We start from the raw sequence: 111,697 nt of genomic DNA on the forward strand, positions 1-111,697 counted from the left end.
CGGTTCTCGTCGATATCGCTACCGAAGTTGGTGGAGCGCACCGTTGCATTGCGCCATTTGACGCCGAAGTTCTTCAGCGGGCCGTCCTGGAAGACGTAGGCGATGTCCATGTTGCGTTCCCACTCCTTGCCGTCTTCGCGACCGGCACCCAGGTCGATGTTGTCACCGGACAGGTAGCGGGTCATGAAGGTCAGGCCGGGAATGCCGAGGCTGGCGAAGTTGAAGTCGTAACGGGCCTGCCAGGATGTCTCGTCCTTGTTGGCGAAGTCGCCGATCTGCACGTAGTTGACCAGGAAGGGATCGGTGCCGTTGATGTAGGCGAAGCCGGTGTCGCCACTCATGCTCTGGTAGCCGAGGCCAAAGGCGTGGCCGCCAAGGGCGTAGGTGAACATGGCGCCGAAGGCCTTGTTGTCGACGTTGCTGGAGCCTTCGTCGGTGGAGCGGGCGTAGCGCAGGTCGCTCTTCAGCGACTGCTTGTCGCCCAGCGGCAGCAGGTGGACGGCGCTGAAGAAGTGCTGTTTGTAGAACTGGTCCAGTTCGCCATAGTGGTAGCCGGTGGTGAGGCTGTCGGTCCACTTGTAGTTGGCGCCGGCGAAGTTGAACTCGTCGCTGGTGGTGCCTCTGCGGAAGCTGATGGCGCGGGCCGCCCCGCTGGTGATGGTCATGTCCTCGTAATCGGAGGAGTCACGCTGGTTGACCTGCTTGAGCTGGCCGGCATCGAAGGTGAGGCCGTCGAGCTCCATGGCGTTCAGGTGGCCGCCCTGGAAGGTCTGCGGCAGCAGGCGCGAGTCGTTGTACTGGACGACCGGCAGCTTGGGCAGCAGGGTGCCGACCTTGAGCACGCTCTTGGAAACGCGCAGTTTGGCGGTCAGGCCGAGTTCACCGTATTCGTCCTGGGCGCGGCCGGTTTCACGGTCGCGCTTGAGCAGGCCGGTGCCGGCGCGGTCGGGGCTGGAGTCGAGCTTGACGCCGAGCAGGCCGAGGGCATCGACGCCCACGCCGACGGTGCCCTCGGTGTAGCCGGATTCGTAGCGCAGGAGGAAGCCCTGGGCCCATTCCTCGGCCTTGGCCTGGGGGGCGTTTTCCTGGCGGAAGTCGCGGTTGAAGTAGAAGTTGCGCAGTTCCAGGCTGGCCTTGCTGTCCTTGATGAACTCGGCCTGGGCAATGCCCGGCAGGGTGATAGTGGCGCCAATCGTGGCCAAGGCCACAGCTCGCGCAAGCGAGGTCTTACTCATTGTTATTGTCTCCTCGTTGGATTGCAGGTCGGTCGGGTCGTCCTGTTACAACGAGGTGACTAGAGCATTTCGTTACATTTTCTGTCTGTTAGACGATGGTCGGCAGCTCACTGGACCCACTTTGGGTAGTAGCCGATCGCGTCCTGCACCTTGGCATCGTGGGCCGGAACCACAGTGAGCCCGGGTTCGCGCTGGAGTAGATCGTGAACTTTCTGTAGCTGGGCACGGGTGGCTTTGCGGTCGTTGTCGACCATTCTGCGGCTGACCCAGAACTTCTCCTTCGGCCCGGTGAAGCCTTCCAGGCGCCAGCTGGCATCGCCGGTGAAAAAGAATCGTCGTCCGTCGTGCAGGGTCAGGAACAGGCCCACCGAACCGGGTGAATGGCCGCTCAGCGGCACCAGCACCAGACTGCGGTCGCCGAACAGGTCAAGACTCTCTTCGAAACCCATGAACGGAATGGGCAGGAAAGTGAAGGGGTGCCATTTGACGCCGTGGGCGAACTGGCTCGGCAGTATCGCCGGCGGCGTCGCGATTTCGGTGAACTCGATCTCTTCATAAGGTGCCCAGACTGGAACTTCGGGGAAGTCCGCCAGGGCCGAGGCGTGATCCCAGTGAGCGTGGCTCAGGACGATTCGATCGATGCGGATGCCGTCACGGTCGAGCTGGTCGCGGGCCGGCGTTACGCTGCCGTATTGCATCAATGGCTTGTCCCACCAGGGCATCTCGTGGCTGAACTGGCTGTCCACCTGGCGCCCGAGGCCGGTATCGAACAACAGGGTGGCGGCATGGTGCTGGATCAGCAGTGCCACGTGGTTGGCCTTCACCTTCTCGGTCCACTTTCCATCGGCCACGGTAAAGGCGTCCAGGGTTTCGGTTTCAGAGGTCTTCACCAGGGCGAAGCGCAGGCCCTCTGCCTGGGCGAAGAAGCTGAACGTGCTGAGCAGGAGCAACAGGACGTACGAACGCGGGTGCATGGATTCAGTGTCCTTGGGGCAGGAAAGGGGAGGGGCGTGGCGAGTCGAAGCTCAGCGGCAGGCGGCTTCGACGCAGGCGCCAGCGGCCTGGGGTCAGGGCTACCAAGCGCTCCGCGCCGGGCAGGTCTGGCAGCTCGCCCGAGCCGGTCTGGTCCGGCCAGAGGATTTCCGCACGGGCTTCCAGATGCAGCAGGTCACCGCTGTTGAAGTCGACCCAGAGCAGGCCGCATCGAGGCTCCAGCAGCAGGTTGCCGAGGGTATTGAACATCTGGTTGCCGCTGTAGTCCGGCAGCCAGAGGCGTCCATCTTCACCCAATCGAGCGAAGCCCGGCGTGCCGCCACGGTGGGAGATGTCGACGCCACCGGTCTGCGGGTCCAGGTGCTGGCTGGCAATGAACAGGGTATCGCTGCGTTCCACTAGCCCCAGCCAGCGCTGATCCAGACCGTTGCCTTGTTCCAGGGGGCCTGCCGGGCGCGCTTCCCAGTGCCAATCGCGAGCCTGGATGTACTTTGGGCAATTGCCGAATGACTGTTGCGCGGCGACGGTGAAACCTTCTCGGTCGCTGTCTACCAGCGGGCCGTTCAGGCGATTGCGCCGTCGTGTCGGCAGTTCCAGGCCAAGCAGGCCCAGGCGTACCGCGCCGTGCAGATTGGCGGTCAAAGGGTCGTCGGCTTCCGGGCGGGCGTTGATCCGCAGCAGGCTGGGCTCTGGCGAATGAGCAAAGCCCGGCTTGCCCCAGAGCACCGAGGCCTGGGGTTGGCCGTCGCTGTCCAGACTGCCGACCAGCATCCAGGGTAACTGGGCGAAGAACTCTCGATGTTGCTCCGGCATATGGTCGCGGATCATCCGGCTGCCCATCGATTCCACCTGCTCGCGCACGCCAATACGGCTCTGAATCGCTTGTTCGCCGGGGTGGAAAGGACTGTTCATGGTGACCTCCAGATCGCTTAGAAGTGGGGCAGCTCGACATAGCCGGGCAGGGCACGGATGCGCGCGAACCAAGTGTGCAGGTGCGGGTAGGGCGCCAGATCCAGACCACCCTCGTCGGCCATGGCCAGGTACGGGTAGACCGCGACGTCCGCGATGGTGGGTTGTTCGCCGACCAGCCATTCACGTTCGGCCAGATGCGCGTTTACCAGTTCCAGTGTCTGGCGGCCACGGGCCTGGGCGTCCTCCAGATCCACCGGACGACCGAACTTCAGCGCGATTCGCGCTCTTGCTGCGCCGTTATGGATCTCGTTGGCTGTCAGGCTCAGCCAACTGGCAATCTGAGACTGGATAACGGCGTCCAGCGGGTACCAGTGCGTATCCGCGTAGCGTCTTGCCAGATAGACCAGGATGGCTTGCGAATCGACCAGCGGCTGGCCGTCGTCTACCAGTACAGGAACCTGGCCGCGTGGGTTGAGCGCGAGGAACTCGGCACACTTCTGCGCGCCCTTGGGCAGGTCCACCGTCAGCAGTTCGGCCGGCTGACCAATCAGGCCGAGGAACAGGCGGACCTTGTAGCAGTTGCCGGAAAGGTAGAAGTCGTGGAGTTGCATGACGAGTCCTTCGCGTTGAGTTGTGGATTGAAGAATAGACAGACAGGTCTGTATATTTCAAGCGTGAGTTTCGCATTGCCCTGCGATACCGTGCCCTGTGTGGTTTGAGCCGGCCAGGGCGGATGCGCATAATGCGTCGGTTCAGGAGGCTGCAATGGCATCGAGCAAACGCGATCAACTGGTCAACACCGCCCTCGCGCTCTTCTATCGCGAGGGCTTCCATGCCACCGGAATCGACCGCATCCTGGCTGAGTCCGGCGTGGCAAAGATGACCCTCTACAACCACTTCAAGTCCAAGGACGAGCTGATCATCGCCGCCTTGGAGTCTCGCTTCGCGCCTGCGGCCGAGCGTCTGGCCTGGGCGTTCGAGCATCTGCCACCGCGGGAAGCCATCCTGCGGGTGTTCGACGGACTGGCCGAGTGGCTCAGGCAGGAGGAATTCTGCGGCTGTGCCTTTATCAACGCCGCTGCCGAATTCCATGATCGCGAGCACCCGGTGCATCGCCTCGCCGCGTCCTACAAGATCGCCACGCAAAATTACTTCCGCGATGCCCTGATACGCCTGGAGGCCGCCCAGCCTGATCGCCTTGCGCGTCAGTTGCAGTACTTGATGGAAGGGGCGATCAGCATGGCCCACATCCAGGGGCCGGGCGATCAGGCGCTGGAGGCCAAGGAGGCTGCCAATGTGCTGCTCGAGGCGGCTGGTCTTTGATCAGTCGCTGCCTGTAAGCAACAGGGCTTCACCGGCTTCTATGGCCTGCAGGCCACCGCAGATCAGCACCGCATCACCGTCCTGCAGCAGTGTCTCGTCGGCCGACTGCAAGGGCGCGCCAAGGCGACGTATGCCCTGCACTTCGAGACCCAGTCGCTCGAGACGCAGATCGCCCAGGGTACGGCCGCACGCATAAGCGCCTTCGTTCAGGTTCACAGCGTGCAGCAGCCGTCGCGGCTGTCCATGGGCATCCACCAGATTGGCCTGGCCGCCTGGGTAATAACCGTGGAGCAAGCGATAGCGGTTGCGTCGCACCGCCTCCATATGAGCTTCCACCCGGTTGCGGGGCAGGCCCAGCAGCACCAGCGCATGGGAGGCCAGCATCAGGCTGGACTCCATTACCTCCGGTACGACCTCGGTGGCTCCGGCCGCCTGGAGCCTGGCCAAGTGGCTGTCGTCGCGGGTACGTACCAGTATCGGCAAAGTAGAGTGCAGCTGGCGTGCGCTTTGAACCACCTTCAAGGCGATGTCGGCATCGTTCACCGCGACCACCAGCAGTCGCGCTCGCAGGGTGCCCACAGCTTCCAGTAGATCCGCCCGGCGGGAGTCGCCGAAGTGCACGTTGCGCTCGCCGGCAGCGGCTTCTTCAATCCGGACCGGATCGTCGTCCAGTGCGACAAAGGGAATTGCCTGTTGCTCCAGAATGCGCGCGATGGATTGGCCAACACGGCCATAGCCGCAGATCACCGCATGGTTATTCAGCGTTGTGCTGTGCGCCGCGATCACTTCCAACTGGTCGGCGCACCTCGCGCGTCGTTGCAGGTACGCCGCCAGCCTTGGGGCGGAGCGCAAGAGCGGAGGGGTCAGAACCATGGAACAGAAGATTGCGCTGAGCAACAGGCTGGCCTGCTGCCCGTCCAGGAGGCGGCCATGCTGCGCCTGGGTTACCAGGGCGAAGCAGAACTCGCCGCCCTGTGCCAGTGCCACGCCGGTGCGCCAAGAGGTTTCGAGACCATTTCCCCGCAGCCTTGCCAGCAGGGCGATGACGCTGCCCTTTACCAGCAGCAGGGTGAGCGCAATGCCGGCAATCAACCCGCCATGCTCGGCGAACTGGTTCAGGTCGATGAGCATCCCCACGCTGACGAAGAACAATCCGAGGAGGATGTCGCGAAAGGGGCGGATATCGGCTTCCACCTGATGGCGGTAGTGGCTCTCGCCCAGGAGCATCCCCGCCAGGAAGGCGCCTAGCGCCATGGACAGCCCCAGCAGGTGGGTGATCCAGGCCGTCAGCAGCACGATGACCAGCGCCAGCATGACGAACAGTTCTGCCGAGTGAGCCTGGGCCACCTCGCGAAACAGCCGGGGCAGCAGCCAGCGACTGACCGCCAGCAGGCCAACGAACAGCAGCAACGTCTTGCCAAGGGTGGTGGCTACCGCCCAATACCAGGCGTCCTGCCGGTCACCGGTGAGGGCGGGTACCAGCGTAAGCAGGAGCACCGCAACGAGGTCCTGGAAAATCAGAACGCCGATGGCGTTCTGCCCATGAGGGGAAAACACTTCACCCAGGCTGCCCAGCTCTTTGCCGACGATCGCCGTCGACGAGAGCGCGAGGCCGGCACCTATCAGGCAGGCCACGCCTATATCCATCCCGATCCATAGCAGCAGGCCTGTCAGTGGCAGGCCGCAGGCCAGAACCTGCAGGCTGCCGAAACCGAAAACCACCTGGCGCAGGGCGATCATCTTCGGCAGCGAGAACTCCAGTCCCAGTGTGAACAGCAGGAACACCACCCCCATCTCCGCCAACTGAGGCAGGTTGTGGTCATAGTCGACCCAGGCGAAAGCTGAGGGGCCCAGCAGCAGGCCCACGCAGAGGTAGCCCAGAACCGGCGGGAGCCGCAGGCGGTGGAATAACGCAATGACCAGTAGCGAGGTCGCCAGGATGATCAGCAGGTTGCCGGGCAAGAGTGTGGTCTCCGGAGCCTATGGGGACGCTTTCAGTTATAGCCCCTGGTGATGGGGGGCGGGGCGATGCCCGGGGCGTACCGGCCGTCGCCTTCGATTCAAGTTTTGCAGGGTTCGGCCGCCACAGAGGGACACCGCTGACTCCGGATGCCCCGTCATGAATGCCCTGGCTTCTCTCGCTTCTTCCGCCCAACGCTCCGCCTTCCCCGGCCTGACCTCCGCCTTGGCGCGCAAGCAGGTGGATGCGCAAGAGGCCCTGGCCAGCCGTCTTGGCGAGCGCCTGGGGCTTGAACCGGGAGCCCTCAACGACAAGGCCTCCAACTACACCCCGGAGAAGGTCGCGGACCGTGTGCTCGGTTTCATCGACCAGCGTCTGGGCAAAGAAAAGGCTGAAGGGGCAGACCCGGCCAAGCTGCAGGGTCTGCTCGATCAGGCTCGCGCCGGGATACAGAAGGGATTCGATGACGCGCGGAAGATTCTTGATGGGCTGGGTGTGCTCGGCGGCAAGGTGGCTGAGGATATCGACGACACCTTTGACCGTATCCAGGACGGCCTGGACAAGCTGCAGAAGACCTACACCCAGCCCGCACAGGCCACTCAGGGTGGCGGGACCGTGGCGGTTGCCGGCTACAGCGAGCGTTTTGCTGCAAAGGCTGAAACCTTCGACCTGGAAGTGAAGACCCGCGACGGCGACAGGCTGCGTATCTCTATCGCCCAGGCGTCGGCCGGTTGGTCGCGCAGCAGTGTGGTGGCGGCGAGCGATGGCAAGAACGCTCTGGTGGCCGCCAGCAGCCAATCGTCCAGTCTGCAGATCGGAGCCTGGCAGATCGAAGTCGACGGGGAACTGGATGACGAGGAAAAAGCTGCCCTGAGTGACCTGCTCAGCCAGGTTCAGGACATCTCCAGCAAGTTCTACTCCGGCGACGTGGCCGGCGCCTTCGACCGCGCCATGGCCCTGGACATGGACGGCGAGCAACTGGCCTCCATGTCGATGCGCCTCACCCAGACCAAGGTCATGCAGGCGACCGACGCCTATGGCGCCGTCGCCCAGCAGGGCGGCCAGGCGGCCAGCGCGGTCAATGGCAACCTCAAGGACTACGCCAATAGCCTGCTGGATGCCCTGCGCAGTGCCGGTGAGCTTGCGAAAAATGGCCGCGACACCCTGGAACAACTGCTCAAGGGCGGTTTCGCCCTCGACGAACGTTTCGACCCAAATCAGCTCGCCAAGGCCGAAGCCTTCAACAGCCGCCTGCTGGACGGCCTACAGCCCTTGCTGGACAAGGCTCAGGGCCAATCCACCGACGCCTGACGCGTGCTAGAATTCGCGCCTCGCTGAACTTCGAGGCGCGTCGTAATGCTTCCTGAATGCCAACTTTTCGGCACCCTCGGTTGCCACCTGTGCGAGGTGGCGGAAGGTGTGCTCATGCCCTTCGTCGAACGCGGACTGATGGTGGAGCTGGTGGACATTGCCGACCGCGAAGAGTGGGTCGAGTCCTACGGGCTGCGCATCCCAGTCCTGCGCCGCTGTGATACCGGGCATGAGCTGGGCTGGCCTTTCGATGCGACGTCCGTGGCGTCCTTCCTGTCCAGCTGAACGCTTCTACACGCTCCGGGCGGCATGCAGGGATGGGCCATTTTGGTTGGACGTTCACGGCCCCGCAGACCAGAGACGGGCCTCGGCGATCGGAAAGCAATAGCCTCGGCAGCACATGATGCTCCGGGGCTTTCTTGTATCCGCTGAGAGGGAGAAATCGCAGGCAATAAAAAACCCGCCTTTAAGGCGGGTTTTTCGGGATTTGGTCGGAGCGACTGGATTCGAACCAGCGACCTTCTCGTCCCGAACGAGACGCGCTACCAAGCTGCGCTACGCTCCGTTGTGTGGCGCGCATTCTACAGAAAAACTTTTGGCCTACAAGGGGTTAGCAGAAAATTTTTTAAATTTCCGCACTGGGAAGTGGCTGGCGAGTGAAAGGCTAAGAACGGCGCGGGGTCGCCGGGGGGGAGGGGAAGGCCCGCTTCGCGATGAAGGCGGAAGCGGGCCGGGCGAATCAGAGTTCCTTGATGGTGCGGACCTGATCCTTGTTCACCTTGGCGCGTTTGCCATCCAGTTGTTCGAACTCGTAAAAGCCCGAATCTTCGTCGTAGTCGGGTTTGTCCACGGCCTGGATCTCGCGCCCGTCATTAAGGGTGATCACGGTCGGCGAGGAGCAGCCGGCCAGAGTGAAAAGGCCCATTGCGAGCAGGAAAGCGGGGGCTATCCGCTGGTTCATCGTCATCTCCTTGATGGTTACGCTGGTTGTACGCAGCTTCTGACGAAGAACTTCCCGGCAAAGTTCCAGGAATCTGACTCAGTCCTTCAGATCCAAACCATCGAGCAGGTCGGGGGTGTTCAGGTTCGCCAATCGTGGATCGCCCTCCGGGCAAACCACCTCGACGGGGGCCAACTGGCGAAGGATGCGCTGCGGGCTGCGCTCTCCGGCCTGCCAGCCGGCTTCCAGCACCGGCAACACGGCGCGGGGCAGGACGCAGAATAGCGGCTCCCAGAATGCACCTTGGCGGACCATCACGGGGCGCTCGCAGGCAGCTTCGAGAAGGCTGGCGATCAGCGCGTCATCTACCCGTGGGGCATCGCAGGGCAGGATCAGCACATGCTCGTGACGGGCTGCCGCAAGGCCCGCGCGGATGCCGGCCAGTGGTCCCTGGTAGTCGGGGCTGTCGTCCTGCACCAGTTGGTCGGCCCAGGTGGCATAGTGCTCGGCGTTGCGGTTGCACGAGATGATGAGGTCGTCCGTGAGGGGGCGCACCCGCGCGTGCAACCAGGCGATCAGGGGGCGGCCCTGCCATTCGACCAACCCCTTGTCGCGACCACCCAGGCGCTGCCCGCGGCCGCCGGAAAGCAGCAGTACGGAGAAGGGTAGTAATGGCTTGTCGGACATGGCGCGGTCTCTCTGGCGGCGCTGTGATATAACACCGGGCATTCACTCCTACAACTGGAAGTCTGCCATGAGTCACAAGGCCGAGGCGGTGTTCGTGCCGCTCAATATTGCCGTTCTTACTGTCAGTGATACCCGCAGCCTGGAGACCGATACCTCCGGCCAGCTCTTCGTCGATCGCCTCACCGTCGCGGGTCATAACCTGGCCGCGCGGGTGTTGCTGAAAGATGATCTGTACAAGATCCGCGCCCAGGTTGCCACCTGGATCGCCGACGACGCTGTGCAGGTGGTGTTGATCACTGGCGGTACCGGTTTTACCGGCCGCGACAGCACCCCCGAGGCGGTGGCCTGCCTGCTGGACAAGCAGGTGGACGGCTTCGGCGAGTATTTTCGACAGATTTCCGTGGCGGATATCGGCACCTCCACCATGCAGTCCCGCGCGCTGGCTGGCCTGGCCAACGGCACCCTTGTGTGCTGCCTGCCGGGTTCCACCAATGCCTGCCGCACTGCCTGGGACGGCATCCTTGCCGAACAGCTGGACAACCGCCATCGCCCCTGCAATTTCGTACCGCACCTGACCCAGGCCAACGCCTGCGAGAGCCGCGGATGAGCGGTTGCGATCATCCCGGCCTGATGCCTGTCGAGGACGCCCTGGCGCGCCTGCTCGACCTGGCAGCGGCTGCGCCGATCGACGCGCGTGAAACCGTTGCACTGGCCGAGGCCGATGGCCGGGTGCTGGCTTTTCCACTCGTGGCTGGCCTCGACCTGCCGCCGTGGGACAACAGCGCCATGGACGGTTATGCCTTGCGCCTGGCCGACTGGCAGGGGGAGCCGCTGGTGGTGAGTCAGCGAATTCTCGCGGGCAGTGCGCCCGGACCGCTGCAGCCGGGTACTTGCGCGCGAATCTTCACCGGTGCGCCGTTGCCTGTGGGTGCGGACTTGGTGGAGATGCAAGAGAACGCCGAAGTCCTGGCCGATGGCCGGGTGCGTTTCCTTGAGCCGCTGAAAGCGGGACAGAACGTCCGCCCCCGTGGCCAGGAAACCCGCACAGGCGAAACCGTGCTGCCCGCCGGTACCCGTCTGGGGCCGATCGAGATGGGCCTGTGTGCTTCCCTGGGTGCCGCCGAGTTGGTGGTGCGTCGTCGTCCCGTCGTTGCCGTGATATCCACGGGTGACGAACTGGTACCGCCCGGCCAGCCCCTGGGGCCAGGGCAGATCTACAACAGCAACCGCAGCCTGCTGATTGCCTGGCTGAAGCGCCTGGGATGCGCGGTGGTGGATGCAGGCATCCTGGCCGACGACCTTCAGCTCACCCGAAAGGCGCTGGCGGACCTGGGCCAAGTGGACCTGATTCTCTCCACCGGCGGCGTTTCCGTGGGCGAGGCGGATTTCCTCGGCGCGGTGCTGCGTGAAGAGGGCGAGCTTTCGTTGTGGAAGCTGGCGATCAAACCGGGTAAGCCGCTGACCTTCGGGCACTTCCGCGGTGTGCCGGTGATTGGCCTGCCAGGCAATCCGGCTTCCTCCCTGGTGACCTTCGGCCTGTTGGCGCGGCCCTATCTGTTGCGTCGCCTTGGCGTGGAAGAAGTTGAGCCGCTGGGCTTCGTTGTGCCGGCCGGTTTTACCTGGAAGAAGCCCGGCAACCGTCGCGAGTATCTGCGTGCTCGGCTGGAGAACGGCCGCGCGGTGATCTACCCGAACCAGAGTTCCGGCGTGCTGCGCAGCGCAGCCTGGGCTGAGGGGCTGGTGGAGGTGCTGGAAGGCACCACCTTGGCCGAGGGCGATACCTTGCGGTTCATTCCGCTGAGCGAGTTGCAGGCCTGACAACCGGGCCTTGGTACGGGTTGCGTGTTGCAGGCCGCAGCATGGTCCGTAGGAGCTGTTGTCCCGTTGGTAAATCCCTCGCAACAGCTAACGCAGACATAGCCAATTCTTTCGCCAAGCAGGCTGATGGTCTGCCCTTCAGCCTTGACGCTTGGCCTCGCGGTACTCCCCCGGCGTCTGCCCCGTCCAGGCTTTGAAGCTGCGGTGGAAGGAGCGCGATTCAGTGAAGCCCAGGTAGCAGGCGATGTCCTGGATCGGCAGGTCGCTGCGCAGCAGGTAGTGCTCGGCCAGGTCGCGGCGCAGTTCATCGAGTATCTGTTGGTAGCTGGTGCCGGCTTGTTGCAGGTGGCGCTGCAGGGTGCGCACCGTCATGTGGAACTTCTCCGCCACGCGTTCCTTGCGTGGCAGACCGTCCTTGAGCAGTAGACGCAAGGCGTTCTTCACCCGTTGTGGCAGCGGCTCGTCGTTATCCAGCCCGGCCATCAGTGCCAGGGCGTGCTCTTCCAGGGTGCGCAGCAGGTTGGCATCCGCCTGGCGCAATGGCACTGCCAGATACTCGAAGGGGACTAGCAGGGCGTTGCAGGGTTGCTCGAAGCGTACCGGGCAGCCGAAGACCTCTTCGTAGTCTTCGATTCGAGTCGCCTCCGGCTGGACGTGCTCGAACCAGACCTCCATCGGTGAGCGCTGCATGTCGGCGATCCAGCGGGCGTAAAGCAGCCAGGAGGCGAGTACGTTTTCCACCATGTGGCGACGGATCGCCGGGTCCTGGTGGCGGCAGGTCCAGATCATCCGCACCAGTTCGCCTTCGGCCTCCATGCGGCTCACGCCCATGTCCCCCACCAGCTTCTCGTAGGGCGCAATGCGGCTCATGGCTTCGCCCAGGGTGGCGCAGTTCATGGTGATGTAGCCCAGCACGCTCCAGGAGCCGGGCTGCACGTATCGCGCCGAATGCAGGCCGAAGAGGGCGTCGCCGGACTCGCGAATCAGGTAGCCCAGCAGCCGCTCGTGGATTTCACTGGGCAGGCGCCGGCCGTTGTCCGCGAGGTCCTCCGGACGAATGCCCGCCGCGGCGAGCGTGGAAGCCTGATCCAGGCCAAGCTGTTCCGCGTGGCGCAGGTACTTGAGAAGGGCGGGAACCGAGGTATAGCCGAGGGCGTGCATGCGTTTTCTTGTTATGTCCTGATTGGCGATGGCCACTGTCCCGATTCGACAGTGACGCCTGTGGGCGGCTGGCTAGTATAGGCAGCCATCGAAATCCTCCGAAACAACCCGAACAAGGAGAATGGCATGCGACGCTGGAACGGCTGGGGCGATGAGGCGACGGTGGTGGAACTGCCCGCCAATGGAGCGGCTTTCCTGGCCGAGCGCATCGGTGAAGGCCAGCCCCTGCCTGATGCCAGTCTGGATCAGGTACTGGCCCGCGTGCCGAACTCCCGTCTGGACGCCCACCCGCTGATCAGCCTGGATGCCGAAACGCGCGTCCGTCACGCCCGTGGCCAGAGCCTGCCGGACTGGCTGGCCATGCGCGAAGGCGACTTCGGTCAGTTTCCCGATGGCGTGGCCTTTCCGGAGACTCCGGAGCAGATCCGCCAGTTGCTGGCCCTGGCCGTCGAGCGCGACTTGGTGGTTATTCCTTATGGCGGTGGCACTTCGGTAGCCGGCCACATCAATCCCCAGGCCAGTGCTCGGCCGGTGCTGACGCTTTCCCTGGAGCGCATGAGCCGCCTGCTGGAGCTGGACGAGGAAAGCCAGATCGCCACCTTCGGGCCGGGTGCCAGTGGCCCGCAGGTGGAAAGCCAGCTTCGTGCCCGTGGCTATACCCTCGGCCATTTCCCGCAATCGTGGGAGCTGTCCACCCTTGGTGGCTGGGTTGCCAGTCGCTCCAGTGGCCAGCAGTCCCTGCGCTATGGGCGTATCGAGCAGCTCTTTGCCGGCGGCACCCTGGAAACCTTTGCCGGCCCCATGGAGCTGCCGACCTTCCCGGCGTCGGCCGCGGGGCCGGACCTGCGCGAGCTGGTGCTTGGCTCGGAAGGGCGCTTTGGGGTGATTTCCGAAGTTCGCGTGCGGGTGACCCGATTGGCCGAGCGGGAATCCTTCTACGCGGTCTTCCTGCCCAGCTGGAGGCAGGCGCTCAAGGGGATTCGCAGCCTGGCCCAGGCGCGGGTGCCGCTGTCCATGCTGCGCCTGTCCAATGCCATCGAAACCGAGACGCAACTGGCCCTGGCCGGCCATCCGGGGCAGATTGCCCTGCTGGAGAAGTACCTGGCCCTGCGCGGCGCCGGGGCGGGCAAGTGCATGCTGACCTTCGGCGTGACCGGCAATCGCGCGCAGAACGCCGCGTCGCTGAAGCAGGCCAAGCGTCTGCTGAAGGACTTCGGTGGCGTGTTTACCGGCACCTTGTTGGGCAAGAAGTGGGAGCACAACCGCTTCCGCTTCCCCTACTTGCGTCACGCCCTCTGGAGCGCCGGCTATGTGGTGGACACGCTGGAAACCGCGACCGATTGGGTCAATGTCGATAGCCTGCTCGGCAACATCGAGAGCAGCTTGCGCAACGGTTTGAAGGACGAGGGGGAGCGGGTGCACGTGTTCACTCACCTGTCCCACGTGTACGGCGAGGGTTCGAGCATCTACACCACCTACGTCTACCGTCCCGGGGGCAGCTACGCCGAAGCGCTGGCACGCTGGAGCAAGCTGAAGCACGCCGCCAGTGATGTGATTGCGCAGAATCGCGGCACCATCAGCCACCAGCATGGCGTGGGTCGCGACCATGCACCCTGGCTGCCGGTAGAGAAGGGCCCGCTGGGCATGGCTGCCCTGCGTACCCTGGCCATACATTTCGACCCCGAGGGCCGTCTCGCCCCGGGTGTGCTGCTCGAGGATTGAGCATGGGCGTCTGGAACGCCAAGTGGCGCACGGCTGCGTTGCCGGAACTGGCCAGCCGCGACTGGGACTTGATCGTGGTCGGTGGCGGTATCTGCGGCGCGGGCATCCTGCGGGAGGCGGCGCGCCGAGGCTGGAAATGCCTGTTGCTGGAACAGCGCGACTTCGCCTGGGGCACGTCCAGCCGCTCCTCGAAAATGGTCCATGGCGGCCTGCGCTACATCGCCAAGGGGCAGTTCGGCCTGACTCGCGCCTCCGTGCGCGAACGCCAGCGCCTGCTGGCCGAGGCGCCGGGGCTGGTGGAGCCGCTGAGTTTCGTCATGCCCCATCGGGGCGGTTTCCCGGGGCCGAAGGTGTTCGGCGGTCTGCTGGCGGTCTATGACGCCCTGGCAGGACGACGCAACCACCTCTACTACCCGCTGCAGCAGTTGCGCTACCTGGTGCCAGGCCTGAGTGAGGGCGGCCTGCGGGGCGGTACCCGATTCTTCGATGCCGTGACGGACGATGCCCGGCTGGTGATGCGGGTACTGGGCGAGGCCCGCACGGATGGCGGCGAGGCGTTGAATGGTGTGCGTGTCGTGGCATTGCAGCGGGAGCAGGGCAGGGTGACTGGTCTTGAGGCCGAGGACCTGGAGAGCGGTCAACGCTTCACGTTCCGCACTCGCGCCGTCGCCCAGGCGACCGGTGCCTGGGCGGATCGCCTGCGTGCCGCCAAGGGTACGGAGCATATACGCCCCCTGCGGGGCAGCCATCTGCTGCTTCCCGGCTGGCGTTTGCCACTGGCCCACGCGATCAGCTTCATGCATCCGGCGGATGGGCGCCCGGTGTTCGTCTTCCCCTGGGAGGGGGCGACCGTGATCGGTACAACTGACCTCGACCATGGGGGTGGGCTGGACCAGGATGCGCGCATCAGTGAAACGGAAGTGGACTATCTGCTGCAGGCGTGTGCGCTGCAGTTCCCCGCATCCGGGATCGGCCGGCGCGATGTGCTGTCCACCTGGGCGGGCGTGCGGCCGGTGGTGAGCGATGGTGAGGCGCGGCTGAAACCGTCGGATGAGAAGCGTGAGCATGTCCTCTGGGTCGAGCCCGGCTGCGTGACCCTGGCCGGTGGCAAGCTGACCACCTTCCGCCTGCTGGCGCTGGAGGTGCTGCGTGCCTGCGCAGGCTTTGTCGGCCGCGCCCTGGAGGCGGGCGATGAGCCGGTATTCAAGCCCTGTGTAGCGTCTGCAGTCCCAGCTCTGTCGCCCGCCCAGCGTCTGCGCGTAGTGGGCCGCCATGGAGGCGGCATAGCGGAGCTGGTGCGTTGGGTCGAGCTACTGGGTAATGAACGCGTCGGCGCCACCGATACCCTATGGGCCGAGCTGGCCTGGGCGGCTGAGGGAGAGCTGGTGCTGCACCTGGATGATCTGCTGCTGCGCCGGACCCGTCTCGGCCTGCTGCTGCCGGAGGGAGCTCGCGGCGAACTGCCACGAATACGCGCGCTGTGCCAGTCGCTATTGGGCTGGGACGATGCTCGCTGGGTGCGGGAGGAGGCCGATTACCTGGCCCTCTGGCGGCGCTGCTACAGCCTGCCCGAATAACAAGAACAAGGACGCATCGTGAGCGAGAAGAGCTATCTGCTGGCAATCGACAACGGCACCCAGAGCATTCGGGCCCTGTTGTTCGACCTGGAAGGCAACCTGGTGGGCAAGGGCAAGGTGCCCCTCGAGGCCTATTACTCCAGCCAGCCGGGCTGGGCCGAACAGGACCCGGAGTACTACTGGAGCAGCCTGGGCGAAGCCTGCAGGCTCCTGTGGGAATCGGTGGACATCGATCGCAGCCTGATCCGTGGTGTCTCGCTGACCACCCAGCGCGGCACAGTCATCAACGTCGACGAACAGGGTCAGCCGCTGCGCCCGGCCATTCTCTGGCTGGACCAGCGCCAGGCAGAGGTGCAGGGGCGCATCAGGGGGCCCTGGGGCTGGCTGTTCAAGGCCATCGGCCTGGAGGGCACGGTGGACCATTTCCGCGCCCAGGCAGAAGCCAACTGGGTAGCGCAGAACCAGCCTGAGGTCTGGGCAAGGACCCACAAGGTCTTGCTGCTTTCAGGTTTCCTCAGTCACCGGCTGTGCGGGCGCTTCGTTGACTCGGTGGCCTGCCAGGTGGCTTATCTGCCATTCGACTACAAGCGCTTGCAGTGGGCGGCGCCACGGGATTGGAAATGGCAGTCGATGCCGGTGCGTCGCGAACAGTTGCCCGAGCTGTTCAAGCCGGGACAGCGTCTGGGGAGCATCACTGCCGATGCCAGTCGCCACACCGGCATTCCGGAAGGGCTACCGCTGATTGCCGCGGGGGCCGACAAGGCCTGCGAGGTGATCGGTGCCGGCGGGGTGGAGCCGAGCGTCGCCTGCCTGTCCTATGGCACCACGGCCACCATCAACACGACGCGGCGCAAGTACCTGGAAACCATTCCGCTGATACCGCCGTATCCGGCGGCCATTCCCGATCACTTCAACACTGAAGTGATGATTTATCGCGGCTTTTGGATGGTCAGTTGGTTCAAGCAGGAGTTCGGCCTGCGCGAGATGCAGCGGGCCAAGGAGCTGGGCGTGGAGCCCGAGGTGCTGTTCGACGAGTTGGTCAACAGCGTGCCCCCCGGCTCCATGGGGCTGATGTTGCAGCCCTACTGGTCCCCCGGCATCCGTGAGCCGGGCCTGGAAGCCAAGGGTTCGATCATCGGTTTCGGCGATGTGCACACCCGCGCGCATATCTATCGCGCCATCCTCGAAGGGCTGGCCTATGCCCTGCGCCAGGGCAAGGAACAGATCGAACAGCGTTCTGGTACGAGGATCACGCGCCTGCGCGTGTCCGGGGGTGGTTCGCAGAGCGATGCGGCCATGCAACTGACCGCTGATATATTCGGTCTGCCGGCAGAGCGGCCCCATGTCTACGAAACGTCCGGCTTGGGCGCGGCTATCGATTGCGCGGTGGGCTTGGGCCTGCATCCGGACTTCCCTGCGGCGATTCGCGCCATGACGCGGGTGGGGCAGGTTTTCCAGCCCGACCCGCAGGCGCAGCGCACCTACGAGCGGTTGTATCGGGAGGTTTACCAGGGAATGTACAAGCAGTTGAGGCCGCTGTACCGGAAGATCCGGGATATCACCGGTTATCCGGCGTAGGAGCGAGCAAGCTCGCTCCTGCATGAGCCCGCGTCAGGCCACATCCACGAGGACGATTTCGCTGTCCTCGCTGGCGGTGAAGCTGAGCACCTCCACATCGCGTACCGCCACGCCATCGCGGGCTTCGGCGGCGACGCCGTTCACCTCGTAACGACCCTTGGCGGCCACCAGATAGGCCTGGCGGCCTTTCTCCAAACGGTACTCGGCGCTCTGTCCAGCCTTGAGTGTGGCGGCTGCAAGCCGGGCATTGGCGCGGATATGCAGTGCGTCGCCACCTTCATCGATACCGCTGGCCAGGGTCACGAAGCTGCCGGCACGCTCGCCCTTCGGGAACGGACGGGCACCCCAGGAGGGGGCGGCGCCGTATTCGGTTGGCATGATCCAGATCTGGAAGATCTTGGTGGTTTCGTCTTCCAGGTTGTACTCGCTGTGGGCGATACCGGTGCCCGCGCTCATCACCTGTACGTCGCCGGCCTCGGTACGACCTTTGTTGCCCAGGTTGTCCTGATGGGTAATGGCACCTTCGCGAACGTAGGTGATGATCTCCATATCCTGGTGCGGGTGCGGCGGGAAGCCGGAGTGGGGTGCGATTTCATCGTCGTTCCACACGCGCAGCTGGCCCCAATTCATTCGCTGGCTGTCGTAGTAGCTGGCGAAGGAAAAGTGATGTCGAGCATTGAGCCAGCCGTGGTGAGCACCACCCAGTTCGGCGAAGGGGCGTACTTCGATCATGTTCGAGTCTCCTGTCTGCTCGCGGAGGGGGTTCTCCGGGAGGAATGGGTGGCATGATCAATCATCATATAACGCTGTAAAAGCGCAAATTATGCGGTTGTTCTATCTATAAAATGGATTGTTTTCCCGTCCAGTAACCTGCCGATGACGCCTTCGATGGCGGCTTGCGGTCCTATACTCCGGCCATTCCCGAACGACGGAGGTGAGTATGGATGAGCGCAAGGCCTTGCTGATCCTGCATGGCAAACAGGCGACCAACGATGAGGTGCGGGCGGCCGTCCAGGCGCGCCGTAAAGCGGGGTGGGAGCTGGCTGTCCGGGTCACCTGGGAAGGCGGCGATGCTCGGCGCCTGGTGGACGAGGCCCTGGCGAGCGGGTATCGCACACTCATTGCCGGGGGCGGCGATGGCACCCTGCGCGAGGTGGCCGAAGCCATGACCCTGGCAAAGGCCGACGCCAGCCTGGTGCTGTTGCCGCTGGGGACGGCCAACGACTTCGCCCGTGCGGCCGGCGTGCCCCTGGACCTGCAGGAAGCATTGGCGTTGCTCGACGTGGCACCGCGTGCGATCGACTTGGGCGACGCCGATGGCCACCTCTTCCTCAATATGGCTACCGGCGGTTTCGGCTCGAAGATCACGGCTAACACTTCGGAAGACCTGAAGAAGGTCCTGGGTGGGGCCGCTTACTTTCTCACGGGGCTGACGCACTTTTCAGAGGTGCACTCCGCTTTCGGGCGCTTCCGTGGGCCGGACTTCGCCTGGGAGGGGGAGTTCCTTGCGCTCGGCATCGGCAATGGGCGCCAAGCGGGCGGCGGTCATCCATTGTGCCCGCAGGCGGTGGTGAACGATGGCCTGCTGGACCTCTGCATCATTCCGGCGCCCCAGGATGTGGTGGGAACCCTGGCCACGTTGCTCTCTGGCGGTATCCTCGGGTTGGAGTCGGTGTCAGTCAGTGCGCGCTTGCCCTGGGTGGACGTTGAGGCGATGGAGGGGCTGGACCTGAATCTCGATGGCGAGCCGCTGGAAACGGTGCGTCTGCGCATCGGTGCGCGTGCCGGTGTGCTGCGAGTGCATCTGCCGGAGCAATCCCCGCTGTTGCTGCCGACTTGAGCGCCGGTGTGCTGGTGTCATGGGTTTGGCTGCGGCATGATGGCTCTGTGCCATGGCTTCAGCTTTCTGGCCTCCTGCCGAAATACTGCCAAGGCACTCCTGCCCACCACCGCATTGCAGCAGAGGACGTTCCATGGCCGGCATTCTCGACACCGTCGATCAACGCACCCAGCTAGTGGGTGAAAACCGGCTTGAAATCCTGATGTTCCGTCTCAGTGGTCGACAGCTCTTCGCCATCAACGTGTTCAAAGTGCAGGAAGTGCTGCAGTTGCCGAAGATGACTCTAATCCCGCAGCGGCATCCGGTAGTGTGCGGCGTGGTCAACTTGCGTGGCCAGACGCTGCCGGTGATCGATCTGTCCCAGGCCATCGGTATGCGCCCGCTGGTGCCGGATGAGCGCAGCACCATCATCGTCACCGAGTACAACCGTTCGGTGCAGGCTTTCCTGGTGGGTGGCGTGGACCGCATCCTCAACCTCAACTGGGAATCCATCATGCCGCCGCCAGGCGGTGCCGGTCGTCAGCACTATTTGACGGCCATCACCAAGGTGGACGAGCAGATCGTCGAAGTCATTGACGTCGAGAAGGTGCTGTCCGAGATCGTACCCATGAGCACCCGTGTTTCCGCGGATCGCTTGGAGAACCCGCTGCTGCAGATGGCGGTGGGGCGAGAGGTGCTGCTGGTGGATGACTCCACCGTCGCCTTGACCCAGTTGCGGGAAACCCTGTCGCAGCTCGGAATGCGCCTGCACATGGCCAGTGATGGCCTGAAGGCCTTGAAGATGCTCAAAGCCTGGGCCGATAGCGGCGAGGACATGACCGAGAAGCTGCTGATGATCTTCACGGATGCGGAAATGCCGGAGATGGACGGGTACCGCCTGACCACGGAAATACGCAACGATCCACGCCTGCGCGACCTCTATGTGGTGATGCACACCTCGCTGTCAGGCAGCTTCAACGACGCCATGGTGAAAAAGGTCGGCTGCGACAACTTTCTCTCCAAGTTCCAGCCCGACAAGCTGGTGGATGTGGTGATGGATCGCCTCAAGCGAGATCAATGAGCTTGAGCTGAGCCGGGGTGGCTGAGTATAAGGGGGGGGCTCGCTCGAACGCCGATCAGGAAGCTGGCCATGCTGCGTCTCTCCGCCCTCTATCGTTTTCCCATGAAATCCGCCATTGGCGAACCCCTTCAGCAGGCTCGGCTTGATGCCCTGGGCCTGGCAGGCGATCGTCGCTGGATGCTGGTGGATGCCGAAAATGGCCGATTCCTGACCCAGCGCGCCTTTTCCAGAATGTCCCAGCTTTCGGCGCGCTGGAACGCTTTAGGTGGTCTGACCCTGAGTGCCGAAGGGCTGCCAGCCCTGGATGTCGCGCTGCCCGAACCTGATGCGAACCTGCGTGGGACCTTCGTCTGGGGCTCCCCTATGCATGTGCCGGATGCAGGCGACGAGGCGGCGCAATGGCTGAGTGACTTCCTCGGCAAGGCGTGTCGCCTGGTGCATGTGCCGGACCACCGCGCACGGGATATTCCCGGCAGTCTGCTGCCCGAGGAGAAAGTAGGCTTCGCCGACGGGTTTCCGCTGTTGCTGATCGGTCAGGCATCGCTGGATGACCTCAGCGAGCGGGTAGGGCGACCGCTGGAAATGCTGCGTTTTCGTCCGAACCTGGTGGTGGAAGGCAGCGCGGCCTACGCCGAGGACAGCTGGAAGCGCATTCGCATTGGCGGCATCGAATTCAGTGTGGCCAAAGGGTGCAGTCGCTGCATCCTGACCACCATAGACCCGGCCACCGGAGAGCGGAGTGCCGATCGTGAGCCGCTCACTACCCTCAAGACCTACCGCGAGCGCGATGGTGAGGTGTACTTCGGGCAGAACCTCATCAACCGCAGCGCCGGCGTGCTGGATGTGGGGATGGAAGTTGAGGTTCTGGAGTAGTTCGAATCCCGTCAATGAAGAAGGGCGCTGATTTGCGCCCTTTCTCATGTATCACTGATCGTCGAAGTACCGCTCGTGCCAATCCACCAAGGGCTGCGGGGCGTTCAGTTTGTGCCCGTAGATCACGGAGTACGACAGCACGTTCTGCACGTATTGGCGGGTTTCGTCGAAGGGAATCGTCTCGACCCAGACATCGTAGGCCAGGTGGTCGGCCCCTTTGAGCCACTGGCGCACGCGGCCGGGTCCGGCGTTGTAAGCCGCTGAAGCCAGTACGCGGTTGCCGTTGAACTGGCCGTGCACCTGGCTCAGGTAGGCGGCGCCGAGCTGGATGTTGACGTCAGGGTTGAATGCCTGCTTTGGCGAAGCCAGCGGAATACCGAACTTGCGCGCGGTTTCCTTGGCGGTCGCCGGCATCAGTTGCATCAAGCCCATGGCGCCAACACCGGAGCGGGCGTCGGCCATGAAGGCGCTTTCCTGGCGAGTGATGGCAAATACCCAGCTGGAGTGCAGGCCGCGAACCTTTGCCTGCTGGGTCAGCGCCGAGCGGTGGGCCATGGGGAAGCGAATATCCAGGTCGTCCCAGTATTGGGCCTGGCTAATGGTGCGAATGGCCGGGAAGTACCACTGCATGTCGTAGGCGATCTTGGCCTGGGCCACCAGTTCGTCGCGGTCGAACAGGCGGCTGACGTGGTACCACTCGCGGCGACCGTTGACGATCTCGCCGCGATCATGGAACTCCAGCGCACGGCGGATGCCAGCGGTGTTGCGCACTTTCTGCATCACCTTGGGATCGAGGGCCAGCGGTTTGTTGTTCAGTTGGTAAGGTGCCTTGATGTGGTCGGCGGCCATGAAACCGTAGAAGTCGCGCTCGCGAGCGACCGGCTGATAGAGCGGGATCGGCTGCTGGCTCTGTGGCTGGGCCAGCTGCAGGCTGCGCGCCTGCCAGTAGCGCCAGCGGTTGGTCTTGGCCAGGTCTTCGGGCATCTGTCGGGTCAACTGGTAGGCGTCGTCCCAGCGGCCCAGGCGCAGCAACAGGCGTGCGCGCCATTCGCTGACCGTGTTGTCGCGCAGTTCCGGGTCGTACTGGGTCATGATCTTGAGGGCGCGGGAGTCGAAACGCTTGGCCAGGGTCAGGCCGATTTCGCGAGCGATGGCCACCTTCTCTTCCTTAGAGAAGGGCAGGCGCGCCGCATAGACTTCCAGCAGGCTCAGGGCTTTTTCCGGGTCCTGGCGAGCCAGGCGGCGCAGGCCAAGGCCGGCGGCATCCGCCGTGTGTCGGTCAGCCGGCGTGAAACGGGCGGTCTGGCTCAGCAACTGCGGCTTCTGTGCCACTTCCACCATGAGTTTGCCCTGGGTGCCAAGGCGCGGCATGGTCTTTACCAAGTGGTTGGCCAGGCCGTAGTTGCGCGCTTCAGCAGCCAGCTTGGCGCGCTTCCAGCGTAGTTCCTCGCTCAACTGCCCTTCGGCTTTCCACATGCCGAATAGCACGTCGCAGGCCTCTGGCTGGGACTTGCCCACCAGCCAGAGCTTTTCGGCGGTGGCATAGCCTTCCTTCTTCATGCCGTGTTTGAGCTGGTACTGGCCGAACAGGCAGTCCAGTTCGGTGAAGTTGAGCTTGGGGTCGTAGTAGTTGACGAAGGTCTGCCATTCGCCGCGTTCGGCCAGCCAGCGCAGCCAGCGCAATTTCATCCAGCCGGCCTGCGGCAGGTCGCCGTGCTCGGCGAGGAACTTCTCGATCTCCTCGTTGCTTGCCCATTTCAGACGGGCGGTCAACTCGTCGTAGGCCAGGTAGGGCTCCAGCGGGTAGTCACTCAGGGCGTTGGCGTATCGCTGATAGGGGCCCGAGTCACCCTTGGCCAGGGCTCGCTTGGCCTCGTCGTACATCAGGCGCTGCTGGGCGAGAGGGGCCGAGTAGGCCTGGCTGGCGTGCAGGCCTACCGTGGAAAGGAGCAAGCAGGAAAACAGGTTGAGCAGGCGACCGCGCATGACACTTCCGGGGCAGATATATCGTTATGAATGCCCGTTTCGGGGCATCGAATAGCGCCTAGCTTAGCCGTTAGGCAGGGGCGGTTAAAGCATTGCGCCAGCAGGCGAAACCGGCGGTAAAAATTGCCCGAGAGACGGTACCGCAAGTCGGGTAGAATGCGCGCCCTGATCCAGGAGGCCCCTCATGACACTGCTCAAGTTCACCGATGTATCCCTCGCCTACGGCGCCATGCCGCTGTTGGATAAGGTGTCCTGGCAGATCGCCCGTGGTGAGCGGGTGTGCATCATTGGTCGCAACGGCACCGGCAAGTCCAGTCTGCTGCGATTGGTCAAGGGTGATCAGTTCGCTGATGACGGCGAAATCTGGCGCGCTCCGGCGCTGAAAATCGGTGAGCTGCCACAAGAACTGCCGCTCGCTGACGATCGCACCGTATTCGATGTGGTGGCCGAAGGCCTGGCAGAGGTCGGCAAGCTGCTCGCCGAGTACCACCACCTGAGCCTGCATATCAACGACGAAAATGATCTGGCGCGCCTGTCCCGGGTTCAGCAGGACCTGGAGGCTCGCGACGGCTGGCGACTGCAGCAGTTGGTGGACAGCACCCTGAGTCGCCTGCAACTACCGGCGGACAAGACCCTCGCGGAGCTCTCCGGTGGCTGGCGCCGTCGCGTGCTATTGGCGCAGGCATTGGTGGCCGAGCCGGACCTGCTGCTGCTCGATGAGCCCACCAACCATTTGGATATCGGCGCCATCGCCTGGCTGGAAGAGGCCCTGCTGGGTTTCAACGGTGCCGTGTTGTTCATTACCCACGACCGTTCCTTCCTGCAGAACCTGGCCACTCGTATTCTCGAGCTGGACCGTGGTCATCTGATCGACTGGAACGGTGACTACGCCAGCTTCCTGGTGCACAAGGAGCAGCAGCTCGCAGCGGAGGAAGTGGCCAACGCCCTGTTCGACAAGCGCCTGGCACAGGAGGAAGTCTGGATTCGCCAGGGCATCAAGGCCCGTCGTACCCGTAACGAAGGCCGAGTGCGTGCGCTCAAGGCGATGCGCAACGAACGCTCAGAGCGCCGTGAGCGTCAGGGCAAGGCTACGTTCCAGCTGGAGGCAGCGGAAAAATCTGGCAAGCAGGTGATGGTGGCGGAAAACGTCAGCTTCGCCCATGCAGGTGGTGAGCCGCTGATCCGCGATTTCAACCTGGTGCTGCAGCGCTCTGATCGTATTGGCCTGCTGGGTGCCAACGGCACCGGCAAAACCACTCTGCTCAAGCTTCTGCTGGGCGACCTCCAGCCCACCGGTGGCAGCATTGAGGTCGGCACTCGTCTGGAAGTGGCGTATTTCGACCAGCTGCGTCACCAGCTGGATCTGGAAAAGACCGTAATCGATAACCTCTCCGAAGGCCGCGACTTCATCAGCATCGACGGCCAGAACCGCCATGTACTGAGCTACCTGGGTGACTTCCTGTTCAGTCCGCAGCGCGCTCGCACGCCGGTAAAGGCGTTGTCTGGTGGCGAGCGGGCACGACTGTTGCTGGCCAAGTTGTTCAGCAAGCCGGCGAACCTGCTGGTGCTGGACGAACCGACCAACGACCTGGATGTGGAAACTCTGGAACTGCTTGAAGAGGTGCTGCTGAACTTCCCTGGCACTGTGCTGATGGTCAGCCACGATCGGGCCTTCCTCGATAACGTGGTCACCAGCACGCTGGTGTTCGAAGGGCAAGGCCGCGTTCGCGAGTACGTCGGTGGCTACCAGGACTGGCTGCGCCAGGGCGGCTCGCCGCGTCTGCTGGGTGTGGGTGACTCGCGGGAGGCGAAGGCCGAGGCGCCCAGGGCTGTCGAGCCTGCTCCTGTTGCCGTTGAGGTACCCAAGAAGAAGCTGAGCTACAAGTTGCAGCGTGAGCTGGAGGCCATTCCCGGGCAGATCGAGGCTCTCGAAGCGGAGCAGGTGAGGGTGCAGGCGGAAGTCTCCGATCCGGCCTTTTATCAGCGCCCAGCGGAGCAGACCCGCATGGTGCTGGAGCGCCTGGATGACGTGCAGAAGGAGCTGGACCGTCTGATCGAGCGTTGGGCGGAGCTGGAAGACAGTTGAGGAAGTGAGCCGGAGAGCCCATGGCCATCGAATACCGCATAAGCCTGGATGACCTGCATGAGTTCAGCTACCGCATCGAGCTGGACCGTGCGTATGACCCGGCGCGAGCAGAAGTCGCGCCGAAGTGGACGCGACTGGAACATCAGCAGTGCAGCAACTGCCCGCTAAGCCGGAATGCCTTTAGTCATTGCCCGGCGGCGGTGGATTTGCACCGGGTGATCGAGGATTTCCAAGGCCTGCCAGCCTTCAAGAAGGTACAGGTCTGGGTGCGTACCCCGGAGCGCGAGTACACCAAGCTGGTGGGGCTGGAGGAGGGGTTGCGTGCCCTATTGGGGGTGATCATGGCCACTAGCGCCTGTCCGGTGCTGGGCAAGCTCAGGCCCATGGCGCAGCAACACTTGCCGTTCGCCAGCAACCAGGAGTTCATCCTGCGGGCCGTTTCGCTCTATCTCGCGCGGCAGTACTTCAATCTCCGCGAAGGACGCCATGCGGACTGGGAATTGAAGGGGCTTGTACGGCTGTTCCAGCAGCTGCAACTGGTGAATCAGGCCTTCTGGCAGCGTATCCACGATACCTGCGAGGGGGACTCGAACCTCAAGGCGTTCCTGACCTTCTTTTCCATGGCTTCCAGCATGACTTACTCGCTGGAGACTCAGTTGCAGAAAATCCGGCCCCTGGTGATGAGCGCGGGCGAAGGCTTCGACTGAAGCCCTCGCCCGTCGGATTACTTCAATCTATTCAGGGTTCTTCAGGCGCACCGCCAGCACGTCGCAGGGGGCGCCATGGAGGACATCATTGGCGGTGGAGCCGAGCAGCAGGGCGAGACCGTGGCGACCATGGCTGCCAACGACGATCAGGTCGCAGCCCTGCTCCTCCGCGAGGCGGTGGATTTCCTGCCGTGGCTGGCCGTACGCCAGGTGGCGCTGGTCAGCAGTCAGCTCGGAGTAGATGCCGGCGAAGGTCTGCAGCCGTTCGCGGGCCTGCTCGAACTGCTGCTGCTGGAGCATGGAAAGGTCCATGGGTACGTCACCGCCGAACGCCATGGCCATGGGCTCGACTATGTGCACCAGCGACAGCTTGGCATGGCTGGCCTGGGCCAGCGCCTGGGCACGACGCACCACGGGATGGCATTCATCGGTCAGGTCGACAGCGACCAGAATGTGCTGGTAGGGCATGGGTGACTCCTCCTTAAGGTTGCGCATGATCACAAGTATGGCTGGCCGAAACGTTTAACACAGGCTTTTGCGCGGGGATAACCTATATGACCTTCTGGATCGTCCTATTGCTCCTCCTGGCGGTGCTCAGTCCCTTGGTCTGGCTGGTTCCGTCGAAGGGGCAGCGGGGGCGCATGGAGCTGCGCCTGCAGGCGCGGCGCATGGGGCTGGCCATGCAGCTGTCGCGCCAGGACTGGCCCCACTGGCTGGTCCAGGAGCCGCCGCATTCCTGCGCCCAGTACCATCGGCCGCGTTTGCGTGGACGCGAGGCCTGGTGCTATTGGCAGAGCGAACCCGGCACATGGCTGAACCAGTGGCGTGAGCCCTGCGAGGACGCGACATTGCTGGCACATCTGGGCGCTCTGCCGAAGGACGTCTACAAGGTTGAAGCAAGTTCGCAGATGGTTGCCCTCTACTGGGGCGAGCGTGGCACGGTGGAAGACCTACAGCGCATCGCCGACACGCTGAAGGCGTTGGCCTGAGGAGCGGGCGCAATGGTGTCGCCGTTGCGCCGATTGCCAGTGCTTCAGCTCTGGGCGGCCGAATAGCGGGCGGAGACGTTTTCGAGGCCGTCGATGATGCGGTCCGAGTACTTGTTGATAAGGAACGGAACGCTGTTCTCGTTGTAGTGCTTCAGCGATTTTTCGATGTAGCGCCACTTGGTACTGATGCCATCCAGCGCCTGGCGGATTTCCGGAGTGTTCTGCGGTGCCTGCTCCAGGCTGGCGAGCTGGCTGGCGAACTCGCCGGCCAGTTCGTCGATGGCCTTGCCGCCGTTGCCACCAATGAAACTGCCACCGATGGAGGCGCTGCGTGAGGCGTAGTCCACCGCTATGGACTGCATCAGCAGGCTCTGGTCGCGGCTACGCTGGGTCAGGGGTGGGACCTGGGTGGCGCTTTCCTGCTGGATTCTCGTGTAGAGCTCGTTGGAGAGCTCCATGAGGCGCTTGTTGCGCTCGGTCAGGTCGGCCACCGGCTGCAGGTCGGTATAGCCCTGCTGCTTGAGGGAGGTGACCAGACCGGTCAGCTCGCTGTTGTAGTTCTGCCATTCCTGCGCCAGCTGCGCGCGCAGGGCCTTCGAGGCTTCTCCGGGCATTTCCCCCAGTTCGTTCAGGCGGGCATTCGCTTTCTGCACCGACTCGTCGATCAGGCGCGCGTAGCGCTGGTCGCCTTCCATGCCGTTGTACATATAGAAGTCGCCGAGGCTGCGCTGGGCGGCCAGGCGCATCTGATGGAGCTTGAGGAGGCTGTCCGCGGGGGTGGCTTGGGCGGAAGCGAAGGCGGGAAGGGTAAGCAGGGTACCCAGCAGAATGGCAAGCAAGCGGCTCGTCATTGGTGCTTCTCCGTGGGCCATTGGCCTTGATTGTTGTTGTTATGGTGCTCGAAACCTGGCGGGTGCGAGTGGCACGAATGTACCCGTGGCGCAGGCAATTTGCCAGCGGCGTTCCGGGGACTTTTCCGTCTATCAGCGGTGATCGTGATAGGTCGTGATCATTCGCGTGAATCTTCGTCTGCTTCCGTGTCCACCTGGTGGCGAGGCTGGGGGCAGAGCCTTTCCATTGTGGCTGGTCGGTCACGTTGCGAGATTGACAAGAGCGGACTTTTCCCTGAATCTCCGCTCACCCAAATCAAACGGGCGTATGAATCGAGCGTTTGTCTTGTCAGACGCTTCCGATGCAGCCCGATTATCGCGTCGGTGGGTGTGCCGGACCGATCAGGACTATGCTCCGGCAGCGCCGGAAGCGAGTCCGCCGGCTGGTTCTGACGCGTACAGTCCAGTTTCCCAAACCGTGGAGATCAGTTGATGATTTACGAAGGTAAAGCCATCACGGTTAAGGCTCTTGAGGGCGGTATCGTCGAACTGAAGTTCGACCTCAAGGGTGAGTCCGTCAACAAGTTCAACCGTCTCACCCTGAACGAACTGCGTGATGCAGTCGCAGCCATCAAGGCTGATGCTTCGGTCAAGGGCGTGATCGTCAGCAGCGGCAAAGACGTATTCATCGTCGGCGCCGATATCACTGAATTCGTCGACAACTTCCAACTGCCTGACGAAGAACTGGTGGCCGGCAACCTCGAAGCCAACAAGATCTTCAGCGCGTTCGAAGACCTCGAAGTTCCCACCGTTGTCGCTATCAACGGCATCGCCCTGGGTGGCGGCCTGGAAATGTGCCTGGCAGCCGACTATCGCGTGATGAGCACCGTCGCCAAGATCGGCCTGCCGGAAGTCAAGCTGGGCATCTACCCAGGCTTCGGCGGTACCGTTCGCCTGCCGCGCATCATCGGCACTGACAACGCCATCGAGTGGATCGCCTCCGGTAAGGAAAACCGCGCCGAAGACGCCCTGAAAGTCGGCGCAGTCGACGCCGTGGTCGCTCCCGAGCTGCTGCAGGCCGGTGCCCTGGACCTGGTCAAGCGCGCCATTGCCGGCGAGCTGGACTTCAAGGCCAAGCGTCAGCCGAAGCTGGAAAAGCTCAAGCTCAACGCCATCGAACAGATGATGGCCTTCGAAACCGCCAAGGGCTTCGTCGCTGGTCAGGCCGGCCCGAACTACCCGGCTCCGGTCGAAGCTATCAAGACCATCCAGAAGGCCGCTAACTTCGGTCGTGACAAAGCTCTGGAAGTGGAAGCCGCCGGTTTCGTGAAGCTGGCCAAGACTTCCGTCGCCACCAGCCTGATCGGCCTGTTCCTGAACGATCAGGAGCTGAAGAAAAAGGGCAAGCAGTACGACGAAGCTGCCAAGGACGTGAAGCTGGCTGCTGTTCTCGGCGCTGGCATCATGGGTGGCGGCATCGCCTACCAGTCCGCCTCGAAGGGCACGCCGATCCTGATGAAGGATATCCGCGAAGAGGGTATCCAGATGGGCCTGCAGGAAGCGTCCAAGCTGCTCGGCAAGCGCGTCGAGAAGGGCCGCATGAAGCCTGAGAAGATGGCGGAAGCGCTGAACGCGATTCGTCCGACCATGTCCTATGGCGACTTCGGCAATGTCGACATCGTGGTCGAGGCTGTGGTCGAGAACCCGAAGGTCAAGCACGCCGTGCTGGCCGAAGTGGAAGGCCATGTGCGTGAAGACGCAATCATCGCCTCGAACACCTCCACCATCTCCATCAGCTACCTGGCCAAAGCCCTGAAGCGTCCGGAGAACTTCGTCGGCATGCACTTCTTCAACCCGGTGCACATGATGCCGCTGGTGGAAGTGATCCGTGGCGAGAAGTCCAGCGAAGTGGCCGTTGCCACCACCGTTGCCTTCGCCAAGAAGATGGGCAAGAACCCGATCGTGGTCAACGACTGCCCCGGCTTCCTGGTCAACCGCGTCCTGTTCCCGTATTTCGGTGGCTTCGCCAAGCTGCTGGAGTTCGGCGTCGACTTCGTACGCATCGACAAGATCATGGAGAAGTTCGGCTGGCCCATGGGCCCGGCCTACTTGTCCGACGTGGTCGGCATCGACACCGGCCACCACGGCCGCGATGTGATGGCAGAAGGCTTCCCGGATCGCATGGCGGTGGAAGGCAAGACGGCCGTCGACGTGATGTACGAAGCCAATCGTCTGGGCCAGAAGAACGGCAAGGGCTTCTACGCCTACGAAACCGACAAGCGCGGCAAGCCGAAAAAGGTTACCGATCCGGTTGCCTATGAAGTGCTGAAGTCGATCGTCAAGGAGCAGCGCGAGCTGACTGACGAAGACATCATCAACTTCATGATGATCCCGCTGTGCCTGGAAACCGTACGTTGCCTGGAAGATGGCATCGTATCGACCGCTGCCGAGGCCGACATGGGCCTGATCTACGGTATCGGCTTCCCGCCCTTCCGTGGTGGTGCGCTGCGCTACATCGACAGCGTCGGTGTGGCCGAATTCGTAGCCATGGCCGACAAGTACGCCGACCTGGGCGCGCTGTACCACCCGACCGCCAAGCTTCGCGAAATGGCCAAGAACGGCCAGAAGTTTTTCGGCTAATTGAGCGAGAGTGAAGAATATGAGCCTGAATCCTAGAGATGCAGTCATTGTCGACTTCGGTCGCACCCCGATGGGTCGCTCCAAGGGTGGCATGCACCGCAACACCCGTGCCGAGGACATGTCGGCCCACCTGATCAGCAAGCTGCTGGAGCGCAACACCAAGGTCGACCCGGCGGAAGTCGAGGATGTGATCTGGGGCTGCGTGAACCAGACCTTGGAGCAGGGTTGGAACATCGCACGCATGGCGTCGCTGATGACCCAGATCCCCCACACCAGCGCCGGCCAGACCGTAAGCCGTCTGTGCGGTTCGTCCATGAGCGCTCTGCACACCGCCGTGCAGGCTATCCAGACCGGCAACGGCGACGTGTTCGTAGTCGGTGGCGTGGAGCACATGGGCCACGTGGGCATGATGCACGGCGTCGATCCGAACCCGCATATGTCCCTGTATGCCGCCAAGGCCTCGGGCATGATGGGGCTGACCGCCGAAATGCTCGGCAAGATGCACGGCATCAGCCGTGAAGCCCAGGACCAGTTCGGTGTGCGTTCGCACCAACTGGCCCACAAAGCCACCGTCGAAGGCAAGTTCAAGGATGAAATCATCCCGATGCAAGGCTACGACGAGAACGGCTTCCTGAAGGTGTTCGACTTCGACGAAACCATTCGTCCGGAGACGACACTGGAAAGCCTGGCCAGCCTCAAGCCGGCGTTCAACCCGAAAGGCGGCACCGTGACTGCGGGTACTTCCTCGCAGATCACCGACGGGGCTTCCTGCATGATCGTCATGTCAGCTCAGCGCGCTCAGGACCTGGGCATCCAGCCGATGGCCGTGGTTCGTGCCATGGCGGTTGCCGGTGTTGACCCGGCGATCATGGGTTACGGTCCGGTGCCGTCCACTCAGAAGGCGCTCAAGCGTGCTGGCCTGACCATGGATGACATCGACTTCGTTGAGCTCAACGAAGCCTTTGCCGCTCAGGCACTGCCGGTGCTGAAAGACCTCAAGCTCCTCGACAAGATGGAGCAGAAGGTTAACCTGCATGGCGGCGCCATCGCCCTGGGTCATCCGTTCGGCTGCTCCGGTGCCCGTATTTCCGGCACCCTGCTTAACGTGATGAAGCAGAACGGCGGTAATCTGGGCGTGTCCACCATGTGCGTGGGCCTCGGCCAGGGCATCACCACCATCTTCGAGCGCGTCTGAGCGTAGCGGAGATGAGGAAACCGGGGCCTTGTGCCCCGGTTTTTGCTTTTATGTGGAGAAACATCGCAGGAAATTTCTCTCAAGGGCTGGCCTCGGGCCGAATGAAGCGGCACCATGCGCAACCTTTGCGGGATAGCCTGCATTCATCACTGTGAGGCAACCATGAGCCTGCAACCGGGTCTCTATCGTCACTACAAAGGTCAGCAATACAGGGTCATAGGTATTGCCCGGCACTCCGAAACCGAGGAGGTGCTGGTGGTTTACCAGGCCCTTTATGGCGAGTACGGCCTTTGGGTGCGTCCGCTCAGTATGTTCACTGAGACGGTTCAGGTGGACGGCGAGCAGATCGCGCGCTTCGCTCTGGTGAGTGCTGAGCCAGATCCCTTTCCGCAGTCCTGAGGGGCGTGGACACAGCCAGGGGCGCGCTTGACCGCGCTGCGCTGGCCACTATATATAGCGGTGCCGCGACAGTCGGCTGCCGACTTTTTCATATTTCATTCAGGAACATTCCGATCCATGGGCAAATCGCTGGTCATCGTGGAATCCCCGGCCAAGGCCAAGACCATCAACAAGTACCTGGGCAACCAGTACGTGGTGAAGTCGAGCATCGGCCATATCCGTGACCTCCCCACCAGCGGTTCGGCGAGTGCCGCCAAGGAGCCGGCCAAACGTGGCAAGGCCGCTGCTGAAGCTCCCGCCCTGTCAGCCAAGGAAAAGGCCAAGCGCCAGCTGGTTGCCCGTATGGGCGTCGATCCGGACCACGGCTGGAAGGCCAAGTACGAGATCCTGCCCGGCAAGGAAAAGGTAATCGAGGAATTGCGCCGCCTGGCCAAGGATGCCGACACCATTTATCTCGCAACCGACTTGGACCGCGAAGGGGAGGCCATTGCCTGGCACCTGCGGGAATCCATCGGTGGCGATGACAGCCGCTACAAGCGCGTGGTGTTCAACGAAATCACCAAGAAGGCCATTCAGGAGGCCTTCTCCCAGCCCGGCGATCTCGATATCAATCGTGTCAACGCGCAGCAGGCTCGCCGCTTCCTCGATCGTGTCGTGGGTTACATGGTCTCGCCGCTGCTTTGGCAGAAGATCGCCCGCGGTCTGTCCGCTGGCCGCGTGCAGTCCGTTGCAGTGAAGCTGGTAGTGGAGCGCGAGCGCGAGATTCGCGCCTTCGTTCCAGAAGAGTACTGGGAAGTGCATGCCGACCTCGGCACCGCCAAAGGCGCCAAGGTGCGCTTCGAAGTGACCCGTGAGAATGGCGAGGCCTTCAAGCCGCTCAATGAAGCTCAGGCCATGGCGGCCCTGGAGAAGCTCAAGGCGTCCAGCTACACCGTGGCCAGGCGCGAGGACAAGCCGACATCCAGTCGCCCGTCCGCGCCCTTCATCACTTCTACCCTGCAGCAGGCCGCGAGCAATCGCCTGGGCTTCGGGGTGAAGAAAACCATGATGATGGCCCAGCGTCTCTATGAGGCCGGCTACATCACCTATATGCGTACTGACTCGACCAATCTCTCGGCTGACGCCATTTCCATGGTGCGTGGCTTCATCGAGGGTGAGTTCGGTCAGAAGTACCTGCCGGCCAAGGCGAACGTCTATTCCAGCAAGGAAGGCGCCCAGGAGGCTCACGAGGCGATTCGCCCGTCTGATGTCAACTTGCGCCCGAACCAGCTGTCCGGCATGGAGCGTGACGCCGAGCGCCTGTACGACCTGATCTGGCGCCAGTTCGTAGCCTGCCAGATGCCGCCGGCCGAGTACCTGTCCACCAGCGTCAGTGTCAGTGCGAGCAAGTTCGAGCTGCGCGCGAAGGGCCGTATTCTCAAGTTCGATGGTTACACCCGCGTTCTGCCGCAGCAGAGCAAACCGGGCGAGGACGATGTGCTGCCGGAAATGGCCGAGGGCGAGCTGCTCAAACTGCTCACTCTCGAGCCCAGTCAGCACTTCACCAAGCCGCCAGCGCGCTATTCCGAGGCCAGTCTGGTCAAGGAACTCGAAAAGCGTGGCATCGGCCGTCCGTCCACCTACGCGGCGATCATCTCCACCATCCAGGAGCGTGGTTACGTGGCGGTGCATAACCGCCGTTTCTACGCGGAGAAGATGGGTGACATCGTCACTGAGCGTTTGAGCGAAAGCTTCGCCAACCTGATGGACTACGGCTTCACCGCCGGTATGGAAGAGCATCTCGACGACGTGGCTCAGGGCGAGCGCGACTGGAAGCACCTGCTGGATGAGTTCTACGGCGACTTCAAGAAAAAGCTGGAGCTGGCCGAAGGCGCCGACAACGGCATGCGCGCCAACCAGCCGACTTTGACCGACATCGCCTGCCGCGATTGCGGTCGCCCGATGATGATCCGTACTGCGTCCACTGGTGTGTTTCTTGGCTGCTCCGGCTACAGCCTGCCGCCGAAAGAGCGTTGCAAGGCCACCATCAACCTGGTGCCGGGTGATGAGATTGCCGCGGATGATGAGGGGGAATCCGAATCTCGCGTGCTGCGTGGCAAGCACCGTTGCCCGATCTGCTCCACTGCGATGGACGCCTATCTGCTGGACGAGACCCGCAAACTGCATATCTGCGGTAACAACCCTGATTGCTCGGGCTACGAGATCGAGCAGGGTCAGTATCGCATCAAGGGCTACGAAGGTCCGAGCCTTGAGTGCGACAAATGCGGCAGTGAGATGCAGCTCAAGACAGGTCGTTTCGGCAAGTTCTTTGGCTGCACCAATGCCAGTTGCAAGAACACCCGCAAGCTGCTGAAGAGTGGCGAGGCGGCGCCGCCGAAGATCGACCCGATCCGTATGCCTGAGCTGAAGTGCGAGAAGGTCGACGATATCTATGTGCTGCGTGATGGCGCTTCGGGGCTTTTCCTCGCAGCCAGCCAGTTCCCGAAGAACCGAGAAACCCGCGCCCCGTTGGTGAAGGAGTTGATCCCCCACAAGGATGAGCTGGACGCCAAGTACCACTACCTGCTGGATGCGCCGACGAAAGACCCTGAGGGGCGTCCGTCGGTGATCCGATTCAGTCGCAAGACCAAGGAGCAGTACGTACAGACCGAGGTCGAAGGTAAGCCCACTGGATGGCGCGCCTTCTACGATGGCGGAAAGTGGAAGGTCGAAGACAAGCGCTGACCGACCGCAGCGCGCCCGGCTCCGGGCGCGCATATACTGCCCGAGTCCCCTGTGGAGGGTGCCGTCATGGCCCATGAGCTTTATACCCGCACCAACCAGAAACTTTTTTTCGCTGGTCTGTCGCTTGAGTCCTGGCGCAAGGCGGAAGAGGGTAGGGCGATGAATGCCCAGGCGCTGGTGCAGTCCGAGCGTGAGGCTTCGCTCTTCCACCTTTATGGTGCGCTGCTGGGCCTTTGTCATGAGATTGCGGGCTACTACCGCCTTCCCGAGGCCAATTCGCCGCGCGTCGAGCTTGTGTTAACCCCAGAGGTGCTGGCCCTCGCGCCCAGCCCGGAGCTGGCTGAGCTGGTGGAGCTGGCTCAGCAAAGCGAAACCTGGTTGGCCGAGCTTTTGGCGGCGTATCGTGGGCTGTTCCAGCCGCCGCAGGCTCCAAAGCCGGCAAAAGTCGATCCCACACTGCCGCTGATTACCGCAGTCAGTCTGGAGAAGGAGGTGGCGCCTTTGTCGCGGGAGATGCTGGAGTCCTGGCGACAGAATCTGAAATCCCTTGCCTTGCGTTTCCGCGAAACGCTGAGCGAGTGCTGATTTGATCGACGGGCTAGGGCGTACTGGCGGCTCGCTGTTACAATGGTCGCCTTTCGTGGAGATTTGAACTTATGCCTACGTCCTTTCTGGAAATAGTCGAGCTGCCTGATGGGCGCATTATTCTGCGCCGGGCTGAGGACGAGGAGGCGTTGGTGACGCTGGACTTCTCTGCCGATGCCAAGGCTTTCCTTCAGGGGCATCACCTGGAAGTCGCCAAGGCCATGCTGAATGTCGGCGTGCAGATGGCTGGCCGACTGGCCGAAGGCGACATGGACCATCAAGACGGTCCGCGCGTTCTGCATTGATTTCTGGAGCCGAATCTACCTTTGATTCGGTTACCGTCTGATGTCAAAGGCCTCAGGTATCACCTGGCGCCTGCTGTCCTTATCACCCCAGAAGAATGTTAAGGCTTTGCGCGCTTCCCTCGCGTGCCGCCTGTGCTAGTCTGCGTTTGGCCTTTTGCCCAAGTTGCAGCCAGCTCACTACTGTGTGGCTGCGGCCAAGTCGCAGGGCCTCGCATGCCAGTTCCAGGGCGCTTTGTTCGCCGCGTGGTTGCAGGAGCAGGATGCGTTCGCGGTTCAGGCCGGACTCGCGCAACCAGTCACGGGTCAGGCCGGAGGGCGCGCCGATCAGTGTCAGCCAGCGTGCGTCCTGTTCTTCGCTGAGCTCCCGAAGCACCGACCCCAGTAGGCTTCGGCAGTGCCCGGTGGCACCTCGTAGCGAGAGCTCGCTGAAGGCTTCCGGTTCTTCCAGATGGGTTTCTTCCACTACATCGGTCAGCAGCGGGGCAACAGGGGTGGCCAGGATGGCGTCGTGGAACAGGGGGAGCTGAGACCGGCCAAGCGACTGCGGGAACTGCATAGAGCCTCCTTTAGCGGCGGATCACGCCGACACTCAAACCTTCGATCACCAGGTCTTGCTCATTAAGGTTCACTTCGATGGGGGCGAACTCGGGGTTCTCGGCGATTAACCAGACCTTGTCGCCTTCGCGTTTGAAGCGCTTGACCGTGACTTCTTCGCCGAGTCGAGCTACCACCACCTGGCCGTTGCGGGCCTCGCGGGTGCTGTGTACGGCCAGCAGGTCTCCGTCATAGATGCCGACGTCCTTCATGGACATGCCGCGAACGCGCAGCAGGTAGTCGGCACGGGGATGGAAGAAGTCGGGATTGATGCGGCAGGATTCCTCGATGTTCTGCTGGGCGAGGATCGGCGCGCCAGCGGCGACCCTGCCGATTACCGGCAAACCATCGTCTTCGTTGCTGCCAGGCTCGAAGCCAGGGATGCGGATGCCGCGAGACGCGCCCGGGGTCATCTCGATGGCGCCCTTGCGGGCGAGGGCCTTGAGGTGCTCCTCGGCGGCGTTTGGCGACTTGAAGCCGAGTTCTTGGGCAATTTCCGCCCGGGTCGGGGGGAAGCCGTTATCTTCAAGGCAGCGCTTGATGAATGCGAGAATCTCGGCTTGGCGGGGCGTCAGTTTCAGCATGGCGGCGCTCTGTTTTTTTATACAGTGACTGGGATTATATACAGTGGCGTGACCTTGGCAACGCTTCTTTTTGCGGAGAAAAAAGAGAGTGTGGTTCGGGGGCGGGCAAGGCTGCTGTTGCGGCGGCTGGGGGGAGGATGACCATTGCGTCAGATAGTGGTGTGCACGGCTTGACAAGCTGACCGGATGAAACGTATGTTTCAAACAAGTGTTTGTCAGGCGGAGGAGCCATGGCCCAGTCGGAAACCGTTGAACGCATTCTGGATGCTGCGGAACAGCTGTTCGCGGAGAAAGGCTTCGCTGAGACTTCGTTGCGTCTGATCACCAGTAAAGCTGGGGTCAACCTGGCGGCTGTGAACTATCATTTCGGCTCTAAGAAAGCGCTAATCCAGGCAGTTTTCTCGCGTTTCCTCGGCCCTTTCTGTCAGAGCCTGGAGCGCGAACTGGACCGCCGTCAGGCCAAGGCAGAGAGCAAGGCAAGTCTTGAAGAGTTGCTGGAAATGCTCGTTGAGCAGGCGCTGGCGGTAAAGCCCCGCAGTGGCAATGACCTTTCGATCTTCATGCGTCTGCTTGGGCTTGCATTCAGTCAGAGCCAAGGGCACTTGCGCAAGTACCTCGAAGAAGTTTACGGAAAGGTTTTCCGCCGTTACATGCTGCTGGTGAACGACTCCGCTCCCAAGGTTCCGCCACTCGAGCTGTTCTGGCGAGTGCATTTCATGCTCGGAGCTGCCGCTTTCAGCATGTCGGGTATCAAAGCGTTGCGTGCCATGGCAGAAAACGACTTTGGCGTGAATACCTCGATCGAGCAGGTCATGCGTCTGATGGTGCCGTTCCTGGCTGCCGGTATGCGTGCCGAAACCGGGGTCACTGACGAAGCCCTGGCTAGTGCGGTGCTCAAACCGCGCAACAAGGCCCCGGCGGCACCTGCCAAGGCTTAAAACCATATGGGCGCAGGCGAGCTGATGGGCTAAGCTTGCGGCCCATGCAAAACCTCGATCTTCTGCATATCTCCATCGCTGACCAACAGCTCTACGGCTTTGCCGGGGGGCAGTTGGTTCTGCGCATGTCTGTGTCTACTGCCCTGAATGGTGCAGGTGAGACGAATGGTTCTAACTGCACCCCCCGTGGGCTGCACCAGGTCCGTGCCCGGATCGGCGAGGGCCTGCCCCTCGGTGCAGTGCTTCGTGGTCGGCGCTGGACCGGTGAAGTCTGGAATGCCGAGCTCCACGAGCGCTTTCCGGGACGAGACTGGATTCTTAGTCGTATTCTTTGGCTGAGCGGTTGCGAGCCTGGTCACAATCGACTTGGCAAGGTGGACAGCTTCCGCCGCTACATCTACCTGCACGGTACGCCGGATACCGAGCCCATGGGGGTAGCTCGCTCGCATGGGTGCATTCGTCTGCGTAATGTCGATGTGCTGGAACTCTTCGATCGCGTACCCGTCCACTGTGCGGTACGCATTGACGAAGCACCTTGCCCGGTCTGGGCGACGGCACAACTCTCTTAAGGATTTTTCATGCAAGGTTCCCTGATGCTGGATATCGGCGGCACCTGGCTGACCGCCGAGGATCGGCAGATCCTCCGTCAGCCGGAAGTCGCCGGTCTTATTATCTTTGCCCGCAATATTGAGAGCCCGCGCCAGGTGCGCGAACTCTGCTCTGCGATTCGCGCCGTTCGGCCGGATCTGATCCTTGCCGTCGATCAGGAAGGCGGCCGTGTACAGCGCTTGCGCCAAGGCTTCCTGCGCTTGCCGGCAATGCGCGCCCTGGCTGATAACGACAATGCTGAGCAACTGTCCGAGCAGTGCGGCTGGCTGATGGCGACCGAAGTGCTCGCAGTTGGCCTGGACATCAGCTTCGCCCCGGTGCTGGACCTCGATCACCAGCGCAGCGCCGTCGTCGGCAGTCGTGCCTTCGAGGGCGACCCTGAGCGTGCCGCGCGTCTGGCTGGCGCTTTCATTCGCGGATTGCGACAGGCGGGTATGGCTGCCACCGGCAAGCATTTCCCTGGCCACGGCTGGGCAGAGGCGGACTCTCATGTGGCGATTCCCACCGACGAGCGCAGCCTGGAGCAGATTCGCCAGACTGACCTGGTCCCGTTCGCTCGTCTGGCCTCGGAACTGGACGGCATGATGCCTGCCCACGTCATTTACCCGCAGGTGGACAGCCAGCCTGCAGGTTTCTCCCGGCGCTGGTTGCAGGACATCCTGCGGGGTGAACTGAAATTCTCCGGTGTCATATTCAGTGATGACCTGTCCATGGCCGGCGCCCACGTGGTGGGCGATGCCGCCGAGCGCATCGAGGCTGCACTGACAGCCGGTTGCGACATGGGGTTGGTGTGCAACGACCGCGCCTCCGCGGAGTTGGCGCTGGAGCGCCTGCAGCGCTTGAGAGCCAAGCCACCCGCCAGTCTGTCGCGAATGCGCCGCCGTGCCTTCCCCGGCACCGAGTACCGCCAGGATCCCCGCTGGTCGCAGGCCGTTGCCGCCCTGCGCGAAGCCCAGTTGATCGATTGAGGAACTGACATGACCGTCTACGCCATTATTGGTGGTACAGGCCTGACCCAGCTCGATGGCCTGAGCATGAAAGCCCTGCTCAACCCTGATACCCCCTACGGCGCGCCGTCGGCCGGAATCGTCCATGGCGAGTACGCCGGGCACGACGTGCTGTTCCTTGCTCGCCATGGCCATCCGCATCGCATTCCGCCGCACCAAGTGAACTATCGCGCCAATCTCTGGGCGCTCAAGCATGCCGGAGCGCAGGCGGTAATCGCTGTGAATGCCGTGGGCGGCATTCACTCGGCCATGGGCAGTGGCCACCTGGTGGTGCCACATCAGGTGATCGACTACACCCATGGTCGTGTCGGCACCTACTTTGAGGGCGATCTGGACCATGTCACCCACATCGACTTCAGCCATCCCTATGACGAAGCCCTGCGTGCCAAGCTGCTGGCGGCGCTGAACGCGTGCGACTACCCGCACAGTGATTTCGGCGTTTATGGCTGTACCCAGGGGCCGCGCCTGGAAACCGTGGCCGAAATCGCCCGCCTGGAGCGCGACGGCTGTGACATCGTTGGCATGACCGGCATGCCTGAAGCAGCGCTGGCTCGCGAGCTGAACCTACCTTACGCCTGTCTGTCCCTGGTGGTGAACCCGGCAGCAGGTAAGTCGGAAGGCATCATCACCATGGCCGAGATCGAGGCTGCGCTGGCCGAGGGTATCGGCAAGGTACGCAATGTCCTTGCCCATCTGCTGAAAGGCTGAGGCCATGTCGTCCGCCGGCAGGCATCACGTGTTGATGGCTGTCGGCGTCTGAGTTGTTCGTAAATGGGCGTGTTAGTGCTCAGCCGCGTCAGCGGCCAATCATGCGAGGCGGGGCAGTGGGGCGAAGAGGGCGTCGAGATCCGCTTCCTGTAATCTCCAGCCTTCTTTTTCGCGACCGTCGAGAATGCCTCGCGCCAGCGCGTCCTTCTGGGCCTGAAGTTGCTGGATCTTCTCTTCCACCGTTCCTCGTGAAATCAGTCGATAGACGAATACCGGCTTGTCCTGGCCAATGCGATAGGCTCGGTCGGTTGCCTGGCGCTCCACGGCCGGGTTCCACCAGGGGTCGTAGTGGATCACGGTATCGGCGGCCGTGAGGTTCAGGCCGGTGCCACCTGCCTTCAGGCTAATGAGGAAAAGCGGCACCTCGCCGGCCTGGAAGCGCTGCACCGGCGTGCGTCGGTCCCGCGTGTCGCCGGTGATCTGCACATAGTCGATGGCGCGCTTGTGCAGTTCGTCTTCGATCAGCGACAGCATGCTGGTGAACTGCGAAAACAGCAGCACCTTGCGGCCCTCGGCGATCAGCTCCTCCAGCATTTCCATCAGGCTGTCCAGCTTGCCTGAGCTGCTGCCTCTCGAGCGGATGCCGCTTTCTTCGATCAGTCGAGTGTCACAGCACACCTGGCGCAGCTTCAGCAGGGCTTCCAGGATCACGATCTGGCTGCGTGCCAGGCCCTTGCGGTCGATCTCGTCGCGCACCTTGTGGTCCATTGCCAAGCGTACCGTCTCGTAGAGGTCGCGCTGGCGGTCGCTGAGTTCGACCCACTGAGTGATCTCGCTCTTGGCCGGCAATTCGGTGGCCACGGCTTCCTTGCTGCGGCGCAGCAGGAACGGTTTGAGGCGGGCATTGAGATGGGCGAGGCGGATGGCGTCGCCATGTTTCTCGATGGGGTTGCGGTAGTTCCGCAGGAAGCTCTGGCTGTCACCCAGCCAGCCGGGCATCAGGAAGTGGAACAATGACCAGAGTTCGCCCAGGTGGTTCTCCAGTGGTGTGCCGGTGAGGCAGAGTCGCTGGCGTGCTTCCAGTTGTCGCGCCGCCTGGGCCGCTTTGCTGGTGGGGTTTTTGATGTACTGCGCCTCGTCGAGGATCAGCAAGTGCAGCGGAAGCTCCGCGAATTGCTCCAGATCTCGGGGCAGCAGGGCGTAGGTGGTCAGTAGCACGTCGTACTCGGCCATTCGCTCGAAGGCTTTCTTGCGGCCAGGACCGTGCAGGGCGAGGGCGCGCAGATCAGGTGCGAAGCGTTGGGCTTCGTCCAGCCAGTTGGGAATCAGGCTGGTGGGCATCACCACCAGGGTCGGGCGATCCAGGCGACCGGCTTCCTTCTCCAGCAGTAGGTGGGCCAGGGTCTGCAGGGTTTTGCCCAGTCCCATGTCGTCCCCGAGGATGCCGCCGACACCAACCTCCCGCAGGGTCTGCAGCCACGCGATGCCCTCGAGCTGGTAATGGCGGAGTTCGGCATTCAGGCCCTTGGGTGGATTGATAGTGGCCTTGCCGCTGTCACGCAGCTTTCGCGCCAGGTCGCGTAGCTCTTCACCGCCTTGCCAGTGCAGGTCCAGGCCTTCCAGTTGGCTCAGGCGAGCTGCGTCGGGGCGAGCCAGGCGCAGACTCTGAGTTGGGTCCTGGTCGCGCTGATAGAGCTCGCCCAGGGTGGTCAGTACAGGCTTGAGGCGGGAAAACGGCAGCATCACCTGCAGCGGGCGGCCATCTGCGGCGCGAGTGGCGTCCAGTTGCAGGCGCAACTGGTCATCGTCCTTGCGCCGTTGGAGGTTCTGCGGGTCGAGCAGCTCGGGGTTGCGTTGGATCAGGCGCAGAAGGACCGGTAACAGGCTGATGCGGCGACCTTCGACGACGATGCCCAGCTCCAGGTCAAACCATTCGCGGCCGGGCGCTTCTTCCACTTCGGCGTACCAGCCTTCGACCTGGGTGAGGTCGAACTGGAATCCCGGGCGAATATCGATGTGCCAGCCCTGCTTGCGAAGTGCGGGCAAATTCTCTCGCATGAAGTGCAGCCAGTCTTCGTCGCTGGGCAGCTCGAACATCTCCGCGCTGTTGGCAGGCAGTGCCAGGCTCTGCCGCAAGGCTTCCTTGAAGCCCAGTTGGCGCAGCGTGTCACGCCAGGCCTGCTCAGTCTTCGGGTGGCGGGCAATGGCAAGGCGCTCGCCATTGCTGCGGTGATGCAGTCGTTCCGGTTTCGCCGGCTTGCCGTGGGTGTGGGCGCCACCATAGTCGAACACCAGTCCGGCGCGGTGCTGCTGGCTGCCGACCATGCGTCCGCTGCGCAGGTCGTACTGGCTCTGTGCATGGCTGCCGAGGATCAGGTGCGGAAGTGGTTGCAGGTCGTCCACCAGGCGTTCGCTGGGTGGCGTCTGGATTTGCCAGCCTGTGGCGGGCTGATTGAGCAGATGGGTGATGGCGGCGACGCAATGCTTGCAGTTGAAACTCACCGGGCAGCTGCAGCGGCCGACCACTCCGAGCCCCTTCGGTGCCAGGCGGATCAGTTGGGTGTAGACGTGGCCTGCGGAGCCTTCGCAGCTCGTCTCGATGGCCTTGTCGCTCAGGCTCAGCAGGCGGATGCGACCTTCCGTTGCGTACTTGAGGCCACGGGAAAGGGCGCCCGGATCGAAATCCAGGCGCCATTCCAGCTGCCTCAATTGGTCGAGCAGAGCGCTCATGGTGCCTTAGAGCGGGCTAACGCGGATCAGGATGCCCAGGTTTCCGTGGTCAAGGTAGGTAAGTTCGCCGTTCTTCAGGCGCGTACCCTGGCGCAGACGTTCGCTGCTGCTGATCAGGCCGCTGTTATCGAACTGGTTGATCCAGAAGTCGGCCTGGGCGTCGACACTGCGATCGAGGGTGAGTGCCAGGGTGCCTTCCACGGGGTAATGCCCCAGCTGCTGTTCGCCGGACGTCACCGATACCGTGTTCGGAATCGCCGACAGGTTTTGCGACCAGGCCTTGTGCATTAGCACTTCGTAGCCGGCGTTGGGGTTCAGCTTGGCCGCTTCGCCATCCAGTGCGGTGCCGCGCTCGCTGCCGGCGATGGATTGGCTGCCTGTGGCCCAGTCGTCCGGAGCTGGCTGGCTGGCCGGGATGGGGTCGCCGGCCTGGCGGAAGATGATCATCTCCACCGAGTAGAGACCCTCGGCAAAGGCAGTCGGGGCCAGTAGGGCGAGCAGCAGGGCGAAGTTTCGGATGGCACGCATGGGTTGTTCCTTATTGGGGCAATCATTCCGCAGACTACTGCGGGGTCAGGCGTTCGAATAGCGCCTCGAGTGTGTTGAAGCGTTCTTCCGGGCGCTCCATGGGCACCTGGAACTTGAACAGGGTGGCGCCTTCGAACTTGTAGCGCTTGGGCTGGCCCTGGATCAGTTTGATCAGTACCAGTGGGTCGACGCAGGTCGAGGCGTCGAACTCAATGCGCCCCCCTTGGGGGCCGGCATCGACCTTCTTGATGCCGAGTTTCTCGGCCTGCAACTTGAGCAGGGTTGTGCGCACCAGGTGTTTGGTGGGCTCGGGCAACAGGCCAAAGCGATCGATCATCTCTACTTGCAGTTCCTTCAGGCCGTCTTCGTCAGTTGCCGAGGCAATGCGTTTGTAGAGGATCAGGCGCGCATGCACGTCGGGCAGATAGTCCTCAGGAATCAGCGCCGGCACCCTCAGGTTGATTTCCGGCCCGCCGCCCAGTGGCTGCTCAAGATTCGGTTGCTCGCCCTTGCGTATGGCCTTCACCGCACGTTCGAGCATTTCCATGTAAAGCGTGAAGCCGACGGCCTGGATTTGCCCGCTCTGGCCTTCGCCCAGCAGTTCGCCGGCACCGCGGATTTCCAGGTCGTGGGTGGCGAGAACGAAGCCGGCGCCCAGGTCCTGGGCGTTGGCGATGGCCTCCAGGCGTTTTTCGGCATCCGGGGTCATCTGCTTGCGCGGTGGTGTCAGTAGGTAGGCGTAAGCCTGGTGATGGCTACGACCGACCCGGCCGCGCAACTGGTGCAACTGGGCCAGGCCGAATTTATCGGCGCGTTCGATGACGATGGTGTTCGCGCTGGGTACGTCGATGCCGGTTTCGATGATGGTCGACGCCACCAGCACGTTGAAGCGCTTGTGGTAGAAGTCGCTCATCACCTGTTCGAGATCGCGTTCGCGCATCTGGCCGTGGCCGACGGCGATGCGCGCTTCAGGGACCAGTTCGGCCAGTTCGGCGGCGCACTTCTCTATGGTCGCTACCTCGTTGTGCAGGTAGTAGACCTGGCCACCACGTAGCAGCTCGCGGAGCAGGGCTTCCTTGATCGCAGTGTTCTGCCGTTCCATGACGAAGGTACGTACCGACAGGCGGCGCGCCGGCGGCGTGGCGATGATCGACAGGTCGCGCATGCCCGCCACCGCCATGTTCAGGGTGCGCGGAATCGGTGTGGCGGTCAGGGTGAGGATGTCCACCTCGCTGCGCAGGGATTTCAACTGTTCCTTCTGACGCACGCCAAAACGGTGCTCTTCGTCGATGATCGCCAGGCCCAGGTTCTTGAAGTTCACGTCGCCCTGCAGGAGCTTATGGGTGCCGATGATGATGTCGATCTTGCCTTCGGCCAGTTGCTGAGCCGCGCCTTCCACCTCCTTGGCGGATTTGAAGCGGCTCATTACCTCCACGGTTACGGGCCAATCGGCGAAGCGATCGCGGAAGCTGTTGTAGTGCTGCTGGGCGAGCAGGGTGGTGGGCACCAGGACGGCGACCTGTTTGCCGCTGTGTACCGCGACGAAGGCCGCACGCATGGCGACTTCGGTCTTGCCGAATCCAACGTCGCCGCACACCAGCCGGTCCATCGGTTTGGGTGCCAACATGTCGGCCAGTACAGCTTCAATGGCGGCCTGCTGGTCGGGCGTTTCCTCGAAAGGGAAACCGGCGGCGAAGGTGGCGTAATCCACCGTTGGGTCCTTGAACGCATAACCCTCGCGGGCGGCGCGGCGCGCATAGATATCCAGCAACTCGGCTGCGACGTCACGGACCTGCTCGGCGGCCTTGCGCTTGGCTTTCTGCCAGGCTTCGGAGCCCAGGCGGTGCAGCGGTGCCAGGGCGTCGTCGCTACCCGTGTAGCGAGCGATCAGGTGCAGGCTGGCTACTGGCACGTAGAGCTTGGCCTCTTCGGCGTACTGCAGGGCGAGGAACTCGGCGGCCTGGCCTTCGATTTCCAGAGTGATCAGGCCGAGGTAGCGGCCGACGCCATGGTCGATGTGTACCACGGGGGCGCCCTCGCGCAGCTCGGCGAGGTTCTTGATCACGTTGTCGCCGGCGTCGCTGCGGCGTTCGCGGCGGCGTCGCTGCATCACCCGCTGGCCGAACAGTGGGCTTTCGGCGATCAGGGCCAGGCCCGGGTCGTCCAGTAGCAGCCCTTCATCCAGTGGCGCGATGGTAATGGCCAGGCGTTCGGAACTGGCTACGAACTCCGGCCAGCCCTCGACTTCCTGTGGACGCAGCTTGAGACGTGCCAGCATTTCCAGCAGCACCTCACGGCGGCCGGCGGACTCGGCGCTGAACAGCACGCGGCCGGGGAAGTCCTCGATAAAGCGACGCAGAGCCGCAAGGGGTTCGGTGGCCTTGGCCTGGATAGCCAGGTCGGGGAGGGCGCGGGCGGAGAATCGTTCGCGACCGACGCCGGGTTCGACGTCTTCCTGGCTCAGCACCAGCCGGGGCGAGCCTTTCAAGCGGGCGAAGCAGTCTTCCACCGGCAAGAACAGCTCGGCGGGTGGCACCAAGGGGCGTTCAGGGTCGACGCGACGCTCCTCGTAGCGATTGCGCACGTCGGTCCAGAACTGCTCGGCAGCCTGCTCGATGCCCGGCAGGGAAAACACCTGGGTGTCGGTCGGCAGGTAGTCGAAGAGCGTGGCCGTTTCCTCGAAGAACAACGGCAGGTAGTACTCAATGCCGGCCGGCGTGATGCCGCTGGCCAGGTCCTGGTAGATGGGGCAGCGGCGGAAGTCGACGTCGAAGCGCTCGCGGAAGCGACCGCGAAAGTCGGTCACGGCCTTCTTGTCCAGTGGGAACTCGCGGGCCGGCAGCAGGCGGATCGATTCCACCTTGTCCACCGAACGCTGGGTTTCCGGATCGAAGGTTCGCAGGGTTTCGATCTCGTCGTCGAACAGGTCGATGCGATAGGGCAGGTCGCTGCCCATGGGGAACAGGTCGATCAGCGCGCCGCGCACGGCGAACTCACCGTGTTCGTAGACCGTATCCACACAGCGATAGCCGGCTGCTTCCAGGCGCAGGCGCATCTGCTCCACGTCCAGCTTCTGGCCGACATCCAGTACAAGGCTGGACCCCAGCAGGAACCGCGTCGGCGCAAGACGGTGCAGGGCAGTGGTTATGGGCACCACAAGCACGCCGCGCTTGACCCCAGGCAAACGGTAAAGGGTATCGACGCGCTGGGAAATGATGTCCTGGTGCGGCGAGAAGAGGTCGTAGGGCAGGGTTTCCCAGTCAGGGAAATGCAGAACGTCGAGGTCAGGGGCGAAAAAGGCCAGCTCCTGCTCCAGGCGTTCGGCGGTCTGGCTGTCGGCCGTCAGCAGCAGCGTAAAACGCTTGCCGGCGCTGGCGGCTTCGGCGATCGCCAGGCTCAGGGCGGCACCAGGCAGATTGCCCCAGTGCTGCTTGCCGGCGGCGGAGGGGAGGGACGGTAGGCGCAGTACGGACACGGGCAAGAGGCTCCGGTCGGAATAAGATCGGCGGATTGTAACTATCCCGACTAGCGGATGTCAGTGTTGAGGCCGCTGCTGATTGCCGGCGCCTGCGTGCGCCGTCATAATGTAGCCCCTTTTTTCATCCCCTACATGTGGAAGGTACTGCCCGTGACTCAGAAGCCCGACCAGTGTCTCGGTGAATGGATCGATCGTGAAGCCCTCGCGGAAGCCATGATTCCGATGATTGGCCAGCTCTATCGCAACAACAATGTTGTGACCTCGATCTATGGCCGTGGCCTGATCAACCGCTCCGTGATCGCCATCCTCAAGGCCCACCGTTTTGCCCGTCATCGCCTCGCGGACGAAGCCGAGCTGTCGGTTCACGAAACCTTCCCGATCCTCAAGGCCATGAGCGAGCTCAAGCTCGGCACCGCCTCCGTGGACCTGGGCAAGATGGTTGCCAAGTACAAGGCTGAAGGTAATGGCCGTAGCATCGAGCAGTTCACCAAGGACGAGCTGGCCGACGTAGTTGGCAAGCAGAACGGCGCTGCCCGTGAAGGCACCGACGTTGTCCTGTACGGTTTTGGTCGCATCGGCCGCCTGCTGGCGCGCATCCTGATCGAGAAGACCGGTGGCGGTGACGGCCTGCGTCTGCGCGCCATCGTTGTCCGCAAGGGCGCCGAGAACGACCTGGTCAAGCGCGCCAGCTTGCTGCGCCGCGACTCTGTGCATGGTCCGTTCGACGGCACCATCGTCATCGACGAAGAAAACAACACCCTGACCGCCAACGGCAATCTGATCCAGGTGATCTACTCGAACGATCCGGCCTCGATCGACTACACCGCCTACGGCATCAAGAACGCCCTGCTGGTGGACAACACCGGCAAATGGCGTGACGCCGAAGGCCTGGGTCAGCACCTGAAGTGCCCGGGTATCGACCGCGTTGTCCTGACCGCTCCGGGCAAGGGTGCGCTGAAGAACATCGTTCACGGCATCAACCACGGCGAAATCTCGGCCGACGACAAGATCATCTCCGCCGCTTCCTGCACCACCAACGCCATCGTGCCGGTGCTCAAGGCAGTGGATGATCAGTACGGCATCGTCAATGGCCACGTCGAAACCGTTCACTCTTACACCAACGACCAGAACCTGATCGACAACTTCCACAAAGGCAGCCGTCGCGGCCGCAGCGCTCCCCTGAACATGGTGATCACCGAGACTGGTGCTGCCACCGCAGCCGCCAAGGCTCTGCCGGTTCTGAAGGGCAAGCTGACCGGTAACGCGATCCGCGTTCCGACGCCGAACGTCTCCATGGCGATTCTGAATCTGAATCTGGAGAAGGCCACCAGCCGCGAAGAGATCAACGAATACCTGCGCCAGATGGCCATGCATTCGGATCTGCACAAGCAGATCGATTACGTCTCTTCTCAGGAAGTGGTGTCCAGCGACTTCGTCGGCTCCCGTCATGCGGGCGTGGTAGACGCCGAAGCCACCATCTGCAACGACAACCGCGTTGTGCTGTACGTCTGGTACGACAACGAGTTCGGTTACAGCTGCCAGGTGGTTCGGGTGATGGAAGATATGGCTGGTGTCAACCCGCCAGCTTTCCCGCGCTAAGCCTGTGTCATCGGAAAACGGGAGCTTTCGGGCTCCCGTTTTTCATTTTTGCGTCTGTAATCGGATAACAAGAATCGCTTGGGGATTTCCCAGATGGAAGGACATCACCTTCACCAGGGGCCGCTCAAAAGGGGCCTGAAAAACCGCCACATCCAGCTAATCGCGCTGGGCGGCGCCATCGGTACCGGCCTGTTCCTGGGCTCGGCCGGGGTGCTCAAGTCGGCGGGTCCGTCGATGATTCTCGGCTACGCCATTGCTGGCTTCTTTGCGTTCCTGATCATGCGCCAGTTGGGCGAGATGATCGTTGAGGAGCCGGTTGCCGGTTCGTTCAGCCACTTCGCCCACAAGTACTGGGGTGGTTATGCGGGCTTCCTTTCCGGCTGGAACTACTGGGTACTCTACGTGCTGGTGGGCATGGCTGAGTTGACTGCGGTAGGCAAGTACATCCAGTTCTGGTGGCCCGAGGTGCCGACCTGGGTGTCGGCTGCTGCGTTCTTCGTGCTGATCAATCTGATCAACCTGGCCAACGTGAAAGTGTTCGGCGAGGCAGAGTTCTGGTTCGCGTTGATCAAGGTGGTGGCCATCATTGGCATGATCATCCTCGGCATCTACCTGCTGGCCAGTGGTGAGGGTGGCCCTCAGGCTGCCGTCGACAACCTCTGGAGCCATGGCGGCTTCTTCCCCAATGGTATCGAAGGCCTGGTGATGGTATTGGCCATCATCATGTTCTCCTTCGGTGGCCTGGAGTTGGTGGGTATCACCGCTGCTGAGGCCAGTGAGCCGAAGAAAGTGATCCCCAAGGCGATCAACCAGGTCATCTACCGCATCCTGATCTTCTACATCGGTGCGCTCAGTGTGCTGCTGATGCTCTATCCGTGGGACAAGCTGCTGGAGACCCTGGGGGCTGCCGGCGACCCGTACAGCGGCAGTCCGTTCGTGCAGATCTTCTCGCTGATTGGTAGTGACACGGCGGCGCATATCCTCAACTTCGTGGTGCTGACGGCTGCGCTGTCGGTGTACAACAGCGGCGTCTACTGCAACAGCCGGATGCTCTATGGCCTGGCGGAGCAGGGTGATGCACCCAAGGCGCTGATGAAGGTGGACGATCGTGGTGTGCCGGTGTTGGCTATCGGTCTGTCGGCGCTGGTTACGCTGCTCTGCGTAGTGGTCAACTACCTGGCCCCGCAAAAGGCCCTGGAGCTGCTGATGGCGCTGGTGGTGGCGGCCCTGGTGATCAACTGGGCGATGATCAGCCTGTCCCATCTCAAGTTCCGCAAGAGCCTCGATGCACGTGGTCAGCAACCTTATTTCAAGGCGCTCTGGTATCCCGTCGGCAATTACCTGTGCCTGGCCTTCGTGGCGTTGATCCTCGGCGTGATGCTGATGATTCCGGGCATCAATGTGTCGGTCTACGCCATTCCCTTCTGGTTGGCCCTGATCGGCGTCTGCTACTACTTCAAGCGCTCTGCAGCGCGGGCTACTGCCCATTGATGCCGTTTGCGAATTGAAAGAACGGGAGCCCAGGGCTCCCGTTTTTTTGTGCGCAACGCTCAAGTAAGCGGGAAGCGATTGGGCGAAGTCCAATCCGAACGGGGGTGACCCACTGTTCAGAAGTAGACGCGATGTTGCTATTTGTTTCCTAAATATCTGAAAAGAAAGGGCTTGGGTGGCGACGGTGAATCGGGCTCTCTATAATCCGTCGCTTAACCGTTCGAAATGCAGCACGCCCGCACCCGCTCCGGCAGGCGCGACGTCGTCCTTTTTGGCTCTCGAGCCAACGCGTTTCGGGCAGAAACCCTGTTCCAGGCGAAACCTATGATCAGAGTAAAGCGAGGGCTGGACCTGCCCGTGGCAGGTGAGCCGATCCAGCGTATCGAAGCGGGGCGACCGGTTCGGAGCGTCGCCGTCATCGGCTTCGACTATCACGGCATGAAGCCGACCATGGACGTTCAGGTGGGGGATCGGGTCAAACTCGGCCAGCCACTGTTCGCCGACAAAAAGACCCCGGGCGTGATCTATACCGCGCCCGGCGCCGGAGTGATCAGTGCCATCCACCGTGGCGAGCAGCGAGTGCTGCAGTCCGTGGTGATCGATCTCGACGGCGATGAGGAAGTTCAGTTCGAGCGGTTTCCCGCCGAGCAACTCGACCAGCTCGATCCGCTGCAGATACGCGACAATCTGGTGCAGTCCGGCCTCTGGACTGCGTTGCGCACACGACCGTTCAGCCGCGTGCCGACGCTTGATTCCGTGCCGAGCTCCATCTTCGTTACCGCCATGGATACCCATCCTCTGGCCGCCAACCCAGCCATCGTGATTGGTGAGCATGCTGCGGATTTCGAACATGGTCTCAAGGTGCTCGCTCGCCTGGCCCGTGTTTTCCTGTGCAAGGCTGCTGATGCTGCGCTCCCGGGTGAAAACCTGGCCCAGATTCGGAGCGAATCCTTTACCGGGCCGCACCCGGCTGGCCTGCCGGGTACTCATATTCATTTCCTCGATCCGGTGAACAGCAGCAAGAGTGTCTGGCATATCGGCTATCAGGATGTGATCGCCATCGGCAAGCTGTTCACTACCGGCCGACTCTGGGTCGAGCGCGTGGTGTCCCTGGCTGGCCCGGTGGTGGACAGTCCGCGGTTGGTACGCACACGCCTGGGGGCAAGCCTGGACGAACTCACCGCCGGCGAACTTCAGCCGGGCGCCAACCGCGTGGTATCGGGCTCCCTGTTGGGTGGTCGGACCTCACGGGGTGCTTGCTCTTACCTCGGCCGCTACCACCTGCAAGTGTCTTGCTTGCGTGAAGGCAATGACCGCGAACTGCTGCATTACCTGCGCGCCGGGGTGAACAAGCATTCGGTGCTGAACATCTTCGTGTCCAAGTTGCTGGGCGGCCGCAAATTTGCCTTCAACACCAGCACCAATGGCAGCCCGCGCGCCATGGTGCCAGTGGGCAACTACGAATCGGTGATGCCCCTGGACATCCTGCCTACACAGCTCCTGCGCTACCTGATCGTGGGTGACACGGAAATGGCGCAGAAGCTCGGTTGTCTGGAGCTGGATGAAGAAGATCTGGCGCTGTGCAGCTATGTCTGCGCTGGCAAGTACGAATACGGCCCCATCCTGCGGGACAACCTCAACCGTATCGAGAAGGAGGGCTGAATGAGCCTGCGTAAATTCCTCGACCGGATCGAGCACAACTTCGAGCAGGGCGGCCGCTATGAAAAGTGGTACGCCCTCTACGAGGCGGTAGATACCTTCTTCTACCGCCCCGCGAGCGTGACTCACACCACGGCCCATGTCCGAGACGGCATCGATCTCAAACGAATGATGATCACGGTCTGGCTCTGCACCTTCCCGGCCATGTTCTTCGGCATGTGGAACGTTGGCTACCAGGCCAACCTGGTCTTCGCGCAGAGTCCTGACCTTCTGGCGGCACAGGAAGGCTGGCGATTCGCCTTGATCGGTTCCCTGGCCGGGTTCGACCCGAATAGCCTGTGGGACAACTTCATCCAAGGGGCCGCCTGGTTCCTGCCCATCTACGCCGTGACTTTCATCGTCGGCGGCTTCTGGGAAGTGCTGTTTGCCTCCATCCGCCGCCATGAAGTGAATGAAGGTTTCTTCGTCACCTCCGTACTCTTCGCGCTGACGTTGCCGCCGAGCATTCCGCTCTGGCAGGTGGCGCTGGGCATCAGCTTCGGCGTGGTGCTGGGCAAAGAGGTGTTCGGCGGCACCGGAAAGAACTTCCTCAACCCGGCTCTGGCTGGCCGTGCGTTCCTCTTCTTCGCCTACCCGGCGCAGATTTCCGGGGACGAGGTATGGACCGCCGTGGACGGCTTCGCGGGTGCCACCTCCCTGAGCCTCGGCGCTGCCGGTGGTGTCGAGAACATCATTGGCCACGGCATCACTTGGATGGATGCCTTCCTTGGCACCATTCACGGCTCCATCGGCGAAACCAGCACCCTGGCCATCCTGATCGGTGGTGGTGTGCTGCTGGTCACCCGCATTGCGTCCTGGCGTATCGTCGCCGGCGTGATGCTGGGCATGATCGCTACCACCTGGCTGTTCAATGCGATTGGTTCAGACACCAATCCCATGTTCGCCATGCCCTGGTACTGGCACCTGGTTCTGGGTGGCTTCGCCTTCGGCATGATGTTCATGGCGACCGACCCTGTCTCCGCCTCCATGACCGACACGGGCAAGTGGCTGTTTGGCGCGCTCATCGGTCTGATGGTGGTGCTGATTCGTGTCGTCAACCCCGCGTTCCCGGAGGGCATGATGCTGGCGATTCTGTTCGCCAACCTGTTCGCGCCGCTGATCGACCATTTCGTCGTCCAGGCCAATATCAAGCGGAGGCTGGCACGCAATGGCTAACCAGAAAGAATCCACTGTCCGCACCCTGATGGTGGCCCTGGTGGTCTGCCTGGTGTGTTCCGTGTTCGTTGCCGGCGGCGCCGTAGCGCTCAAGCCCGTGCAGGTGGAGAACCGTGAGCTGGACAAACAGCGCAGCATCCTGAGCATCGCCGGTCTGGCCCAGCCGGGCATGTCTGCTGACGAGGTGAAGAAGCTCTACGCCGAGCGCATCACTGCGAAGGTGGTGGACCTTGCCAGCGGCGATTTTTCCGATGAGATCCAGGCCGCCGGCTTCGATCCGCTGAAGGCCGCCAAGGACCCACAGCTTTCCGACGCGCTGCCTGCCGGGCAGGACATCGCCTCCATCAAGCGACGTGAGCGTTACAGCACGGTCTACCTGGTGGAACAGGGCGGTCAGCTGCAGACCCTGATCCTGCCGGTGCGCGGCTACGGCCTCTGGTCGACCCTGTACGGCTTCCTGGCGCTCAAGGGCGACCTGAACACCGTGGTCGGACTCGGCTTCTACCAACATGGCGAGACCCCTGGCCTTGGCGGTGAGGTGGACAACCCGAAATGGAAAGCGCTCTGGAACGGCAAGAGCCTGTTCGATGAGCAGGGGCAGTTGGCCATCCAGATCATCAAGGGCAGTGTCGATGCGCAGTCGCCGAAGGCCAGTCACCAGGTCGACGGTCTGGCCGGTGCCACGCTGACCAGCAAGGGCGTCAACAATCTGCTGCATTTCTGGCTCGGCAAGAACGGCTTCGGCCCCTTCCTGGCCAAGCTGAACAACGGGGAGGCATGAGCATGACGCAACCCACTATCCGGTCGGTCCTGCTGGACCCGATCCTGCACAACAACCCCATCGGCCTGCAGATCCTCGGTATCTGCTCGGCCCTGGCGGTCACTTCCAATCTGAAGACCGCGCTGGTGATGTCCATCGCCCTGACGCTGGTGACCGGCTTCTCCAACCTGTTCATTTCAATGATCCGCAGCCAGATCCCCAGTTCGATCCGCATGATCGTGCAGATGGTGATCATCGCCTCGCTGGTGATCGTGGTGGACCAGGTGCTCAAGGCCTACGCCTTCAGTCTGTCCAAGCAGCTCTCGGTGTTCGTTGGGCTTATCATCACCAACTGCATCGTGATGGGGCGCGCCGAAGCCTTCGCCATGGCCAATCCGCCGATCCTGTCTTTCTTCGATGGCATCGGCAACGGCCTGGGCTACAGCGCCATGCTGATCGTCCTCGGCATCGTTCGCGAGCTGTTTGGTGCTGGCAAGTTGCTGGGCTACGAGATCCTCCCGGTGATCAATGATGGCGGCTGGTACCAACCCAACGGGCTGTTGCTGCTACCGCCCTCGGCCTTCTTCCTGATCGGTCTGATCATCTGGGCGCTGCGCAGCTGGAAGACCGAGCAGAAGGAGGCGCCGGCCTACAGGATCGCGCCCCAGGTATCCAACAAGGAGGCCTACTGATGGAGCATTACCTCAGCCTCTTCGTGAAGGCGGTATTCGTCGAGAACATGGCCTTGGCCTTCTTCCTCGGCATGTGCACCTTCATTGCCATTTCGAAGAAAGTCGAAACCGCGATCGGTCTGGGTATCGCGGTGATCGTGGTGCAGGCCATCACGGTTCCAGCCAACAACCTGCTCTACACGCTGCTGCTCAAGGATGGCGCCCTGGCCTGGGCCGGATTGCCGGGTGTGGACCTGAGTTTTCTCGGTCTGCTCAGCTACATCGGTGTGATCGCTGCCATCGTGCAGATCCTCGAGATGCTGCTCGACAAGTACGTGCCCTCGCTCTACAACGCCCTGGGTGTGTTCCTGCCGTTGATCACCGTGAACTGCGCGATCATGGCGGGCTCCCTGTTCATGGTTGAACGCGACTACAACCTTGGCGAGAGCGTGGTCTACGGTGTCGGCTCCGGCTTTTCCTGGGCGCTGGCCATCGCCATGCTGGCCGGTATCCGCGAGAAGCTGAAATACAGCGACGTGCCGGAGGGGCTGCAAGGTCTCGGTATCACCTTCATCACCATCGGCCTGATGTCTCTCGGCTTCATGTCGTTTTCCGGTGTGCAGCTCTAAGGAACGGACATGCTGAGTTTTGAAATCTTCCTCGCCATCGGCATGTTCACCGCCATCGTCCTCGCGCTGGTTGTGATCATCCTGGCCGCCCGAGCCAAGCTGGTTTCCAGCGGCGACGTGAACATCGTAATAAACGGCGAGCGGACCATCACCGTTCCCGCCGGCGGCAAGCTGCTGCAGACCTTGGCAGGGCAGAGCGTCTTCCTCTCCTCCGCTTGCGGTGGCGGTGGCACGTGCGCCCAGTGCAAATGCATTGTCGAGAGCGGTGGTGGCGAGATGCTGCCTACCGAAGAATCCCACTTCACTCGCCGTCAGGCAAAGGAAGGCTGGCGCCTGTCCTGCCAGACGCCGGTGAAGCAGGACATGCACATCGAAGTGCCGGAAGAAGTCTTCGGCGTGAAGAAGTGGGAATGCACGGTGGAGTCCAACCCCAACGTCGCCACCTTCATCAAGGAGCTGACCTTGCGCCTGCCGGAAGGGGAAAGCGTGGACTTCCGCGCCGGGGGTTATGTGCAGCTGGAATGCCCGCCCCACCAGGTGGCCTACAAGGACTTCGACATCCAGCCCGAGTACCGTGGCGACTGGGATAAGTTCAACCAATGGAAATACGTGTCCAAGGTCGACGAGACTGTCATCCGTGCCTATTCCATGGCCAACTACCCGGACGAAAAGGGCATCGTGAAGTTCAACATTCGTATCGCCTCTCCGCCACCGGGCAAGGATGACCTGCCACCGGGGCAGATGTCGTCCTGGGTCTTCAGCCTCAAGCCGGGCGACAAGGTCACCGTGTACGGTCCCTTCGGCGAATTCTTCGCCAAGGACACTGATGCCGAGATGGTCTTCATTGGCGGCGGTGCAGGCATGGCGCCGATGCGCTCGCACATTTTCGACCAGCTCAAGCGTCTGGGCTCCAAGCGCAAGATCAGCTTCTGGTACGGCGCACGCTCACTGCGCGAGGCTTTCTACACCGAAGAGTACGACCAGCTGCAGGCAGAGAACCCCAACTTCCAGTGGCACCTGGCGCTGTCCGATCCACAGCCGGAAGATAACTGGACCGGCCTCAAGGGCTTCATCCACAACGTGCTGTTCGAGAACTACCTCAAGGACCACCCGGCCCCTGAGGACTGCGAGTTCTATATGTGCGGCCCGCCGATGATGAACGCGGCCGTGATCAAGATGCTGTTGGATCTGGGCGTTGAGCGGGAGAACATCCTGCTGGACGACTTTGGTGGCTAGGTCCCTCGTTTCGCTGCTCGCGGCCAGCCTGCTGTTGGCTGGCTGCGGTGGCGACCCGCTGGAGCAGTTCGGCGGCCCGACCATGGGCAGCAGCTACTCGGTCAAATACGTGCGCAGCGCCTCAGGCCCCTCAGTGGAGGAGGCGCAAGGTGAAGTGGAAGGGATTCTTGCCGAGATCGACCAGCAGATGTCCACCTATCGGGCGGACTCCGAGGTCGAGCGCTTCAATGCATTGCCGGCCGGCAGTTGCCTGACTCTGCCAGCAGCCATGCTGCAGCTGGTGGCCTTTGGCAGCAAGTTGTCCCAGGACAGTGGCGGCGCCTTCGATATGACGGTCGAGCCGCTGCTCAACCTCTGGGGTTTTGGCCCGCAATCACGCGGTGATCAGGTCCCCAGCTCCGAAGCCATCGCTGCGGTGAAGGCGGAAGTCGGCCAGCAACACTTGTCTATTCGTGGTCACGAGTTGTGCAAGGACGCGCCGGTCCAACTGGACTTCAACAGTATCGCCGCCGGTTACGCGGTTGACCGCGTCGTGGCGCGACTGAGCGAGTTGGGTGTCAGCAGTGCCCTGGTGGAGATCACGGGCGAGCTCAAGGCCGTCGGCCGCAAACCCGATGGCGCGCCCTGGCGTATCGCTGTCGAGGCGCCGAGGAATGATCGCCAGGTGGCACAGGAGATCATCACGCTCGATGGGCTAGGGGTTTCCACGTCCGGCGACTATCGCAACTACTTTGAGAAGAATGGCAAACGCTACTCCCACACGCTGGACCCCAAGACTGGCACGCCCATCAGCCACAACCTGGCTGCGGTCACGGTGGTGGATGAGTCGGCGCTGAGAGCGGACGGTCTGTCGACATTATTGATGGTGCTTGGGCCGGAAGCAGGCGAAGCCTATGCTGAAACTCATGGCATCGCCGCGTTGTTCGTGACCCGTGACGGCCAGGGTTTCGTCAGCCATGGCAGCAGCCGCTATCGGCAGCTGTTCGAGAAAGAGGAGAACTGAACATGACCTTCCTGCTGGTATTCCTGATCATGCTGTTGGTAGTGCTGGGCATGGCCGTGGGCGTGATCATGGGGCGCAAACCCATTGCCGGATCCTGCGGTGGTATCGCCAACCTAGGCATCGAGAAGGAATGCTCGATTTGTGGCGGTAATCGTGAGAAGTGCGAAGAGGTACGCCGCGAGGGCGATGTAGTGGATTCAAACCTCGCCTACGACGCGACCAAGCGCTAATGTGCAGCGCCAAGCCGCTCGGCTAAGCTGCACGCCAGTTCAAGGTCCCGCCCGGGATCGTCGAAACAGGTTCCGAATTCCGCGGTGTCGAGAGCCGCGGATCTTGCCGGGGGCGCCAGAGGGCGCCCCGGCCCGTTATGAGGAGTAAGCATGGCTGTCTACAACTACGACGTAGTGGTGCTGGGTTCCGGCCCGGCGGGTGAGGGGGCGGCGATGAACGCTGCCAAGGCCGGGCGCAAGGTTGCGGTAGTGGACAACCGCCCGCTGGTCGGCGGCAACTGCACCCACTTGGGCACCATCCCGTCCAAGGCCCTGCGTCACTCGGTACGGCAGATCATGCAGTACAACACCAACCCACTGTTCCGGCAGATCGGTGAGCCGCGGTGGTTCTCTTTCCCTGACGTGCTGAAGAGCGCGGAGCGGGTGATCGCCAAGCAGGTGGCCTCGCGCACCGGCTTTTACGCGCGTAACCGCGTCGACGTGTTCTTCGGCACCGCCAGCTTCTCCGATGAGCAAACCGTGGAAGTCGTCTGCGCCAGCGGAGTGGTGGAAAAGCTGGTAGCCAAGCAGGTCATCGTCGCCACGGGCTCGCGCCCTTATCGCCCGGCAGATGTCGACTTCAACCATCCGCGCATCTACGACAGCGACACCATTCTCAGCCTCACCCATACACCGCGCCGCATCATCATTTACGGCGCCGGGGTAATCGGCTCCGAATACGCCTCGATCTTCAGTGGCCTGGGTGTGCTGGTGGACCTGATCGACAACCGTGACCAGTTGCTCAGCTTCCTCGATGACGAAATCTCCGACGCCCTCAGCTACCACCTGCGCAACAACAACGTGCTGATCCGCCATAACGAGGAGTACGAGCGCATTGAGGGCCTGGAGAACGGCGTGATCCTGCACCTCAAGTCCGGCAAGAAGATCAAGGCCGACTGCCTGCTGTGGTGCAATGGCCGTACTGGCAACACCGACAAGCTGGGCCTGGAGAACATTGGTATCAAGGTCAACAGCCGCGACCAGATCAATGTCGACCAGTACTACCGCACCGAGGTCAGCAACATCTTTGCCGCCGGCGACGTGATCGGTTGGCCGAGCCTGGCCAGCGCCGCCGCCGACCAGGGGCGCTCGGCAGCCGGTAGTGCGGTTGAGAACGACAGCTGGCGATTCGTCGACGACGTGCCGACCGGCATCTACACCATTCCGGAGATCAGCTCTATCGGCAAGAACGAAAAGGAGCTGACCCAGGCGAAGATCCCCTACGAAGTGGGCAAGGCCTTCTTCAAGGGCATGGCGCGTGCGCAAATCTCCCACGAGCCGGTAGGGATGCTGAAGATCCTGTTCCACCGCGAGACCCTGGAGATCCTCGGTGTGCACTGCTTCGGCTACCAGGCCTCGGAAATCGTGCACATTGGCCAGGCGATCATGAACCAGAAGGGCGAGGCGAACTCCATCAAGTACTTCATCAATACCACCTTCAACTACCCGACCATGGCTGAAGCCTATCGGGTGGCGGCGTTCGACGGCCTCAACCGGCTTTTTTGAGTGGCACCGGCCGGGCGCCTGAGCCGGCCGGGGAGGATCCTCTCGGCGATCCGCGCCTGTGGCGCTGGCCGAACCGGGAGAGCTTCTGATCAGGCGACGCCATGAATGAAGAACCGGCCCTTGAGGCCGGTTCTTCATTCATGGCTCAGCGCGTCCCGACGGTCGCGCTCGCCAGGCCGGGGAAGTCGGTGATGATGCTGTCCGCACCAAAGTCGGCGAGGCGGCGCATCAGCGCCGGTTCGTTGACCGTCCACACCGAGACGTGCAGCCCTTCCTTCTGTGCGCGCAGCAGGCGCTCCGGGGTGCATAGCGTCCAGTTCAACGCCAGCAGGTTGCAGCCGTGGTGCTTGGCCACTTTCAGCGGGTCCAGCCAGTCATATTCCGCCACCAGGCCACGGGACAGCGTTGGCGTCAGCCTGTTCAGCGCGCGCAGTACCTCCCGCGAGCTTGAGGTGACCGTCACCTTGTCCGTCACGCCGTAGCGTTCGGCCAGCGCCTGGATCGCCAGCACGGTTCGCGCCGCTCGCACCCGCGAGGCGCTCTTCACCTCCAGTTGCCAGTGCTCGAAGTCGCAATGCTCGAACAAGGTCGCCAGTCGCGGGATGGGGCAGGGCTGTTGCCAGCCCGGGCCACCCAGTCGGGCGTCATAGGTCACCAACTCCTCGGCGTCATGCTCCGCCACTTTGCCGCGGCGGCCAGTGGTGCGTTTCAGACTGGGGTCGTGGATCACCATCAGCTCGCCGTCACGAGACAGGTGCAGGTCCAGCTCGCAACGCTTCACACCATGTGATAGGCATTGCCGGAAGCTGGCCAGGGTGTTTTCCGGGCATTCGCCCTTGGCGCCTCGATGGCCGTAGATCAGGGTCACGTTTATTCCCTTGGTGCTCTGGGTTGATGGTGGCGGACGCTGTCGATGACGCGTCCGCTTTCGAAATAGACCGAGAATTCGCGGTAGTCCCAGCGACTGATGGGGGGCTTGCCCACTGCGGCATGTTCTTCGTCGGGCAGGCCGAAACGCTGCAGGACACTGCGCTGGCTCTCACCGCGAGTTGGTAGCGAAACACCTTGGTCGCCCTGATTGCCAATGGGGATTTCGATGGTTTCGGCACTGACGGGCAGTGCGAGGAGAAGACAAGTCAGCAGCAGGCCGGGGCGCATCATGCGAGGGTCTCAGGGGGTAGGGGAGGAGCGTTCGCGAGCCTGGCGTCGCTGCTGGGCCTGCTTCTGCAGAATGTGCCGTGCCAGCAACTGGCGCTGAGCGTCGGTCAGTGCGTCGAACTCAGTACCGATGTCGAACTGGCCGTCATCACGGAGCTGGCTGTGGATTACCACGGCGCGCAGCAGCATGCCGAGGGCCTGGGGCATCAGGACGATCTTGATCGCCAGGTGGGTGCCCAGCTCGATGGATTGGTCGCTGCTGAAACCGATGCCACCTTCTGACAGGGTGACCTGGCGTGCCGGGCCTATGTCGCGCAATAGACTCTGGGCTACGGCTTGGCCGAGCAGATCGATGCGCTTGTTGATGACCTTGAGGTAGCTGGCCAGCGTCCGATCGCGCTCATGGATATGCCGCAACAGGTGCTGGGATTCGAAGTCCATAAGATGCAATTCGCTGAGCAGGCTGAACAGCTGCGAAGCACTGTCCACGCCGCTTTCATCAGCTGTTTCGCCCTGTTTCAGCGGGCGAAATTCCAGTGCGATCGTATCTTCGATGCGGTAGTATTCGCGGCGGTCATCCGCGTCTCGTGTCGACATGGCGAACCCATGGCAGCAGTGGTGGTCGAAGAGCTGTTCCGTATTTGCAAGTCCGTTTGCGTCGCCCGGGGCGCCGCAGCAGATCACGAACAGAATTTGAGTGTAAACGCTGCTTGCCAAGCCCCGCCACAAGGACGTCCCTTCTTTCGCCAGCGAACTCCACTTCCATGTTCAGACCGCTGTCCCTGTACATAGGCGCCCGGTACACGCGCGCCAAGCGCCGCAACTACTTCGTCTCCTTCATTTCCCTGACTTCCATGATCGGTCTGGCACTTGGCGTGCTGGTCATGATCCTGGTTCTGTCGGTCATGAATGGCTTCGATCACGAGATGCGCACCCGCGTGTTGGGCATGGTGCCCCACGCTACCGTGGAGTCCGCGGTGCCGATCAACGACTGGCGCAAGCTGGCCGAAGGTGTTGCACGTCATCCCGAAGTGAAGGCCGTGGCGCCCTACACGCAGGTGCAGGGGCTATTGACCGCCGACGGCAAGGTGCAGAAGGTGCTGGTCAACGCCGTGGATCCGCAGGAAGAATCCAAGGTTTCCATCATCGGCGACTTCTTTCGCCAGGGCAGCCTGGCTGCACTGAAGCCCGGTGAATTCGGCATCGTCATCGGCGACCGCGCCGCCAGCAAGCTGGGCGTAGGCATGGGTGACAAAGTCACCTTCGTGCTTCCCGAAGTGGCAGTGACCCCGGCCGGCGTCTTTCCGCGCATGAAGCGCTTTACCGTGGTCGGCATCTTCCACGTCGGCGCGGGCGAGCTGGATGGCTTCCTGGCCATTGCCAACCTGTCCGACGTCGCCCGCCTGAAGCGCTGGCGGCCCGATCAGGTGCAGGGGCTGCGCCTGAAGCTCGATGACTTGTTCCAGGCGCCCCAGTTGGCCTGGCAGATCGCTGGCGAGCTGAAGGGCGAAGATTTCTATGCCCGGGACTGGACACGTACCCACGGCAACCTCTACCAGGCGATCAAGATGGAGAAGGCCATAATCGGTCTGCTCCTGCTGCTGATCGTGGCCGTCGCTGCCTTCAACATCATTTCCACCCTGGTGATGGTGGTGACCGACAAGCGCGGTGATATCGCCATCCTGCGGACCCTTGGCGCCACGCCCAGGCAGATCATGGGCATCTTCATGGTCCAGGGCACGGTGATCGGCGTCGTCGGCACCGTCATCGGCGGTGTACTGGGCATTCTCGCGGCGCTGAAGGTGAGCGATGCCATTGCCCTGCTGGAACGCCTGATGGGGCATAAGTTCCTCAGTGCCGAGGTCTACTTCATTGATTACTTGCCATCTCAGCTGATGGTCGAGGACGTGGTGCTGGTCTGTTCGGCCGCGCTGGTCCTGAGCTTCCTTGCCACCCTTTATCCCGCCTGGCGTGCCGCCCGCACCCAGCCAGCAGAGGCTTTGCGCTATGAGTAACAAGGCAGTCCTGAGTTGCCGCAATCTGGGCAAGAGCTACGACGAAGGCCCTCAGTCTGTCGAGGTGCTGTCGGGCGTCGAGCTGGAGCTTCATCCGGGGGAACGAGTGGCCATCGTCGGCAGCTCTGGATCTGGCAAGAGCACTCTGCTGAACATGCTGGGCGGGCTGGATACCCCGAGCAAAGGGAGTGTCTGGCTGGCTGGCGAGGAACTGTCCGCCCTCAGCGAAACTGCCCGTGGCCTGTTGCGCAACCGAGCCTTGGGTTTCGTTTACCAGTTCCATCACCTGCTGCCGGAGTTCACTGCCCTGGAGAACGTCTGCATGCCGCTGCTGATCGGTCGCACTGCCATCGGCGAAGCGCGCCAGCGAGCCACCGCACTGCTGGAGCGAGTAGGGCTGGGCCATCGCCTGTCGCACAAGCCGGCAGAGCTCTCTGGCGGTGAGCGTCAGCGTGTGGCCATCGCCCGTGCCCTGGTCAACAACCCGGCCCTGGTGCTGCTCGACGAACCTACGGGTAACCTCGACCAGCACACCGCCCATGGCATCCAGGAGCTGATGCTCGAGCTGAGCGGCTCTGTGCAGACTGCCTTCCTGGTGGTGACTCACGACTTGCAACTGGCCCGCCAGATGGATCGGGCGCTGCGCCTTGAAGACGGTCGACTGGTGGCTGCCTGAGATGTTCAGACCTCTTCCGATCTTCATCGGCACGCGCTATACCCGCGCCAAACGCCGTAACCACTTCATTTCCTTCATCTCGCTGACCTCGATGATCGGTCTGGCGCTGGGCGTGCTCGCCATGATCGTGGTGCTCTCGGTGATGAACGGTTTCCAGAAGGAGATGCGCTCGCGCATCCTCGGCATGGTTTCCCACGCCACCCTGAGCGCGGAGCATCCCCTGGGGGACTGGCGCCGGGTGGCCGATGCGGCGATGAAGCACCCGGAAGTGGTGGGGGCGGTGCCCTTCGCCGAGCTGGAAGGCATGCTGTCCTACAAGGGCATGATGCAGCCGGTGCAGCTCAACGGTGTCGATCCGGCCGAGGAGCCCAAGGTTTCCATTATCGGCAAGCACATGGTTCAGGGTGACCTGAATGCCCTGAAGCCTGGCGAGTCCGGCATTGTCATCGGCGAGATCACCGCGCGGCGTTTCCGACTCAACGTCGGTGACAAACTGACCCTGATCGTCCCCGAGGTGAGCAGTGCGCCAGGCGGCATCACCCCGCGCATGCAACGACTCAACGTGGTAGGCGTGTTCAAGGTTGGCGCCGAGCTGGACAGCTCCCTGGCGTTGATCAACATTGCCGATGCGTCGGCTATCCAGCGCCTGCCGGAAGGGCAGGTGCAAAGCGTACGGATTGCCCTTAAGGATCTGTTCCTGGCACCGGAGGTGTCGAAGCAGATCGCCGCAGAGCTGGGGCAGGGCTACCGTGCAGATGACTGGACTCACACCCAGGGCAGCCTGTTCAGCGCCATGAAGATGGAGAAAACCATGATCGGCCTGCTTCTGCTGCTGATCGTGGCCGTGGCTGCCTTCAACATCATCGCCACGCTGATCATGGTTGTGGCCGACAAGCGGGCGGATATCGCTATCCTCCGCACCTTGGGGGCGACGCCGCGGCAGATCATGGCCGTGTTCATGGTTCAAGGCAGTGTGATCGGCGTCATCGGTACTCTGATCGGTACCGTTCTGGGCGTCATCACCGCGCTCAACGTCAGTCAGTGGATCGCCGCCCTGGAGCGTGCCAGCGGCCAGCAGATCTTCAGCTCAGACGTCTACTTCGTGAGCTACCTGCCGTCAGAACTGCAACTGGGCGATGTGGTGTTGATCTGCACCGCTGCCCTGGTGCTGAGCTTCCTGGCCACCCTCTATCCAGCGTGGCGGGCGGCCCAGACCCAGCCAGCCGAGGCCTTGCGCTACGAATAATCGGTTGTAATCGCAAACAAAAACGCCGCTATCGAAGCGGCGTTTTTCATTTCAGCGGCTGGTTTCTCGGCGCGCCTTCTGGCGCTTGCGCCAGCTATGGGCGACCCACCAACGCCAATAGAGCATGGTCAGCATGTAGGCCAGTGCCCCGACCAATACGCCGCAGACCAGCGAGCCTAGGAGAAATGGCTGCCAGAGCGTGGAAAGTTCCTGGGTGATCCATTCCCAGGTCAGTTCATTGGGTAGGGCGCGCGGAGAAATCTGCATGATCCAGGCACCCATCTTGTAGGTGCAGTAGAAGACCGGCGGCATGGTGATGGGGTTGGTCAGCCAGACCAGGCCCACCGAGATCGGCAGGTTCGCGCGGACCGCGATGGCTAGGCCGGCGGCCAGCAGCATCTGCATGGGAATGGGGACGAACGCCGCGAACAGGCCCATGGCCATGGCGCGGGCGACCGAGTGGCGATTGAGGTGCCAGAGGTTCGGGTCGTGGATGAGCGTGCCGAGAAAACGCAGGGACTTGTGTTCCCTGATAGTGTCCGGATTCGGCATGTAGCGTTTGAAGATGCGACGCGGCATGAGCGGTCTCTGGCGGACGAAAGCGCCGGGTATTATGCACACCCGGAAATGACAGCGCCGGGTCAGATTGTGTCGGCAAGTTTAACGGGAATTGCACCGGTCTGATCGACCCGTGCAGGGTGGCACAGGATGTTGCCGCGCTTTTCATCCCAGGGAAAGGGAGTTTGATACCCATGGTGTCGGGTCTGGCGACGCTTGCCGTCGGCCTTCTTCTACTGCGTTGGATACCCAGTCTGCCACCTGTCTGGTGGCTTTATTTTCAACTGCTTCTCGGTTTCGGGTTGCTGATGTCACGCGCCTGGCGCCCAGGCCTTTTTCTCCTCGGCCTTGGCTGGGCGTGTCTGAGTGCCCAGTGGGCGCTGGATGACCGATTGGACGCCCGCCTGGATGGCCAGGTGCGCTGGCTGGAAGGGCGGGTAGTCGGTTTGCCAAGTACTGCCGACGGAGTGGTGCGCTTCGAGCTGTCCGATCTTCAGTCCTCGCGGGCACAGCTGCCTGGCCGCATGCGCGTGTCGTGGCACGATGGGCCGCGTGTGCTCGCAGGTGAGCGCTGGCGCCTGGCGGTCCGTCTCAAGCGGCCGCGGGGTTTGGTGAACCCGGCGACTTTCGATTACGAAGCCTGGTTGTTGGCGCGCCGTATCGGTGCGACCGGCGCGGTAAAGACAGGCGAACGTGTCCAGCCGGCCGACGGCCTCGTTGCCTGGCGTGATGCACTGCGTCAACGCTTGCTGGAAGTGGATGCCAACGGGCGGGCCGGAGGACTTGCCGCCCTGGTTCTGGGCGATGGTTCCGGCTTGCAGGATCGGGATTGGCGACTGCTGCAGGACACTGGAACCACTCACCTGATGGTGATTTCAGGCCAGCACATAACCCTCTTTGCCGGCGTGCTCTATGGCGTGGTCGCGGCGCTTGCGCGATTCGGACTCTGGCCCCGGCACCTGCCCTGGCTGCCCTGGGCCTGCTTCATGGCTTTCGCCGGAGGCCTTGGTTACGGTGTGATGGCCGGCTTCGACGTGCCGGTGCAGCGGGCCTGCGTGATGCTCGCCGTCGTCCTGCTCTGGCGTTTGCGTTTTCGCCACCTGGGCTTCCTCACGCCGCTGCTGGTTGCTCTTTGCGTCGTGTTGTCAGTGGAACCACTGGTGATCCTGCAGCCGGGTTTCTGGTTGTCCTTCGGTGCAGTGGTCTTGCTGATCCTGGCCTTTGCCGGCCGTCTCGGCGCGTGGTCCTGGTGGCACACCTGGTGGCGTGCCCAGTGGGTGATGGGCTTGGGGCTTGCGCCGCTGCTGCTGGCCCTGGCTTTGCCCATCAGTCTCAGTGGTCCATTGGCCAACCTGGTGGCGGTGCCCTGGATCAGTCTGGTGGTATTACCGCTGGCGCTGTTGGGTACCATGCTGCTGGGCATTCCTGTTGTGGGAGACGCGCTGCTCTGGTTGGCTGGAGGCGCCCTGGACCTTCTGTTTCAGATGCTGGCTTGGATGGCGGCGCAGCTACCCGCCTGGATCCCCGAGCAGGTCCCGCTTTGGGCCTGGCTCCTGGGGGCATCAGGCGTCCTGCTTCTGATCGCTCCGGCAGGAGTGCCGCTACGGGCACTTGGCCTGGCGTTGCTGATGCCGATGCTGTTTCCGTCGAATGAGCCCCTCGCGCACGGTCAGGCCGAGGTGCGGGTGCTGGATGTGGGGCAGGGTCTTTCGGTGTTGGTACGCACCCGCGAGCATGCGCTGCTCTACGATGCCGGACCACGCCGGGGTGACTTCGACATCGGCGAGCGGGTGGTGGTGCCGACCTTGCTCGGCCTGGGGGTTTCCAGGCTTGACCTGATGCTGATCAGCCATGCCGACTCCGACCACGCCGGGGGTGCCCTGGCGGTGCAGCGGGGGGTGGCCGTGGAGCGGGTGCTGGCTGGCGAATTGGAGCGTCTGCCTCCTGAGCTGGGGGCCGAACGCTGTTCGGCGGGGGATGCCTGGACCTGGGATGGGGTGGACTTCCTGGTCTGGCAGGCGCCGCTGACAGGGGACAGTAACGACGACTCATGCGTGCTGGCGATCGAGGCCGCTGGTGAGCGCATTCTACTCAGCGGCGATCTGGGCACCCGTGGCGAGGCGGCCTGGGTTGCGAGCGGCCAACCGCTGGCCGCGCGCTGGCTGATAGCCGGTCACCACGGCAGCCGGACGTCTTCCAGCAATGCCTTCCTGCGAGTCGTGGCACCTGAGAAGGTGCTGATCTCCCGCGGCCACCTGAATTCCTACGGTCACCCGCATCCACTGGTCGTTTCGCGTATTCGCGCGCTGCCGGCCGAAATCCATGACACTGCGGAGCAGGGCCACTTGCTGCTGCATCTGGGGGCGAATCGCGAGCCCGAAAGCGGGCGAGAAAAGTCCGTGTTCTGGAGGGAAAAATGAGAACAGCGACGGTCGGCGCAGGTCCGACCCTATGCTAGAGTGGCGCCACTTTTCCGAAGGGGATTTCCTACCGTGTGGGAGTTGGTCAAAGCCGGCGGCTGGATGATGCTGCCGATCATTCTGTGTTCCATCGCCGCCACTGCTATTGTCGCTGAACGCCTGTGGACCCTGCGTCTAAGCCGGGTTTCGCCTCCGCATTTGCTGGGGCAGGTCTGGCGCCAGATCAAGGACAAGCAACTGAACAGCCAGAAGCTCAAGGAGCTGCGCGCGTCTTCGCCCCTGGGTGAAGTGTTGGCGGCGGGCCTGGCGAACTCCAAGCATGGCCGGGAAATCATGAAGGAGTGCATCGAGGAAGCCGCCAGCCGGGTCATCCATGAACTGGAGCGCTACCTCAATGCGCTGGGCACCATCGCCGCCATGGCGCCGTTGCTGGGGCTGTTGGGTACGGTCTTCGGCATGATCGAAATCTTCGGCGGCTTCATGGAAAACGGCATGGCCAATGCCCCGGTCCTGGCGGGCGGCATCGCCAAGGCCCTGGTGACCACTGCGGCGGGCCTGATCGTTGCCATCCCGGCCGTGTTCTTCCATCGCTATCTATTGCGTCGTGTCGACGAACTGGTGGTCGCGATGGAGCAGGAAGCGATCAAGCTGGTGGAAGTGGTCCAGGGTGATCGCGAAGTCGACTTCGCAGAGGAAGCAAAAGCGTGAAGTTCCGCCGCAGGGCGGGCAATGTCGCCCGCGAAGAGGTGTTCCTCAACCTTACTTCGTTGATCGACGTGATCTTCGTGCTGTTGCTGTTCTTCGTGGTGACCACCACCTTCAGCAAGCCCAACCAGCTGAAGATCGAGCTGCCCGAAGCGGTGAGCGGCACGCCGCCCGAAGAGACGCAGCTCAAGACGCTGGAGCTTTCCATTGGCGCCGATGGCCAGTATTCGCTCAATGGCCAGAACCTGGTGAAGAGCGACCTGGAGACCCTGATCTCTGCGCTGGGACGTGAGTCGGAAGGCGACAACAGCCTGCCGCTGGTGATCACCGCTGACGCTCGCACCACTCACCAGGCGGTGATTACCGCCATGGACGCCGCCGGCAAGCTGGGCTTCAGTCACCTGCGCATGACCACCGTCGAGGCCGAAGCGGCCAAGAAGCCCTGATGGCCTTCTCCGATCGTTTGCTGGACGCCTGGTACCGGGGCCACCCGGCCCTCGGCCTGCTAGGTCCGCTGGAGTGGCTCTACCGTCGGGTGGCCGAGCGTAAGCGCGCGTCATTCCTGGCGGGGCAGGGCGATAGCTATCGCCCGCCCGTACCGCTGATCGTGGTCGGCAACATTACCGTTGGTGGCACCGGCAAGACCCCGATGATTCTCTGGCTGATCGAACACTGCCGGGCGCGCGGACTGCGCGTTGGCGTGGTCAGTCGTGGTTACGGGGCGAAACCGCCGCAGCTGCCCTGGCGAGTGCGTGCTGAACAAGGCGCCGAACTGGCCGGCGACGAGCCGCTGCTTATTGTCCAGCGCAGTGGCGTGCCGCTGATGATCGACCCTGACCGTTCCCGTGCAGTGCGGGCCCTGCTGGAGCAGGAAGAGCTGGACCTGATCCTCAGCGACGATGGCTTGCAGCACTACCGCCTCGGGCGCGACCTGGAGCTGGTGCTGATCGACGCCGCCCGTGGTCTTGGCAATCGTCGCTGCCTGCCGGCTGGACCCTTGCGTGAGCCGCCCGAGCGCCTGGACTCTGTGGATGCGGTGCTGCGCAACGGCGCCGAGGCCGATTCCGCCGAAGGCTTCTCCTTCAAGCTGCAACCCGGCGTGCTGGTCAACTTGCGGAGCGGCGAGCGTGTGGGGCTGGAGCATTTTCCGTCCGGCCAAGCCGTGCATGCGGTGGCGGGCATCGGCAACCCGCAGCGTTTCTTCACGACTCTGGAGGCGCTAAACTGGCGCCCGATTCCGCACCCCTTCGCCGATCACGCTGTCTATAGCCCGGAAGCCCTGGATTTTACGCCGCCGCTGCCCGTGCTGATGACCGAGAAGGATGCGGTGAAGTGCCGGACCTTCGCTGCCGCCGACTGGTGGTACCTGGCGGTCGATGCCACACCGTCGCCGGCCTTCGTCACCTGGCTCGACGAGCAACTGGCCCGCCTGCTGCCGACCCGCTTCTAACCCAGGTAGCCCTTGGGCTACCGTCTCAAGGATTCACTCATGGACCCGAAACTTCTCGATATCCTCGCCTGCCCCCTGTGCAAGGGGCCGCTGAAGCTGGCCGATGACAAGAGCGAGCTCATCTGCAAGGCCGACGCCCTGGCTTTTCCTGTGCGCGACGGCATCCCGGTAATGCTGGAAGGCGAGGCCCGTCCCCTCAATGTCGATGAGCGTCTGGACAAATGACCCAGGCTTTCACCGTCGTCATTCCCGCTCGCTACGCCTCGACCCGCCTGCCCGGCAAGCCGCTGCAGGATATCGCTGGCAAACCGATGATCCAGCACGTCTGGGAGCAGGCAAAGCGCAGCGCGGCCCAGCGCGTGGTAGTGGCCACTGATGATGCGCGCATCGTCGACGTTTGCCGGGCCGTTGGCGCCGAGGTGCTGCTGACCCGTGAAGATCACAACTCGGGCACCGATCGCCTGGCCGAAGTGGCCAGCCAGTTGGGCCTGGCCAACGACGCCATCGTGGTTAACGTGCAGGGTGACGAACCGTTGATTCCGCCGGCCATCATCGACCAGGTGGCGGCTAACCTGGCCGCGCACCCGGAAGCTGGCATCGCGACCCTGGCCGAGCCGATCCAGGACGTGCAGGCGCTGTTCAATCCCAATGTGGTGAAAGTGGCTGCCGACCTCAACGGTCTGGCTCTGACCTTCAGCCGTGCGCCACTACCCTGGGCCCGCGATGCCTTCGCTTCCGACCGTGACCAACTACCGGAAGGCGTACCGTATCGCAGGCATATTGGAATCTACGCGTACCGCGTTGGCCTCCTTCACGACTTCGTCGCCTGGGGACCGTGCTGGCTGGAGAACACCGAATGCCTGGAGCAGCTGCGTGCGCTCTGGCACGGCGTGCGTATCCATGTGGCTGATGCATTTGAGGCGCCGCCCACTGGTGTCGATACCCCGGAAGACCTCGAGCGCGTCCGGCGCTTGCTGGGGGCCTGATGCGAGTGCTCTTCGTTTGCCTGGGCAATATCTGTCGCTCGCCCACCGCTGAGGGCGTGCTGCGCCACAAGTTGCTTGAGGCCGGGCTCGCCGGGCAGGTGCAGGTGGACTCGGCAGGCACCGGTGACTGGCACGTGGGCAAGGCGCCAGACGCTCGCACGCGCGTGGCTGCTCAGCGTCGTGGTTACGATCTGTCCCAGCTGCGCGCGCGCCAGGTGGACGTGGACGACTTCGGTCAATTCGACCTGATCCTGGCGATGGACGAGAGTAACCTGGCCAACCTGCATCGTTTGCGTCCCGGCAACGCCGCCGCTGAACTTGATCTGTTCCTGCGCCGCTATCAGCTTGCGCTGGACGAGGTGCCGGATCCTTACTACGGCGGCGAAGCAGGCTTCGAGCAGGTCCTCGACCTGGTGGAGCAGGCCTGCGATGCACTGATCCTGGAAATCAAGGGGCGCCTGTGAGCCTGGTCCTGCACGAATATCTGTCCCTAAAGCCGTACAACACCTTCGGCGTAGACGTTAAGGCGCGGTTGTTCGCCGAGGCGCATGACGACGCTGAGGTGCGTGAAGCTATCGCCCTGGCGGCCGAGCGCGACCTTCCGCTGCTGGTGATCGGTGGCGGTAGCAACCTGTTGCTGACTCGCGATGTAGAGGCCTTCGTCTTGCGCATGGCCAGCCGAGGAGTGCGTGTTCTGGCGGATGACGGAATGAATGTGCTGCTGGAGGCCGAAGCCGGAGAGCCTTGGCATCCTCTGGTGCTCTGGACGCTGGAGCAGGGCCTGGGTGGCCTGGAAAACCTCAGCCTGATTCCCGGTACCGTGGGGGCTGCGCCCATGCAGAACATTGGCGCCTATGGTGTTGAGCTGAAGGACGTGTTTGCAGGGCTGGTCGCGCTGGACCGAGAAACCGGCGAACTGCGCGAGTTTGCGCTGGAGGACTGCCAGTTCGCCTACCGCGACAGCCTGTTCAAGCGCGAAACCGGCCGCTGGCTGATCTTGCGGGTGCGCTTCAACCTCAGTCGCGCGCCGCAATTGCATCTGGATTACGGCCCGGTGCGCCAGCGCCTGCAGGCCGAAGGCATCGACGCACCAACGCCCAAGGATGTCAGTCGCGCCATCTGCGCCATTCGCAGCGAAAAACTGCCAGACCCTGCCGAGCTGGGCAATGCTGGAAGCTTTTTCAAGAATCCGCTGATTAGCGCTGAGCTCGCGCAGCACCTGCGTGGCGAACACCCCGATCTGGTCGCTTATCCCCAGGCAAACGGGCAGGTCAAGCTGGCCGCTGGTTGGCTGATCGAGCGTGCCGGCTGGAAGGGGTTCCGCGACGGTGATGCCGGCGTGCATCGCCTGCAAGCGCTGGTGCTGGTCAACTACGGCTCAGCAACGGGGAGCCAACTGCATGACCTGGCCCAGCGCATTCGTGCGGACATTGCCAAGCGCTTTGGCGTGGAGCTGGAAATGGAGCCGAACCTGATCTGAATGGCGCTGCCCTAAACAAAAAAACCGGCCTGATGGCCGGTTTCTTTTGTGCTGAGGCTTAGCGGTATTCACACAGGTAAGCGGTGTCCTGGGCGACTTTCAGCTGGAACTTGCTGTTGGCCGGAACGGTGAACTTGCTTCCGGAGGCGAAGGTTTCCCAGGCGTCGCTGCCCGGCAGCTTCACCGTCAGGGCGCCGGCGATGACGTGCATCACTTCCAGCTGGCTGGTGCCGAATTCGTACTCGCCAGCAGCCATCACGCCGATGGTGGCCGGACCTTCGGCCATGCCGAACGCAATGGATTTGACGGTGCCGTCGAAGTATTCGTTGACCTTGAACATGCTGGGCTCCTGGATGGGGTCTGAAAGGGCTCGACAGTATGCCCAAGGCCGGTTTTTCCGTCACTAGGTCCGGCAAGCTTCAGGCGGGAAGTACAAGGGGTAGCAAGCGTGCGGTGTTGCGGGCGTCTTCAAGGGCTCGGTGTTGCTGGCCCTGGAAGTGCAGGCCAGCCAGTTGCAAGGCCGTGTGCAGGCCCACCGCACGCTTTAGCTGACGCGCATCCGCGAACCGCTGTTTGAGGTTCAGGTGGGGTAGGGCGGCCAGGAGGCTATGCAGCCCGTGCAGATGCCACTCCTGCTCCAGTTGGCGGCGGTCGTAGTCACCCCAGCTTGCCCAGCCCGCCAGGCGCGGGCTGTGGTGGCCGAGCCAGCGCTCGAAGGTCTGCCATACCTGGGGCAGATTTGCCGCACTGTCCACGTCGGCCTGGCTGATATGCGTGAGCTGGCGGCAGAAGCCGGTCAGGCAGGGGCGGCGTGCGGGGCGGACAAAGCGCTGGAAATGGTCCACCTCATGACCGTCCGCACGAACCAGGGTGGCGCCTATCTCGATGATTTCCATTTCTTCCAGTGGCCACCCACCTTCTTCGGTGGTGGCTTCCAGATCGATGACCAGCCAATGCGGCATGGGGTTCTCCTTGGCAAAGGGGCGGCTGGGCCGACCTGGAGCGAGTATGGTGGTGCTTTCGCGGGGCGGCAAACTGCGTGTTAGGCTTTTCCGCAGGTCGACGAAGGAGAATAACAATGGCTGAAGTAGCGTTCATCGGTCTGGGGGTCATGGGCTTCAATATGGCTGGGCACCTGGCTTGCGAAGGGCACTCGGTACGGGTTTACAACCGCACGCCGGGCAGAATCTCACTGTGGTGCGACGAGTTCGGCGGCGATGCCTTTGCCACGCCGCGCGAAGCGGCCGAGGGGGCGGAGTTCGTGATGGTCTGCGTCGGAAATGACGCTGATCTGCGTGCGGTTCTGCTGGGGGAGAACGGCGCCTTCGCTGGGATGGCCCCCGGCTCGATCCTGGTGGACCACACCACGGCGTCGGCGGATGTGGCGCGGGAAATGGCCACGCTGGCTGCCGAGCGCGAGCTGGGTTTCCTCGATGCACCGGTTTCTGGCGGCCAGGCGGGCGCCGAAGCGGGCATGCTGTCTGTGATGGTTGGTGGGGAACGGGTTTTCTACGACCGCGCCGTGCCGGTAATCGACAGCTACGCCAAGATGATTCGACATATGGGGCCGGCAGGTAGCGGCCAGCTGACCAAGATGGTCAACCAGATCTGTGTTGGCGGCTTGCTGCAAGGACTGGCCGAGGCGCTTCACTTTGCCCAGTGCGCCGGCCTGAACGCGCATGGTGCCATGGAGGTGATCAGCAAGGGGGCCGCCCAATCCTGGCAGCTGGAACATCGTCACCAGACGATGCTGGAGGGCAATTTCGATTTCGGCTTTGCCGTGGACTGGATGCGCAAGGACCTGTCCATCGTCCTCGACGAGGCGGCGCGTAACGGCGCGCAACTGCCGGTGACTGCGCTGGTGGACCAGTTCTACGCAGAGGTCCAGGCCATGGGTGGTGGGCGTTGGGATACGTCCAGCCTGATCGCGCGGCTGAAAAAGCCCGCGTAGCGGGTGATGTCGGCGTCCTGAGCGAAGACCAGACTAGGCGGAAGGCGAGGAGAAAGCGGGGTTGGCGACCGTCAATGAGCATTTCGAGCCGACTTCCAACAACGCCTGGTCGACCATAGGGCCGTCTAGCTGCGGAAAATGAAGTAGACCGCGCCTAGCAGGCATAACCCCGCCCAGAGGTAGTCCAGCTTCAAGGGCTGTTGCATGTAGAGCACGCTGAACGGCACGAAGATCGCCAGGGTGATCACTTCCTGCATGATCTTCAGCTGGCCAACCGAGAGCTCGGTGTAGCCGATCCGGTTGGCTGGCACCATGATCAGGTACTCGAACAAAGCGATGCCCCAGCTGATGAGCGCCGCAATTACCCAGGGTTTGGTGTTCAGGGTCTTCAGGTGGCCATACCAGGCAAAGGTCATGAAGACGTTGGACAAGGTGAGCAGGGCTGCGGTCTGCATCCATACCGGCATGATCTGAGGCTCTGTGTTAGGGGGGGGACGCGCAAGCCTAATGGGTGCTGATTCTCAAGGAAAGGGGAGAACCATGGCCTTCTGGCGTGGATTGGGATTCGCGGTGCTGGTGTTGCTCGGGGTTGTGATCGCGACGCTGCGAAGCATTGATGTCGCGCGCAAGCAGCCGGTGATTGCGGAGTTGCACCTGCCACCTGCATTCGCGGTGGCGCGGGATTTCGATTTCGGGCGCTATCGTCTGTCCTGGCGTGGTCAGGGGTTCGTGGTTTATCCGCGAACCCGGCCGGAGAAGGTGCTCTGGGCTGCCGATGGTGGCTTCCTGGCGGCGGGCAGGGGGCAGTCTGAGCCTGATTCGCTCGAGCTGGGGAAGGAACTGCACGGCCGGCGTGGATTGATCTGTCGCGAACAGAGCCTTGAAGCGTTCGAGCGCCTGGGGAGCAAGCTGATGCTGAAGGGGCAGCTGCGCTGCGTCGATGGCAGTTTGAGTCGCTACGTGGTGGCCCTGGTGGATGATGGTGAGCGTGGCCTCGTGCTGGAAGTGACCCTTGAAAGTCCAGATTTGAATCGGCTTTTCCTGAGCTGGCGTCGGGAAGCGGGCGAGCAGGTGTTCGGCTTCGGCGATACTTCCGGGGCGTACGACATGTCCGGTAGGCGTCTGGTTGTACCAGCTGCCGGGAGCTCGCCGGTAGAGGAGGGAGGCTCGATCGCAACCCAGGCGTTCTACGCCACTTCGCGCTTGCGGGCTTTCCACAGCCAGTCTGCGGCCTATCAGTTGTTCGATCTACGCGACCCGCAACGCGTGGGGCTGGAAGTGCATGAAGGGTGGCTCGTGGCGCGTATCTACAAGGGCGATAGTCCGGAGGAGCTGCGTGAGCATCAGGCATCGGTCGTCGGGGTCGTGTCAACACGGCCACCGGCCAAGTAAAATGCGCCTTCGTGCTGCCAATCCTATCGTTCGAGGTTCTTCATCATGCTCTGCCGCCCCGGCTGCGGTGCCTGCTGCATTGCGCCGTCCATCAGTTCCCCGTTGCCCGGTATGCCTTCTGGCAAGCCTGCGGGCGAACGCTGCCTGCACTTGTCCGCTGAGAACCTCTGCCAACTATTCGGTGACCCGCGCCGTCCAGCAGTGTGTGGCGACTTCGATGCTGATCCCGAGGTCTGCGGTGATAGCCGGGAGGATGCCATCCGCCTCCTTGGTTGGTGGGAGCAGGCGACCTCGGCGGCCTAATCTTCCAGTCGGCTTTCGGTCGGTACCGTTCCAGCAAGGAGAGATCATGAGAATCAGGATTGTGGCGCTCTGCGCCCTCGGTTTGCTGGCAGCATCCATTGCCCATGCCGAGGACTGGAAGCTGGCCAAGGACGAAGACGGCATCAAAGTGTTCTTGAGTGAGGTGCCGGGTTCCAAGTACAAGGCCTATCGCGGTGTCACCACCATGAAAACTGATATTGCCACCCTGCGTGCCCTGCAGGAGGATGTCACCGGCTCCTGCGCCTGGATCCATGAGTGCAAGGATCAGAAGTTGCTCAAGAACGAAGGGGCCCAAAGCTGGACGTACACCCGTTTCAATACGCCCTGGCCGGTCACGCCGCGGGATTCAGTGATCCACGTGACTTCCGAGTTGGCGGCGGATGGAGGCGTGACGCGCATTCTTGAAGGGGGGCCGAAGTACCTTCCGGAGGCTGACGGCTATGTGCGGGTGACTCAGGTGGTCGGTTTCTGGAAGCTGGTGCCGAAGGGGGCGGGGGAGGTGGAAGTGATCTATCAGGCGCACACCGAGCCGGGCGGTAGCGTGCCATCCTGGCTTGCGAATAGCTTTGTGGTCGATGCGCCCTTCAATACCTTGAAGGCGATGCGCCAGCGGGCGGAAAAGCGCTGAAGGGCTAGACAAAGTTGAAATAAAAAAGGCTGCCGATCGGCAGCCTTTTTCATGGTGCAGTCAGCCTTACTTGCGGCCGTCCAGCGAGACGAAGTCACGCTTTTCGTAGCCGGTGTAGAGCTGGCGCGGACGGCCGATCTTGTACGGGCCGGAGAGCATTTCCTTCCAGTGCGAGATCCAGCCGACAGTGCGTGCCAGGGCGAAGATCACGGTGAACATGCTGGTCGGAATGCCGATGGCCTTCAGGATGATGCCCGAGTAGAAGTCCACGTTCGGGTAGAGGTTGCGCTCCTTGAAGTAAGGATCGTTACGCGCAATCTCGTCGAGCTTCATGGCCAGTTCCAGCTGCGGGTCGTCGATGCCTAGCTCGGCCAGGACTTCGTCGCAGGTCTGCTTCATGACCTTGGCGCGCGGGTCGAAGTTCTTGTACACGCGGTGGCCAAAGCCCATCAGCTTGAACGGATCGTTCTTGTCCTTCGCTTTGGCGATGAACTTGTCAATGTTCGAAACGTCGCCGATCTCGTCCAGCATGCTCAGTACGGCTTCGTTGGCGCCACCATGTGCCGGGCCCCAGAGGGCGGCGATGCCTGCAGCGATGCAAGCGAAGGGGTTGGCGCCGGACGAACCGGCCAGGCGTACGGTGGAGGTGGATGCGTTCTGCTCGTGGTCCGCGTGCAGGACGAAAATGCGATCCATGGCCTTGGCCAGTACCGGGCTGATCGGTTTGATCTCGGCCGGGGTGTTGAACATCATGTGCAGGAAGTTTTCCGCGTAGTTCAGGTCGTTACGCGGGTACATCATGGGCTGGCCCATGGAGTACTTGTAGGCCATCGCCGCGATGGTCGGCATCTTGGCGATCAGGCGCATCGCCGAGACTTCGCGGTGCTGCGGGTTATTGATGTCCAGGGAGTCGTGGTAGAAGGCGGAGAGGGCACCGACCACGCCGCACATGATCGCCATCGGATGGGCGTCGCGGCGGAAGCCGTTGAAGAAGCTCTTCAACTGCTCGTGAACCATGGTGTGGTTCTTGATGGTGCCAACGAACTTGGCCTTCTCTTCAGCGTTCGGCAGCTCGCCGTTCAGCAGCAGGTAGCAGGTTTCCAGGTAGTCGGATTTCTCTGCCAACTGCTCGATGGGATAGCCACGGTGCAGCAATACGCCCTTGTCGCCGTCGATGTAGGTGATCTTCGACTCACAAGAGGCGGTCGACATAAAGCCAGGATCAAAGGTGAAGCAGCCCGTGGAGGTCAGGCCCCGCACATCGACTACATCGGGTCCCATGGTTCCGGACAGAACGGGCAGCTCTACGGGGGCTGCGCCCTCGATGATCAACTGCGCTTTTTTGTCAGCCATAGCGGCCTCCTAGTTATGCTTGAAATCATCAGACAGCCCCCCACGCAGGGCCCGGGACACTATAGAGGTATAAATTCGAATGTCAATTTGAAGAAACCCATGTGGCAGTGGGGTTTGCGTGGGTTTTTCGGCGAAAAAAGTGGGGCTATTTACGCCTTTTATATAGGCAGTGCAATCCGCTTTTAGGGGCAGGCGTTCGCATTGTCATTAGTCAGCTAACTGTCTATACTCAGCGCCCGATCGCCAGGGGCCTTAAGCCCATATTCTGGAGGTCGGCACTCCCTTTGGTGAGGGGTACCTGATCAGTGCACTTCCCGACAACTTGCCCTGTTAGTTAGGGGCCTCAGTGTGAAAAAAAAGCCGTGAATAGCCAACGACCTGTAAACCTAGATCTCAGGACCATCAAACTCCCCGTCACTGCTTACACGTCCATCCTGCATCGTATCTCTGGCGTCATCCTCTTCTTCGGCATTGCCGTGCTGCTGTTCGCACTCGACAAGTCGCTGAGCTCCGAGGAAGGCTTCGAGCAGGTCAAGGCGTGCCTGACCAGTCCGCTGGCCAAGCTGGTGGTTTGGGGTCTCCTGTCCGCACTGCTTTACCACTTGGTTGCCGGTGTGCGCCATCTGGTAATGGATGCGGGCGTCGGCGAGACGCTCGAGGGCGGCAAGCTGGGCTCGAAAATCGTCATCGTAGTTTCTGCGGTGCTGATCGTGCTGCTGGGAGTGTGGATATGGTAACCAACGTTACGAACTTTTCGCGTTCGGGTCTTTATGACTGGATGGCCCAGCGCGTTTCTGCGGTCGTTCTCGCGGCTTATTTCCTTTTCCTGCTGGGCTACCTGCTGTTCAGTCCGGGTCTGACCTACGCCGAATGGCACGGTCTGTTCTCCCACACCGCGATGCGCATCTTCAGCTTGCTTGCCCTGGTCGCCCTGAGCGTTCACGCCTGGGTTGGCATGTGGACCATCTCCACCGACTACCTGACGCCGATGGCGTTGGGCAAGGCGGCGACTGTCGTGCGTTTCCTGTTCCAGGCGGTATGCGGCATTGCAATGTTCGCGTTCTTCGTCTGGGGCGTGCAGATTCTCTGGGGTGTGTGATCCATGGCTAGCATTCGTACTCTTTCTTTCGACGCCATCATCGTAGGTGGCGGCGGCGCTGGCATGCGTGCTGCGCTGCAACTGGCTCAGGGCGGCCACAAGACCGCCGTTGTGACCAAGGTGTTCCCGACTCGCTCTCACACCGTTTCGGCCCAGGGTGGCATCACCTGCGCAATCGCTTCGGCTGACCCGAATGACGATTGGCGCTGGCACATGTACGACACGGTCAAGGGTTCCGACTACATCGGTGACCAGGACGCAATCGAATATATGTGCTCCGTTGGTCCGGAAGCCGTGTTCGAGCTGGAACACATGGGCCTGCCGTTCTCCCGTACCGAGCAGGGTCGCATCTACCAGCGTCCGTTCGGTGGCCAGTCCAAGGACTTCGGCAAGGGCGGCCAGGCTGCTCGTACCTGCGCTGCGGCCGACCGTACCGGTCACGCCCTGCTGCACACCCTGTATCAGGCCAACCTGAAGAGCGGCACCTCGTTCCTTAATGAGTGGTATGCCGTAGATCTGGTGAAGAACCAGGACGGCGCCGTGGTTGGCATCATCGCGATCTGCATCGAGACCGGTGAAACCGTCTACATCCGCTCCAAGGCCGTGGTTCTGGCCACCGGCGGTGCTGGCCGTATCTACGCCTCCACCACCAACGCCCTGATCAACACTGGCGACGGCGTGGGCATGGCCCTGCGTGCAGGTGTGCCGGTTCAAGACATCGAAATGTGGCAGTTCCACCCGACCGGTATCGCCGGCGCCGGCGTGCTGGTGACCGAAGGTTGCCGTGGTGAGGGGGGCTACCTGATCAACGCTCATGGCGAACGCTTCATGGAGCGCTATGCTCCGAACGCCAAGGACCTGGCCGGTCGCGACGTGGTCGCCCGCTCCATGGTGAAAGAAGTAATCGCTGGCAATGGCGTGGGCCCGAACAAGGACCACGTACTGCTGAAGCTCGACCACCTGGGCGAGGAAGTTCTGCACAGCCGCCTGCCCGGCATCTGCGAGCTGTCCAAGACCTTCGCGCACGTCGACCCGGTCGTCGCGCCGATCCCGGTTATTCCGACCTGCCACTACATGATGGGCGGCGTTGCCACCAACATCCATGGCCAGGCCATCACCCAGGACGCCAACGGCAACGACACCATCGTCGAAGGCCTGTTCGCGGTGGGCGAAGTGGCTTGCGTATCGGTACACGGCGCCAACCGCCTGGGCGGCAACTCGCTGCTCGACCTGGTTGTGTTCGGCCGTGCCGCCGGTCTGCACCTGGAGAAGGCGCTCAAGGAAGGTATCGAGGCGCGCGGCGCCAGCGAGACCGACATCGAGCAGTCGCTCAAGCGTCTGTCCGGCGTCAACGAGCGCACCAGCGGCGAAGAAGTTGCCCCGCTGAAGCGCGAGCTGCAGCAGTGCATGCAGAACTACTTCGGTGTGTTCCGTACCGGCGAATACATGCAGAAGGGCATTGCCCAGCTGGCCGATCTGCGTGAGCGCATCGCCAACGTCAAGATCAACGACAAGAGCCAGGCCTTCAACACCGCGCGCATCGAAGCGCTCGAGCTGCAGAACCTGCTGGAAGTCGCCGAGGCTACCGCGATCGCCGCGGAAGTCCGCAAGGAGTCCCGTGGCGCCCATGCCCGCGAAGACTTCGAAGACCGCGACGACGAGAACTGGCTGTGCCACACCCTGTACTTCCCGGGTGATAAGCGCGTTACCAAGCGCGCCGTCAACTTCGCGCCGAAGACCGTTCCGGCGTTCGAACCCAAAGTACGTACTTATTAAGGGTGGCCGACATGTCCAACACTCTCACTGTCAGCGTCTATCGCTACAACCCGGAGCGCGACAGCGCTCCGACCATGCAGGATTTCCAGATCGATACCGACGGCAAGGACGTGATGGTCCTCGACGTACTGGCGCTGATCAAGGAACAGGACGAGGGTTTCTCCTACCGTCGCTCCTGCCGTGAAGGCGTCTGCGGTTCCGACGGCATGAACATCAACGGCAAGAACGGCCTGGCGTGCATCACTCCGCTGTCCGCCGCCGGCCTGAAGGGCGGCAAGCTGGTGATTCGCCCGCTGCCCGGTTTGCCGGTCATTCGTGACCTCGTCGTTGATATGAGCATCTTCTACAAGCAGTACGAGAAGGTGAAGCCCTTCCTGCAGAACGATACGCCGGCTCCGGCCATCGAACGCCTGCAGTCTCCGGAAGAGCGCGAGAAGCTCGACGGTCTGTACGAGTGCATCCTGTGCGCTTGCTGCTCGACCTCTTGCCCGTCCTTCTGGTGGAACCCGGACAAGTTCCTCGGCCCCGCTGCACTGCTCCAGGCCTACCGTTTCCTGGCCGACAGCCGTGACAACAAGACCGAAGAGCGTCTGGCTGCGCTGGATGACCCGTTCAGTGTGTTCCGCTGCCGCGGCATCATGAACTGCGTGAACGTTTGTCCGAAGGGTCTGAACCCGACCAAGGCAATCGGTCACGTACGCAACATGCTGCTGCAGAGCGGTACCTGATTCGATTGCGGTACCCGTAACACCTGCGGCACCGGCCTGGCTGGTGTCGCAGTAAAACCAGGAGCGCAGCTCACAAAGCCGTGTTCCTTATTTGAAAAAATATAGATGACCAGCAGGGGCAACCGGGCTGGTGCCCGGACTATCAGCGGGATCCTTGGTGGCTTACCGAAGTCGCTGTGCCAGGACTTCTAAGCCCTAGCGGTGTCCATGCCGATGGCGTCCCCTTATCGAGGGTGACAAAGCATGCAAGAAAGCGAAATGCAGCGCATGTGGAACAGCGCCCACCTATCCGGTGGTAACGCTGCATATGTGGAAGAGCTCTATGAGCTCTACCTGCACGATCCCAACGCTGTGCCCGAAGAGTGGCGCACCTACTTCCAGAAGCTGCCGACCGACGGCAATCTTGCCACCGACGTTTCGCACTCCACTATCCGCGATCATTTCGTTCTGCTCGCCAAGAACCAGCGCCGCGCTCAGCCGGTTTCCGCTGGTGCCGTAAGCAGTGAACACGAAAAGAAGCAGGTTGAAGTCCTGCGCTTGATCCAGGCTTTCCGCATGCGCGGCCATCAGGCCTCCAAGCTCGATCCGCTTGGTCTGTGGCAGCGTCCGGTTCCGGCTGACCTGTCGATCCGTCATTACGGGCTGACCGATGCCGATCTCGATACCACCTTCCGCACGGGTGAGCTCTACATCGGCAAAGAAGAGGCTACTCTGCGTGAGATTCAGCAGACCCTCAACGAGACGTATTGCCGCACCATTGGCGCAGAGTTCACCCACATCGTCGATTCCGAGCAGCGCAAGTGGTTCCAGCAGCGTCTGGAAAGCGTGCGCGGTCGTCCGGCATTCTCGCCGGAAGTCCAGAGCCATCTGCTTGAGCGCCTGACCGCTGCCGAAGGCCTGGAGAAATACCTGGGCACCAAGTACCCGGGCACCAAGCGTTTCGGCCTAGAGGGCGGCGAGAGCCTGATCCCGCTGCTGGACGAGATCATCCAGCGCTCGGGCTCCTATGGCTTGAAGGAAATCGTCATCGGCATGGCCCACCGCGGCCGTCTGAACGTTCTGGTCAACACCTTCGGCAAGAATCCGCGCGACCTGTTCGACGAGTTCGAAGGCAAGAAGACCGAGGGCCTGTCTTCTGGTGACGTGAAGTATCACCAGGGCTTCTCCTCCAACGTCATGACTCCGGGTGGCGAAGTTCACCTGGCGCTGGCGTTCAACCCGTCCCACCTGGAAATCGTTTCCCCGGTGGTCGAGGGTTCCGTGCGTGCCCGTCAGGATCGTCGTCAGGACAAAGCCGGTGACAAGGTACTGCCGATCTCCATCCATGGCGACGCGGCCTTCGCTGGCCAGGGCGTGGTCATGGAGACGTTCCAGATGTCGCAGACCCGTGGCTACAAGACGGGCGGCACCATCCACCTCGTGATCAACAACCAGGTTGGCTTCACCACTAGCCGTCCGGAAGACTCGCGTTCCACCGAATACTGCACCGACGTCGCCAAGATGATCCAGGCGCCGATCCTGCACGTGAACGGCGACGATCCGGAAGCGGTGCTGTTCGTTACCCAGCTGGCTGTCGATTACCGCATGCAGTTCAAGCGTGACGTGGTCATCGACCTGGTCTGCTACCGCCGTCGCGGTCACAACGAGGCTGATGAGCCGAACGGCACCCAGCCGCTGATGTACCAGCAGATCACCAAGCAGCGCACCACTCGCGAGCTGTATGCCGATGCCCTGAGCACCTCCGGCGTGCTCGACACCGCCGCCATCCAGGCGAAGGTCGACGAGTACCGCACCGCTCTGGACAACGGCCAGCACGTGGTCAAGAGCCTGGTCAAGGAGCCCAACAAGGAGCTCTTCGTTGACTGGCGCCCTTACCTGGGCCATGCCTGGACTGCTCGCCACGACACCCGCTTCGAGCTCAAGACCCTGCAGGAACTCTCTGCCAAGGTACTGGAGGTCCCCGAGGGCTTCGTGGTCCAGCGCCAGGTTGCCAAGATCCTTGAAGACCGCCAGAAGATGGGCGCGGGTGCAATGCCGATCAACTGGGGCTACGCCGAGACCATGGCCTACGCCACTCTGTTGTTCGAAGGCCATCCGGTGCGCATCACCGGCCAGGACGTTGGTCGTGGCACCTTCTCGCACCGCCACGCGGCGCTGCACAGCCAGAAGGACGCCAGTACCCACCTGCCGCTGCAACATCTGTTCGACGGGCAACCCAAGTTCGAACTGTACGACTCTTACCTCTCGGAAGAAGCCGTACTGGCGTTCGAGTACGGTTACTCGACCACCATGCCGAACGCCCTGGTGATCTGGGAAGCCCAGTTCGGTGACTTCGCCAACGGTGCCCAGGTGGTAATCGACCAGTTCATCACCAGTGGCGAGCACAAGTGGGGTCGTCTCTGCGGCCTGACCATGCTGCTGCCGCACGGCTACGAAGGCCAGGGTCCGGAGCACTCCTCCGCGCGTCTGGAGCGCTACCTGCAGCTGTGCGCCGAGCACAACATCCAGGTTTGCGTGCCGACCACCCCGGCTCAGGTCTACCACATGCTGCGTCGCCAGGTGATCCGTCCGCTGCGCAAGCCGCTGGTGGCCCTGACGCCGAAGTCGCTGCTGCGCCACAAGTTGGCCATCTCGACCCTGGAAGATCTGGCCGAAGGCTCCTTCCAGACCGTCATCGGCGAGATCGACCAGATCGATCCGAAGAAGGTTGATCGCTTGGTCCTGTGCAGCGGCAAGGTCTACTACGACCTGCTGGAGAAGCGTCGTGCCGAAGGCCGCGAAGATATTGCCATCGTGCGTATCGAGCAGCTGTATCCGTTCCCCGAGGACGATCTGGCCGAGGTACTGGCTTCGTACAAGAACCTCAAGCACATCGTCTGGTGCCAGGAAGAGCCGATGAACCAGGGCGCCTGGTACTGCAGCCAGCACCACATGCGTCGTGTCGCGGCGGCTCACAAGAAGGGCCTGTTCCTCGAGTACGCCGGTCGTGAAGGTTCGGCAGCCCCGGCTTGCGGCTATGCCTCCATGCACGCCGAGCAGCAGGAAAAACTGCTGCAAGATGCATTTACTGTTTAACGCCTTCGCGCAGAAGAAACCGAATTAGATAGGAACCCTACAGAATGGCTATCGAGATCAAAGCCCCCACATTCCCGGAATCGGTTGCCGACGGCACTGTGGCTACCTGGCACAAGAAGCCGGGCGATGCGGTCAAGCGTGACGAACTGATTGTCGACATCGAAACCGACAAAGTGGTCATGGAAGTCCTCGCGGAAACCGACGGCGTCCTGGCTGAAATCGTCAAGAACGAGGGTGACACCGTCCTCAGCGGCGAACTGCTCGGCAAGCTGAACGCAGGCGCCGCCGCTGCCGCCCCGGCCGCTGCTGCCGCTGCTCCGGTTGCCCAGGCTGCTGCTCCGGCAGCCGCTGCTGCCGACGACGCCATCCTCTCTCCGGCCGCCCGCAAGCTGGCTGAAGAGAACGGCATCGACCCGAACAGCATTGCCGGTACTGGCAAAGGCGGTCGTGTGACCAAGGAAGACGTGGTCGCCGCCGTTGAAGCCAAGAAATCCGCTCCGGCCGCTGCTCCGGCTGCCAAGCCCGCCGCACCGGCTGCCGAGGCTCCGGTCTTTGCCGCTGGCGACCGCGTCGAGAAGCGCGTACCGATGACTCGTCTGCGTGCCAAGGTTGCCGAGCGTCTGGTTGAAGCCCAGTCCACCATGGCCATGCTGACCACCTTCAACGAAGTCGACATGACCGAAGTCATGGCGCTGCGTTCGAAGTACAAGGACCTGTTCGAGAAGACCCACAACGGCGTGCGCCTGGGCTTCATGTCCTTCTTCGTCAAGGCTTCCGTCGAGGCGCTGAAGCGCTTCCCGGCGGTCAACGCTTCCATCGACGGCAACGATATCGTCTACCACGGCTACCAGGACATCGGCGTAGCTGTTTCCAGCGACCGTGGCCTGGTAGTTCCTGTCCTGCGCAACGCTGAGCTGATGAGCCTGGCCGAAGTCGAGAACGGCATCGCGACCTTCGGCAAGAAGGCCCGTGAGGGCAAGCTGTCCATCGACGAGATGACCGGTGGCACCTTCACCATCACCAACGGCGGCACCTTCGGCTCGATGATGTCGACCCCGATCGTCAACCCGCCGCAGGCCGCCATCCTTGGCATGCACAACATCATCCAGCGCCCGATGGCCATCAACGGTCAGGTTGTTATCCGCCCGATGATGTACCTGGCTCTGTCCTACGACCACCGCCTGATCGATGGCAAGGAAGCTGTAAGCTTCCTGGTGACCATCAAAAACCTGCTGGAAGACCCGGCTCGTCTGCTGCTGGACATCTGATCGGCAGTCTCTCTTTACGGCGGCCCCCCTTACAGGGGCCGTCCGGTTTCATATGAGAAGGAATGAGTTATGACCCAGAAATTCGACGTGGTAGTGATTGGTGCGGGCCCCGGCGGGTACGTTGCCGCCATCAAGGCAGCTCAGCTCGGCCTGAAAACCGCCTGCATCGAGAAGTACCAGGACAAGGAAGGCAAGACCGCTCTGGGCGGCACCTGCCTGAACGTCGGCTGCATTCCGTCGAAGGCGCTGCTGGACAGCTCCTACAAGTACCATGAGGCCCACGAAGGCTTCAAAATCCACGGTATCGAAGCCAAGGGCGTCACCATCGACGTACCGGCAATGGTTGGCCGCAAGAACACCATCGTTAAGAACCTGACCGGTGGTGTGAGCACCCTGTTCAAGGCCAACGGTGTGACCCTGCTGGAAGGCCACGGCAAGCTGCTGGCCAACAAGCAGGTCGAAGTGACCGGTTCCGACGGCAAGGTACAGATCGTCGAAGCCGAGAACGTGATCCTCGCTTCCGGCTCCAAGCCAGTAGACATCCCGCCGGCCCCGGTCGACCAGGACGTGATCGTCGACTCCACCGGTGCCCTGGACTTCCAGGCCGTTCCGAAGAAGCTGGGCGTGATCGGCGCCGGCGTTATCGGTCTTGAGCTGGGCTCCGTCTGGGCCCGCCTGGGCGCTGAAGTGACCGTCATCGAAGCGCTGGACAAGTTCCTCCCGGCCGCTGACGAGCAGGTTTCCAAGGAAGCCCTGAAGGTCCTCACCAAGCAAGGCCTCAAGATTCGTCTGGGTGCCCGCGTGACCGGCTCCGAAGTGAAGAAGAAACAGGTCACTGTGAACTTTACCGACGCCAACGGCGAGCAGAAAGAAACCTTCGACAAGCTGATCGTGGCCGTGGGCCGTCGCCCGGTGACCACCGACCTGCTGGCCGCCGACAGCGGCGTGACCCTGGACGAGCGCGGTTTCATCTTTGTCGATGACTACTGCAAGACCAGCGTTCCGGGCGTCTACGCCATCGGCGACGTAGTACGTGGCGCCATGCTGGCCCACAAGGCTTCGGAAGAGGGCATCATGGTCGCCGAGCGCATTGCCGGCCACAAAGCCCAAATGAACTACGACCTGATTCCGTCGGTCATCTACACCCATCCGGAAATCGCATGGGTTGGCAAGACCGAGCAGGCGCTGAAGGCCGAAGGCGTTGAAGTCAACGTCGGCACCTTCCCGTTCGCTGCCAGCGGCCGCGCCATGGCTGCCAACGACACTGCCGGTTTCGTCAAGGTCATCGCCGATGCGAAGAGTGACCGCGTACTGGGTGTCCACGTGATTGGCCCAAGCGCTGCCGAACTGGTCCAGCAGGGTGCCATCGGCATGGAATTCGGCACCAGCGCCGAAGACCTCGGCATGATGGTCTTCTCGCACCCGACCCTGTCCGAAGCGCTGCACGAAGCGGCCCTCGCGGTGAATGGCCATGCCATTCACATCGCCAACCGCAAGAAGCGCTAAGCAATACCCCCTGCACGGGTCGCGCGCGAGCTCGTGCAGGACGAAGAACCACGGCGGGTGGCCCGTCGTGAGCATCGCCCGATAGGGCGAGGCTCACCGCGGAAAGCCCGCCGGACTGCCTTCATCAGCAGTCACAGGTGGCGCGGCACCACGAATGCAGCGCCGAATGCGCAATACCTAAACGAAGACGGTAGACAAGCATGAATCTCCACGAGTATCAGGGTAAGCAGCTGTTCGCTGAATACGGCCTGCCCGTATCCAAGGGCTTTGCCGTAGACACCCCGGAAGAAGCCGCAGAAGCCTGCGAAAAAATCGGTGGCAGCGAATGGGTTGTGAAGGCCCAGGTCCACGCTGGCGGCCGCGGTAAAGCGGGCGGCGTGAAGCTGGTCAAGAGCAAGGAAGACGCCAAGGCGTTCGCAGCCAACTGGCTGGGCAAGCGCCTGGTGACTTACCAGACTGACGCCAATGGTCAGCCGGTCAGCAAAATCCTGGTCGAATCCTGCACCGACATCGCCAAGGAACTGTACCTGGGCGCCGTGGTAGATCGTTCCAGCCGCCGTATCGTGTTCATGGCTTCCACCGAAGGTGGCGTGGACATCGAGAAAGTAGCTCACGACACTCCCGAGAAGATCCTCAAGGCCACCATCGACCCGCTGGTCGGCGCTCAGCCCTACCAGGGCCGTGAGCTGGCATTCCAGCTGGGCCTGGAAGGTGACCAGATCAAGCAGTTCACCCACATCTTCGTTGGCCTGGCCAAGCTGTTCCAGGACTACGACCTGGCCCTGCTGGAAGTGAACCCACTGGTCATCAAGGCTGACGGCAACCTGCATTGCCTGGACGCCAAGATCAACATCGACAGCAACGCCATGTACCGTCAGCCCAAGCTGCGCGCCATGCACGACCCGTCCCAGGACGACGCTCGTGAAGCCCATGCGCAGAAGTGGGAGCTGAACTACGTGGCCCTGGAAGGCAACATTGGCTGCATGGTCAACGGTGCCGGCCTGGCCATGGGTACCATGGACATCGTCAACCTCCACGGCGGCAAGCCGGCCAACTTCCTTGACGTTGGCGGCGGTGCAACCAAAGAGCGCGTGACCGAAGCGTTCAAGATCATCCTCTCCGACAGCAACGTTCAAGCCGTTCTGGTGAACATCTTCGGCGGCATCGTCCGCTGCGACATGATCGCTGAAGGCATCATCGGTGCCGTGAAGGAAGTTGGCGTGAAGGTTCCGGTCGTGGTTCGTCTGGAAGGCAACAATGCTGACCTCGGTGCCAAGGTACTGGCCGAGAGCGGTCTGAACATCATCGCGGCGACCAGCCTGACCGACGCTGCACAGCAAGTCGTCAAGGCCGCGGCGGAGGGCAAGTAATGAGCGTCCTGATCAACAAAGACACCAAAGTCATCTGCCAAGGCTTCACCGGTAGCCAGGGTACTTTCCACTCCGAACAAGCCATCGCCTACGGCACCAAGATGGTTGGCGGCGTGACCCCCGGCAAGGGCGGCACCACCCACCTGGGCCTGCCGGTGTTCAACACCGTCAAGGAAGCGGTTGAAGCCACTGGCGCCGAAGCTTCGGTCATCTACGTTCCGGCTCCCTTCTGCAAAGACTCGATCCTGGAAGCGGCCAACGGCGGCATCAAGCTGATCGTTTGCATCACCGAAGGCATCCCGACCCTCGACATGCTGGACGCCAAGGTCAAGTGTGACGAGCTGGGCGTACGCCTGATCGGCCCGAACTGCCCGGGCGTGATCACTCCCGGCGAGTGCAAGATCGGCATCATGCCGGGTCACATCCACCTGCCGGGCAAAGTAGGCATCGTGTCGCGTTCCGGCACCCTGACCTATGAAGCCGTGAAGCAGACCACCGACGCCGGCTTCGGCCAGTCCACTTGCGTGGGCATCGGCGGTGACCCGATCCCGGGCTCCAACTTCATCGACATCCTGAAGCTGTTCCAGGAAGACCCGCAGACCGAAGCCATCGTCATGATCGGCGAGATCGGCGGTTCCGCTGAAGAAGAAGCTGCTGCCTTCATCAAGGCAAACGTGACCAAGCCGGTGGTGTCCTACATCGCTGGTGTGACTGCCCCTCCGGGCAAGCGCATGGGCCACGCTGGCGCCATCATCTCCGGCGGCAAGGGCACTGCGGACGAGAAGTTCGCTGCTCTGCAGGACGCTGGCGTGAAAACCGTGCGTTCCCTGGCTGATATCGGCAAAGCCCTGGCTGAGCTGACCGGTTGGGAAGTCAAGAACGCCTAAGGCCTCTTGACGCAAGCAAAGGCCACCCCTCGGGGTGGCCTTTGTTGTTTCTGGTGCAACCTTTTTCGTGCTTGGTGTAACCGCTTGTCGGTTAAGCGACAGAAATGGTTGCTACTCCGACAGCCTGATCCACGTCAGGCGCCTGGCACAGTAAAATTGGTAGGGTTGCACCTATCCCGCTTTACAAGCTTCAAAAGAGCCGAGGCGGGCAACAGCGATCAATCCCAAACGGATGGATGACGTTTCCCCAAACCCCAAGGGAAACCCTTCGGAACGTATGAAATTCTGCCTGTGGTACTTCCCCTCATGATTCGATTGAAAGGCTCGGACCTCGTTGCCCTTGGTTTTATGACCTTTGCGCTTTTCCTTGGCGCAGGAAACATCATCTTCCCACCCAGCGCTGGCATGGCTGCGGGTGATAACGTCTGGCGTGCTGCGTTGGGCTTCCTCCTGACGGGTGTTGGCTTGCCGCTGTTGACCGTCATCGCCCTGGCTCGCGTAGGGGGTGGCATGGATCGCTTGACCGCGCCGCTTGGTAAGCGTGCCGGCCTACTCCTTGCAGTTGCCGTGTATCTGGCAATCGGCCCGCTGTTCGCGACTCCGCGAACCGCTGTGGTGTCCTTTGAAATGGGCGTTGCCCCCTTCACCGGCGATAGCGGCGTTGCTTTGTTCCTTTACAGCGCTGCCTATTTCGCTGCCGTGCTCTTCCTTGCTCTGAACCCGGGCAAACTGGTGGATAGCATCGGTAAATTCATCACGCCGGTTCTGCTTTCGGCACTGTTGGTGCTGGGTGGCGCCGCGCTGTTCGCCCCCGCCGGGACGATCGGCACTTCGGCTGCCGACTATCAGGCCGCTCCCTTCGTTCAGGGCTTCCTGCAGGGCTACCTGACCATGGACACGCTTGGCGCCCTGGTCTTCGGTATCGTGATTGCCACGGCGATTCGCGACCGCGGCGTCCAGGACCCGCGACTGGTGACCCGCTACTCCGTGATAGCTGGCGCCATCGCCGCTCTTGGCCTGTCGCTGGTTTACCTGGCGCTGTTTTACCTTGGCGCGACCAGCCAGGGTATCGCCGGCGAAGCGCAGAACGGTGTGCAGATCCTCACTGCCTATGTGCAACACACCTTCGGCACTGCGGGCAGTCTGCTGTTGGCCGTGGTCATCACCCTGGCCTGCCTGACCACTGCGGTCGGCTTGCTCACCGCCTGTGGCGAGTTCTTCAGCAAGTTGCTGCCGTTCTCTTATCGCACGGTGGTCCTGGCGTTTGGCCTGTTCAGCCTGCTGGTGGCCAACCAGGGCCTGACCCAACTCATCAGTCTGTCGGTGCCGGTGCTCGTGGGGCTTTACCCGCTGGCCATCGTTCTCATTGCCCTTAGCCTGCTGGATGCGCTCTGGGTCGACCCGCGTCGTGTCTTCGTCCCGACAATGTCCATCGCATTGGTCTTCGGCGTGGCCGATGGCTTCGCAGCTGCAGGGTTCAAAGACGTTGTTCCTGCGCTGTTTGGCCAGATGCCGCTCGCCCACCAGAGCCTTGGCTGGCTGGTGCCGGTGCTGGTTGTACTGGGAATCTCGATAGTGGCCGATCGCCTCATGGGCCGCGCTGTCGCCAGCCCGGTCTGACCGTTGCTGGATCGAGGAAGGCCGCCGAAGGGCGGCCTTTTTCGTGGCGCTGGGTTAATGGGGGGAGGCGGCGCTTGCTTTGCCATCGGGTCTCGTAAAGTGCGTCGGAATCCAGATTCAGAGACACGTTCGCTCAGGTCTCCCGGCGTGCCTTGTCGGCCCAAGTACCGGTCGAATGACCGGCGCGTTTCCCCTTGGTAGTGCATTGCACGTGTCGTGTTGTCATGGCCATGGATCGCTATAATTCGTTGCGTTCTTACAAGGAATTTGCATGTCGACCATTCTGCGCAACTGGCCTCACCTGTTGGCCATTCTCTGGTTCATTACCTGCTGGGTGGGGTACACCCGCTACGCCATCTGGAAGGGCAAGGACACCGCCTGCCTGGCTTCGGTCCTGCATCTCTACCGCGAGGACTGGATGCGTCGCCTGTTGCTGCGCGACAACCGTATCGCCGACGCCAGTGTGATCGGCAACCTTGAGCGCAACGCCTCGTTCTTCGCCTCCAGTACCCTGATCATCCTGGCCGGCATTCTCACGGTGTTCGGCTCCACTGATCGCGCAGTGTCAGTGCTGGCCGACCTGCCGTTCGTTCAGGCTGCCAGCCGCAGTATTTCCGAGCTGAAGCTGTTGGGCCTCGCCGTCGTCTTCGTTTACGCCTTCTTCACCTTCAGTTGGTGCATGCGTCAGTACAACTTCGCCGCCATCCTGGTTGGATCGGCGCCGATGATCGGAGAGAAACACGTCAGCGAGCAGGAGAGGAAGGCTTTCGCCGAACGTACCGCGCGGGTGATTTCCCTGGCGGCCAACCAGTTCAACTTCGGCTTGCGCAGCTACTATTTCGGGTTGGCCATGCTGGCCTGGTTCATCAATCCCTGGTTTTTCATCATTGCGACCACAGGTGTTGTGCTAGTGCTTTACCGCCGCGAATTCCATTCCGATGTACTGGATGTGATGGTCTACACCCCAACCCACGCGCTGGAAGCGCCCAAGGAGAAGGTTGAATGAGTATTCCTTTCTGGTGCCTGTTCTTCTCGGCCCTGCTCATCTACCTGGCGAAGATTCCCGTGGCCAAGGCCATGCGTGAAGAGGGCAGGGGCTACGACAACCGTCATCCACGTGCGCAGCAGGCACGGTTGACTGGTTTCGGTGCGCGGGCTGTTGCGGCGCATCAGAACAGCATCGAGATTTTCCCGCTGTTCGCCGCCGGTGTGCTCATGTCCCATGTCACCCAGACCCACGGCTACTTCGTCGACCTGCTGGCGATCATCTTCATCGTGTCGCGCGTGCTTTACCTGTTCCTCTATTGGAACGACAAGGCCACCCTGCGCAGCTTGGTCTGGTTCGTCGGCCTGGTCTGCTGCCTGTTGTTGATGCTCAGTCCGGCACTCTGACCCACGGAAACAACAAGGCCCGCGCAATGCGGGCCTTGTCGTAGCTATTGCCAGGAGTTTACTGGCTCTGCTCCTCGGTCGGTGCAGTCTCCGGAGCGGCCGGAGCGGCGGGTGCGCTCGGAGCCGGGGCGGCTTCCGGAGCCGGAGTCGGGGCTGGGGCCGGTGCGCTCGGCTGGGATTCGGTCGCCGGTGCAGCCGGTGCCTGGGCCTCTTCCTTCTTGTCGCAGGCAGCGAGACCAAGGCTAGCGGCCAGGAGCAGGGCGAGAGACAGGGTTTTCTTCATCATTGAGCCTCCATGTGTGGCTTTTCCTCATCGATAGGCGTTGGAGTTTGTGACCTGTTTCTAAGTTCCGTGCTTAACGCAAAAAGCCTTACTCGAACGCTTGGCCACGGCGTGGGAGCATCCGTCGGGGTATCATTTAGCACTTTGCCCACTTTCCGCCAAGGTTGCAGTCATGACGGACAATTCCCTTATCGAACGGTCGCAGCGCTTTCTTTCCGCGTTGCGCCACTGCCAGGTGCTCGGCCTGAGCGTGCATGACGCCACGCCCCAGGGCCTGACTCTGCGTTTGCCTTACAGCCAACAGATCATCGGCAACCCGGAAACTGGCGTGATCCACGGCGGCGCCATTACGACCTTGATGGACACCACCTGCGGCATTTCCACGGTCTGCGTACTGCCGGAGTTCGAAATCTGCCCGACCCTGGACCTGCGCATCGACTACATGCACCCGGCTGAGCCGCACAAGGACGTCTACGGATTCGCCGAGTGCTACCGGGTGACGCCCAATGTCATCTTCACCCGTGGCTATGCCTATCAGGACGACCCGGCCCAGCCCATCGCCCATGTGGTCGGCGCCTTCATGCGCATGGGCAAGCCCGGCCAGTTGAAGCAGGGAGGTGCGGTATGAGCCTCGACTTCAACGCCCTGGTGCGCGAGGCCCAGGAGAAGAATGACTACGACTCGTTGGTGTGCCTGATCCCCTACGCCAAGCTGATCGGCATGGAATGCCTGCGCCTGGGGGATGACATGGTGTTCCGTCTTCCGGCGAGCAAGGACAACATCGGCAACCCGACCCTGCCGGCCATCCACGGCGGTGTGATCGCCGGTTTCATGGAGCATGCGGCCATGCTCCACCTGCTGATGTTCATGGGCACGCCACATATGCCCAAAATCATCGACTTCTCGATAGATTACCTGCGCGCTGGACACTATCGTGACACCTTCGTCCAGTGCCAGGTCTGGCGACAAGGCCGCCGCGTCGCCAACGTCGCCATCACCGCCTGGCAGACCACCCAGACCGAACCCATCGCCACCGCACGCGCCCACTTCAAGGTCGACGAGCCCTGAGGCGCGCCAGTAAGGTCCGGTCGCTCTCAAGGAAAGTCCGATGGTTGCGTTACTGATACTTGGTGGCCTGCTGCTGATCGTCACCGGCCTGGTCTGGCTGGTGATGCTCGCCTTTGGTACGAGTTTGCTCTGGGGCTTTGGCAGCTTGTTGCCGCCGGTGACGCTGGCCTATGTGCTCAACCATTGGCGCACCGCGCGCAAGGCAGTGGCCCTGGGCGCTATGGGCTTCATTCCGCTGGTGGTGGGGCTGACGATGCTGGCCGCGCAGGACCCTGAGCGGCTGCAGGCAATCATCAGCCTTCGCTGGCTGGGTGATGAGCCGCAGGCCGTGTCAGAACTGGATATCCGTCTCAACGGTGAGCTCAATGGCCAGCGCTTCTCGCCGCTACAGGCCGAACTGGTGGACGGCATTCTCAGCCTGCGCGAGGGGCAGGATTTCTACGCCCGTCGCGAGTTGACCATTCGTGTCGGCAACCTGCCGAAGGGGGCCTTGCGCCTGGACGTGCTGCCCCAGGACCCTGGACCGCAACCGGAAGTCGAGATCAGTTGGCTGCTACCGGAGCAGGAGCTACCGGAGGCCCGGCGTATCCCCCGTGGCTACACCCTGCATCTGGACTTGCAGCCCGTGGCGCCAAACCGTCTGGCCGGCGACTTCCATCTGGTCTTGCCGCCGAAGTTCGCCACTACACTCACGGGCCATCTGGAGGTCTTTACCGACCGCCTGCGCTACCGCGATGGACGGGTGGATACCGCCTACGACTCTCGCGACACCTTGGCCTATGTGATTCGTGACTACCTGCAGCGGCGCTTTGCCACCCATGACGTAGAGCTGGCCCAACTGCCAGCTGTCAGCCTGCCGTCGCGCGAGTTGGATCTGGACGTGGAGGCCCGTGTCGACGGCCAGGTTCGGCATCTGCCCTTGCCGCTAGCCAAGAGCGAGGCCCGGGGCTGGCGTGTGCGCCATGACAGTTTCCCGCCATTGACCACTCCCAGCGTGTCACCTGAAGCGCCGAACGGGGCACGGGAGCTGTCGCCTGTCGCGGACACCACCGGTCCGGTGGATCGTCGCGTGCGTTTCTCGCTGCAACGTTTGCTGAACACCCCCAGCCAGTACCAAGAGCTCGGCATGCGTGTGTACACAGTGCGTGGGAGCACCGCCGAAGGCCGCTTCGCCGGGTTGGATCGCGATGGCCGGATCCTCATTCGTCGTAACCTGGGCGGGGCAGGGGCCGCCAGCTTCAGTTTCGATGTCGAAGAGGTGTCCGACGTGGAGTTGCTGGAGCCCTGAGCCGGTCGAGTGAAACGCGCTTCTCTTTTCACTGTTTCCGGGCCCATAGCGGGTGCCATTGGCGGGCAAGTCCTGTTCGATTTTCCTAAGCACTTGAAATCCTTGTCGAAGCCCCCATCTGGATGACATCCGCCGCCGTATGCGGCTCAAACCATCCACGTGGAGTTAGACGACCATGAGTGTGGAAACTCAAAAAGAAACCCTGGGCTTCCAGACCGAGGTGAAGCAACTGCTTCACCTGATGATCCATTCCCTGTATTCCAACAAGGAAATCTTCCTCCGTGAGCTGATTTCCAACGCCTCCGATGCTGCCGACAAGCTGCGCTTCGAAGCGCTGGCCAAGCCCGAGCTGCTGGAAGGCGGCGCCGAGCTGAAGATCCGCGTCAGCTTCGACAAGGACGCTCGCACCATCACCCTCGAAGACAACGGCATCGGCATGAGCCGCGACGAGGTGATCGCTCACCTGGGCACCATTGCCAAGTCCGGCACTGCCGACTTCCTGAAGAACCTTTCCGGCGACCAGAAGAAGGACTCCCACCTTATTGGTCAGTTCGGCGTGGGCTTCTATTCCGCCTTCATCGTCGCCGACAAAGTAGACGTTTTCACTCGCCGCGCCGGTCTGTCGGCGAGCGAAGGCGTGCACTGGTCCTCGCAAGGCGAGGGCGAATTCGACATCGCCACTGTCGACAAGGCAGAGCGCGGTACCCGCATCGTCCTGCACCTGAAGAGTGGCGAAGAGGAGTTCGCCGATGGCTGGCGTCTGCGCAACGTCATCAAGAAATACTCCGACCACATCGCCCTGCCCATCGAGCTGCCGAAAGAACACCACGGCGAAGATGCGCCCGCCGAGCAGGAGTGGGAAACCGTTAACCGCGCCAGCGCGCTCTGGACTCGCCCGCGTACCGAGGTCAAGGACGAGGAGTACCAGGAGTTCTACAAGCACGTTGCCCATGACTTCGAGAACCCGCTGTCCTGGAGCCACAACAAGGTCGAAGGCAAGCTGGAATACACTTCGCTGCTCTATGTCCCGGCCCGTGCCCCGTTCGACCTCTATCACCGCGAGGCACCGCGTGGCCTGAAGCTGTATGTGCAGCGCGTGTTCATCATGGACCAGGCCGAACAGTTCCTGCCGCTCTACCTGCGTTTCATCAAGGGCGTCGTGGACTCCAATGACTTGTCGTTGAACGTCTCCCGCGAAATCCTGCAGTCGGGTCCGGTGGTCGACTCCATGAAGTCGGCCCTGACCAAGCGCGTGCTGGACATGCTGGAGAAACTGGCCAAGAACGAACCCGAGCAGTACAAGGGCTTCTGGACCCACTTCGGCCAGGTGCTGAAGGAAGGCCCGGCCGAGGACTTCGCCAACAAGGAAAAGATTGCCGGCCTGCTGCGCTTCGCTTCGACCCAGGATGCATCCGGTGAGCAGAGTGCTTCCCTCGCCGACTACATCGGCCGCATGAAGGAAGGCCAGGACAAGATCTACTTCCTCACCGGCGAGAGCTATTCGCAGGTGAAGAACAGCCCGCACCTGGAAGTCTTCCGCAAGAAAGGCATCGAAGTGCTGCTGCTCACCGACCGTATCGACGAGTGGCTGATGAGCTACCTGTCCGACTTCGACGGCAAGGGTTTCGTGGATGTCGCCCGTGGTGACCTGGACCTGGGCAAGCTGGACTCGGAAGAGGACAAGAAGGCCCAGGAGGAAGTCGCCAAGACCAAGGAAGGCCTGATCGAGCGCCTGAAGAAGGTGCTGGACGAGCAGGTCAGCGAAGTGCGCGTTTCCCACCGTCTGACTGACTCCCCGGCGATCCTCGCCATCGGCGAGCAGGATTTGGGTCTGCAGATGCGCCAGATCCTCGAGGCCAGTGGCCAGAAGGTGCCGGACTCCAAGCCGATCTTCGAGATCAACCCGGCCCACCCGCTGATCGAGAAGCTGGATGGCGAGCAGGATGAGGGCCGTTTTGGCGAGCTGTCCCACATCCTCTTCGACCAGGCCGCCCTCGCCGCTGGCGACAGCCTGAAGGACCCGGCCGCCTATGTGCGCCGCCTGAACAAGCTGCTGGTGGAGCTCTCGGCCTGATAAGAGGCTGGAACGGAACAGGCCCGCGAATTGCGGGCCTTTTTCGTTGTGTTGTGGGTGCTTGACGCTTCGGCGGAGCGAATTCATTCGCTACGCAGACCGCACAAGGTCAGGTCGACACTGCCGCGCTCTTGAAATCCCATGCAACGAACCCGGCAGGAGGGCTCAGCCGGCATTGGGTCTAACCTTAGTCATTTCCCCAGGCACAGGAGAGTCCCCATGAACCGTTTGCTCCTGCCTTTGCTGCTGTTCGCATTCGCCGGCCCCACTTGGGCGGCCATGGTTACCCAGGTTGTTCCGTACGAGATCGACGGCAAGGCCTTCGAAGGCACCCTGGTCTATGACGATGCGGTGAAGACCCCACGCCCCGGCCTGCTGATGGTGCCCAACTGGCTGGGCGTGACCCGGGCCGCAGCCGAGCAGGCCAAGGAAATCGCCGGCCAGCGCTACGTGATCTTCATTGCCGACATGTATGGCAAGGACGTTCGTCCGACCAATCCAGACGAAGCCAGGGCCGCCGCGACGGCCGTACGCGGTGATCGGCCCTTGATGCGCAAGCGTGCCCAGGCCGGTGTGGAGACTCTCAAGGCGCAGGCGGGGCAGGTGTCGCTGGACCTGGCGAGTCTCGGCGCCATCGGCTTCTGCTTCGGTGGCGGCAGCGTTCTGGAACTGGCTCGCTCAGGCGCACAGCTGAAGGGCTTCGTGTCTTTCCACGGCAACCTGGACACGCCGAACCCGGCCGATGCGCGCAATATTCGCGCGCCGGTACTGGTGCTGCATGGCGCTGACGACCCTGCCGTGCCCAAGACCCAGGTAGAGGCTTTCACTGCCGAAATGACGGCCGCCAAGGCCGATTGGCAACTGGTCAGCTACGGTGGTGCGGTGCATTCCTTCACCGAGCGCGGGGCCAGCGTGCCAGGGCGCAATGAATACAATCCCAAGGTCGCTGCCCGGGCCTACCAGGCTATGAACGACCTGTTCGACGAAGTCTTTGGCGGACCGAGGTAATCCATGACGCAGATCCAATCCCAGGTCCTCGGCTATACCTGCGATGGCCTGGCCTTTGAAAGTCGCCTGGTGTTCGATGCCGGGGATACTGCCTCGCGTCCGGGTCTGTTGATGGCGCCCAACTGGTTCGGAGTCAGCGACGGCGCAGTGGACCTCGCCGGACAGGTGGCCAGTCGGGGCTATCGCGTACTGCTCGTCGACCTGTATGGCGCGGCGGTGCGACCGGGTAGTCCGGCAGAAGCCGGCGCCGCCATGCTGCCGCTCAAACAGGACCGTGTGCTAATGCGCCGGCGCTTGGTGGCGGCCCTGGACGCGCTGCGTGGCCAGCAGGCGGTGCTCATGGATGGCAAGCGCCTGGCGGCTTTTGGATTCTGCTTTGGCGGCACGTGCGCGCTGGAACTGGCGAGAGCCGGAGCGCCGCTCAAGGCGGCGGTGTCCTTCCATGGGGCGCTGGATACGCCCGATCCGTCTGACGCGCGCAATATCCAGGGCGCGGTCCTGGTGCTGGATGGCGCGTTGGACCCGCTGGTGCCCCGTGAACAATTACCGGCCTTCGCCAGGGAGATGGGCGAGGCAGGGGTGGATTGGCAGTTGCTGAGTTATGGTGGCGCGGTGCATTCGTTCACCGATCCTGCCGCCAACCATCCGGGCACCGCGCAGTACAACGCCACGGTGTCGAGGCGCGCCTTCACCGCCATGTACGCGCTGCTGGACGAAGTCTTCGCCTGAGCCCCCAGCCATTTGTGGGAGCCCATAGGGTGGGCTTCGGCCCACCACCCGACGTCCAGATCAGCGCGGTAACTCGATGCGGCTGGTTTCGCCCGGCACGGTCGGCCAGTCACCAGCCGCCCAACGGCTGCGCGCTTGTTCGATCAGTTCCGGGCTGCTGGACACGAAGTTCCAGTTCATCCGTCGCGGCCCATCCAGTGGTGCGCCGCCGATCATCACCAGCTGGCTACCGCTGCATGCGGAGAGCACGTACTCCACGCCCTCTGGCAGCACCACCAGACTGCGTGCTTCGAGCGGCAGGTCGTCCAGCATTGCTTCGCCTTCCAGCAGATAGAGCGCCCGCTGTGGATGTTCGCAGGGGATGGTCAAGGTGGCGCCGGCTTCCAGTTGCAGGTCAGCGTAGAGAGTAGGGGAGAGCACCGGTACAGGCGATTCCAGGCAGAAGCCGGTTCCGGCGATCAGGCGGATGCGTACACCGAGTGCGTCCTGCTGCGGCAGGCTCGCCGCCGGATGATGGCTGTAGCTGGGTTCGCAATCCTCGAATTCCTTTGGCAGGGCCAGCCAGACTTGCAGGCCGTGCGCGCGCGGGCCGCTGGCCATCAGCTTCGCCGGGGTGCGCTCGACATGGGCAACGCCGCGGCCGGCAGTCATCCAGCTGACGTCGCCCGGCTTCACCAATTGGTCCGAGCCCAGGCTGTCCTTGTGTTGCAGTTCGCCTTCGAACAGGTAAGTGAGGGTGGATAGGCCGATATGGGGGTGCTGGCGCACGTCCATGCCGGTGTCGGGGGCGTAGTCAGCTTCCAGCATGTGGTCGAAGAATACGAAGGGGCCGACGCTGCGGCACTGGGCCGACGGCAGCGGTCGGAGGATGGGTTGCCCGGCGACTTCTTCGGCGCGCGGCCGTATGGTGAGAATGTTCATGCTCAGGTTTCCTGTTCGGGTCACTGGCTGAAGTTGCCTTCGGCAAGGCGCGTTTCGATGCTCACTTCCACCTGGGTCATCAGCTTGTGTACCGGGCACTTGTCGGCGATGCGCAGCAGGGTGGCGCGTTGCTCGTCGGTGAGGGCGCCGCGCAGGGTCAGTTTCACGTCCAGGCGGTAGTGCCCCTTGCGTTCCTCGCTGTCGTCGCGGGTCACCTCAACGTCCACGCCAGTCAGCGGGATGCCGTTTTTCTGGGCGTAATAGGTGACGGTCAGGGCCTTGCAGCTGCCCAGTGCTGCGTCGAAGTAGTCATGAGGCTCCGGGTCCGCACCGGCACCGCCAAGGTCCGTCGGCAGGTCAGTGAACAGCGGTGCCTTGCCTTCCAGCTCGATGCGTTGGCGGGTGCCGTTGGCGGAATCACGGGTGAGACGGATGGTCATGGGAGGCCTCCTGGCCGATGGGCGGAAAAGTCTCGCTAGGCTAGCGCAAAGGGCGGCGGCCGGGCAGCGGGTAACCCGGTTGAACGCGGTCAGCCGGCTGCCGGTCTATAGTCGCTCATGCACCCGGGAGGACCTGCCTTGTATCGACTGAGGACCAGTCTCGCCGCACTGCTGCTGACGGCGACCATGCCGGGGGAAGCGCGCGAGTACCACTACAGCGACGCCCACCTGCACTATGTGGATTTCTTCCAGGAAACGGATGGCATGAAAGCCCTCCTGGACGCAATGGACAAGGGTCGCATCGACCACGCAATGATCTCCGGTATTCCGGTGGCCAAGAAGTGGCACGAGGATGAACCCAAGCGGCCGCGCTACTACGCTGGCGACGACGCCGGAGCCTACTGGTACAGCGCCACCGACGTGCTGGTGGCCGCAGCGGTGAAGCAACTGCCGGTCGATCAGCGCAAGCGTTTTCATCCCTTTCTCAGCGGTTTCAATCCCAACGACAAGAATTCCGACGCCCACATTCGCCGCATGCTCGAACTGGATCCGGGGCTTTGGCAGGGCATCGGCGAGGTGTTCACCCGCCACGACGACCTCACCGCCCTCATCGATGGCGACACGCCACGGGCCAACAACGAGGCCATGAGCCGCATCTACCACCTGGCGGCCGAGTACGACCTGCCGGTGTTGTTGCACTCCAACATCACCTCCAAGCGTGAGCGCAATCCGCTCTACCTGCAGGAAGTGGAAGAGCCGCTGCGCAACCATCCCCACGTGCGCTTCATCTGGGCCCACGCCGGCTCCAGCCTGGAGATCCACCGCCACCAGACGAAGCTGGACTTTCTCCTGTCCACCCTGGAGCGGCTGCTGGGGGCCTACCCGAACCTCTACGTCGACCTCTCCTGGAGTGTGCTGAAACCCTACTTGCTGGATGCCGGCGGCAAGCCGGACCGGCGCTGGCTGGCATTGGTGGAGCGGTATCCGGAGCGCTTCATGCTGGGCTCCGACGTGGTCGGCCATTTCGACGGCCTGGGGGACTACCTGGCGGCCTACAACGCCTTCCTCGACGCCCTGCCCGAAGCGGTGGCGCGCAAGGTTGCGCGGGACAATTTCCTGGCAGTGCTGCCGCGCAAACACCGGAGTGACATCGCGCAGTGAGTCTGTCACGAGGCTGTCATGGCCACGTCATAACCTCGCGCCACCGCAAACAAGGAGCGCGACATGATCCCCTTTCGAATGACAGCACTCGTGGCCCTGGGCCTGGCTTCCGGCGTGGCCCTGGCTGATGTACGGGTGGACGGCCCGGTGGAGTACGGCATCTTCGAATCGCAGTATCAGGACTACCAGCCGGGCGAGCGTGTGCTGACCCGCAGCAACCAGAACATCGAGCAGACCGACGAGATCCCGGCCAAGTTGGGCACCAAGTTCGGCATGCGTTACACGCTGCTCGGCAAGCAGGATAAGGACACCCCGCTGACCCTGCTGTACTTGACCCCCGGCGTGGTTACCCCGGACGGCAAGCGTCACGACAAGTTCGTGGTCGAGCAGAAGATGGCTCCTGGCGCGCCGATGGACGTGATGGCCTACGAATTCACCGAGCACTACGAAGTGGTTCCGGGCGAGTGGCGTTTCATGGTGTTCCAGGGCGACCGTCTGTTGGCCGAGCAGCGTTTCACCGTCCGCTGATCCCGCGCGTGTCGCCAGAGCGCGCTATATTCGCTGGGTCATAGGTGGGCGCGAGGCGCGGGTCCATGGCCGAACAGATCAGCATCCTGGTGGTGGACGACGACGAGGCGATCCGCGAGCTGCTGCTGGATTACCTCGGCGGCCAGGGCTACCAGGTGCACGCCGTCGGCGACAGCGGCCAGCTGCGCGCGCGGTTGGCCGAGGCGCTGCCCGATCTGGTGCTGCTGGATGTAGGGCTGCCCGGCGAGGACGGCCTGAGCCTTGCGCGCTACCTGCGCGAACATCACGACCTGCCGGTGATCATGGTCTCCGGCGCCGGCACGCCACTGGATCGCATCGTCGGGCTGGAGGTCGGTGCCGACGACTACCTGGCCAAGCCCTTCGACCCGCGTGAGTTGCTGGCGCGGGTCAAGACCGTGTTGCGGCGCTATCGTCGCGCCCCGGCGGCTTCCACCCAGCCCGCCCCGGAAAGCGAGGGGGCCTGCCTGCAACTTGGCCTCTGCCGCCTCGATCTGCAAAGCCGCCAGCTGCTTGACGCCGCAGGAGAGGAAATCCCTCTGACCGCCATGGAGTTCGACCTGCTCCAGGCCTTCGCCCAGCGGCCCAACCGGCCGTTATCTCGCGACCAGTTGTTGAACCTTACCCAGCATCGCGACTGGAACCCGTTCGACCGCTCCATCGACATCCGCATCGCTCGCCTACGCCGCAAGCTGGAAACGGACCCGGACAAACCGCAGATCATCCGCACCGTTCGCGGCGTCGGATACATGTTCGTCCCGGGCTGAGTCCGCAAGAAGCGGTAGGGGCGAATTCATTGCCGGTAGGAGCTGGCTTGCCAGCGAATGGTCCCGTTTCGCTAGCAAGCCAGCTCCCAAGGCTCTTGGCCCGCTGATAAATCGCTCGCAACAGCTAACGCAGACATAGCGAATGAATTCGCCCCCACGTCAGCTCTTTGTTTCAATTGTTTCAATGGCTCCGGGGCCCTCCGGGCGTGGCCCGGCTGTCTCTATACTCAGGCTGTCCGCTACCTCCGGAGGGCTTACCGGTGAGCCAGCCTCTGACCAGCCGCTTCGCCGTCAGTGCCGAAGAGCATCGCTTGCGGCAGATTGTCGATAACAGCAGTGCGGTGATCTACGTGAAGGACCTCGACGGCCGCCTGGTCCTGGTCAACCGGGCCTTCGAGCGGTTGTTCAAGGTCCGCGCGGAGCGTGTGCTGGGGCATACCGACCACGATTTCTTTCCCAGGGAAATGGCCGATGTGCTGCGCGCCAACGACGTGCGTGTGGCCCAGCTCGGCCATGAGCTGGAGTTCGAGGAACAGGTGCCCATGGGCGGCGGTATCCGCACCTATCTGTCGAACAAATTCCCTCTCTTCGATGGTGAAGGGCGTGTCAGCGCCATCTGTGGCATTTCCACTGATATCAGCTCACGCAAGAGCCTGGAAGAGGTGCTGCGGTTTGTTGCGCTGGGGGTTTCGGCCGCCACTGGCAACGAAGTGTTCGAGGCCATTGCCCGCTACATGGTGCGCTCCCTGAATGCCGACTTTGCCTTTGTCAGTCGCATCAGCGACCAGGGGCCGCAATGCCTCACCACGCTGGCGCTCTACTACGAAGGACGCTTGCACCAGAACGCTACCTATGACCTGAAGGGGACGCCTTGTGCCGAAGTATTCGGTCGCAGTTTCCACTTCGTGCCTCGCGACCTGCGCTGTTCCTACCCCAGTGACGAAGTGCTGGCCGCTTTCGGTGTCGACAGTTATGCCGGCTACCCGCTCTTTGCCAGTGATGGCCGGCCGCTGGGCCTGATTGCCGCTGGCCGGCTGGGGACGATGAGCGATCGTGACAGGGTGGAGTCCGTGCTGCGGATTTTCTCGGTGCGGGCCGCCGCGGAAATCGAGCGGCTGGAAGCGGAAGCCAGCTACCGGGCGATTTTCAACAACTCCGAAGACGCCATCTTCGTCCACGACATCGAGAGTGGCGCCCTGGTGGACGTCAATCCCAAGGCCTGTCGCGCCTATGGCTACAGCTACGAGGAAATGCTCAAGCTGGACATCGATGCCTTCAGCGCCGGCTACGCCCCGTACACCGGCAAGGACGCGGCGGGTTACCTGGCCCGCGCCGCGGCCGGCGAGGTGCAGCGCTTCGAATGGCATCGACGCAATCGCGACGCAAGCCTGCACTGGGATGAAGTGCTGCTGAAGCGTGTCACCATTGGCGGCGTTGACCGCATCCTGGGCATCACCCGCGAGATTACCCAGCGCAAGGAGGCCGAGCAGGCCCTGCGCGCCAGCGAGCTGCAGTACCGGGCCATCACCAACACTGCCCTGGACTGCTTCATCAGCATGGACGAGGCCGGGCGCGTGCTGGCCTTCAACCCGGCGGCCGAGCAGTGCTTTGGCATCAGTCGTGAGCAGGCGCTGGGGCATTCGCTACTGAAGTTGATCATCCCGCCGCGTTTCCGCGATGCCTACGAACATGCACTGGAGCACTACGTGCAGACCGGCCATGGCGCATTCCTCGGCAAGCGCATGGAGGTGGTGGCGCAGCGCGCCGATGGCCAAGAGTTTGCCGCCGAGCTGGCCCTGACCCAGGTCCCGGGTGATGAGGGGCCGCGCTTTATCTGTTATTTGCGCGACATCACCGAACGTACCCAGGCTGAAGAGGAACGTGCCCGCTTGGAGCAGCAGCTACGTCAGGCTCAGCGCATGGAGGCCATCGGGCACCTGACGGGCGGCATTGCCCACGATTTCAACAACTTGCTGACCAGCATGCTGGGCTACACGGTGATGGCCCAGGAGCTGGCGGAGCAGGACAGTGATGAACGCCTGTGCAAGTACCTGTCGCGGGTTCAGCGCTCGGCGGAGAAGGCTCGCGACCTGATCCAGCAGATGCTCACCTTCAGCCGGGGCAGCCGCGGCAAACCGCAGGTGGTGGCGCTGGACTTGCTGCTGGGGGACTTTATCCGCCTGGTGGAGTCCACCCTGCCGGCCACGGTCGAGCTGGAGGTGCAGCTGGGCCACGACTTGCCCCGCGTACTGGCCGATCCTGTGCAGCTGGAGCAGGTGCTGATGAATCTCTGCATCAATGCCCGCGACGCCATGGGCAGCGTCGGGCAGTTGCGGGTGGGTCTGGCACAGCAGGAACTGGCGGGCGTCTGTGCCTCGTGCCAGCAGCGGATCGCGGGACACTTCGTGGCGCTTACCGTCAGCGACAGTGGGCCGGGGATCGATCCGGCGCTGCGGGCACAGATATTCGAGCCGTTCTTCTCTACCAAGGCCAGCGGTCAGGGCAGTGGCATGGGCCTCTCCATGGTGCACGGCATCGTCCATGAGTATGGCGGCCATATTCATCTGGACAGCGCGCCGGGGCAGGGTGCCACCTTCCGTGTGCTGATGCCGGCCCATGGCCCGGCGTCGAACGCGGACGCTGCAGTCGCACCGGCCGCCGAGCGCCCACAATTGCGTTCCGCCTTGCAGGGGCGGGTAGCCGTGGTGGACGACGACGCTACGGTAGCCGAGTTCATGGGCGAACTGCTGGAGGGCTGGGGGTTGGAGTCCGGCATCTTCTGCGATGCGGAGCAGGCCAGCCTGCTGCTCTGTGCCGACCCTTACGCCTGGGACTTCATCATTCTCGACCAGAGCATGCCGCGTCTCTCTGGCCTGCAACTGGCGCGGCGCCTCCTGGCGTCTCGCGCCGACCTGCCCATCGTGCTTTACACCGGTTTCAGCGACTCCCTGCTGGAGAGCGAGGTGCAGCAGCAGGGCGTCAAGGCACTGTTGACCAAACCCCTGAACCAGCAGCGCCTGCACCAACTGTTGCAGGCCTGGCTGGGCAGTCCGAGGAGCGGATACAAAGCCGAAACAAACTGAGCGCTGCCAGCCATAGGGCTGATACAGGACGGGACGAAGCTGGTGTCCAAGGCGGGGCGATTCCGCCGACCAGAACCCGAGGCAGGAGCGCATCATGTTCACTTACTTCAAGCGCAGTTCGATTTTCTTCTACGGCCTGATCAGCTACCTGATCTTCCTGGCCACCTTCGTCTATTCCATCGGCTTCATCGCCAACCTGCCGTTCGCGCCGCGAACCCTGGATGGTGAGCCGCGCCTGCCGTTCTGGATCGCCCTTGGAATCGATGTGGTGCTGCTGGCCATCTTCTCCGTACAGCACAGCCTGATGGCCCGCCCGGCCTTCAAGGCCTGGTGGACGCAGTGGATACCACCGGCGGCTGAGCGCAGCACCTATGTTCTGTTTTCCAGTCTCGCGCTGATCCTGCTGTACAGCTACTGGCAACCCCTGGGCGGTGAAATCTGGAACATCGAAAACCGTTCGGGCCGCCTGGTGATGGGCGCGATCTTCGGCTTCGGTTGGGCGCTGGTGCTCTACGCCACCCTCCTGATCAACCACTTCGATCTGTTCGGCCTGCGCCAGGTCTGGCTGAACCTGCTGGGCAAGCCCTACACCGAGTTGGAATTCAAGACTCCGGGCGCCTACAAGCTGGTGCGCCATCCGCTCTACCTGGGCTGGTTCCTGTGCTTCTGGGCCACTCCGACCATGAGCGCGGCCCATCTGCTGTTCGCGGTGCTGACCAGCATCTACATCCTGGCGGCCATTCAGCTGGAAGAACGCGACCTGCTGCGGGCGCACCCTGAATACGCCGACTATCGGCGCCAGGTGCCCATGCTGCTGCCGCGTATGGGTGGCCGGGACAAAGCTGAACACGGTCGCGAAGCGGCCTGAACCGCAGAAAACAGAAAGGGCGCCAATGGCGCCCTTTCTTCGTTGCGAAACAGCCGTCAGCCGTTGAAGCGGCGCAGCACCAGGGTGGCGTTGGTGCCACCGAAGCCGAAGCTGTTCGACATCACGGTGTCGACCTTGGCGTTCTCGCGGGTCTCGCGCAGGATCGGCAGGTCAGCGACTTCCGGATCCAGTTCGTCGATGTTGGCTGAACCGGCCATGAACTTGCCTTCCATCATCAGCAGGCAGTAGATGGCTTCCTGTACGCCGGCGGCGCCCAGGGAGTGGCCGGACAGGCTCTTGGTGGAGCTGATGGCCGGGGCCTTGTCGCCGAACACTGCGCGCACGCCGCGGATTTCCGCCACGTCGCCTACCGGAGTGGAGGTGCCATGGGTGTTCAGGTAGTCGATCGGGGTGTCGACGGTGGACAGCGCCAGCTGCATGCAGCGGATGGCGCCTTCGCCGCTCGGGGCGACCATGTCGTAGCCGTCAGAGGTCGCGCCGTAGCCGACGATTTCGGCGTAGATCTTGGCGCCACGCTTGAGCGCGTGCTCCAGTTCCTCGACCACCACCATGCCACCGCCACCGGCGATGACGAAGCCGTCACGCTTGGCGTCGTAGGCGCGGGAGGCCTTCTCCGGGGTTTCGTTGTACTGGGTGGAGAGGGCGCCCATGGCGTCGAACAGGCAGCTCTGGCTCCAATGTTCTTCTTCACCGCCGCCAGCGAAGACCATGTCTTGCTTGCCCAGTTGGATCTGCTCCATGGCCTGGCCAATGCAGTGTGCGCTGGTGGCGCAGGCCGAGGAGATGGAGAAGTTCACGCCCTTGATCTGGAAGGGGGTGGCCAGGCAGGCAGATACGGTGCTGCCCATGGTGCGGGTCACACGGTATGGGCCAATACGCTTGACGCCCTTTTCACGCAGGGTGTCGATGGCTTCCATCTGGTTGACGGTCGAAGCGCCGCCGGAGCCGGCGATCAGGCCAACGCGCGGGTTGGAGATCTGCTCTGCGCTCAGGCCGGCGTCTTCGATGGCCTGCTGCATGGCCAGGTAGGCGTAGGCAGCGGCATCGCCCATGAAACGGAAGATCTTGCGATCGATCAGCTCTTCCAGGTTCAGGTTGACGGAGCCGGACACCTGGCTGCGCAAACCCATCTCCGCATAGGAGGGGTTATGGCGAATGCCGGCACGGCCGGCGCGCAGGTTGTCGGAGACGGTGGCTTTGTCATTGCCCAGGCAGGAAACGATGCCCAGGCCAGTGATCACGACGCGACGCATGCGGATGTCCTTCAGAAGCTGTCGGTAGAGGTGAACAGGCCGACGCGCAGGCCTTCGGCGCTGTAGATCTCGCGGCCATCGACGGCAACGGTGCCGTCGGCGATGCCGAGGATCAGCGAACGATTAATAGTGCGCTTGATATGGATGTTGTAGGTGATCTTTTTCGCGGACGGCAGGACCTGGCCGAAGAACTTGACTTCGCCGGAGCCGAGGGCGCGGCCGCGGCCAGGATTGCCCTGCCAGCCGAGGTAGAAGCCGACCAACTGCCACATGGCATCGAGGCCGAGGCAGCCGGGCATGACCGGATCGCCCTCGAAGTGACAGGCGAAGAACCACAGGTCAGGATTGATATCGAGCTCGGCGACGATCTCGCCTTTGCCGTACTTCCCGCCGGTCTCGCTGATATGCACGATGCGGTCGATCATCAGCATGTTGGGGGCGGGCAGTTGCGCATTACCAGGGCCGAACAGCTCGCCGCGACTGCAGCGCAGCAGGTCTTCCCGGGAATAGGCGTTTTGTTTGGTCATGCGAGCTCCTCAATGGTCCCCGTGTGGCACAGGGCTTTGCATTCATCCTTCTGCCATGGCCGTTGTAGGGGGGCAGTTGGCAGACTAGTCATAGACTGTTGCGTTGCGGTGAAAGTCACAGAGTGGCGAGCACAGTCGTTCACCTGAGTGACCTTGACCCGCCCAAAGGGCGCGACAGGGGCATCCCGCTCGCAAAGCGTGGTGCACTTTAACATCCCGGAAGACTCGACGAATGTCTGGAAACAGCATCAATCGTTTCAGTCCGACGGTTTGCTCAGCCAGCGCTGCATCACCCGCAGCAGGTCGGCGCGCTTGAAGGGCTTGGCCAGGTAGTCATTCATGCCGGCGGCCAGACAGGCCTCGCGGTCGCCCTGCAGGGCGTTGGCGGTGAGGGCGATAATCGGCAGCGTTGCGCCGCCATTCATCTGGCGAATCTGGCGCGTGGCTTCATAGCCATCCAGCACCGGCAGGCGGCAGTCCATGAGAATAGCGGCATAGTGGTGGCGTGACGTCTGGTGTACGGCTTGCGCACCGTCGCCCACCAGGCTCACCTGGTAGCCGAGGCTGCGCAGCATGGCCTCTATCACGGTCTGGTTCACCGGGTTGTCCTCCACCAGCAGCACGTGCTGACCGCTGCCTTCACTGGGGGCGTGTGCCTGATTGGTGAGCGTTTCGGCTCCCTCGGGACGGAAAGGCAGGGGAATTTCCAGCGTGAAGACCGAGCCCGAACCTTCATGACTTTCAGCCCGCAGCGTGCCACCCATGCGTTCGGCCAGGGTGCGGGCGATGGGCAGGCCAAGGCCGGTGCCGCCATAGCGGCGGGAGATCGAGTGATCGGCTTGCTGGAACGCATCGAACATATGCTCCAGACGGTCGGGGGGGATGCCGATTCCGCTGTCGTGCACGGCACAGGTGAGCCAGAGCACTTCGCTGTCTAGCGCCTGCCAGCGGGTTACGACCTTGATGCCACCTTCTTCGGTGAATTTCAGGGCATTGCCTACCAGATTGACCAGGATCTGCCGTAGACGCGTCGGGTCGCCCTGCGCCTCGACCCGCTCCAGGCCGCCCTGGGTGTCCAGCGTCAGGACTAATCCGCGCTGCTGGGCACTGTGCTGGAACACTTGCACCGAACCTAGGATCAGGTCCAGCAAGTTGAAGGGAATGCGTTCCAGCTCCAGGGCGCCGCGTTCGATGCGAGAGAAGTCGAGGATATCGTTGATCACCTTGAGCAGGTGCTCGGTGGACTCGGTGGCCAGCGCCGCGTACTCCGTCTGTTCCTCGGTCATCTCCGTGGTTTCCAGCAGCTGGAGCATGCCCAGCACGCCATTCATGGGGGTGCGCAGTTCGTGACTCATCATCGCCAGGAAGTCGGATTTGGCCCTGTTTGCCATTTCTGCTTCCTCGCGTGCCTTGATCAGCTGACCCATTGCCTGCTGCTGTTCGCGACTGGCCTGTTCCAGGCCGCTGGCGAGGTTGTTGATGTGGCGGCCGAGGTCGCCCAGTTCACTGTCGTCTACCACGGGGAGGCTGGCGTCGTAGTTGCCGTCCTGGATGGCCTTGACCGCGTCGCCCATCGCGCTGATGGGTTGCGACAGGCGAGTGGCCAGGCGGCGCGCGAGCAGGAAGGTGAGGAGAAGGGCCATGAACGCGAGCACAGTGGCCTTGAGGAGGATCTCCTGCTGGCGGCTGCTGAAGGCGTCGTTGGACATGCCCACGACTACGCGGCCCAGGTAGTTGCCGTCGTTGCTGCGGCTGTCTCCCCTGGCCAGGGTGCGCTGCGCCTGCAGGTGCATCTGCTGCTGGACGATGGGCGCGTGGAAAACCTCCACTTGCGCGCCGCTCTTCTCGATGCGGTCCTGCTGCTCCAGGTAGACCAGGATATTGTCGGCGCGGTCGCGCACTTCGAGAAAACGCACATGGGGCGTGCCCAGGCTGGCCTGGAGCAAGCCTTCCAACACCTCCAGGTTGCCGGTGACCACGCCGTACTCCGCTGCTGGTGCGAGCTGGCTGGCGATCAACTGGCCAGTGTGGTTCAGCTCCTGGCGCAGGTCCTGCAGACGGGCGAAGGTGAAAAATCCGGTGAGCAGCAAGGTCAGTAGCAGTGCCGGGCCGAGGCTGATCAGTTGGGTGCGGGTGTGGATGTCCCAGCGATGCCGCAAGGTCATAGGCGCGGCTCTCCTTCAGCGGCGGGAGAGTTCGGCGATCGGGGGGAGGGTAGGCACATCTTCCTTTTGCCTCGGTGCGGGGGCGTCCGTGAGGTGAATCTATGTTGGAACTTTAGTCTTGTTATGCCCCAATGCTGGGGGATTTTTTGATACGCGGCGGTTGCTGGGGCGCGAATGCGGCAACCTTGACGTCAGAGAACTGCGGCATCTTAACCGAGGATGATCGCTTTGCCAGCGCGATGGCTCTGGATTGACGCTGGCCGGTAGACGGCGCCTCCGTATAATGCGTGGATTCGCCATCCCTTTGGCCTACATGGACCCGTTATGACTGAACAGCAACCCGTCGCGGTGCTCGGCGGCGGCAGCTTCGGCACCGCCATCGCCAACCTGCTGGCCGAGAATGGCCAGCGCGTGCGCCATTGGATGCGCGACCCCGAACAGGCCGAGGCGATCCGAACCCTGCGGGAGAACCCACGCTACCTCAAGGGTGTGAAGATCCACCCCGGCGTCGAGCCGGATACCGATCTGCCCGCCGTGCTTGCCGATTGCGAGCTGGTTTTCGTTGCCGTGCCGTCCAGTGCATTGCGACCGGTGCTGGAGCCGGTGTCCGGGCAACTGACCGGCAAGCTTCTGGTCAGCACCACCAAGGGCATCGAGGCGAAAAGCTTCAAGCTGATGAGCCAGATTCTCGAAGAAGTGGCACCGGATGCGCGCATTGGCGTGATTTCCGGCCCCAACCTGGCCAAGGAAATCGCCGACCACGCGCTGACTGCCACGGTGGTTGCCAGCGAGGATGCCGAGCTCTGCCAACGGGTACAGTCCGCCCTGCATGGCCGTACCTTCCGCGTCTACGCCAGCCAGGACCGCTTCGGTGTCGAGCTGGGCGGTGCGCTGAAAAACGTCTACGCCATCATCGCCGGCATGGCTGCCGCCCTGGATATGGGCGAGAACACCAAGAGCATGCTGATCACCCGCGCCCTGGCGGAGATGACCCGCTTTGCCGTCAAGCTTGGCGCCAACCCCATGACCTTCCTGGGCCTGGCCGGTGTGGGCGACCTGATCGTCACCTGTTCCTCCCCCAAGAGCCGCAACTACCAAGTGGGTTACGCCCTGGGCGAGGGCCTGTCCCTGGAAGACGCGGTTTCACGTCTGGGCGAGGTGGCCGAGGGCGTCAACACCCTCAAGGTTCTCAAGAGTCGTTCCGAGGAGCTGCAGGTCTACATGCCGCTAGTCGCGGGGCTGCATGCCATACTTTTCGAAGGACGTACGTTGGCCCAGGTGATCGAGCTGCTGATGCGCGGCGAGCCCAAGACCGACGTAGACTTCATTCCAACCACCGGCTTTTGATTCACACTTTCGGACAAGGAGATTCCCCATGAATGAAGAGCGCGAAGACCTGCAGCGCGAGCACATCCTGCTGCGCGTCCTGTGGATGCTGATCTTCGTCATCGTCTGGCAACTGGCTGAAATCGTGCTGGGTGCCGTGGTCCTGCTGCAACTGGGCTACCGCGCCTTCTACGGTGCACCCAACGCCGGCCTGCTGTCGTTCGGCGACAGCCTGAGCCAGTACCTGGCTCAGATTGGCCGTTTCGGCACCTTCAACACCGAGGAGAAACCCTGGCCCTTCGCCGATTGGCCCGAGGCTCGTGCTGCCGAAGGCGAGGCGCCCCATGCGGTGCCGCCAGCTGCTCACCCGGTGCGCGACGAAGAGCCCAAGCTGTGAGGCTCTGGCTGCTGCGCCATGGCGAGGCTGAACCCCGCGCCCGGACCGATGCCGAGCGC

At 62.5% G+C, this 111,697-nt stretch carries 107 protein-coding genes and 1 tRNA gene (1 of these 108 cut by a window edge); 76 read left to right on the forward strand and 32 right to left on the reverse strand.

Annotated features, from left to right (window positions below):
* The 4 genes from E8F20_RS07530 to E8F20_RS07545 all read right to left on the reverse strand — a co-directional run.
* The coding region (locus E8F20_RS07530) for an OprD family porin (protein WP_280283208.1) at positions 1–1,235 on the reverse strand (1,235 nt) is incomplete at its 3' end.
* A 107-nt stretch (positions 1,236–1,342) separates the two neighbouring features.
* A complete protein-coding gene (locus tag E8F20_RS07535; RefSeq protein ID WP_280283209.1) occupies positions 1,343–2,209 on the reverse strand; it encodes an MBL fold metallo-hydrolase in 867 nt (288 codons plus the stop codon).
* Positions 2,210–2,213: 4 nt separating this feature from the next.
* Entirely contained in the window at positions 2,214–3,140 is a 927-nt protein-coding gene (locus tag E8F20_RS07540; RefSeq protein ID WP_280283210.1) for a pyridoxamine 5'-phosphate oxidase family protein, read from the reverse strand.
* Positions 3,141–3,157: 17 nt separating this feature from the next.
* The gene (locus tag E8F20_RS07545) at positions 3,158–3,751 is read right to left on the reverse strand and encodes a glutathione S-transferase family protein (protein WP_280283211.1); all 594 of its coding nucleotides are present in this window, start codon (positions 3,749–3,751) and stop codon (positions 3,158–3,160) included.
* Positions 3,752–3,905: 154 nt separating this feature from the next.
* Here E8F20_RS07545 and E8F20_RS07550 point away from each other — a divergent pair, with 154 nt between their 5' ends.
* Positions 3,906–4,463 (forward strand): TetR family transcriptional regulator, encoded by a 558-nt coding sequence (locus E8F20_RS07550; RefSeq protein ID WP_280283212.1) that lies wholly within the window; start codon positions 3,906–3,908, stop codon positions 4,461–4,463.
* On the opposite strand, the gene E8F20_RS07555 is transcribed toward E8F20_RS07550, so the two are convergent.
* Positions 4,464–6,425, reverse strand: coding sequence for a monovalent cation:proton antiporter-2 (CPA2) family protein (locus E8F20_RS07555; RefSeq protein WP_280283213.1), 1,962 nt, complete (start codon positions 6,423–6,425; stop codon positions 4,464–4,466). It lies immediately after the preceding gene.
* Between the two features lie 157 nt (positions 6,426–6,582).
* Between E8F20_RS07555 and E8F20_RS07560 the strand changes: the two genes are divergently transcribed.
* The gene (locus tag E8F20_RS07560) at positions 6,583–7,734 is read left to right on the forward strand and encodes a DUF5610 domain-containing protein (protein WP_280283214.1); all 1,152 of its coding nucleotides are present in this window, start codon (positions 6,583–6,585) and stop codon (positions 7,732–7,734) included.
* 45 nt (positions 7,735–7,779) lie between these two features.
* Positions 7,780–8,019: a glutaredoxin family protein gene (locus E8F20_RS07565; RefSeq protein WP_028629503.1), complete on the forward strand. Its 240-nt coding sequence runs from the start codon at positions 7,780–7,782 to the stop codon at positions 8,017–8,019.
* 203 nt (positions 8,020–8,222) lie between these two features.
* Here E8F20_RS07565 and E8F20_RS07570 read toward each other — a convergent pair.
* The 3 genes from E8F20_RS07570 to mobA all read right to left on the reverse strand — a co-directional run bounded on the left by E8F20_RS07570 (position 8,223) and on the right by mobA (position 9,361).
* A tRNA-Pro gene (locus E8F20_RS07570) sits at positions 8,223–8,299 on the reverse strand.
* A gap of 174 nt (positions 8,300–8,473) precedes the next feature.
* Complete coding sequence (locus tag E8F20_RS07575; protein WP_280283215.1) at positions 8,474–8,695, reverse strand: YgdI/YgdR family lipoprotein; 222 nt, start codon at positions 8,693–8,695, stop codon at positions 8,474–8,476.
* Between the two features lie 78 nt (positions 8,696–8,773).
* Complete coding sequence (gene mobA, locus E8F20_RS07580; RefSeq protein ID WP_280283216.1) at positions 8,774–9,361, reverse strand: molybdenum cofactor guanylyltransferase MobA; 588 nt, start codon at positions 9,359–9,361, stop codon at positions 8,774–8,776.
* Positions 9,362–9,428: 67 nt separating this feature from the next.
* On the opposite strand from mobA, the gene moaB reads away from it, so the two are divergent.
* Together moaB and glp are read left to right on the forward strand one after the other, a co-directional pair.
* Positions 9,429–9,968 carry a molybdenum cofactor biosynthesis protein B gene (gene moaB, locus E8F20_RS07585; RefSeq protein WP_028629500.1) on the forward strand — a complete coding sequence of 180 codons (540 nt, stop codon included), beginning with the start codon at positions 9,429–9,431 and terminating at the stop codon, positions 9,966–9,968.
* Positions 9,965–11,179, forward strand: a complete 1,215-nt coding sequence (gene glp, locus E8F20_RS07590) for a gephyrin-like molybdotransferase Glp (protein ID WP_280283217.1) — start codon at positions 9,965–9,967, stop codon at positions 11,177–11,179. The genes moaB and glp overlap by 4 nt, the downstream gene beginning before the upstream one ends.
* 138 nt (positions 11,180–11,317) lie before the next feature.
* Here the strand turns inward: glp and E8F20_RS07595 are convergent, their stop codons facing one another.
* Positions 11,318–12,340 carry an AraC family transcriptional regulator gene (locus tag E8F20_RS07595; protein WP_280283218.1) on the reverse strand — a complete coding sequence of 341 codons (1,023 nt, stop codon included), beginning with the start codon at positions 12,338–12,340 and terminating at the stop codon, positions 11,318–11,320.
* Between the two features lie 126 nt (positions 12,341–12,466).
* On the opposite strand from E8F20_RS07595, the gene E8F20_RS07600 reads away from it, so the two are divergent.
* The 3 genes from E8F20_RS07600 to E8F20_RS07610 are packed head-to-tail and all read left to right on the forward strand — an operon-like array spanning position 12,467 to position 17,217.
* On the forward strand, positions 12,467–14,062 hold the full coding sequence (locus tag E8F20_RS07600; protein ID WP_280283219.1) for an FAD-binding oxidoreductase: 1,596 nt from the start codon (positions 12,467–12,469) through the stop codon (positions 14,060–14,062).
* Positions 14,063–14,064: 2 nt separating this feature from the next.
* On the forward strand, positions 14,065–15,639 hold the full coding sequence (locus E8F20_RS07605; protein ID WP_280283220.1) for a glycerol-3-phosphate dehydrogenase/oxidase: 1,575 nt from the start codon (positions 14,065–14,067) through the stop codon (positions 15,637–15,639).
* Positions 15,640–15,657: 18 nt separating this feature from the next.
* The gene (locus E8F20_RS07610) at positions 15,658–17,217 is read left to right on the forward strand and encodes an FGGY-family carbohydrate kinase (RefSeq protein ID WP_280283221.1); all 1,560 of its coding nucleotides are present in this window, start codon (positions 15,658–15,660) and stop codon (positions 17,215–17,217) included.
* Between the two features lie 33 nt (positions 17,218–17,250).
* Here the strand turns inward: E8F20_RS07610 and E8F20_RS07615 are convergent, their stop codons facing one another.
* The gene (locus E8F20_RS07615; RefSeq protein ID WP_028629494.1) at positions 17,251–17,949 is read right to left on the reverse strand and encodes a pirin family protein; all 699 of its coding nucleotides are present in this window, start codon (positions 17,947–17,949) and stop codon (positions 17,251–17,253) included.
* Between the two features lie 208 nt (positions 17,950–18,157).
* Between E8F20_RS07615 and yegS the strand changes: the two genes are divergently transcribed.
* From yegS to E8F20_RS07630, 3 genes are all read left to right on the forward strand, one after another.
* On the forward strand, positions 18,158–19,057 hold the full coding sequence (gene yegS / locus E8F20_RS07620; RefSeq protein ID WP_280283222.1) for a lipid kinase YegS: 900 nt from the start codon (positions 18,158–18,160) through the stop codon (positions 19,055–19,057).
* Between the two features lie 133 nt (positions 19,058–19,190).
* The gene (locus tag E8F20_RS07625) at positions 19,191–20,117 is read left to right on the forward strand and encodes a chemotaxis protein CheV (protein ID WP_280283223.1); all 927 of its coding nucleotides are present in this window, start codon (positions 19,191–19,193) and stop codon (positions 20,115–20,117) included.
* Between the two features lie 69 nt (positions 20,118–20,186).
* Complete coding sequence (locus E8F20_RS07630; RefSeq protein WP_280283224.1) at positions 20,187–20,990, forward strand: MOSC domain-containing protein; 804 nt, start codon at positions 20,187–20,189, stop codon at positions 20,988–20,990.
* 51 nt (positions 20,991–21,041) lie between these two features.
* Here E8F20_RS07630 and E8F20_RS07635 read toward each other — a convergent pair whose 3' ends face one another.
* Positions 21,042–22,976, reverse strand: a complete 1,935-nt coding sequence (locus tag E8F20_RS07635) for a transglycosylase SLT domain-containing protein (protein ID WP_280283225.1) — start codon at positions 22,974–22,976, stop codon at positions 21,042–21,044.
* Positions 22,977–23,160: 184 nt separating this feature from the next.
* On the opposite strand from E8F20_RS07635, the gene E8F20_RS07640 reads away from it, so the two are divergent.
* Both E8F20_RS07640 and E8F20_RS07645 read left to right on the forward strand, forming a co-directional pair.
* Positions 23,161–25,062: an ATP-binding cassette domain-containing protein gene (locus E8F20_RS07640; RefSeq protein WP_280283226.1), complete on the forward strand. Its 1,902-nt coding sequence runs from the start codon at positions 23,161–23,163 to the stop codon at positions 25,060–25,062.
* A 20-nt stretch (positions 25,063–25,082) separates the two neighbouring features.
* A complete protein-coding gene (locus tag E8F20_RS07645; protein ID WP_028629488.1) occupies positions 25,083–25,769 on the forward strand; it encodes a hypothetical protein in 687 nt (228 codons plus the stop codon).
* A 27-nt stretch (positions 25,770–25,796) separates the two neighbouring features.
* Here E8F20_RS07645 and E8F20_RS07650 read toward each other — a convergent pair whose 3' ends face one another.
* Positions 25,797–26,237, reverse strand: coding sequence for a universal stress protein (locus E8F20_RS07650; protein ID WP_028629487.1), 441 nt, complete (start codon positions 26,235–26,237; stop codon positions 25,797–25,799).
* Positions 26,238–26,323: 86 nt separating this feature from the next.
* Here E8F20_RS07650 and E8F20_RS07655 point away from each other — a divergent pair, with 86 nt between their 5' ends.
* Positions 26,324–26,758: a hypothetical protein gene (locus E8F20_RS07655; protein WP_280283227.1), complete on the forward strand. Its 435-nt coding sequence runs from the start codon at positions 26,324–26,326 to the stop codon at positions 26,756–26,758.
* Between the two features lie 44 nt (positions 26,759–26,802).
* On the opposite strand, the gene E8F20_RS07660 is transcribed toward E8F20_RS07655, so the two are convergent.
* Positions 26,803–27,609 carry a hypothetical protein gene (locus E8F20_RS07660; RefSeq protein WP_280283228.1) on the reverse strand — a complete coding sequence of 269 codons (807 nt, stop codon included), beginning with the start codon at positions 27,607–27,609 and terminating at the stop codon, positions 26,803–26,805.
* Between the two features lie 471 nt (positions 27,610–28,080).
* Here E8F20_RS07660 and fadB point away from each other — a divergent pair, with 471 nt between their 5' ends.
* The 6 genes from fadB to E8F20_RS07690 all read left to right on the forward strand — a co-directional run bounded on the left by fadB (position 28,081) and on the right by E8F20_RS07690 (position 35,436).
* Positions 28,081–30,228 carry a fatty acid oxidation complex subunit alpha FadB gene (gene fadB / locus E8F20_RS07665; RefSeq protein WP_280283229.1) on the forward strand — a complete coding sequence of 716 codons (2,148 nt, stop codon included), beginning with the start codon at positions 28,081–28,083 and terminating at the stop codon, positions 30,226–30,228.
* Positions 30,229–30,247: 19 nt separating this feature from the next.
* Positions 30,248–31,423: an acetyl-CoA C-acyltransferase FadA gene (gene fadA, locus E8F20_RS07670; protein ID WP_016492043.1), complete on the forward strand. Its 1,176-nt coding sequence runs from the start codon at positions 30,248–30,250 to the stop codon at positions 31,421–31,423.
* Positions 31,424–31,585: 162 nt separating this feature from the next.
* On the forward strand, positions 31,586–31,822 hold the full coding sequence (locus E8F20_RS07675; RefSeq protein ID WP_280283230.1) for a DUF1653 domain-containing protein: 237 nt from the start codon (positions 31,586–31,588) through the stop codon (positions 31,820–31,822).
* A gap of 117 nt (positions 31,823–31,939) precedes the next feature.
* Positions 31,940–34,546 carry a type I DNA topoisomerase gene (topA, locus tag E8F20_RS07680; RefSeq protein WP_280283231.1) on the forward strand — a complete coding sequence of 869 codons (2,607 nt, stop codon included), beginning with the start codon at positions 31,940–31,942 and terminating at the stop codon, positions 34,544–34,546.
* 66 nt (positions 34,547–34,612) lie between these two features.
* Entirely contained in the window at positions 34,613–35,131 is a 519-nt protein-coding gene (locus E8F20_RS07685; protein ID WP_280283232.1) for a DUF6586 family protein, read from the forward strand.
* A 71-nt stretch (positions 35,132–35,202) separates the two neighbouring features.
* On the forward strand, positions 35,203–35,436 hold the full coding sequence (locus tag E8F20_RS07690; protein WP_028629479.1) for a hypothetical protein: 234 nt from the start codon (positions 35,203–35,205) through the stop codon (positions 35,434–35,436).
* 82 nt (positions 35,437–35,518) lie between these two features.
* On the opposite strand, the gene sulA is transcribed toward E8F20_RS07690, so the two are convergent.
* Positions 35,519–35,992 carry an SOS-induced cell division inhibitor SulA gene (sulA, locus tag E8F20_RS07695; RefSeq protein ID WP_280283233.1) on the reverse strand — a complete coding sequence of 158 codons (474 nt, stop codon included), beginning with the start codon at positions 35,990–35,992 and terminating at the stop codon, positions 35,519–35,521.
* Positions 35,993–36,002: 10 nt separating this feature from the next.
* Complete coding sequence (gene lexA / locus E8F20_RS07700; RefSeq protein ID WP_280283234.1) at positions 36,003–36,614, reverse strand: transcriptional repressor LexA; 612 nt, start codon at positions 36,612–36,614, stop codon at positions 36,003–36,005.
* Positions 36,615–36,844: 230 nt separating this feature from the next.
* On the opposite strand from lexA, the gene E8F20_RS07705 reads away from it, so the two are divergent.
* The 4 genes from E8F20_RS07705 to E8F20_RS07720 are packed head-to-tail and all read left to right on the forward strand — an operon-like array spanning position 36,845 to position 39,876.
* Positions 36,845–37,552, forward strand: a complete 708-nt coding sequence (locus E8F20_RS07705) for a TetR/AcrR family transcriptional regulator (protein WP_137822471.1) — start codon at positions 36,845–36,847, stop codon at positions 37,550–37,552.
* Positions 37,553–37,596: 44 nt separating this feature from the next.
* Positions 37,597–38,121: a L,D-transpeptidase gene (locus tag E8F20_RS07710; RefSeq protein WP_081668104.1), complete on the forward strand. Its 525-nt coding sequence runs from the start codon at positions 37,597–37,599 to the stop codon at positions 38,119–38,121.
* 9 nt (positions 38,122–38,130) lie between these two features.
* Positions 38,131–39,129, forward strand: a complete 999-nt coding sequence (gene nagZ, locus E8F20_RS07715; RefSeq protein WP_280283235.1) for a beta-N-acetylhexosaminidase — start codon at positions 38,131–38,133, stop codon at positions 39,127–39,129.
* A 9-nt stretch (positions 39,130–39,138) separates the two neighbouring features.
* Positions 39,139–39,876: an S-methyl-5'-thioinosine phosphorylase gene (locus tag E8F20_RS07720; protein WP_280283236.1), complete on the forward strand. Its 738-nt coding sequence runs from the start codon at positions 39,139–39,141 to the stop codon at positions 39,874–39,876.
* A gap of 99 nt (positions 39,877–39,975) precedes the next feature.
* Here the strand turns inward: E8F20_RS07720 and E8F20_RS07725 are convergent, their stop codons facing one another.
* From E8F20_RS07725 to mfd, 3 genes are read right to left on the reverse strand one after another with little or no spacing between them, the layout of a single operon-like run.
* The gene (locus E8F20_RS07725) at positions 39,976–42,606 is read right to left on the reverse strand and encodes a DEAD/DEAH box helicase (protein ID WP_280283237.1); all 2,631 of its coding nucleotides are present in this window, start codon (positions 42,604–42,606) and stop codon (positions 39,976–39,978) included.
* A gap of 6 nt (positions 42,607–42,612) precedes the next feature.
* Complete coding sequence (locus E8F20_RS07730; protein WP_280283238.1) at positions 42,613–43,134, reverse strand: CsiV family protein; 522 nt, start codon at positions 43,132–43,134, stop codon at positions 42,613–42,615.
* 34 nt (positions 43,135–43,168) lie between these two features.
* Positions 43,169–46,609: a transcription-repair coupling factor gene (gene mfd, locus E8F20_RS07735; protein ID WP_280283239.1), complete on the reverse strand. Its 3,441-nt coding sequence runs from the start codon at positions 46,607–46,609 to the stop codon at positions 43,169–43,171.
* 135 nt (positions 46,610–46,744) lie between these two features.
* Here mfd and E8F20_RS07740 point away from each other — a divergent pair, with 135 nt between their 5' ends.
* The 11 genes from E8F20_RS07740 (at position 46,745) to sthA (ending at position 58,650) form a co-directional block, all read left to right on the forward strand.
* On the forward strand, positions 46,745–48,211 hold the full coding sequence (locus E8F20_RS07740) for a glyceraldehyde-3-phosphate dehydrogenase (protein WP_280283348.1): 1,467 nt from the start codon (positions 46,745–46,747) through the stop codon (positions 48,209–48,211).
* Between the two features lie 93 nt (positions 48,212–48,304).
* Positions 48,305–49,702 (forward strand): amino acid permease, encoded by a 1,398-nt coding sequence (locus E8F20_RS07745; RefSeq protein WP_280283240.1) that lies wholly within the window; start codon positions 48,305–48,307, stop codon positions 49,700–49,702.
* A gap of 324 nt (positions 49,703–50,026) precedes the next feature.
* Positions 50,027–51,364 (forward strand): Na(+)-translocating NADH-quinone reductase subunit A, encoded by a 1,338-nt coding sequence (locus E8F20_RS07750; RefSeq protein ID WP_280283241.1) that lies wholly within the window; start codon positions 50,027–50,029, stop codon positions 51,362–51,364.
* A complete protein-coding gene (locus tag E8F20_RS07755; protein WP_028629466.1) occupies positions 51,365–52,576 on the forward strand; it encodes an NADH:ubiquinone reductase (Na(+)-transporting) subunit B in 1,212 nt (403 codons plus the stop codon).
* Entirely contained in the window at positions 52,569–53,357 is a 789-nt protein-coding gene (locus E8F20_RS07760) for a Na(+)-translocating NADH-quinone reductase subunit C (protein ID WP_280283242.1), read from the forward strand. Before E8F20_RS07755 ends, E8F20_RS07760 begins: the two co-directional genes overlap by 8 nt.
* The gene (locus E8F20_RS07765; protein WP_280283243.1) at positions 53,354–54,028 is read left to right on the forward strand and encodes an NADH:ubiquinone reductase (Na(+)-transporting) subunit D; all 675 of its coding nucleotides are present in this window, start codon (positions 53,354–53,356) and stop codon (positions 54,026–54,028) included. Before E8F20_RS07760 ends, E8F20_RS07765 begins: the two co-directional genes overlap by 4 nt.
* Positions 54,028–54,636, forward strand: coding sequence for an NADH:ubiquinone reductase (Na(+)-transporting) subunit E (gene nqrE, locus E8F20_RS07770; RefSeq protein WP_028629463.1), 609 nt, complete (start codon positions 54,028–54,030; stop codon positions 54,634–54,636). Before E8F20_RS07765 ends, nqrE begins: the two co-directional genes overlap by 1 nt.
* Positions 54,637–54,645: 9 nt before the next feature.
* Positions 54,646–55,872: an NADH:ubiquinone reductase (Na(+)-transporting) subunit F gene (gene nqrF, locus E8F20_RS07775; RefSeq protein WP_280283244.1), complete on the forward strand. Its 1,227-nt coding sequence runs from the start codon at positions 54,646–54,648 to the stop codon at positions 55,870–55,872.
* On the forward strand, positions 55,865–56,875 hold the full coding sequence (locus E8F20_RS07780; protein WP_280283245.1) for an FAD:protein FMN transferase: 1,011 nt from the start codon (positions 55,865–55,867) through the stop codon (positions 56,873–56,875). The genes nqrF and E8F20_RS07780 overlap by 8 nt, the downstream gene beginning before the upstream one ends.
* A gap of 2 nt (positions 56,876–56,877) precedes the next feature.
* Complete coding sequence (gene nqrM, locus E8F20_RS07785; RefSeq protein WP_280283246.1) at positions 56,878–57,105, forward strand: (Na+)-NQR maturation NqrM; 228 nt, start codon at positions 56,878–56,880, stop codon at positions 57,103–57,105.
* Between the two features lie 150 nt (positions 57,106–57,255).
* Positions 57,256–58,650, forward strand: a complete 1,395-nt coding sequence (gene sthA / locus E8F20_RS07790; protein WP_280283247.1) for a Si-specific NAD(P)(+) transhydrogenase — start codon at positions 57,256–57,258, stop codon at positions 58,648–58,650.
* Between the two features lie 145 nt (positions 58,651–58,795).
* Here the strand turns inward: sthA and E8F20_RS07795 are convergent, their stop codons facing one another.
* The 3 genes from E8F20_RS07795 to E8F20_RS07805 are packed head-to-tail and all read right to left on the reverse strand — an operon-like array spanning position 58,796 to position 60,405.
* Positions 58,796–59,518 (reverse strand): glycerophosphodiester phosphodiesterase, encoded by a 723-nt coding sequence (locus E8F20_RS07795; RefSeq protein WP_280283248.1) that lies wholly within the window; start codon positions 59,516–59,518, stop codon positions 58,796–58,798.
* Between the two features lie 2 nt (positions 59,519–59,520).
* A complete protein-coding gene (locus E8F20_RS07800) occupies positions 59,521–59,811 on the reverse strand; it encodes a phosphodiesterase (protein WP_280283249.1) in 291 nt (96 codons plus the stop codon).
* A gap of 9 nt (positions 59,812–59,820) precedes the next feature.
* Complete coding sequence (locus tag E8F20_RS07805; RefSeq protein ID WP_280283250.1) at positions 59,821–60,405, reverse strand: PilZ domain-containing protein; 585 nt, start codon at positions 60,403–60,405, stop codon at positions 59,821–59,823.
* Between the two features lie 167 nt (positions 60,406–60,572).
* Between E8F20_RS07805 and E8F20_RS07810 the strand changes: the two genes are divergently transcribed.
* The 3 genes from E8F20_RS07810 to E8F20_RS07820 are packed head-to-tail and all read left to right on the forward strand — an operon-like array spanning position 60,573 to position 63,745.
* The gene (locus E8F20_RS07810; protein WP_280283251.1) at positions 60,573–61,823 is read left to right on the forward strand and encodes a lipoprotein-releasing ABC transporter permease subunit; all 1,251 of its coding nucleotides are present in this window, start codon (positions 60,573–60,575) and stop codon (positions 61,821–61,823) included.
* The gene (gene lolD / locus E8F20_RS07815; RefSeq protein WP_028629454.1) at positions 61,816–62,499 is read left to right on the forward strand and encodes a lipoprotein-releasing ABC transporter ATP-binding protein LolD; all 684 of its coding nucleotides are present in this window, start codon (positions 61,816–61,818) and stop codon (positions 62,497–62,499) included. The genes E8F20_RS07810 and lolD overlap by 8 nt, the downstream gene beginning before the upstream one ends.
* Before the next feature lies 1 nt (position 62,500).
* Positions 62,501–63,745 (forward strand): lipoprotein-releasing ABC transporter permease subunit, encoded by a 1,245-nt coding sequence (locus E8F20_RS07820; protein ID WP_280283252.1) that lies wholly within the window; start codon positions 62,501–62,503, stop codon positions 63,743–63,745.
* Positions 63,746–63,796: 51 nt separating this feature from the next.
* Here E8F20_RS07820 and E8F20_RS07825 read toward each other — a convergent pair whose 3' ends face one another.
* Positions 63,797–64,324, reverse strand: coding sequence for a DUF2062 domain-containing protein (locus E8F20_RS07825; RefSeq protein WP_280283253.1), 528 nt, complete (start codon positions 64,322–64,324; stop codon positions 63,797–63,799).
* Positions 64,325–64,497: 173 nt separating this feature from the next.
* Here E8F20_RS07825 and E8F20_RS07830 point away from each other — a divergent pair, with 173 nt between their 5' ends.
* From E8F20_RS07830 to murB, 8 genes are all read left to right on the forward strand, one after another.
* Entirely contained in the window at positions 64,498–66,723 is a 2,226-nt protein-coding gene (locus E8F20_RS07830) for a DNA internalization-related competence protein ComEC/Rec2 (protein WP_280283254.1), read from the forward strand.
* Between the two features lie 72 nt (positions 66,724–66,795).
* Complete coding sequence (locus E8F20_RS07835; RefSeq protein WP_028629450.1) at positions 66,796–67,431, forward strand: MotA/TolQ/ExbB proton channel family protein; 636 nt, start codon at positions 66,796–66,798, stop codon at positions 67,429–67,431.
* Positions 67,428–67,874 carry a biopolymer transporter ExbD gene (locus E8F20_RS07840; RefSeq protein WP_280283255.1) on the forward strand — a complete coding sequence of 149 codons (447 nt, stop codon included), beginning with the start codon at positions 67,428–67,430 and terminating at the stop codon, positions 67,872–67,874. Before E8F20_RS07835 ends, E8F20_RS07840 begins: the two co-directional genes overlap by 4 nt.
* Positions 67,874–68,878 (forward strand): tetraacyldisaccharide 4'-kinase, encoded by a 1,005-nt coding sequence (lpxK, locus tag E8F20_RS07845; RefSeq protein WP_280283256.1) that lies wholly within the window; start codon positions 67,874–67,876, stop codon positions 68,876–68,878. The genes E8F20_RS07840 and lpxK overlap by 1 nt, the downstream gene beginning before the upstream one ends.
* Positions 68,879–68,917: 39 nt before the next feature.
* Positions 68,918–69,103, forward strand: a complete 186-nt coding sequence (locus E8F20_RS07850; protein WP_280283257.1) for a Trm112 family protein — start codon at positions 68,918–68,920, stop codon at positions 69,101–69,103.
* Positions 69,100–69,864 carry a 3-deoxy-manno-octulosonate cytidylyltransferase gene (gene kdsB, locus E8F20_RS07855; RefSeq protein WP_280283258.1) on the forward strand — a complete coding sequence of 255 codons (765 nt, stop codon included), beginning with the start codon at positions 69,100–69,102 and terminating at the stop codon, positions 69,862–69,864. The genes E8F20_RS07850 and kdsB overlap by 4 nt, the downstream gene beginning before the upstream one ends.
* Positions 69,864–70,328 (forward strand): low molecular weight protein-tyrosine-phosphatase, encoded by a 465-nt coding sequence (locus tag E8F20_RS07860; RefSeq protein ID WP_280283259.1) that lies wholly within the window; start codon positions 69,864–69,866, stop codon positions 70,326–70,328. Before kdsB ends, E8F20_RS07860 begins: the two co-directional genes overlap by 1 nt.
* Complete coding sequence (gene murB / locus E8F20_RS07865; protein ID WP_280283260.1) at positions 70,325–71,344, forward strand: UDP-N-acetylmuramate dehydrogenase; 1,020 nt, start codon at positions 70,325–70,327, stop codon at positions 71,342–71,344. Before E8F20_RS07860 ends, murB begins: the two co-directional genes overlap by 4 nt.
* Positions 71,345–71,402: 58 nt before the next feature.
* Here murB and E8F20_RS07870 read toward each other — a convergent pair whose 3' ends face one another.
* On the reverse strand, positions 71,403–71,684 hold the full coding sequence (locus tag E8F20_RS07870; RefSeq protein ID WP_280283261.1) for a pyrimidine/purine nucleoside phosphorylase: 282 nt from the start codon (positions 71,682–71,684) through the stop codon (positions 71,403–71,405).
* A gap of 79 nt (positions 71,685–71,763) precedes the next feature.
* Positions 71,764–72,306 carry an exonuclease domain-containing protein gene (locus E8F20_RS07875; RefSeq protein ID WP_280283262.1) on the reverse strand — a complete coding sequence of 181 codons (543 nt, stop codon included), beginning with the start codon at positions 72,304–72,306 and terminating at the stop codon, positions 71,764–71,766.
* A 116-nt stretch (positions 72,307–72,422) separates the two neighbouring features.
* Between E8F20_RS07875 and E8F20_RS07880 the strand changes: the two genes are divergently transcribed.
* Positions 72,423–73,295: an NAD(P)-dependent oxidoreductase gene (locus tag E8F20_RS07880; protein WP_280283263.1), complete on the forward strand. Its 873-nt coding sequence runs from the start codon at positions 72,423–72,425 to the stop codon at positions 73,293–73,295.
* Positions 73,296–73,420: 125 nt separating this feature from the next.
* Here the strand turns inward: E8F20_RS07880 and E8F20_RS07885 are convergent, their stop codons facing one another.
* Positions 73,421–73,762, reverse strand: a complete 342-nt coding sequence (locus tag E8F20_RS07885; protein WP_280283264.1) for a DMT family protein — start codon at positions 73,760–73,762, stop codon at positions 73,421–73,423.
* A gap of 73 nt (positions 73,763–73,835) precedes the next feature.
* On the opposite strand from E8F20_RS07885, the gene E8F20_RS07890 reads away from it, so the two are divergent.
* The 3 genes from E8F20_RS07890 to E8F20_RS07900 are packed head-to-tail and all read left to right on the forward strand — an operon-like array spanning position 73,836 to position 75,639.
* Positions 73,836–74,687, forward strand: coding sequence for a hypothetical protein (locus E8F20_RS07890; RefSeq protein WP_280283265.1), 852 nt, complete (start codon positions 73,836–73,838; stop codon positions 74,685–74,687).
* A gap of 45 nt (positions 74,688–74,732) precedes the next feature.
* Positions 74,733–74,990, forward strand: a complete 258-nt coding sequence (locus tag E8F20_RS07895; protein ID WP_280283266.1) for a YkgJ family cysteine cluster protein — start codon at positions 74,733–74,735, stop codon at positions 74,988–74,990.
* A 46-nt stretch (positions 74,991–75,036) separates the two neighbouring features.
* Positions 75,037–75,639, forward strand: coding sequence for an START domain-containing protein (locus tag E8F20_RS07900; protein WP_280283267.1), 603 nt, complete (start codon positions 75,037–75,039; stop codon positions 75,637–75,639).
* Between the two features lie 66 nt (positions 75,640–75,705).
* Here E8F20_RS07900 and gltA read toward each other — a convergent pair whose 3' ends face one another.
* Positions 75,706–76,992 (reverse strand): citrate synthase, encoded by a 1,287-nt coding sequence (gene gltA, locus E8F20_RS07905; protein ID WP_280283268.1) that lies wholly within the window; start codon positions 76,990–76,992, stop codon positions 75,706–75,708.
* A gap of 362 nt (positions 76,993–77,354) precedes the next feature.
* Here gltA and sdhC point away from each other — a divergent pair, with 362 nt between their 5' ends.
* The 12 genes from sdhC to E8F20_RS07965 all read left to right on the forward strand — a co-directional run bounded on the left by sdhC (position 77,355) and on the right by E8F20_RS07965 (position 91,713).
* Positions 77,355–77,729 (forward strand): succinate dehydrogenase, cytochrome b556 subunit, encoded by a 375-nt coding sequence (gene sdhC / locus E8F20_RS07910; protein WP_280283269.1) that lies wholly within the window; start codon positions 77,355–77,357, stop codon positions 77,727–77,729.
* Positions 77,723–78,091: a succinate dehydrogenase, hydrophobic membrane anchor protein gene (gene sdhD / locus E8F20_RS07915; RefSeq protein WP_280283270.1), complete on the forward strand. Its 369-nt coding sequence runs from the start codon at positions 77,723–77,725 to the stop codon at positions 78,089–78,091. The genes sdhC and sdhD overlap by 7 nt, the downstream gene beginning before the upstream one ends.
* 3 nt (positions 78,092–78,094) lie before the next feature.
* Positions 78,095–79,867, forward strand: a complete 1,773-nt coding sequence (sdhA, locus tag E8F20_RS07920) for a succinate dehydrogenase flavoprotein subunit (protein WP_028629434.1) — start codon at positions 78,095–78,097, stop codon at positions 79,865–79,867.
* Positions 79,868–79,878: 11 nt separating this feature from the next.
* Positions 79,879–80,595 (forward strand): succinate dehydrogenase iron-sulfur subunit, encoded by a 717-nt coding sequence (locus E8F20_RS07925; RefSeq protein WP_028629433.1) that lies wholly within the window; start codon positions 79,879–79,881, stop codon positions 80,593–80,595.
* A 243-nt stretch (positions 80,596–80,838) separates the two neighbouring features.
* Entirely contained in the window at positions 80,839–83,670 is a 2,832-nt protein-coding gene (locus E8F20_RS07930; protein ID WP_280283271.1) for a 2-oxoglutarate dehydrogenase E1 component, read from the forward strand.
* Positions 83,671–83,714: 44 nt separating this feature from the next.
* Positions 83,715–84,938 carry a 2-oxoglutarate dehydrogenase complex dihydrolipoyllysine-residue succinyltransferase gene (gene odhB / locus E8F20_RS07935; protein ID WP_137822489.1) on the forward strand — a complete coding sequence of 408 codons (1,224 nt, stop codon included), beginning with the start codon at positions 83,715–83,717 and terminating at the stop codon, positions 84,936–84,938.
* A 69-nt stretch (positions 84,939–85,007) separates the two neighbouring features.
* Positions 85,008–86,444, forward strand: coding sequence for a dihydrolipoyl dehydrogenase (gene lpdA, locus E8F20_RS07940; protein WP_280283272.1), 1,437 nt, complete (start codon positions 85,008–85,010; stop codon positions 86,442–86,444).
* A gap of 200 nt (positions 86,445–86,644) precedes the next feature.
* Complete coding sequence (gene sucC / locus E8F20_RS07945; RefSeq protein ID WP_028629429.1) at positions 86,645–87,814, forward strand: ADP-forming succinate--CoA ligase subunit beta; 1,170 nt, start codon at positions 86,645–86,647, stop codon at positions 87,812–87,814.
* A complete protein-coding gene (gene sucD, locus E8F20_RS07950) occupies positions 87,814–88,701 on the forward strand; it encodes a succinate--CoA ligase subunit alpha (protein ID WP_028629428.1) in 888 nt (295 codons plus the stop codon). The genes sucC and sucD overlap by 1 nt, the downstream gene beginning before the upstream one ends.
* A 306-nt stretch (positions 88,702–89,007) precedes the next feature.
* Positions 89,008–90,321, forward strand: a complete 1,314-nt coding sequence (gene brnQ, locus E8F20_RS07955; RefSeq protein ID WP_280283273.1) for a branched-chain amino acid transport system II carrier protein — start codon at positions 89,008–89,010, stop codon at positions 90,319–90,321.
* A gap of 271 nt (positions 90,322–90,592) precedes the next feature.
* Positions 90,593–91,327: a DUF599 domain-containing protein gene (locus E8F20_RS07960; protein ID WP_280283274.1), complete on the forward strand. Its 735-nt coding sequence runs from the start codon at positions 90,593–90,595 to the stop codon at positions 91,325–91,327.
* Entirely contained in the window at positions 91,324–91,713 is a 390-nt protein-coding gene (locus tag E8F20_RS07965) for an MAPEG family protein (RefSeq protein ID WP_280283275.1), read from the forward strand. The genes E8F20_RS07960 and E8F20_RS07965 overlap by 4 nt, the downstream gene beginning before the upstream one ends.
* A 58-nt stretch (positions 91,714–91,771) precedes the next feature.
* Here E8F20_RS07965 and E8F20_RS07970 read toward each other — a convergent pair whose 3' ends face one another.
* Positions 91,772–91,996, reverse strand: a complete 225-nt coding sequence (locus E8F20_RS07970) for a hypothetical protein (RefSeq protein WP_028629424.1) — start codon at positions 91,994–91,996, stop codon at positions 91,772–91,774.
* A 172-nt stretch (positions 91,997–92,168) separates the two neighbouring features.
* Between E8F20_RS07970 and E8F20_RS07975 the strand changes: the two genes are divergently transcribed.
* The 6 genes from E8F20_RS07975 (at position 92,169) to E8F20_RS08000 (ending at position 98,163) form a co-directional block, all read left to right on the forward strand.
* On the forward strand, positions 92,169–92,624 hold the full coding sequence (locus tag E8F20_RS07975) for a PaaI family thioesterase (RefSeq protein ID WP_280283276.1): 456 nt from the start codon (positions 92,169–92,171) through the stop codon (positions 92,622–92,624).
* Positions 92,621–93,064 (forward strand): PaaI family thioesterase, encoded by a 444-nt coding sequence (locus tag E8F20_RS07980; RefSeq protein WP_028629422.1) that lies wholly within the window; start codon positions 92,621–92,623, stop codon positions 93,062–93,064. Before E8F20_RS07975 ends, E8F20_RS07980 begins: the two co-directional genes overlap by 4 nt.
* 40 nt (positions 93,065–93,104) lie before the next feature.
* Positions 93,105–94,352, forward strand: coding sequence for an MFS transporter (locus E8F20_RS07985; protein ID WP_280283277.1), 1,248 nt, complete (start codon positions 93,105–93,107; stop codon positions 94,350–94,352).
* Positions 94,353–94,527: 175 nt separating this feature from the next.
* Positions 94,528–96,426, forward strand: a complete 1,899-nt coding sequence (gene htpG, locus E8F20_RS07990) for a molecular chaperone HtpG (protein WP_280283278.1) — start codon at positions 94,528–94,530, stop codon at positions 96,424–96,426.
* A gap of 219 nt (positions 96,427–96,645) precedes the next feature.
* On the forward strand, positions 96,646–97,434 hold the full coding sequence (locus tag E8F20_RS07995; RefSeq protein ID WP_280283279.1) for a dienelactone hydrolase family protein: 789 nt from the start codon (positions 96,646–96,648) through the stop codon (positions 97,432–97,434).
* A gap of 3 nt (positions 97,435–97,437) precedes the next feature.
* Entirely contained in the window at positions 97,438–98,163 is a 726-nt protein-coding gene (locus tag E8F20_RS08000; protein ID WP_280283280.1) for a dienelactone hydrolase family protein, read from the forward strand.
* A gap of 60 nt (positions 98,164–98,223) precedes the next feature.
* On the opposite strand, the gene E8F20_RS08005 is transcribed toward E8F20_RS08000, so the two are convergent.
* Complete coding sequence (locus E8F20_RS08005; protein ID WP_280283281.1) at positions 98,224–99,084, reverse strand: pirin family protein; 861 nt, start codon at positions 99,082–99,084, stop codon at positions 98,224–98,226.
* A gap of 20 nt (positions 99,085–99,104) precedes the next feature.
* Complete coding sequence (locus E8F20_RS08010) at positions 99,105–99,524, reverse strand: OsmC family protein (RefSeq protein WP_274801044.1); 420 nt, start codon at positions 99,522–99,524, stop codon at positions 99,105–99,107.
* 117 nt (positions 99,525–99,641) lie between these two features.
* On the opposite strand from E8F20_RS08010, the gene E8F20_RS08015 reads away from it, so the two are divergent.
* From E8F20_RS08015 to mddA, 5 genes are all read left to right on the forward strand, one after another.
* Complete coding sequence (locus tag E8F20_RS08015; protein WP_280283282.1) at positions 99,642–100,685, forward strand: amidohydrolase family protein; 1,044 nt, start codon at positions 99,642–99,644, stop codon at positions 100,683–100,685.
* 63 nt (positions 100,686–100,748) lie between these two features.
* A complete protein-coding gene (locus E8F20_RS08020) occupies positions 100,749–101,213 on the forward strand; it encodes a DUF3859 domain-containing protein (RefSeq protein ID WP_280283283.1) in 465 nt (154 codons plus the stop codon).
* Between the two features lie 65 nt (positions 101,214–101,278).
* The gene (locus tag E8F20_RS08025) at positions 101,279–101,998 is read left to right on the forward strand and encodes a response regulator (protein ID WP_280283284.1); all 720 of its coding nucleotides are present in this window, start codon (positions 101,279–101,281) and stop codon (positions 101,996–101,998) included.
* 260 nt (positions 101,999–102,258) lie between these two features.
* On the forward strand, positions 102,259–105,081 hold the full coding sequence (locus E8F20_RS08030) for a PAS domain S-box protein (protein WP_280283285.1): 2,823 nt from the start codon (positions 102,259–102,261) through the stop codon (positions 105,079–105,081).
* A 94-nt stretch (positions 105,082–105,175) separates the two neighbouring features.
* The gene (mddA, locus tag E8F20_RS08035; RefSeq protein ID WP_280283286.1) at positions 105,176–105,949 is read left to right on the forward strand and encodes a methanethiol S-methyltransferase; all 774 of its coding nucleotides are present in this window, start codon (positions 105,176–105,178) and stop codon (positions 105,947–105,949) included.
* Positions 105,950–106,005: 56 nt separating this feature from the next.
* On the opposite strand, the gene fabB is transcribed toward mddA, so the two are convergent.
* The 3 genes from fabB to E8F20_RS08050 all read right to left on the reverse strand — a co-directional run bounded on the left by fabB (position 106,006) and on the right by E8F20_RS08050 (position 109,915).
* A complete protein-coding gene (gene fabB, locus E8F20_RS08040; protein WP_280283287.1) occupies positions 106,006–107,223 on the reverse strand; it encodes a beta-ketoacyl-ACP synthase I in 1,218 nt (405 codons plus the stop codon).
* A gap of 11 nt (positions 107,224–107,234) precedes the next feature.
* Complete coding sequence (gene fabA / locus E8F20_RS08045; RefSeq protein WP_028629409.1) at positions 107,235–107,750, reverse strand: 3-hydroxyacyl-[acyl-carrier-protein] dehydratase FabA; 516 nt, start codon at positions 107,748–107,750, stop codon at positions 107,235–107,237.
* Between the two features lie 257 nt (positions 107,751–108,007).
* A complete protein-coding gene (locus E8F20_RS08050; RefSeq protein WP_280283288.1) occupies positions 108,008–109,915 on the reverse strand; it encodes an ATP-binding protein in 1,908 nt (635 codons plus the stop codon).
* A 324-nt stretch (positions 109,916–110,239) separates the two neighbouring features.
* Between E8F20_RS08050 and E8F20_RS08055 the strand changes: the two genes are divergently transcribed.
* The 3 genes in view from E8F20_RS08055 to sixA are tightly spaced (at most 28 nt apart) and all read left to right on the forward strand, a layout consistent with a single transcriptional unit that may run on beyond the window.
* Positions 110,240–111,262, forward strand: a complete 1,023-nt coding sequence (locus tag E8F20_RS08055; RefSeq protein WP_280283289.1) for an NAD(P)H-dependent glycerol-3-phosphate dehydrogenase — start codon at positions 110,240–110,242, stop codon at positions 111,260–111,262.
* Between the two features lie 28 nt (positions 111,263–111,290).
* Positions 111,291–111,638: a DUF4389 domain-containing protein gene (locus E8F20_RS08060; protein ID WP_280283290.1), complete on the forward strand. Its 348-nt coding sequence runs from the start codon at positions 111,291–111,293 to the stop codon at positions 111,636–111,638.
* A protein-coding gene (gene sixA, locus E8F20_RS08065; protein WP_280283291.1) for a phosphohistidine phosphatase SixA crosses the window boundary here: on the forward strand, positions 111,635–111,697 show its start. Its footprint extends 402 nt past the window's final position; the window shows 63 of its 465 coding nt (coding positions 1–63); its start codon is at positions 111,635–111,637; the stop codon falls past the right edge of the window. Before E8F20_RS08060 ends, sixA begins: the two co-directional genes overlap by 4 nt.

The organism is Pseudomonas sp. BN415 (genome assembly GCF_029871195.1).
GTDB lineage: Bacteria > Pseudomonadota > Gammaproteobacteria > Pseudomonadales > Pseudomonadaceae > Metapseudomonas > Metapseudomonas resinovorans.

What these genes read in the sequence shown, in the direction of transcription:
- E8F20_RS07535 (WP_280283209.1), bottom strand. Translation starts at nt 2,209, where the DNA reads ATGCACCCGCGTTCGTACGTCCTGTTGCTCCTGCTCAGCACGTTCAGC.
- E8F20_RS07540 (WP_280283210.1), bottom strand. Translation starts at nt 3,140, where the DNA reads ATGAACAGTCCTTTCCACCCCGGCGAACAAGCGATTCAGAGCCGTATT.
- E8F20_RS07545 (WP_280283211.1), bottom strand. Translation starts at nt 3,751, where the DNA reads ATGCAACTCCACGACTTCTACCTTTCCGGCAACTGCTACAAGGTCCGC.
- E8F20_RS07550 (WP_280283212.1), top strand. Translation starts at nt 3,906, where the DNA reads ATGGCATCGAGCAAACGCGATCAACTGGTCAACACCGCCCTCGCGCTC.
- E8F20_RS07560 (WP_280283214.1), top strand. Translation starts at nt 6,583, where the DNA reads ATGAATGCCCTGGCTTCTCTCGCTTCTTCCGCCCAACGCTCCGCCTTC.
- E8F20_RS07565 (WP_028629503.1), top strand. Translation starts at nt 7,780, where the DNA reads ATGCTTCCTGAATGCCAACTTTTCGGCACCCTCGGTTGCCACCTGTGC.
- E8F20_RS07575 (WP_280283215.1), bottom strand. Translation starts at nt 8,695, where the DNA reads ATGAACCAGCGGATAGCCCCCGCTTTCCTGCTCGCAATGGGCCTTTTC.
- mobA (WP_280283216.1), bottom strand. Translation starts at nt 9,361, where the DNA reads ATGTCCGACAAGCCATTACTACCCTTCTCCGTACTGCTGCTTTCCGGC.
- moaB (WP_028629500.1), top strand. Translation starts at nt 9,429, where the DNA reads ATGAGTCACAAGGCCGAGGCGGTGTTCGTGCCGCTCAATATTGCCGTT.
- glp (WP_280283217.1), top strand. Translation starts at nt 9,965, where the DNA reads ATGAGCGGTTGCGATCATCCCGGCCTGATGCCTGTCGAGGACGCCCTG.
- E8F20_RS07595 (WP_280283218.1), bottom strand. Translation starts at nt 12,340, where the DNA reads ATGCACGCCCTCGGCTATACCTCGGTTCCCGCCCTTCTCAAGTACCTG.
- E8F20_RS07600 (WP_280283219.1), top strand. Translation starts at nt 12,467, where the DNA reads ATGCGACGCTGGAACGGCTGGGGCGATGAGGCGACGGTGGTGGAACTG.
- E8F20_RS07605 (WP_280283220.1), top strand. Translation starts at nt 14,065, where the DNA reads ATGGGCGTCTGGAACGCCAAGTGGCGCACGGCTGCGTTGCCGGAACTG.
- E8F20_RS07615 (WP_028629494.1), bottom strand. Translation starts at nt 17,949, where the DNA reads ATGATCGAAGTACGCCCCTTCGCCGAACTGGGTGGTGCTCACCACGGC.
- yegS (WP_280283222.1), top strand. Translation starts at nt 18,158, where the DNA reads ATGGATGAGCGCAAGGCCTTGCTGATCCTGCATGGCAAACAGGCGACC.
- E8F20_RS07625 (WP_280283223.1), top strand. Translation starts at nt 19,191, where the DNA reads ATGGCCGGCATTCTCGACACCGTCGATCAACGCACCCAGCTAGTGGGT.
- E8F20_RS07630 (WP_280283224.1), top strand. Translation starts at nt 20,187, where the DNA reads ATGCTGCGTCTCTCCGCCCTCTATCGTTTTCCCATGAAATCCGCCATT.
- E8F20_RS07635 (WP_280283225.1), bottom strand. Translation starts at nt 22,976, where the DNA reads ATGCGCGGTCGCCTGCTCAACCTGTTTTCCTGCTTGCTCCTTTCCACG.
- E8F20_RS07640 (WP_280283226.1), top strand. Translation starts at nt 23,161, where the DNA reads ATGACACTGCTCAAGTTCACCGATGTATCCCTCGCCTACGGCGCCATG.
- E8F20_RS07645 (WP_028629488.1), top strand. Translation starts at nt 25,083, where the DNA reads ATGGCCATCGAATACCGCATAAGCCTGGATGACCTGCATGAGTTCAGC.
- E8F20_RS07650 (WP_028629487.1), bottom strand. Translation starts at nt 26,237, where the DNA reads ATGCCCTACCAGCACATTCTGGTCGCTGTCGACCTGACCGATGAATGC.
- E8F20_RS07655 (WP_280283227.1), top strand. Translation starts at nt 26,324, where the DNA reads ATGACCTTCTGGATCGTCCTATTGCTCCTCCTGGCGGTGCTCAGTCCC.
- E8F20_RS07660 (WP_280283228.1), bottom strand. Translation starts at nt 27,609, where the DNA reads ATGACGAGCCGCTTGCTTGCCATTCTGCTGGGTACCCTGCTTACCCTT.
- fadB (WP_280283229.1), top strand. Translation starts at nt 28,081, where the DNA reads ATGATTTACGAAGGTAAAGCCATCACGGTTAAGGCTCTTGAGGGCGGT.
- fadA (WP_016492043.1), top strand. Translation starts at nt 30,248, where the DNA reads ATGAGCCTGAATCCTAGAGATGCAGTCATTGTCGACTTCGGTCGCACC.
- E8F20_RS07675 (WP_280283230.1), top strand. Translation starts at nt 31,586, where the DNA reads ATGAGCCTGCAACCGGGTCTCTATCGTCACTACAAAGGTCAGCAATAC.
- topA (WP_280283231.1), top strand. Translation starts at nt 31,940, where the DNA reads ATGGGCAAATCGCTGGTCATCGTGGAATCCCCGGCCAAGGCCAAGACC.
- E8F20_RS07685 (WP_280283232.1), top strand. Translation starts at nt 34,613, where the DNA reads ATGGCCCATGAGCTTTATACCCGCACCAACCAGAAACTTTTTTTCGCT.
- E8F20_RS07690 (WP_028629479.1), top strand. Translation starts at nt 35,203, where the DNA reads ATGCCTACGTCCTTTCTGGAAATAGTCGAGCTGCCTGATGGGCGCATT.
- sulA (WP_280283233.1), bottom strand. Translation starts at nt 35,992, where the DNA reads ATGCAGTTCCCGCAGTCGCTTGGCCGGTCTCAGCTCCCCCTGTTCCAC.
- lexA (WP_280283234.1), bottom strand. Translation starts at nt 36,614, where the DNA reads ATGCTGAAACTGACGCCCCGCCAAGCCGAGATTCTCGCATTCATCAAG.
- E8F20_RS07705 (WP_137822471.1), top strand. Translation starts at nt 36,845, where the DNA reads ATGGCCCAGTCGGAAACCGTTGAACGCATTCTGGATGCTGCGGAACAG.
- E8F20_RS07710 (WP_081668104.1), top strand. Translation starts at nt 37,597, where the DNA reads ATGCAAAACCTCGATCTTCTGCATATCTCCATCGCTGACCAACAGCTC.
- nagZ (WP_280283235.1), top strand. Translation starts at nt 38,131, where the DNA reads ATGCAAGGTTCCCTGATGCTGGATATCGGCGGCACCTGGCTGACCGCC.
- E8F20_RS07720 (WP_280283236.1), top strand. Translation starts at nt 39,139, where the DNA reads ATGACCGTCTACGCCATTATTGGTGGTACAGGCCTGACCCAGCTCGAT.
- E8F20_RS07725 (WP_280283237.1), bottom strand. Translation starts at nt 42,606, where the DNA reads ATGAGCGCTCTGCTCGACCAATTGAGGCAGCTGGAATGGCGCCTGGAT.
- E8F20_RS07730 (WP_280283238.1), bottom strand. Translation starts at nt 43,134, where the DNA reads ATGCGTGCCATCCGAAACTTCGCCCTGCTGCTCGCCCTACTGGCCCCG.
- E8F20_RS07740 (WP_280283348.1), top strand. Translation starts at nt 46,745, where the DNA reads ATGTGGAAGGTACTGCCCGTGACTCAGAAGCCCGACCAGTGTCTCGGT.
- E8F20_RS07745 (WP_280283240.1), top strand. Translation starts at nt 48,305, where the DNA reads ATGGAAGGACATCACCTTCACCAGGGGCCGCTCAAAAGGGGCCTGAAA.
- E8F20_RS07750 (WP_280283241.1), top strand. Translation starts at nt 50,027, where the DNA reads ATGATCAGAGTAAAGCGAGGGCTGGACCTGCCCGTGGCAGGTGAGCCG.
- E8F20_RS07755 (WP_028629466.1), top strand. Translation starts at nt 51,365, where the DNA reads ATGAGCCTGCGTAAATTCCTCGACCGGATCGAGCACAACTTCGAGCAG.
- E8F20_RS07760 (WP_280283242.1), top strand. Translation starts at nt 52,569, where the DNA reads ATGGCTAACCAGAAAGAATCCACTGTCCGCACCCTGATGGTGGCCCTG.
- E8F20_RS07765 (WP_280283243.1), top strand. Translation starts at nt 53,354, where the DNA reads ATGAGCATGACGCAACCCACTATCCGGTCGGTCCTGCTGGACCCGATC.
- nqrE (WP_028629463.1), top strand. Translation starts at nt 54,028, where the DNA reads ATGGAGCATTACCTCAGCCTCTTCGTGAAGGCGGTATTCGTCGAGAAC.
- nqrF (WP_280283244.1), top strand. Translation starts at nt 54,646, where the DNA reads ATGCTGAGTTTTGAAATCTTCCTCGCCATCGGCATGTTCACCGCCATC.
- nqrM (WP_280283246.1), top strand. Translation starts at nt 56,878, where the DNA reads ATGACCTTCCTGCTGGTATTCCTGATCATGCTGTTGGTAGTGCTGGGC.
- sthA (WP_280283247.1), top strand. Translation starts at nt 57,256, where the DNA reads ATGGCTGTCTACAACTACGACGTAGTGGTGCTGGGTTCCGGCCCGGCG.
- E8F20_RS07800 (WP_280283249.1), bottom strand. Translation starts at nt 59,811, where the DNA reads ATGATGCGCCCCGGCCTGCTGCTGACTTGTCTTCTCCTCGCACTGCCC.
- E8F20_RS07805 (WP_280283250.1), bottom strand. Translation starts at nt 60,405, where the DNA reads ATGTCGACACGAGACGCGGATGACCGCCGCGAATACTACCGCATCGAA.
- E8F20_RS07810 (WP_280283251.1), top strand. Translation starts at nt 60,573, where the DNA reads ATGTTCAGACCGCTGTCCCTGTACATAGGCGCCCGGTACACGCGCGCC.
- lolD (WP_028629454.1), top strand. Translation starts at nt 61,816, where the DNA reads ATGAGTAACAAGGCAGTCCTGAGTTGCCGCAATCTGGGCAAGAGCTAC.
- E8F20_RS07820 (WP_280283252.1), top strand. Translation starts at nt 62,501, where the DNA reads ATGTTCAGACCTCTTCCGATCTTCATCGGCACGCGCTATACCCGCGCC.
- E8F20_RS07825 (WP_280283253.1), bottom strand. Translation starts at nt 64,324, where the DNA reads ATGCCGCGTCGCATCTTCAAACGCTACATGCCGAATCCGGACACTATC.
- E8F20_RS07830 (WP_280283254.1), top strand. Translation starts at nt 64,498, where the DNA reads ATGGTGTCGGGTCTGGCGACGCTTGCCGTCGGCCTTCTTCTACTGCGT.
- lpxK (WP_280283256.1), top strand. Translation starts at nt 67,874, where the DNA reads ATGGCCTTCTCCGATCGTTTGCTGGACGCCTGGTACCGGGGCCACCCG.
- E8F20_RS07850 (WP_280283257.1), top strand. Translation starts at nt 68,918, where the DNA reads ATGGACCCGAAACTTCTCGATATCCTCGCCTGCCCCCTGTGCAAGGGG.
- kdsB (WP_280283258.1), top strand. Translation starts at nt 69,100, where the DNA reads ATGACCCAGGCTTTCACCGTCGTCATTCCCGCTCGCTACGCCTCGACC.
- E8F20_RS07860 (WP_280283259.1), top strand. Translation starts at nt 69,864, where the DNA reads ATGCGAGTGCTCTTCGTTTGCCTGGGCAATATCTGTCGCTCGCCCACC.
- E8F20_RS07870 (WP_280283261.1), bottom strand. Translation starts at nt 71,684, where the DNA reads ATGTTCAAGGTCAACGAATACTTCGACGGCACCGTCAAATCCATTGCG.
- E8F20_RS07875 (WP_280283262.1), bottom strand. Translation starts at nt 72,306, where the DNA reads ATGCCGCATTGGCTGGTCATCGATCTGGAAGCCACCACCGAAGAAGGT.
- E8F20_RS07880 (WP_280283263.1), top strand. Translation starts at nt 72,423, where the DNA reads ATGGCTGAAGTAGCGTTCATCGGTCTGGGGGTCATGGGCTTCAATATG.
- E8F20_RS07885 (WP_280283264.1), bottom strand. Translation starts at nt 73,762, where the DNA reads ATGCCGGTATGGATGCAGACCGCAGCCCTGCTCACCTTGTCCAACGTC.
- E8F20_RS07890 (WP_280283265.1), top strand. Translation starts at nt 73,836, where the DNA reads ATGGCCTTCTGGCGTGGATTGGGATTCGCGGTGCTGGTGTTGCTCGGG.
- E8F20_RS07895 (WP_280283266.1), top strand. Translation starts at nt 74,733, where the DNA reads ATGCTCTGCCGCCCCGGCTGCGGTGCCTGCTGCATTGCGCCGTCCATC.
- E8F20_RS07900 (WP_280283267.1), top strand. Translation starts at nt 75,037, where the DNA reads ATGAGAATCAGGATTGTGGCGCTCTGCGCCCTCGGTTTGCTGGCAGCA.
- gltA (WP_280283268.1), bottom strand. Translation starts at nt 76,992, where the DNA reads ATGGCTGACAAAAAAGCGCAGTTGATCATCGAGGGCGCAGCCCCCGTA.
- sdhD (WP_280283270.1), top strand. Translation starts at nt 77,723, where the DNA reads ATGGTAACCAACGTTACGAACTTTTCGCGTTCGGGTCTTTATGACTGG.
- sdhA (WP_028629434.1), top strand. Translation starts at nt 78,095, where the DNA reads ATGGCTAGCATTCGTACTCTTTCTTTCGACGCCATCATCGTAGGTGGC.
- E8F20_RS07925 (WP_028629433.1), top strand. Translation starts at nt 79,879, where the DNA reads ATGTCCAACACTCTCACTGTCAGCGTCTATCGCTACAACCCGGAGCGC.
- E8F20_RS07930 (WP_280283271.1), top strand. Translation starts at nt 80,839, where the DNA reads ATGCAAGAAAGCGAAATGCAGCGCATGTGGAACAGCGCCCACCTATCC.
- odhB (WP_137822489.1), top strand. Translation starts at nt 83,715, where the DNA reads ATGGCTATCGAGATCAAAGCCCCCACATTCCCGGAATCGGTTGCCGAC.
- lpdA (WP_280283272.1), top strand. Translation starts at nt 85,008, where the DNA reads ATGACCCAGAAATTCGACGTGGTAGTGATTGGTGCGGGCCCCGGCGGG.
- sucC (WP_028629429.1), top strand. Translation starts at nt 86,645, where the DNA reads ATGAATCTCCACGAGTATCAGGGTAAGCAGCTGTTCGCTGAATACGGC.
- sucD (WP_028629428.1), top strand. Translation starts at nt 87,814, where the DNA reads ATGAGCGTCCTGATCAACAAAGACACCAAAGTCATCTGCCAAGGCTTC.
- brnQ (WP_280283273.1), top strand. Translation starts at nt 89,008, where the DNA reads ATGATTCGATTGAAAGGCTCGGACCTCGTTGCCCTTGGTTTTATGACC.
- E8F20_RS07960 (WP_280283274.1), top strand. Translation starts at nt 90,593, where the DNA reads ATGTCGACCATTCTGCGCAACTGGCCTCACCTGTTGGCCATTCTCTGG.
- E8F20_RS07965 (WP_280283275.1), top strand. Translation starts at nt 91,324, where the DNA reads ATGAGTATTCCTTTCTGGTGCCTGTTCTTCTCGGCCCTGCTCATCTAC.
- E8F20_RS07970 (WP_028629424.1), bottom strand. Translation starts at nt 91,996, where the DNA reads ATGAAGAAAACCCTGTCTCTCGCCCTGCTCCTGGCCGCTAGCCTTGGT.
- E8F20_RS07975 (WP_280283276.1), top strand. Translation starts at nt 92,169, where the DNA reads ATGACGGACAATTCCCTTATCGAACGGTCGCAGCGCTTTCTTTCCGCG.
- E8F20_RS07980 (WP_028629422.1), top strand. Translation starts at nt 92,621, where the DNA reads ATGAGCCTCGACTTCAACGCCCTGGTGCGCGAGGCCCAGGAGAAGAAT.
- E8F20_RS07985 (WP_280283277.1), top strand. Translation starts at nt 93,105, where the DNA reads ATGGTTGCGTTACTGATACTTGGTGGCCTGCTGCTGATCGTCACCGGC.
- htpG (WP_280283278.1), top strand. Translation starts at nt 94,528, where the DNA reads ATGAGTGTGGAAACTCAAAAAGAAACCCTGGGCTTCCAGACCGAGGTG.
- E8F20_RS07995 (WP_280283279.1), top strand. Translation starts at nt 96,646, where the DNA reads ATGAACCGTTTGCTCCTGCCTTTGCTGCTGTTCGCATTCGCCGGCCCC.
- E8F20_RS08000 (WP_280283280.1), top strand. Translation starts at nt 97,438, where the DNA reads ATGACGCAGATCCAATCCCAGGTCCTCGGCTATACCTGCGATGGCCTG.
- E8F20_RS08005 (WP_280283281.1), bottom strand. Translation starts at nt 99,084, where the DNA reads ATGAACATTCTCACCATACGGCCGCGCGCCGAAGAAGTCGCCGGGCAA.
- E8F20_RS08010 (WP_274801044.1), bottom strand. Translation starts at nt 99,524, where the DNA reads ATGACCATCCGTCTCACCCGTGATTCCGCCAACGGCACCCGCCAACGC.
- E8F20_RS08015 (WP_280283282.1), top strand. Translation starts at nt 99,642, where the DNA reads ATGCACCCGGGAGGACCTGCCTTGTATCGACTGAGGACCAGTCTCGCC.
- E8F20_RS08020 (WP_280283283.1), top strand. Translation starts at nt 100,749, where the DNA reads ATGATCCCCTTTCGAATGACAGCACTCGTGGCCCTGGGCCTGGCTTCC.
- E8F20_RS08025 (WP_280283284.1), top strand. Translation starts at nt 101,279, where the DNA reads ATGGCCGAACAGATCAGCATCCTGGTGGTGGACGACGACGAGGCGATC.
- mddA (WP_280283286.1), top strand. Translation starts at nt 105,176, where the DNA reads ATGTTCACTTACTTCAAGCGCAGTTCGATTTTCTTCTACGGCCTGATC.
- fabB (WP_280283287.1), bottom strand. Translation starts at nt 107,223, where the DNA reads ATGCGTCGCGTCGTGATCACTGGCCTGGGCATCGTTTCCTGCCTGGGC.
- fabA (WP_028629409.1), bottom strand. Translation starts at nt 107,750, where the DNA reads ATGACCAAACAAAACGCCTATTCCCGGGAAGACCTGCTGCGCTGCAGT.
- E8F20_RS08050 (WP_280283288.1), bottom strand. Translation starts at nt 109,915, where the DNA reads ATGACCTTGCGGCATCGCTGGGACATCCACACCCGCACCCAACTGATC.
- E8F20_RS08055 (WP_280283289.1), top strand. Translation starts at nt 110,240, where the DNA reads ATGACTGAACAGCAACCCGTCGCGGTGCTCGGCGGCGGCAGCTTCGGC.
- E8F20_RS08060 (WP_280283290.1), top strand. Translation starts at nt 111,291, where the DNA reads ATGAATGAAGAGCGCGAAGACCTGCAGCGCGAGCACATCCTGCTGCGC.